This is a genomic window from Bradyrhizobium symbiodeficiens (genome assembly GCF_002266465.3).
Classification (GTDB): domain Bacteria; phylum Pseudomonadota; class Alphaproteobacteria; order Rhizobiales; family Xanthobacteraceae; genus Bradyrhizobium; species Bradyrhizobium symbiodeficiens.
The window spans coordinates 2135018-2247606 of the sequence record NZ_CP029427.2 but is presented as its reverse complement, the minus strand read 5'-3'; the positions used below and the strand labels follow the sequence as shown (position 1 = coordinate 2247606).

At 65.0% G+C, this 112589-nt stretch carries 105 protein-coding genes, 1 tRNA gene, 2 pseudogenes and 1 riboswitch (2 of these 109 running past the window's edge); of the genes and pseudogenes, 55 read left to right on the top strand and 53 right to left on the bottom strand.

The features are described 5' to 3' along the window. A protein-coding gene (locus CIT39_RS10295) for a B12-binding domain-containing radical SAM protein (protein ID WP_094975454.1) crosses the window boundary here: on the bottom strand, positions 1 to 194 show its 5' end (the start). Its footprint begins 1396 nt before the window's first position; the window shows 194 of its 1590 coding nt (coding positions 1–194); its start codon is at positions 192 to 194; its stop codon lies beyond the left edge, outside the window. Positions 195 to 550: 356 nt separating this feature from the next. On the opposite strand from CIT39_RS10295, the gene CIT39_RS10290 reads away from it, so the two are divergent. The 7 genes from CIT39_RS10290 (at position 551) to soxA (ending at position 6734) form a co-directional block, all read left to right on the top strand. Then, positions 551 to 1000: a (2Fe-2S)-binding protein gene (locus CIT39_RS10290; protein WP_094975455.1), complete on the top strand. Its 450-nt coding sequence runs from the start codon at positions 551 to 553 to the stop codon at positions 998 to 1000. A gap of 10 nt (positions 1001 to 1010) precedes the next feature. Next, positions 1011 to 3197, top strand: a complete 2187-nt coding sequence (locus CIT39_RS10285; RefSeq protein ID WP_094975456.1) for a xanthine dehydrogenase family protein molybdopterin-binding subunit — start codon at positions 1011 to 1013, stop codon at positions 3195 to 3197. Positions 3198 to 3245: 48 nt separating this feature from the next. After that, positions 3246 to 4529, top strand: a complete 1284-nt coding sequence (locus CIT39_RS10280) for an FCSD flavin-binding domain-containing protein (RefSeq protein WP_181955146.1) — start codon at positions 3246 to 3248, stop codon at positions 4527 to 4529. A 204-nt stretch (positions 4530 to 4733) separates the two neighbouring features. Next, positions 4734 to 5165, top strand: coding sequence for a sulfur oxidation c-type cytochrome SoxX (soxX, locus tag CIT39_RS10275; RefSeq protein ID WP_094975844.1), 432 nt, complete (start codon positions 4734 to 4736; stop codon positions 5163 to 5165). A gap of 8 nt (positions 5166 to 5173) precedes the next feature. Continuing rightward, entirely contained in the window at positions 5174 to 5641 is a 468-nt protein-coding gene (locus tag CIT39_RS10270) for a SoxY-related AACIE arm protein (RefSeq protein WP_094975457.1), read from the top strand. Continuing rightward, positions 5641 to 5958: a thiosulfate oxidation carrier complex protein SoxZ gene (soxZ, locus tag CIT39_RS10265; RefSeq protein ID WP_094975458.1), complete on the top strand. Its 318-nt coding sequence runs from the start codon at positions 5641 to 5643 to the stop codon at positions 5956 to 5958. The genes CIT39_RS10270 and soxZ overlap by 1 nt, the downstream gene beginning before the upstream one ends. Next, positions 5955 to 6734, top strand: a complete 780-nt coding sequence (gene soxA / locus CIT39_RS10260) for a sulfur oxidation c-type cytochrome SoxA (protein WP_162308435.1) — start codon at positions 5955 to 5957, stop codon at positions 6732 to 6734. Before soxZ ends, soxA begins: the two co-directional genes overlap by 4 nt. Positions 6735 to 6786: 52 nt before the next feature. On the opposite strand, the gene CIT39_RS10255 is transcribed toward soxA, so the two are convergent. The 3 genes from CIT39_RS10255 to CIT39_RS10245 form a co-directional block, all read right to left on the bottom strand. Further along, the gene (locus tag CIT39_RS10255) at positions 6787 to 8454 is read right to left on the bottom strand and encodes a regulator (protein WP_094975460.1); all 1668 of its coding nucleotides are present in this window, start codon (positions 8452 to 8454) and stop codon (positions 6787 to 6789) included. Between the two features lie 10 nt (positions 8455 to 8464). Beyond that, positions 8465 to 9163 carry a cysteine hydrolase family protein gene (locus tag CIT39_RS10250; RefSeq protein WP_094975461.1) on the bottom strand — a complete coding sequence of 233 codons (699 nt, stop codon included), beginning with the start codon at positions 9161 to 9163 and terminating at the stop codon, positions 8465 to 8467. A gap of 310 nt (positions 9164 to 9473) precedes the next feature. Then, a complete protein-coding gene (locus tag CIT39_RS10245) occupies positions 9474 to 10427 on the bottom strand; it encodes a hypothetical protein (protein WP_094975462.1) in 954 nt (317 codons plus the stop codon). Positions 10428 to 10593: 166 nt separating this feature from the next. On the opposite strand from CIT39_RS10245, the gene CIT39_RS10240 reads away from it, so the two are divergent. Beyond that, on the top strand, positions 10594 to 14070 hold the full coding sequence (locus tag CIT39_RS10240; RefSeq protein WP_094975463.1) for an indolepyruvate ferredoxin oxidoreductase family protein: 3477 nt from the start codon (positions 10594 to 10596) through the stop codon (positions 14068 to 14070). Between the two features lie 154 nt (positions 14071 to 14224). Here the strand turns inward: CIT39_RS10240 and CIT39_RS10235 are convergent, their stop codons facing one another. From CIT39_RS10235 to CIT39_RS10220, 4 genes are all read right to left on the bottom strand, one after another. Then, positions 14225 to 15949 carry an FAD-dependent oxidoreductase gene (locus CIT39_RS10235; RefSeq protein WP_094975464.1) on the bottom strand — a complete coding sequence of 575 codons (1725 nt, stop codon included), beginning with the start codon at positions 15947 to 15949 and terminating at the stop codon, positions 14225 to 14227. A gap of 59 nt (positions 15950 to 16008) precedes the next feature. Next, positions 16009 to 17028, bottom strand: a complete 1020-nt coding sequence (locus CIT39_RS10230; RefSeq protein WP_094975465.1) for a S1C family serine protease — start codon at positions 17026 to 17028, stop codon at positions 16009 to 16011. 93 nt (positions 17029 to 17121) lie between these two features. Further along, positions 17122 to 17568 carry a hypothetical protein gene (locus tag CIT39_RS10225; protein WP_094975466.1) on the bottom strand — a complete coding sequence of 149 codons (447 nt, stop codon included), beginning with the start codon at positions 17566 to 17568 and terminating at the stop codon, positions 17122 to 17124. 7 nt (positions 17569 to 17575) lie between these two features. Continuing rightward, the gene (locus tag CIT39_RS10220) at positions 17576 to 19174 is read right to left on the bottom strand and encodes a GMC family oxidoreductase (RefSeq protein WP_094975467.1); all 1599 of its coding nucleotides are present in this window, start codon (positions 19172 to 19174) and stop codon (positions 17576 to 17578) included. Positions 19175 to 19375: 201 nt separating this feature from the next. Here CIT39_RS10220 and CIT39_RS10215 point away from each other — a divergent pair, with 201 nt between their 5' ends. Next, a complete protein-coding gene (locus CIT39_RS10215; RefSeq protein ID WP_094975468.1) occupies positions 19376 to 20164 on the top strand; it encodes a thermonuclease family protein in 789 nt (262 codons plus the stop codon). 220 nt (positions 20165 to 20384) lie between these two features. Here the strand turns inward: CIT39_RS10215 and cyoD are convergent, their stop codons facing one another. Genes cyoD through CIT39_RS10195 form a run of 4 tightly spaced genes read right to left on the bottom strand, consistent with a single transcriptional unit; the run spans position 20385 to position 24232 of the window. Next, positions 20385 to 20771 (bottom strand): cytochrome o ubiquinol oxidase subunit IV, encoded by a 387-nt coding sequence (cyoD, locus tag CIT39_RS10210; protein ID WP_094975469.1) that lies wholly within the window; start codon positions 20769 to 20771, stop codon positions 20385 to 20387. Next, a complete protein-coding gene (locus CIT39_RS10205; RefSeq protein WP_094975470.1) occupies positions 20768 to 21409 on the bottom strand; it encodes a cytochrome (ubi)quinol oxidase subunit III in 642 nt (213 codons plus the stop codon). Before CIT39_RS10205 ends, cyoD begins: the two co-directional genes overlap by 4 nt. Next, positions 21409 to 23409 carry a cytochrome o ubiquinol oxidase subunit I gene (cyoB, locus tag CIT39_RS10200; RefSeq protein ID WP_094975845.1) on the bottom strand — a complete coding sequence of 667 codons (2001 nt, stop codon included), beginning with the start codon at positions 23407 to 23409 and terminating at the stop codon, positions 21409 to 21411. The genes CIT39_RS10205 and cyoB overlap by 1 nt, the downstream gene beginning before the upstream one ends. Then, positions 23399 to 24232: a cytochrome ubiquinol oxidase subunit II family protein gene (locus CIT39_RS10195; RefSeq protein ID WP_094975471.1), complete on the bottom strand. Its 834-nt coding sequence runs from the start codon at positions 24230 to 24232 to the stop codon at positions 23399 to 23401. The genes cyoB and CIT39_RS10195 overlap by 11 nt, the downstream gene beginning before the upstream one ends. A gap of 252 nt (positions 24233 to 24484) precedes the next feature. Between CIT39_RS10195 and CIT39_RS10190 the strand changes: the two genes are divergently transcribed. Continuing rightward, complete coding sequence (locus CIT39_RS10190; protein ID WP_094975472.1) at positions 24485 to 25285, top strand: SDR family NAD(P)-dependent oxidoreductase; 801 nt, start codon at positions 24485 to 24487, stop codon at positions 25283 to 25285. Positions 25286 to 25315: 30 nt separating this feature from the next. Here the strand turns inward: CIT39_RS10190 and CIT39_RS10185 are convergent, their stop codons facing one another. Then, positions 25316 to 26647, bottom strand: a complete 1332-nt coding sequence (locus tag CIT39_RS10185; protein ID WP_094975846.1) for a PQQ-dependent sugar dehydrogenase — start codon at positions 26645 to 26647, stop codon at positions 25316 to 25318. A gap of 209 nt (positions 26648 to 26856) precedes the next feature. On the opposite strand from CIT39_RS10185, the gene CIT39_RS10180 reads away from it, so the two are divergent. The 4 genes from CIT39_RS10180 (at position 26857) to CIT39_RS10165 (ending at position 30552) form a co-directional block, all read left to right on the top strand. Then, positions 26857 to 28047 (top strand): urate hydroxylase PuuD, encoded by a 1191-nt coding sequence (locus tag CIT39_RS10180; protein WP_162308434.1) that lies wholly within the window; start codon positions 26857 to 26859, stop codon positions 28045 to 28047. Between the two features lie 145 nt (positions 28048 to 28192). Then, positions 28193 to 29050: a VOC family protein gene (locus tag CIT39_RS10175; RefSeq protein ID WP_094975474.1), complete on the top strand. Its 858-nt coding sequence runs from the start codon at positions 28193 to 28195 to the stop codon at positions 29048 to 29050. Between the two features lie 212 nt (positions 29051 to 29262). Further along, complete coding sequence (locus CIT39_RS10170) at positions 29263 to 29394, top strand: hypothetical protein (protein ID WP_274542494.1); 132 nt, start codon at positions 29263 to 29265, stop codon at positions 29392 to 29394. A 198-nt stretch (positions 29395 to 29592) separates the two neighbouring features. Then, positions 29593 to 30552, top strand: a complete 960-nt coding sequence (locus CIT39_RS10165) for a lytic transglycosylase domain-containing protein (RefSeq protein ID WP_094975476.1) — start codon at positions 29593 to 29595, stop codon at positions 30550 to 30552. Between the two features lie 39 nt (positions 30553 to 30591). Here CIT39_RS10165 and CIT39_RS10160 read toward each other — a convergent pair whose 3' ends face one another. Next, the gene (locus CIT39_RS10160) at positions 30592 to 31575 is read right to left on the bottom strand and encodes a Bug family tripartite tricarboxylate transporter substrate binding protein (RefSeq protein WP_094975847.1); all 984 of its coding nucleotides are present in this window, start codon (positions 31573 to 31575) and stop codon (positions 30592 to 30594) included. Between the two features lie 454 nt (positions 31576 to 32029). On the opposite strand from CIT39_RS10160, the gene CIT39_RS10155 reads away from it, so the two are divergent. The 7 genes from CIT39_RS10155 (at position 32030) to CIT39_RS10125 (ending at position 39205) form a co-directional block, all read left to right on the top strand. After that, on the top strand, positions 32030 to 32659 hold the full coding sequence (locus CIT39_RS10155) for a hypothetical protein (protein WP_162848631.1): 630 nt from the start codon (positions 32030 to 32032) through the stop codon (positions 32657 to 32659). Further along, positions 32656 to 32952: an HGGxSTG domain-containing protein gene (locus CIT39_RS10150; protein WP_094975477.1), complete on the top strand. Its 297-nt coding sequence runs from the start codon at positions 32656 to 32658 to the stop codon at positions 32950 to 32952. Before CIT39_RS10155 ends, CIT39_RS10150 begins: the two co-directional genes overlap by 4 nt. A 273-nt stretch (positions 32953 to 33225) precedes the next feature. Then, positions 33226 to 34470: an MFS transporter gene (locus CIT39_RS10145; RefSeq protein ID WP_094975478.1), complete on the top strand. Its 1245-nt coding sequence runs from the start codon at positions 33226 to 33228 to the stop codon at positions 34468 to 34470. Between the two features lie 32 nt (positions 34471 to 34502). Next, on the top strand, positions 34503 to 35708 hold the full coding sequence (locus CIT39_RS10140) for a M20/M25/M40 family metallo-hydrolase (RefSeq protein ID WP_094975479.1): 1206 nt from the start codon (positions 34503 to 34505) through the stop codon (positions 35706 to 35708). Positions 35709 to 35879: 171 nt separating this feature from the next. Next, positions 35880 to 36968, top strand: a complete 1089-nt coding sequence (locus tag CIT39_RS10135) for a mandelate racemase/muconate lactonizing enzyme family protein (RefSeq protein ID WP_094975480.1) — start codon at positions 35880 to 35882, stop codon at positions 36966 to 36968. A gap of 270 nt (positions 36969 to 37238) precedes the next feature. Continuing rightward, entirely contained in the window at positions 37239 to 38387 is a 1149-nt protein-coding gene (locus CIT39_RS10130) for an amidohydrolase (protein WP_094975481.1), read from the top strand. 95 nt (positions 38388 to 38482) lie between these two features. Further along, complete coding sequence (locus tag CIT39_RS10125) at positions 38483 to 39205, top strand: DUF72 domain-containing protein (protein ID WP_094975482.1); 723 nt, start codon at positions 38483 to 38485, stop codon at positions 39203 to 39205. Here CIT39_RS10125 and CIT39_RS10120 read toward each other — a convergent pair. From CIT39_RS10120 to CIT39_RS10095, 6 genes are all read right to left on the bottom strand, one after another. Continuing rightward, positions 39202 to 40389, bottom strand: coding sequence for a CaiB/BaiF CoA transferase family protein (locus CIT39_RS10120; protein WP_094975483.1), 1188 nt, complete (start codon positions 40387 to 40389; stop codon positions 39202 to 39204). The two genes, CIT39_RS10125 and CIT39_RS10120, sit on opposite strands and share 4 nt — an antisense overlap. Positions 40390 to 40473: 84 nt before the next feature. Beyond that, positions 40474 to 41823 (bottom strand): ferredoxin reductase family protein, encoded by a 1350-nt coding sequence (locus CIT39_RS10115; protein WP_094975484.1) that lies wholly within the window; start codon positions 41821 to 41823, stop codon positions 40474 to 40476. A gap of 115 nt (positions 41824 to 41938) precedes the next feature. Beyond that, positions 41939 to 44224 carry a heavy metal translocating P-type ATPase gene (locus tag CIT39_RS10110; RefSeq protein WP_094975485.1) on the bottom strand — a complete coding sequence of 762 codons (2286 nt, stop codon included), beginning with the start codon at positions 44222 to 44224 and terminating at the stop codon, positions 41939 to 41941. A gap of 100 nt (positions 44225 to 44324) precedes the next feature. Next, positions 44325 to 44519 (bottom strand): DUF2783 domain-containing protein, encoded by a 195-nt coding sequence (locus CIT39_RS10105; protein ID WP_094975486.1) that lies wholly within the window; start codon positions 44517 to 44519, stop codon positions 44325 to 44327. Next, the gene (locus CIT39_RS10100; RefSeq protein WP_094975487.1) at positions 44516 to 46153 is read right to left on the bottom strand and encodes an FAD-dependent oxidoreductase; all 1638 of its coding nucleotides are present in this window, start codon (positions 46151 to 46153) and stop codon (positions 44516 to 44518) included. Before CIT39_RS10100 ends, CIT39_RS10105 begins: the two co-directional genes overlap by 4 nt. A 28-nt stretch (positions 46154 to 46181) precedes the next feature. Continuing rightward, positions 46182 to 46724, bottom strand: a complete 543-nt coding sequence (locus tag CIT39_RS10095) for a VOC family protein (protein ID WP_028143158.1) — start codon at positions 46722 to 46724, stop codon at positions 46182 to 46184. A 123-nt stretch (positions 46725 to 46847) separates the two neighbouring features. Here CIT39_RS10095 and CIT39_RS10090 point away from each other — a divergent pair, with 123 nt between their 5' ends. Beyond that, positions 46848 to 47336 carry a MarR family winged helix-turn-helix transcriptional regulator gene (locus CIT39_RS10090; protein WP_094975488.1) on the top strand — a complete coding sequence of 163 codons (489 nt, stop codon included), beginning with the start codon at positions 46848 to 46850 and terminating at the stop codon, positions 47334 to 47336. Positions 47337 to 47345: 9 nt separating this feature from the next. Here the strand turns inward: CIT39_RS10090 and CIT39_RS10085 are convergent, their stop codons facing one another. Together CIT39_RS10085 and CIT39_RS33205 are read right to left on the bottom strand one after the other, a co-directional pair. Next, entirely contained in the window at positions 47346 to 47525 is a 180-nt protein-coding gene (locus CIT39_RS10085) for a hypothetical protein (RefSeq protein ID WP_094975489.1), read from the bottom strand. After that, a complete protein-coding gene (locus CIT39_RS33205) occupies positions 47522 to 48052 on the bottom strand; it encodes a hypothetical protein (RefSeq protein WP_414645240.1) in 531 nt (176 codons plus the stop codon). Before CIT39_RS33205 ends, CIT39_RS10085 begins: the two co-directional genes overlap by 4 nt. A gap of 22 nt (positions 48053 to 48074) precedes the next feature. Here CIT39_RS33205 and CIT39_RS10075 point away from each other — a divergent pair, with 22 nt between their 5' ends. Continuing rightward, complete coding sequence (locus tag CIT39_RS10075) at positions 48075 to 48530, top strand: Hsp20 family protein (protein ID WP_018322651.1); 456 nt, start codon at positions 48075 to 48077, stop codon at positions 48528 to 48530. Between the two features lie 103 nt (positions 48531 to 48633). Continuing rightward, the gene (locus CIT39_RS10070; RefSeq protein WP_094975491.1) at positions 48634 to 48951 is read left to right on the top strand and encodes a hypothetical protein; all 318 of its coding nucleotides are present in this window, start codon (positions 48634 to 48636) and stop codon (positions 48949 to 48951) included. A 64-nt stretch (positions 48952 to 49015) separates the two neighbouring features. On the opposite strand, the gene CIT39_RS10065 is transcribed toward CIT39_RS10070, so the two are convergent. Continuing rightward, positions 49016 to 49090 (bottom strand) — tRNA-Gln (locus CIT39_RS10065). Between the two features lie 252 nt (positions 49091 to 49342). On the opposite strand from CIT39_RS10065, the gene CIT39_RS10060 reads away from it, so the two are divergent. Then, positions 49343 to 51121: an acyl-CoA dehydrogenase family protein gene (locus CIT39_RS10060; RefSeq protein WP_094975492.1), complete on the top strand. Its 1779-nt coding sequence runs from the start codon at positions 49343 to 49345 to the stop codon at positions 51119 to 51121. A 106-nt stretch (positions 51122 to 51227) separates the two neighbouring features. Here the strand turns inward: CIT39_RS10060 and CIT39_RS10055 are convergent, their stop codons facing one another. After that, positions 51228 to 52481, bottom strand: a complete 1254-nt coding sequence (locus CIT39_RS10055) for an MFS transporter (protein ID WP_094975493.1) — start codon at positions 52479 to 52481, stop codon at positions 51228 to 51230. Positions 52482 to 52708: 227 nt separating this feature from the next. On the opposite strand from CIT39_RS10055, the gene CIT39_RS10050 reads away from it, so the two are divergent. The 9 genes from CIT39_RS10050 to CIT39_RS10010 all read left to right on the top strand — a co-directional run bounded on the left by CIT39_RS10050 (position 52709) and on the right by CIT39_RS10010 (position 63172). Continuing rightward, complete coding sequence (locus CIT39_RS10050; protein ID WP_094975494.1) at positions 52709 to 53467, top strand: enoyl-CoA hydratase-related protein; 759 nt, start codon at positions 52709 to 52711, stop codon at positions 53465 to 53467. Positions 53468 to 53678: 211 nt separating this feature from the next. Further along, positions 53679 to 55340 (top strand): bifunctional metallophosphatase/5'-nucleotidase, encoded by a 1662-nt coding sequence (locus CIT39_RS10045; RefSeq protein ID WP_094975495.1) that lies wholly within the window; start codon positions 53679 to 53681, stop codon positions 55338 to 55340. A gap of 133 nt (positions 55341 to 55473) precedes the next feature. Further along, a complete protein-coding gene (locus tag CIT39_RS10040; protein WP_094975849.1) occupies positions 55474 to 56403 on the top strand; it encodes a histone deacetylase family protein in 930 nt (309 codons plus the stop codon). A gap of 73 nt (positions 56404 to 56476) precedes the next feature. Next, entirely contained in the window at positions 56477 to 56728 is a 252-nt protein-coding gene (locus CIT39_RS10035) for an exodeoxyribonuclease VII small subunit (RefSeq protein WP_008132970.1), read from the top strand. Between the two features lie 607 nt (positions 56729 to 57335). Further along, positions 57336 to 59264, top strand: coding sequence for a 1-deoxy-D-xylulose-5-phosphate synthase (dxs, locus tag CIT39_RS10030; RefSeq protein WP_094975850.1), 1929 nt, complete (start codon positions 57336 to 57338; stop codon positions 59262 to 59264). Positions 59265 to 59445: 181 nt separating this feature from the next. Beyond that, a complete protein-coding gene (locus CIT39_RS10025; protein WP_094975496.1) occupies positions 59446 to 60000 on the top strand; it encodes a nucleoside 2-deoxyribosyltransferase in 555 nt (184 codons plus the stop codon). A gap of 27 nt (positions 60001 to 60027) precedes the next feature. Further along, the gene (locus tag CIT39_RS10020) at positions 60028 to 60762 is read left to right on the top strand and encodes a TlyA family RNA methyltransferase (protein ID WP_094975497.1); all 735 of its coding nucleotides are present in this window, start codon (positions 60028 to 60030) and stop codon (positions 60760 to 60762) included. Next, positions 60755 to 62002 (top strand): class I SAM-dependent RNA methyltransferase, encoded by a 1248-nt coding sequence (locus CIT39_RS10015; RefSeq protein WP_094975498.1) that lies wholly within the window; start codon positions 60755 to 60757, stop codon positions 62000 to 62002. Before CIT39_RS10020 ends, CIT39_RS10015 begins: the two co-directional genes overlap by 8 nt. A 174-nt stretch (positions 62003 to 62176) precedes the next feature. Then, positions 62177 to 63172, top strand: a complete 996-nt coding sequence (locus CIT39_RS10010) for an Acg family FMN-binding oxidoreductase (RefSeq protein ID WP_244607558.1) — start codon at positions 62177 to 62179, stop codon at positions 63170 to 63172. On the opposite strand, the gene CIT39_RS10005 is transcribed toward CIT39_RS10010, so the two are convergent. The 3 genes from CIT39_RS10005 to CIT39_RS09995 form a co-directional block, all read right to left on the bottom strand. Then, positions 63169 to 63780, bottom strand: coding sequence for a hypothetical protein (locus tag CIT39_RS10005; protein ID WP_094975500.1), 612 nt, complete (start codon positions 63778 to 63780; stop codon positions 63169 to 63171). The genes CIT39_RS10010 and CIT39_RS10005 overlap by 4 nt on opposite strands. 200 nt (positions 63781 to 63980) lie before the next feature. Next, a complete protein-coding gene (locus CIT39_RS10000) occupies positions 63981 to 64619 on the bottom strand; it encodes a hypothetical protein (RefSeq protein ID WP_094975501.1) in 639 nt (212 codons plus the stop codon). Between the two features lie 165 nt (positions 64620 to 64784). Further along, complete coding sequence (locus tag CIT39_RS09995; RefSeq protein WP_094975502.1) at positions 64785 to 65648, bottom strand: DUF1194 domain-containing protein; 864 nt, start codon at positions 65646 to 65648, stop codon at positions 64785 to 64787. 299 nt (positions 65649 to 65947) lie between these two features. Further along, a riboswitch (Fluoride riboswitch) is annotated at positions 65948 to 66025 on the top strand. 36 nt (positions 66026 to 66061) lie between these two features. Between CIT39_RS09995 and CIT39_RS09990 the strand changes: the two genes are divergently transcribed. The 4 genes from CIT39_RS09990 (at position 66062) to CIT39_RS09975 (ending at position 69031) form a co-directional block, all read left to right on the top strand. Beyond that, positions 66062 to 67333, top strand: coding sequence for an MFS transporter (locus CIT39_RS09990; RefSeq protein ID WP_334273117.1), 1272 nt, complete (start codon positions 66062 to 66064; stop codon positions 67331 to 67333). 28 nt (positions 67334 to 67361) lie between these two features. Further along, entirely contained in the window at positions 67362 to 67745 is a 384-nt protein-coding gene (crcB, locus tag CIT39_RS09985) for a fluoride efflux transporter CrcB (RefSeq protein ID WP_094975504.1), read from the top strand. A 138-nt stretch (positions 67746 to 67883) separates the two neighbouring features. Further along, positions 67884 to 68189 carry an ATP-dependent Clp protease adapter ClpS gene (gene clpS / locus CIT39_RS09980; RefSeq protein ID WP_094975505.1) on the top strand — a complete coding sequence of 102 codons (306 nt, stop codon included), beginning with the start codon at positions 67884 to 67886 and terminating at the stop codon, positions 68187 to 68189. Positions 68190 to 68269: 80 nt separating this feature from the next. Beyond that, positions 68270 to 69031: a hypothetical protein gene (locus CIT39_RS09975; RefSeq protein ID WP_181955145.1), complete on the top strand. Its 762-nt coding sequence runs from the start codon at positions 68270 to 68272 to the stop codon at positions 69029 to 69031. Positions 69032 to 69052: 21 nt separating this feature from the next. Here the strand turns inward: CIT39_RS09975 and CIT39_RS09970 are convergent, their stop codons facing one another. The 4 genes from CIT39_RS09970 to fabI form a co-directional block, all read right to left on the bottom strand. After that, positions 69053 to 70243 carry an adenylate/guanylate cyclase domain-containing protein gene (locus CIT39_RS09970; protein ID WP_094975506.1) on the bottom strand — a complete coding sequence of 397 codons (1191 nt, stop codon included), beginning with the start codon at positions 70241 to 70243 and terminating at the stop codon, positions 69053 to 69055. Positions 70244 to 70305: 62 nt separating this feature from the next. Then, the gene (aroC, locus tag CIT39_RS09965) at positions 70306 to 71394 is read right to left on the bottom strand and encodes a chorismate synthase (protein ID WP_094975507.1); all 1089 of its coding nucleotides are present in this window, start codon (positions 71392 to 71394) and stop codon (positions 70306 to 70308) included. A gap of 204 nt (positions 71395 to 71598) precedes the next feature. Beyond that, a complete protein-coding gene (locus CIT39_RS09960; protein WP_094975508.1) occupies positions 71599 to 72198 on the bottom strand; it encodes a histidine phosphatase family protein in 600 nt (199 codons plus the stop codon). 12 nt (positions 72199 to 72210) lie between these two features. Further along, positions 72211 to 73026, bottom strand: coding sequence for an enoyl-ACP reductase FabI (gene fabI, locus CIT39_RS09955; protein WP_094975509.1), 816 nt, complete (start codon positions 73024 to 73026; stop codon positions 72211 to 72213). 172 nt (positions 73027 to 73198) lie between these two features. On the opposite strand from fabI, the gene CIT39_RS09950 reads away from it, so the two are divergent. Both CIT39_RS09950 and CIT39_RS09945 read left to right on the top strand, forming a co-directional pair. After that, positions 73199 to 73687, top strand: coding sequence for an RNA polymerase sigma factor (locus CIT39_RS09950; protein ID WP_028144186.1), 489 nt, complete (start codon positions 73199 to 73201; stop codon positions 73685 to 73687). A gap of 106 nt (positions 73688 to 73793) precedes the next feature. After that, positions 73794 to 74564 (top strand): anti-sigma factor family protein, encoded by a 771-nt coding sequence (locus tag CIT39_RS09945; protein ID WP_094975510.1) that lies wholly within the window; start codon positions 73794 to 73796, stop codon positions 74562 to 74564. 316 nt (positions 74565 to 74880) lie between these two features. Here the strand turns inward: CIT39_RS09945 and CIT39_RS09940 are convergent, their stop codons facing one another. Beyond that, the gene (locus tag CIT39_RS09940; protein WP_094975511.1) at positions 74881 to 75843 is read right to left on the bottom strand and encodes a DnaJ C-terminal domain-containing protein; all 963 of its coding nucleotides are present in this window, start codon (positions 75841 to 75843) and stop codon (positions 74881 to 74883) included. A gap of 108 nt (positions 75844 to 75951) precedes the next feature. Further along, positions 75952 to 76359, bottom strand: a complete 408-nt coding sequence (locus tag CIT39_RS09935; RefSeq protein ID WP_162308433.1) for an RT0821/Lpp0805 family surface protein — start codon at positions 76357 to 76359, stop codon at positions 75952 to 75954. 113 nt (positions 76360 to 76472) lie between these two features. Here CIT39_RS09935 and pdxH point away from each other — a divergent pair, with 113 nt between their 5' ends. Further along, entirely contained in the window at positions 76473 to 77114 is a 642-nt protein-coding gene (gene pdxH, locus CIT39_RS09930; RefSeq protein ID WP_094975512.1) for a pyridoxamine 5'-phosphate oxidase, read from the top strand. Positions 77115 to 77140: 26 nt separating this feature from the next. Then, a complete protein-coding gene (locus CIT39_RS09925) occupies positions 77141 to 77893 on the top strand; it encodes an SDR family NAD(P)-dependent oxidoreductase (RefSeq protein WP_094975853.1) in 753 nt (250 codons plus the stop codon). Between the two features lie 1077 nt (positions 77894 to 78970). Here CIT39_RS09925 and CIT39_RS09920 read toward each other — a convergent pair. Both CIT39_RS09920 and CIT39_RS09915 read right to left on the bottom strand, forming a co-directional pair. Continuing rightward, the gene (locus CIT39_RS09920) at positions 78971 to 79189 is read right to left on the bottom strand and encodes a hypothetical protein (protein ID WP_094975513.1); all 219 of its coding nucleotides are present in this window, start codon (positions 79187 to 79189) and stop codon (positions 78971 to 78973) included. A 204-nt stretch (positions 79190 to 79393) separates the two neighbouring features. Next, complete coding sequence (locus tag CIT39_RS09915) at positions 79394 to 80371, bottom strand: magnesium transporter CorA family protein (protein WP_094975514.1); 978 nt, start codon at positions 80369 to 80371, stop codon at positions 79394 to 79396. 339 nt (positions 80372 to 80710) lie between these two features. On the opposite strand from CIT39_RS09915, the gene CIT39_RS09910 reads away from it, so the two are divergent. Beyond that, on the top strand, positions 80711 to 81397 hold the full coding sequence (locus CIT39_RS09910) for a L,D-transpeptidase (protein WP_094975515.1): 687 nt from the start codon (positions 80711 to 80713) through the stop codon (positions 81395 to 81397). 36 nt (positions 81398 to 81433) lie between these two features. On the opposite strand, the gene CIT39_RS09905 is transcribed toward CIT39_RS09910, so the two are convergent. Continuing rightward, positions 81434 to 82504, bottom strand: coding sequence for an extensin family protein (locus CIT39_RS09905; protein WP_094975516.1), 1071 nt, complete (start codon positions 82502 to 82504; stop codon positions 81434 to 81436). Positions 82505 to 82568: 64 nt separating this feature from the next. Here CIT39_RS09905 and CIT39_RS09900 point away from each other — a divergent pair, with 64 nt between their 5' ends. Together CIT39_RS09900 and CIT39_RS09895 are read left to right on the top strand one after the other, a co-directional pair. Further along, positions 82569 to 84197: a fatty-acid--CoA ligase gene (locus CIT39_RS09900; protein ID WP_094975517.1), complete on the top strand. Its 1629-nt coding sequence runs from the start codon at positions 82569 to 82571 to the stop codon at positions 84195 to 84197. Between the two features lie 192 nt (positions 84198 to 84389). Next, entirely contained in the window at positions 84390 to 85241 is an 852-nt protein-coding gene (locus tag CIT39_RS09895; RefSeq protein ID WP_094975518.1) for a DUF1499 domain-containing protein, read from the top strand. 72 nt (positions 85242 to 85313) lie between these two features. Here the strand turns inward: CIT39_RS09895 and CIT39_RS09890 are convergent, their stop codons facing one another. The 4 genes from CIT39_RS09890 to CIT39_RS09875 form a co-directional block, all read right to left on the bottom strand. Further along, positions 85314 to 86231, bottom strand: a complete 918-nt coding sequence (locus tag CIT39_RS09890; protein WP_094975519.1) for an MBL fold metallo-hydrolase — start codon at positions 86229 to 86231, stop codon at positions 85314 to 85316. A 179-nt stretch (positions 86232 to 86410) separates the two neighbouring features. Then, entirely contained in the window at positions 86411 to 87625 is a 1215-nt protein-coding gene (locus CIT39_RS09885; RefSeq protein ID WP_094975520.1) for an acyl-CoA dehydrogenase, read from the bottom strand. Positions 87626 to 87753: 128 nt separating this feature from the next. After that, positions 87754 to 88830, bottom strand: a complete 1077-nt coding sequence (gene ribB / locus CIT39_RS09880) for a 3,4-dihydroxy-2-butanone-4-phosphate synthase (RefSeq protein WP_094975521.1) — start codon at positions 88828 to 88830, stop codon at positions 87754 to 87756. Between the two features lie 147 nt (positions 88831 to 88977). Then, a complete protein-coding gene (locus CIT39_RS09875; RefSeq protein ID WP_094975522.1) occupies positions 88978 to 90708 on the bottom strand; it encodes a cation:proton antiporter in 1731 nt (576 codons plus the stop codon). A gap of 67 nt (positions 90709 to 90775) precedes the next feature. Here CIT39_RS09875 and CIT39_RS09870 point away from each other — a divergent pair, with 67 nt between their 5' ends. After that, on the top strand, positions 90776 to 91303 hold the full coding sequence (locus tag CIT39_RS09870; protein WP_162308432.1) for a DUF3124 domain-containing protein: 528 nt from the start codon (positions 90776 to 90778) through the stop codon (positions 91301 to 91303). A 50-nt stretch (positions 91304 to 91353) separates the two neighbouring features. Next, a complete protein-coding gene (locus CIT39_RS09865; RefSeq protein ID WP_094975524.1) occupies positions 91354 to 92586 on the top strand; it encodes an aminotransferase-like domain-containing protein in 1233 nt (410 codons plus the stop codon). A gap of 8 nt (positions 92587 to 92594) precedes the next feature. On the opposite strand, the gene hpaD is transcribed toward CIT39_RS09865, so the two are convergent. Beyond that, positions 92595 to 93449, bottom strand: a complete 855-nt coding sequence (gene hpaD, locus CIT39_RS09860; RefSeq protein WP_094975525.1) for a 3,4-dihydroxyphenylacetate 2,3-dioxygenase — start codon at positions 93447 to 93449, stop codon at positions 92595 to 92597. An 18-nt stretch (positions 93450 to 93467) separates the two neighbouring features. Continuing rightward, positions 93468 to 93737, bottom strand: coding sequence for a helix-turn-helix domain-containing protein (locus tag CIT39_RS09855; RefSeq protein WP_094975854.1), 270 nt, complete (start codon positions 93735 to 93737; stop codon positions 93468 to 93470). A 156-nt stretch (positions 93738 to 93893) separates the two neighbouring features. On the opposite strand from CIT39_RS09855, the gene CIT39_RS09850 reads away from it, so the two are divergent. Continuing rightward, on the top strand, positions 93894 to 94346 hold the full coding sequence (locus CIT39_RS09850; protein WP_162308431.1) for a hypothetical protein: 453 nt from the start codon (positions 93894 to 93896) through the stop codon (positions 94344 to 94346). A gap of 95 nt (positions 94347 to 94441) precedes the next feature. Next, positions 94442 to 94672 (top strand): hypothetical protein, encoded by a 231-nt coding sequence (locus CIT39_RS09845; protein ID WP_094975855.1) that lies wholly within the window; start codon positions 94442 to 94444, stop codon positions 94670 to 94672. Between the two features lie 208 nt (positions 94673 to 94880). On the opposite strand, the gene CIT39_RS09840 is transcribed toward CIT39_RS09845, so the two are convergent. The 5 genes from CIT39_RS09840 to CIT39_RS09820 form a co-directional block, all read right to left on the bottom strand. Further along, positions 94881 to 95699 carry an aldo/keto reductase gene (locus CIT39_RS09840; protein WP_094975856.1) on the bottom strand — a complete coding sequence of 273 codons (819 nt, stop codon included), beginning with the start codon at positions 95697 to 95699 and terminating at the stop codon, positions 94881 to 94883. A gap of 259 nt (positions 95700 to 95958) precedes the next feature. Continuing rightward, positions 95959 to 97533 carry an alkaline phosphatase D family protein gene (locus tag CIT39_RS09835; RefSeq protein WP_094975527.1) on the bottom strand — a complete coding sequence of 525 codons (1575 nt, stop codon included), beginning with the start codon at positions 97531 to 97533 and terminating at the stop codon, positions 95959 to 95961. 181 nt (positions 97534 to 97714) lie between these two features. After that, positions 97715 to 98134, bottom strand: coding sequence for a hypothetical protein (locus CIT39_RS09830; protein WP_094975528.1), 420 nt, complete (start codon positions 98132 to 98134; stop codon positions 97715 to 97717). A 108-nt stretch (positions 98135 to 98242) separates the two neighbouring features. Next, positions 98243 to 99244, bottom strand: coding sequence for an NAD(P)H-dependent flavin oxidoreductase (locus tag CIT39_RS09825; protein WP_094975529.1), 1002 nt, complete (start codon positions 99242 to 99244; stop codon positions 98243 to 98245). A gap of 180 nt (positions 99245 to 99424) precedes the next feature. Continuing rightward, on the bottom strand, positions 99425 to 100162 hold the full coding sequence (locus tag CIT39_RS09820) for an SDR family oxidoreductase (RefSeq protein ID WP_094975530.1): 738 nt from the start codon (positions 100160 to 100162) through the stop codon (positions 99425 to 99427). 164 nt (positions 100163 to 100326) lie between these two features. Between CIT39_RS09820 and CIT39_RS09815 the strand changes: the two genes are divergently transcribed. Next, a complete protein-coding gene (locus CIT39_RS09815) occupies positions 100327 to 100791 on the top strand; it encodes a winged helix-turn-helix transcriptional regulator (protein ID WP_094975531.1) in 465 nt (154 codons plus the stop codon). 135 nt (positions 100792 to 100926) lie between these two features. Here CIT39_RS09815 and CIT39_RS09810 read toward each other — a convergent pair whose 3' ends face one another. Beyond that, positions 100927 to 101085 (bottom strand): hypothetical protein, encoded by a 159-nt coding sequence (locus CIT39_RS09810; RefSeq protein WP_162848630.1) that lies wholly within the window; start codon positions 101083 to 101085, stop codon positions 100927 to 100929. Positions 101086 to 101105: 20 nt separating this feature from the next. Then, complete coding sequence (locus tag CIT39_RS09805) at positions 101106 to 101480, bottom strand: PRC-barrel domain-containing protein (RefSeq protein WP_094975533.1); 375 nt, start codon at positions 101478 to 101480, stop codon at positions 101106 to 101108. A 199-nt stretch (positions 101481 to 101679) separates the two neighbouring features. Between CIT39_RS09805 and CIT39_RS09800 the strand changes: the two genes are divergently transcribed. From CIT39_RS09800 to CIT39_RS09790, 3 genes and pseudogenes are all read left to right on the top strand, one after another. After that, positions 101680 to 102231 (top strand): DUF4142 domain-containing protein, encoded by a 552-nt coding sequence (locus tag CIT39_RS09800; protein WP_094975534.1) that lies wholly within the window; start codon positions 101680 to 101682, stop codon positions 102229 to 102231. Between the two features lie 199 nt (positions 102232 to 102430). Next, a pseudogene (locus tag CIT39_RS09795) lies at positions 102431 to 103320 on the top strand (SDR family oxidoreductase). Positions 103321 to 103984: 664 nt separating this feature from the next. After that, positions 103985 to 104233 (top strand): hypothetical protein, encoded by a 249-nt coding sequence (locus CIT39_RS09790; RefSeq protein ID WP_094975537.1) that lies wholly within the window; start codon positions 103985 to 103987, stop codon positions 104231 to 104233. 160 nt (positions 104234 to 104393) lie between these two features. On the opposite strand, the pseudogene CIT39_RS09785 reads toward CIT39_RS09790, so the two are convergent. From CIT39_RS09785 to CIT39_RS09775, 3 genes and pseudogenes are all read right to left on the bottom strand, one after another. After that, positions 104394 to 104629, bottom strand: a pseudogene (locus CIT39_RS09785) (hypothetical protein). 70 nt (positions 104630 to 104699) lie between these two features. Next, positions 104700 to 104831, bottom strand: coding sequence for a hypothetical protein (locus CIT39_RS09780; protein ID WP_256471597.1), 132 nt, complete (start codon positions 104829 to 104831; stop codon positions 104700 to 104702). Positions 104832 to 104950: 119 nt separating this feature from the next. Then, positions 104951 to 105145: a hypothetical protein gene (locus CIT39_RS09775; protein WP_094975857.1), complete on the bottom strand. Its 195-nt coding sequence runs from the start codon at positions 105143 to 105145 to the stop codon at positions 104951 to 104953. A gap of 93 nt (positions 105146 to 105238) precedes the next feature. Here CIT39_RS09775 and CIT39_RS09770 point away from each other — a divergent pair, with 93 nt between their 5' ends. Continuing rightward, complete coding sequence (locus CIT39_RS09770) at positions 105239 to 105751, top strand: DUF4142 domain-containing protein (protein ID WP_094975858.1); 513 nt, start codon at positions 105239 to 105241, stop codon at positions 105749 to 105751. A gap of 6 nt (positions 105752 to 105757) precedes the next feature. On the opposite strand, the gene CIT39_RS09765 is transcribed toward CIT39_RS09770, so the two are convergent. Continuing rightward, on the bottom strand, positions 105758 to 106051 hold the full coding sequence (locus tag CIT39_RS09765; protein WP_094975539.1) for a hypothetical protein: 294 nt from the start codon (positions 106049 to 106051) through the stop codon (positions 105758 to 105760). A gap of 271 nt (positions 106052 to 106322) precedes the next feature. On the opposite strand from CIT39_RS09765, the gene CIT39_RS09760 reads away from it, so the two are divergent. After that, positions 106323 to 112589 carry the 5' portion of a HAMP domain-containing protein gene (locus CIT39_RS09760; RefSeq protein ID WP_094975540.1) on the top strand. It continues 30 nt past the right edge of the window, so the window shows 6267 of its 6297 coding nt (coding positions 1–6267); it begins with the start codon at positions 106323 to 106325; the stop codon falls past the right edge of the window.

The following is a 112589-nucleotide window of genomic DNA, read 5'->3' as shown; positions in this document are numbered from 1 at the left end:
ACGTCGGCCCAGGCCAGATCCTCGTCGCTGAAGGGCGCCGTGTTGCAATCGATCAGCCGGACCGTCCAGCTTTCGGGCAGCATCGCGGCAACGGTGATCAGGCCCAAGGGAGCGGCCGGGCGCTTTACGCCCAACACCTTGCAGGATTCGCCAAAGGTCCAGAAGGATTCCGCCGAGAACAGCGGATACAGCATCAGCACGTTGGGACTTGGCAATTCATGGAACTCCTTCTGGCGTCGGCGCAGTGTACCAGACCGCGAACGTCTTGCATCCCGGCAAAAGGGACAAACTGTCACCGTGGCCAGACCGGACCTGGAACCCGCGTTCACAGCTGCGTGTCGCCCCAGACCTGTGGATTGGCGCCCGCGGAAGGTCGATCGGATCGACCATTGGAGGGCGTGAGACAAAACACCGCCCTCCTCATAATCTTCCCCCGCAGCGCAATTCCTCGCGATTCACCCCTCGCACTATTGATTTGAACAGTTCCAATTTGCCGGACACATTGCGCCTCTGAGTTCAATCGGCGGATTGGGCCAATCAGGGGACCGCGATGGCAAACCTAACAATCAACGGAAAAACCTTCACCCTCGACGTCGAGCCGGATACGCCGCTGCTCTGGGCGATCCGCGAGAATGCCGGCCTGACCGGCACCAAATACGGTTGCGGCATTGCACAATGCGGCGCCTGCACGGTGCACATGGAAGGCGTTGCGATCCGCTCCTGCGGCGTCTCGGTCAGCGAAGCAGAGGGCAAGAAGATTACGACCATCGAGGGACTCGGCTCACGCGATGCCTTGCACAAGGTGCAGGAGGCCTGGATCGCCCAGGACGTGCCGCAATGCGGCTATTGCCAGAGCGGCATGATCATGGCGGTGGCGGCGCTGCTGAACGAGAAGCCGAAGCCGACCGACGCCGATATTGACGAGGCCATCACCAATATCTGCCGCTGCGGCACCTTCCAGCAGGTGCGCGAGGCGATCCACACGATCGCAAGCGCATAAGGAGCCGCCCATGAACAAGCATGTTTCTCCCAGGATGAATCGCCGTGCCTTCGTCATCGGCAGCGCCACGCTCGGCGCCGGCCTCGCGATCGGCCTCGATATCCCCTTCGGCGGGCCCGCCGTGGTCCGCGCTGCTGACGGCTCGCCGGAGATCGGCGCCTGGGTCGTGGTCAGGCCCGACGACACCGTCGTGATTCGCATCGCCCGCTCCGAGATGGGCCAGGGTTCGCTCACAGGTCTCGCCCAGCTCGTCGCCGAGGAACTCGAATGCGACTGGACCAAGGTCACGACCGAATATCCGACGCCGGGCCAGAGCGTCGCCCGCAAGCGCGTCTGGGGCGATTTCTCGACCGGCGGCAGCCGCGGCATCCGATCCTCACAGGACTATGTCCGCAAGGGCGGCGCCACCGCGCGCGTGATGCTGATCCAGGCCGCGGCCGAGGCATGGAAGGTGCCGGTCTCCGAATGCACGGCAGCGAACAGCGTCATCACCCATACGCCGTCGGGCCGGACCACGACCTACGGCAAGGTCGCCGAGGCCGCCGCGAAGCTGACGCCACCGGCCGACGTCAAGCTGAAGGATCCGAAGGACTGGAAACTGATCGGCAAGGGCGTGAAGCGGCTCGACACCGTCGACAAGACCAACGGCGCCATGATCTACGGCGTCGACGTCAAGCTGCCGGGCATGCTGAATGCCGCGATCAAGGACTGCCCGGTGTTCGGCGGCAAGCTGAAAAGCTTTGACGAAGCCAAGATCGCCGGCATGAAAGGCGTCAAGAAGGTCGTCAAGGTCGGCGATACCGCGGTCGCGGTCGTTGCCGACACCTGGTGGCACGCCAAGACCGCGCTGGATGCGCTGCCGGTCGTCTGGGACGAGGGCGACAACGCAAAGGTCTCCAGCGAGTCGATTGCGAAGTGGCTGGCGGAAGGTCTCAACAACGACCAGCCGGCCTATGTCGGCAACAAGAACGGCGACGCCAAGGCAGCGATTGCGAGTGCGGCCAAGAAGGTCGAGGCCGTCTACTCCTATCCCTACCAGAACCATGCCACGATGGAGCCCATGAACGCCACCGCGCTCTACACCGCGGACAAATGCGAGGTTTGGTGCGGCACGCAGAATGGCGAGGCGGCGTTCGCAGCGGTGCTGGAGGCCTCCGGCCTGCCGGCCGACAAATGCGACGTGCACAAGGTGATGCCGGGCGGCGGTTTCGGCCGGCGCGGCCAGACCGACTATGTCCGCCAGGCCGTGATCATCGCCAAAGAGATGCCTGGCACACCGGTCAAGCTGCTGTGGTCGCGCGAAGAGGACATGGCGCACGGCCGATATCACCCGATCACCCAGTGCAAGATGACCGGCGCGTTCGATGCCGACAACAATCTCGTCGCGCTCCACTACCGCCTGTCCGGGCAGTCGATCCTGTTCTCGCTGCGCCCCGAGGCGCTGCAGAACGGCATGGACCCCGCGGCGTTCCAGGGCGTCGCCCAATCCGGCGAAGCTGCGTTCGGCTATTCGGTGCCGAACCTGCTGGTCGAGCACGCGATGCGCAACCCGCACGTCCCGCCCGGCTTCTGGCGCGGCGTCAACGTCAATCACAACGCGATCTACATGGAGTGCTTCATGGACGAGCTGGCCCAGGCCGCAGGCCAGGACCCGCTCGAATTCCGCCGCAAGCTGATGGGCAGTCACCCCAAGCACCTCGCTGTGCTCAATGCGGTCGCCGAGAAGATCGGCTGGAGCACGCCGGCGCCGCAGGGCGTCTATCGCGGCATCGCCCAGGTGATGGGCTATAGCAGCTATGTCGCCGGCGCCGCTGAGATCTCGGTGACCGACGGCAACAAGATCAAGGTGCTTCGCATCGTCGCCTCCACCGATCCCGGCTACGTCGTCAATCCGGCCCAGGTGGAGCGTCAGATCGCGGGCTCCTTCGTCTACGGCCTCTCGGCGCTGTTCTATGGCGGCTGCACCGTCAAGGACGGCAAGATCGAGCAAACCAACTTCGACACCTACAATTCGATGCGCATCAACGAGATGCCGAAGGTGGAATCGGTGATGGTGCCGAGCGGCGGGTTCTGGGGCGGCGTCGGCGAGCCGACCATCGGCGTCGCAGCGCCAGCGGTGCTCAACGCCTACTTCGCCGCGACCGGCAAGCGCATCCGTTCTGTGCCGCTGCGCGACCAGAACATCACCTTCGCCTGACAGACGCCGCGGCGGCCACGACAGGCCGCCGCGGCGTCTTTGCCTGGAATGATCCCGATGACGAGGCGCCCGATGACACGGCGAAACGCCGTGCTCGGCATCACCGCGGCAGCCGCAACGCTGGCGCGACCGTCGATCCTGCGCGCGCAGTCCGCAGGACGCGTCGTCGTGGTCGGCGGCGGATTCGGCGGCGCGGCTTGCGCGCGGGCGCTGAAGGCCGCGCAGAAAAATATGCAAGTGATCCTGATCGAGCCCAACGCGGTCTTCACGTCCTGTCCTTTCAGCAACGCAGTGATTGCGGGCCTTCGCGACATCGAGGCGCAGCAGTTCGACTACGACAAGATTGCCGCCGATGGCGTCACGGTGATCGGTCAGGCCGTGACCACGATCGACCCGGAGCGACGCAGCGTCGTGACGAATGATGGCGTCGCGCTGCCCTATGACCGTCTCGTGCTCTCGCCCGGCATCGACTTCCATGTCGAAGCCCTGCCCGGCTATGACGATGCCGCGTCGGAGAAGATGCCGCACGCCTGGAAGGCCGGCGCGCAAACGCTGTTGCTGCGCAGGCAGTTGGAGGCAATGGCTGACGGCGGCACAGTCGCGATCGCCATTCCGGCCAATCCCTCGCGCTGCCCGCCGGCGCCGTACGAGCGCGCCAGCCTGATCGCGCATTATCTGAAAGCCAACAAGCCACGATCAAAGGTTCTGGTGCTCGACGCCAAGGACAATTTCTCCCAGCAGCGGCTGTTCGAGAAGGCGTGGAAGGAGCTCTACGGCGACATGATCGAGCGGATTGGCCTGTCGCAGGGCGGCCGCGTCACCTCGGTCGATCCTTCGACCAGAACCATCGTCACCGAGTTCGGCAACTACACACCCGATGTCGCCAACGTGATTCCGCCGCAACGCGCGGGACGCATCGCCGGGATCGCGGGCGCTGTGGATGCGACCGGCTGGTGTCCGATCTATCCTGTTACGTTCGAATCGAAACTCGTCAAGAACATCCATGTCGTCGGCGACGCCTGCCTTGGCGGCGGCATCCCCAAATCGGCATCAGCCGCAAGCGCGCAAGGCAAGGCCTGCGCTGCCGCGATCGTCGCTTTGCTCGCCGGCCGCACGCCGGAGCCGCCGCGGCTGACAGGCGTCTGCTACAACACCGTCGCCCCCGGCTACGGCTTCTCGCTCGCGGGAAATTACCAGCCCAAGGGCGACATCTTCGCCGAGGTCGAGGGCGGCGCGACGAGCCCGGTCGATGCGCCGCGCGAACTGCGGGCGCGCGAGGCGGCGGAGGCGGAGCGCTGGTTTCAAACCATCACCGCGGATACTTTTGGCTAGGACATGATGAGCCCAAGCTGCCGCCACGAACGTGATGCGCTCCCTCCCCCGCCTGCGGGGGAGGGCTGGGGAGAGGGTGCCTCCACTCGCGAGGACCCCCAAGAGGAAAGAGCCCTCACCCGGCGCTACGCGCCGACCTCTCCCGCAAGCGGGCGAGGTAAATGGAGTTCGCGGCAACGTCATGCGTCCCATCAAAGATCTGCGATTGCAGCATTCATCGTAGCGAGCCTCGCCTTCGCCTCGCCCATCAAGGCGGACGAACTCGCCGCCTACAAGATCACCGGCGACGGCATCGCAGAACCGCTCACCGGCTCGCCCGGCGATGCCGTGCGCGGCCGCGCGCTGGTGCTGGCGCGCACCACGACCTGCATCCTCTGCCATTCCGGCCCCTTCCTCGAAACGCGATTCCAGGGCGATCTCGCGCCCGACCTCGCCGGCGCCGGGAACCGATGGACGGCGAGCCAGTTGCGGCTTCGACTGGTCGATGCGTCGCGCTTCAACGCAGAGACCATCATGCCGTCCTATTATCGCAACGCCGACCTCGTGCGGGTGGGGCGCAATTTTGCCGGCAAGCCGATCTTGTCGGCCGCGGAGATCGAGGACATCGTGGCTTTTCTTGCAACGCTTCGCGACTAGGACTGTTCATGCCAACCACGCGACGACAATTTTTGAGCCTCGCCGGAGGCGTCACTGCCGCCGGGACTATCCCGATCGTCACCCTGCGTCCGCTTCAGGCAAATCCAGCGATGCTCAACACCGCGATCCGCAACGTCGTCGGCGAAGCGCCGGTTCGCACCGGCAAGGTGAAGCTCGACATTCCACCGCTGGTCGAGAACGGCAATACCGTGCCGATGACGGTAACCGTCGCAAGCCCGATGACGGCTGACGACCACGTCAAGAGCATCCACGTCTTCAATGAGAAGAACCCGCAGCCCAACATCGGCAATTTCTATCTCGGCCCCTCCTCCGGCCGGGCCCAGGTCGCGACACGAATCCGGCTCGCAGATACCCAGAGGGTGGTGGCGATCGCCCGCCTCTCCGACGACAGTTTTTGGCAGATCGCCGTCGATGTCGTCGTGACGATGGCCGCCTGCACCGAGGAGATGAACTGATGGCCGCGCTCATCAACGTTCCCGCCAAGGCCAGGCGCGGCGACGTCATCGAGATCCGCACGCTGACCTCGCACATCATGGAGACGGGCTTCCGCCACACCGCGGACGGCAAGCTGGTGCCGCGCGACATCATCACGAGCTTCACCTGCCGCTACAACGGCACCGAGATCTTCCGCGCCGATCTGTTTCCGGCGATCGCGGCCAATCCCTATCTGTCCTTCTTCACGGTCGCCAGGGAGAGTGGCCGGTTCGAGTTCGAATGGATCGGCGACAACGGCTATTCGTCAACCGCCTCGGCATCGATCACTGTCGAATGAGCGTTTGGCGCGCGATAGCAGCGGCGGCCTTGGTCGCCGCGGCCCCTGCCCTGCTAGCCGGTGAAATCCCGTCCGATGCGCGCCGCTCCGGATATTCCTTCATGGGTCCCGACACGCGCGCCATGCAGGATGACGACACCTCCAATCCCGGCATGCTGTTCGTGCTCGACGGCGAACAGCTATGGGGCAAGAAGACCGGCAGCGCGGAGAAGGCGTGCGCGGATTGCCATGGCGATGCGCGCAGCAACATGAAGGGCGTCGCGGCTCGCTATCCCGCCTTCGACAAGATGCTTGGCCGCCCTGTCACGCTCGACCAGCGCATCAATCTCTGCCGCGCCAATCATCAGCGGGCTGCGCCCCTGCCCTACGAGAGCCGCGACCTCCTGGCGCTGTCAGCCTTCGTCGCCCATCAATCGCGCGGTGTCGCGATCACCGCCGGCGACGATCCGCAGGCAAAACCCTTCGTGGAGCAGGGCCGGGAGCTCTTCGCGCAGCGCGAGGGCCAGCTCAACCTCGCCTGCACCAATTGCCACGATGACAATTTCGACAAGCACCTCGCGGGCGCGCCGATCACGCAAGGACAGCCGACCGGCTATCCGCTCTATCGCCTCGAATGGCAAACGCTGGGATCGCTGGAGCGGCGCTTACGCAGCTGCATGAGCGGCGTGCGCGCCCAGGCCTACGATTACGGCTCGCCCGAGCTGGTCGCGCTCGAGCTCTACCTGATGTCGCGGGCGCGCGGCCTGCCGATGGAGACGCCGGCGGTGCGGCCCTGAGACGAAAACGGCCGGCGACTGCCGGCCGCTTTACGGAAGTCCGCTCCGTGACCTACTCCGCCGGCGCGGCCGACATCTCCGGATGCGCGGCATAGTGTTCGCCGGCGCCGAGCTTGCTGGCCGCGAACAGGCCGGCGGCCATCGCAGCATAGGCCAGCGCCACCGCGGGCGTGACCCCGAAGCCGCCACCGATGCCTACGGCTTCACCATGCATGAAGCCGAAGTAGGTAAGCACGGCACCGACCAGCGCGAAGGCCGATGCCTTCTCGAAATCTCGCTCGATGATGAAGACGCCGATCGCACCCAGGATGAGGCCGCCGAGGATGGAGCCGCCGCCCATCACTTCGAGGCCGTGATAGAACACGCCCTGCTGCGGCAGCGCGGCGATCGCGGCAGCCTTCACGGCGTCGGCCTTGTCGGCGGCCATGCCGCCGACGGTGGCCGCCGCATTCATGGTCGAGCCAAGCATGGTGTCGATCTGCAGCTTGGCCCAGGCAGCCAGATGCGGCGTCAGCGCCAGCACGATCGCGGGCGCGTGCTTCACCGGCGTGGTCTGGAACGCCTGCGCGCCGATCAGCATGCCGATATAGAGCAGGATCGGCGAGATCGCGACCACGGGCACGAGTGCCAGCAGCACCGAGATGATGCCGAACCAGGCCAGCACGATCACCATGAGCCCAGTTGCGGCGGAGTAACCGATGCGGCCGCCCATCGCCTTCCAGCCGGGATGGCCGATATAGACGGCGTTGATGAAGGGATTGCCCATCAGGCAGCCGATCAGGCTGACGACGCCGTCGGCCGTGAGCACCCGCGTGGTCGGATATTCGTCGCCGGCCGCTTCCGCGCTCTCGACATTGTCCATGGCTTCGACGAGATCGTAGATGCCGAACGGAATGGCGGTGACCAGGATGATGCCGAGGAATTCGAAGCCTGAGAATACGTAGCCCACGGCGGGAATCGGCACCGAGAAGCCGAAATTGGCGAAGGCATCGCCGACGCCCTTCACGCTCAGGCCGCCGAGACCGAGCCCGAACAGGTTCGAACCCCAGGCAATGATCATGCCGACCGCGATCGCGACGAGGCCCGCGGGAATGCCACGCCAGTATTTCACGCCGCCGAACCAGCTCACCAGGATGATGGCGAAGCAGACCAGACCGATCTGCGGCGTCATGTACATCTCCAGCGCCGGTCGCATCGAGATGAAGGTGACGGAGACGCCGGCAAGCGTGCCGAGCAGTGCCGCACGCGGCGTGATCTTGCGGATGAACGGCGCAATGAAGCCGCCGATCATGAGAATGAAGCTCTGGAAGAACACCCAGACGAGGCCGGCCGACCAGCCCTTGAGCGGGTCACCGGTCTTGATCGTGATCGGCAGCATGATCACGAAGGTGACGATGAACATGTGCGGTACGCTGACGCCCGAGGGCAGAGCGCAGACGTCGTTGCGGCCGGTCTTCTGCGCCAGACGATAGGCAAGGTAGGCATAGTAGAAGGTCGAGAGGCACATCATCAGCCCGAGCGCGGGCAGGATGCGGCCGAACACGAGACTGTCAGGCATCTTCAAGACGAAGCGCAACAGGCCCGTGAGCACCAGCATGTTGACGAGGATGTTGGTGCCGAAGCCGAAGAACGCGTTCCAGTCGCCCGATGTCCATAGTACCGGCTTGAACTCGGACTTGTTCAGTTCAGACTTGCCGGCTGTCCCCGTCAACGTGCTCATGACAATACCCCTATGTGGTCAAAACCTTCATTGCCTCCAGGACCGCAGCTGAGCTCGCGACCCAGCCGAAGATGCCGCCCTGGGCCTTGATCATCTTCAGGCCCATCTCGTGAAACTCGGGAAAGTAGGACGCGCAGCCGTCCGACATGACGACGCAGCGGTAGCCGCGGTCATTGGCTTCGCGCACCGTGGTGTTGACGCACACCTCGGTCGTGACGCCGCACACCAGCAGGTTCTCGATGCCGTATTTCTCCAGCACGTCCGTAAGCTCGGTGGCGTAGAACGCGCCCTTGCCGGGCTTGTCGATCACGATCTCGCTGTCGAGCGGATAGAGCTCGGGAATGATATCGTGGCCGGCCTCGCCGCGGATGAGGATGCGGCCCATCGGGCCGGGATCGCCGATGCGAAGGCTCGGCGCGCCGCGCTCGACTTTGGCCGGCGGCGCATCGGAGAGGTCGGGCAGATGGCCCTCGCGCGTATGGATCACCAGCATGCCGGTGTCGCGCGCCGCCGTCAGCACCGCGCTGATCGGCTTCACCGCGCGCGCAAGCTGGCTGACGTCGTTGCCGAGCGTCTCGCCGAAGCCGCCGGGCTCCATGAAGTCGCGCTGCATGTCGATGATGAGAAGCGCGGTGCTCGGCCAGTCGAGCTTGATCGGCTCGGGCTCGGCGCTGATGACGCCCAGTGTCGGCTTGCTCGAGTTCAGCATGACGCTAGCCCCTCGCGAGAACTCTCTTTGCCGGAGTTCTGCAAGCGCCGTGCCATTGTGTACAATTGCGGTGCCGGGCAAGACGCGAAAGAAATCGCAGTATGCTCAGGAGGTTAGGAAGAAAACCGACGCCTGCTTATTCCCTGTGCGACGACTTTGCGAAGTGCATTTGCTTAAAGGATGAGCGCTCTCCATCGTCGTTTCGGGGCGACGCGCAAGCGTCGAACCCGGAATCCATCGGGCGACCAAACATGCAGTGAAATGGCTTCCGGGCTCCCGCTACGCGCGCCCCGGAATGACGAAGGTAGCGTTAGCGAGTCGCTCCATACAGCCGCCGATACTCCTGCTCGTAGGGTGCATAGGAGTCTTTGAGCGTGGCCATGTTCAGCAGCATGGTCGCCACCACAACACCCGCCTTGTCGAACACACGCGTCCTGGCCCAGGCGCTTTCGGTGCGGCGGCTGCCCGAGAGCGCGACCACTTCGCGCTCGACCTCGTAGTCCTCATCGACGAAGAGCGGGCCCTTGATCAGCCGGATCTCCTGATCGGCAAACAAGCCGACGGCCGGCCCCTTGGCCGGCAGTGGATCATCCTTCGAGCGGTACTGGAACAGCACGCTCAGCATCTCCATCGGGATGATGGCCCTGCCCCACGGATTGTCGGCGCTGGAATAGAATGGCGAGTTTTCGGTGATGACGGCGAGCTTCTGCCGCAGCGAGAAAGGATAAAGGTCGCCCATGGTCTGATCGAACGCCATGCGGACGGTCTGCCGCTTGCCGGTCTGCGCCACCTTGACGTCGCACAGGATCACAGGATCGGCCAGCGGCTTGAGCTCGGCGAGGCGGGCCTCCAGCGCAGTCGCTGCATGCGGTTCGCCTACGGAGGCCGTGCCGCGCAGCACCTCGGTGCCTTCACGCTTGACCATCTGGATCTGGCACTGGCTTGTCCCGGGCAGTGGCTTCGACAGGATCGCCTGCACCTCCTCGCCTTCGTAGCAGACGCTGCGATAATGCGCGGACAGGCAGCCGGTCTCGAACCAGGCATGACCCCACAGACGCGCGCCGAGCGGGGCGAACTGGCTGAAATGCGTCGGGCCTTCGATGGTGCCGCCCTTGAAGCCGAGCTTCTGCGCGGTGGCGTCGTCGTGAATGGACGCGTGCGCGTCGTAGGTTTGCGCCTGCAGCATCTGACGCGGTTGGCGCCACGGCCCGATCAGGGCCTCGGCCGTTTCCGTGATCTCGGTCTCGAATGCATTTGCAGCCATGATGTTCTCCGCTAGCAAGCCATGACTAGCAGGAGCGCCACGGATGCGGCCAGCGATATTGACTTCGCCGGCCCATGCTCTTGACTGTGCTCTTCCGCTTCGCAAAGCCGTAAGCCTCCTGCGGCGCAAAATCCCTCGCCGGACCAGGACAACAAGGATCCCCGAAATGACGCTGTTGCAGGTCGAGCTGGACGATAAATACCGGCTCGAATCGAAGCGGATCTTCCTGTCCGGCACACAGGCCCTGGTCCGCTTGCCGATGTTGCAGCGCGAACGCGACCGGCTCCAGGGGCTCAACACCGGCGGCTTCATCTCGGGCTATCGCGGTTCCCCGCTCGGCATGTACGACCACGCGTTGTGGCGCGCGAAGTCGCACCTCCAGCAGCACGACATCGCCTTCGTCCCCGGCTTGAACGAGGATCTGGCGGCCACCGCGGTCTGGGGCAGCCAGCAGGTCGGCCTATTCCCCGGCGCCAAGGTCGATGGCGTGTTCGGCATCTGGTACGGCAAAGGCCCCGGCGTCGACCGCTCCGTCGATGCGCTCAAGCATGCCAATGCGGCCGGTACCTCGCTCAACGGCGGCGTGCTCGCACTCGCCGGTGACGACCACGGCTGCCAGTCCTCGACGCTGGCGCATCAGAGCGAGCAGGTGTTCGCGGCGGCGCTGATCCCGGTGATCAATCCGGCGACGCTGCAGGACTATCTCGATCTCGGGCTTTACGGCTTTGCGCTGTCGCGCTTCTCCGGCTGCTGGGTCGGCTTCAAGGCGATCAGCGAGACCGTGGAAAGCTCGGCCTCGATCGACAGCGATCCTGAGCGCATCAAGATCGTGCTGCCCGACGATTTCGAGATGCCGCCCGGCGGCCTCAACATCCGCTGGCCTGATCCGCCGCTGGACGCCGAGAGGCGCCTGTTCGGGCCGAAGATGGCCGCCGTGCAGGCCTTCGCCCGCGCCAACCAGCTCGACCGCATCGTGCTCGATTCAAAGCCGGCGCGGCTCGGCATCGTCGCCACCGGCAAGGCCTATCTCGACCTCCGCCAGGCGCTCGCCGATCTCGGAATCACCGACAAGGACGCGCAGGAACTGGGCCTGCGCATCTACAAGGTCGCGCTGACCTGGCCGCTGGAGGAAAGCGGCGCCAAGCGCTTCGCCGAAGGCCTGCAGGACGTGCTCGTGGTCGAGGAGAAGCGCGGCTTCATCGAAGACCAGCTGATGCGCATCCTCTACAACATCGATGCGTCGAAACGCCCGACCGTCACCGGCAAGCGCGACGAGCGCGGCGCGCCGCTGCTGCCGAGCGAGGGCGAGCTGACGCCGACCATCGTCGCCGGCGCGCTGGTTGCGCGCTTGCGCAAGCTCGGCCATCACAGCCCCGTGCTGGAGCAACGCCTCGCGCGGCTGGAGGCCTTCGACAATCCGGTCACCACCGGCACTCAGATCAAGCTCGCGCGCACGCCGTTCTTCTGCTCGGGCTGTCCGCACAACACCTCGACGCGCGTCCCCGAGGGCAGCCGCGCCATGGCCGGCATCGGCTGCCACGGCATGGCGCTGAGCATGCCGACCCGCCGCACAGATTTGATCTCGCATATGGGCGCGGAGGGCGTGAACTGGATCGGCCAGTCACCCTTCACCACTGAGAAGCACATCTTCCAGAACCTCGGCGACGGCACCTACACCCATTCGGGTCTTCTTGCCCTCCGCGCCGCATCCGCTGCCGGCATCAACATCACCTACAAGATCCTCTACAACGACGCCGTCGCGATGACCGGCGGGCAGCCGGCGGAAGGCGCCTTCAACGTCGCGCAGATCGCGCATCAGGTCTGGGCCGAGGGCGTCAAGCGCCTCGCAATCGTCTCGGACGATCCGAGCAAGTACCCGCAAGGAAACTACTTCCCGCAAGGCGCGACCATCCATCACCGTCGCGAGCTCGATGCCGTGCAGCGCGAGCTGCGTGACGTCGAGGGCCTCTCGGTCATCGTCTATGACCAGACTTGCGCCGCGGAAAAGCGCCGCCGCCGCAAGCGCGGGCTCTATCCCGATCCCGCGAAACGCGCCTTCATCAACGAGCTGGTCTGCGAAGGCTGTGGCGATTGCTCGCAGGCCTCCAACTGCGTCTCGGTGCAGCCGCTGGAGACCGAGTTCGGCCGCAAGCGCCAGATCGACCAGTCGAACTGCAACAAGGACTTCTCCTGCGTCGAGGGTTTCTGCCCGAGTTTCGTGACCGTGCACGGCGGTTCGCTCAAGCGGATGAAGACCTCGGCAGTCGATTCCGGCCAGCTGTTCGCCGATTTGCCGCTGCCGCCCGCACGCGAGCTGGACGCGCCCTACAACATCCTCGTCACCGGTATCGGCGGCACCGGCGTCATCACCATCGGCGCCCTGCTCGGCATGGCCGCACATGTCGACGGCCGCGGCTGCTCGGCGCTCGACTTCACCGGCCTGTCGCAGAAGAACGGCGCGGTGATGAGCCATGTCCGCATCGCCCCGAAGCCGGAGGACATCTCCGCGGTCCGCATCACCACCGGCGGCGCCGACGTCATCCTCGGCTGCGACATGATCGTCTCGGCAGGTCCCTCTGCGCTCAGCCGCGCCGAGCGCGGCGTGACGAGGGCCTATGTCAACGCCGACCTGCAGCCGACCGCGAGCTTCGTGCAAAACCCCGATCTCGATTTCGAGATGGGCACGATGCAGACCGTGCTGCGCGACGCCATCGGCGACAACAACCTCGACATCATCGACGCGACAGGTATTGCCTCCGCGCTGATGGGCGACAGCATTGCGACCAATCCCTTCATGCTCGGCTTCGCCTTCCAGAAGGAGGCGATCCCGCTGTCGCTCGAAGCGCTGCTGCGCGCCATCGAGATCAATGGTGCCGCGATCGAGATGAACAAGCTCGCCTTCAGCTGGGGCCGCCTGGCCGCCCACGACATGTCGCGGGTGCGCAGCGTGCTCCAGTTCAAGAGCCGCGCGTCCGCTCCGACCAAATCCCTCGACGACATCATCGCGACCCGCGCCGAGTTTTTGACGGGCTATCAGGACAAGGCCTATGCCGACCGCTATCTCGCGGCAATTGCCAAGGTGCGGAAGGCGGAGAGCGCGGTCTCGCCGGCCTCTACCGAGCTGACCGAAGCGGTCGCGAAAAACCTGTTCAAGCTGATGTCCTACAAGGACGAGTACGAGGTTGCCCGGCTCTATACCGATGGCAGCTTTGCCAAGAAGGTGTCAGAGAAATTCGACGGCGACTTCACGCTGAAATACCACCTCGCTCCGCCGATCTTCGCGAAGCGCGACAAGACTACCGGACATCTCCAGAAGAAGGAATTCGGCGGCTGGATGCTCCACGCCTTCCGTGTTCTCGCCAGGCTTAAATTCCTGCGCGGCGGCACGTTCGATCCGTTCGGCCGCACCGAGGAGCGCCGGACAGAGCGCAAACTGGTTGCGGATTATCTGGCGATGATCGACCAGCGGATGGCCGGGCTGAAGGCAGAGCAGATCCCGCTGCTGGCAAGGCTCGCGAGGGTGCCCGAGACCATCCGAGGTTTCGGTCACGTCAAGGAAGCCAACGTCAAGCTCGCGGCGGCCGAGACGGCGCGGCTGGAAGCGGAGTTGGAGAACAGCCGCTTTGCCGCAGCGGCGGAGTAGCGGCGATAAGCTCAGACGACACGCTCCCCACACATTCGGCGTCATCGTCCAGCTTGACCGGAAGATCCAGTACTCCGAGACGGCGGTGAGATACTGACAAGCCGCGGCGTACTGGATGCCCCGCTTTGGCGGAGCATGACAGGGGAGAGGATGGTCAGCCGGAGGCTGACACGCAGGAAACCGGCGCGACCACACCGCCCTCCGCCAGATGCCGCCCCGCGATATACCCGAATGTCAGCGCGGGCCCGAGCGCGATCCCCGGCGCCGGATAATTCCCATTCATGATCGAGCCCATGTCGTTGCCGCAGGCGTAGAGGCCCGCGATCGGCGTGCCGTCCTCGCGCAGCACGCGGGCCTGCGCGTCGACCTTTAAGCCGATCGCCGTACTGAGATCGGCCGGATAGATGCGTAACGCGAAGAACGGCGCGCGCTCGATCGGCGCAACGCAAGGGTTGGGCTTGTGCCCGATATCGCCCAGATGCCGCTGATAGATCGTGCTGCCGCGGCCGAATTCACCATCGCGGCCCTCCTTCGCGCCTTCGTTGTAGCTCGCAAGAGTCGCCGTCAGCGCAGAGGGCTTGGCGCCGATCTTCGTCGCCAGCTGCGCGATATCGGGCGCCTCGATCAACTCGCCGCTCGCCACGTAGCGCCGATAATTTCGCGTGAACGGCTTGATGCGGCCGAGGCCGTAAGCCCACAGGAACCGGCGGTCGCAGAGCAAATAGAACGGCCGGTCCGGCTTACCTTTGCTCTCGCGCAGCATCGCCAGCACAAATTCGTGGTGGGACGCCGCCTCGTTGACGAAACGCCGGCCTTCTGGGTTGATCGCGATCACACCGGGCTTGGCGCAATCGGCCGTGTGCGGGAACACGCCGCGGCTGCCGTCGGCGCGGCGGAACAGCGAAGCCGGCACCCAACAGGCCGGGCTGGTCGCGTCCGTGTTGAGCGCGGCACCCGCCGTCGCCGCGAGCCGAAGCCCGTCGCCGGTGCTGAAAGGGTTGGCCACCGAGACAAGTCCGGCCGCCGCCGGGAAGAAGCGCTTGCGCAACACATTGTCGTGCGAGAAGCCGCCGGTCGCCAGCACCACGCCGCGGCGCGCTGCGATCGGCCGGTCGCGCGAGCCATGGCGGATGACCACGCCGCCGACGCGATCGCCCTGCATCGAGAGGTCTTCGACGTCGGCGTCGAAGAGAAATTCGACCTGCTGCGCCAGCAGCGAAGCATAGAGCCGCGCCGCAAGTGCGTTGCCGAGATACAGCGACGTTCCCCGCGGACTGCGCAGCCGCTGCAGCGCATATCGAGAGACCAGCCGTGCCGCGCGCAAGGTCGAACGCAGCGACTTTCCAACGCTGCGCAAATGCGCAACGTCGCGAGGATCGACCATCATCCCGCCGAACAGCGTGAACTCCGGCAGCGGTGGCCGCAATCGCGCAAAAGCTTCGCCCAGCCGCCTGCCATCGAAGCCGACCGGCGCCAGCACGCGGCCGCCAGCCTTTGCGCCCAGCCGCTCCGGATGACAATCCGGACAGGCCTTCACCGGCTGAAGGCGAACTTCCGTATTGGCTTCGAGCCAGGCGATCGCCTCGGGCCCGCGCGCGAGGAAGGCGGCGCGCAGGCCGGCATTGGCGGGCTCGGGCACCGTGCCCGACAGATATTGGACGGCATCCGCGACGCTGTCGGAGAGCCCAGCCTCCTTCATCCTGGCATTCGCGGGAATCCAGACCATCCCGCCGGACCAAGCCGCGGTGCCGCCGACGAACGCAGTCTTCTCGATCACCAGCACGCGCAGGCCCTGCGCCGCGGCCACGGCCGCGGCTGTCATGCCGCCGGCACCGGCGCCGATGACGACGACATCGTAGATCTCATTCGCCGGCATCATGCGGCAGGTGTCCGGAGGCGAGGCATGCCTAAGTCATACCTCGCCCCGCCCATCGAACGCTAGCGGGCGGGCTTCCGCTCGATCGGATCGATGTCGATCGCCCGCAGGCGGCCGAGCCGCAGCACGTCCATGGCGAGCCGCCGGCCGATGCGGTCGCGATCGAGCACGCGGATCAGATCGTCCACGCCGTTGATGTCGACCCCGTCGAGCTTGATCACGACGTCACCGGGCAACAGGCCGGCCTTCGCCGCCGGACCATCCGGCTCGATCTGCGCGAGCAGCGCGCCCATCTTGTTTTCGATGCCGGCCAGCACCGCGTGCCGCCGTGGAACCGGCGAGGTCTGCCCGGCGACGCCGATATAGGCGCGGCGGACATAGCCGTGACGGATGATCTCCGACAGCACGAATTGCGCGGTGTTGCTGGCGACCGCGAAGCAGATGCCCTGCGCGCCGTTGATGATGGCGGTGTTGATGCCGATCACCTCGGCATTCGACGACAGCAGCGGGCCGCCGGAATTGCCGGGGTTGAGCGCGGCATCGGTCTGGATCACATCCTCGATGGTACGTCCGCTGACCGAGCGGATCGAACGGCCGAGCGCCGAGACCACGCCGGCGGTCACGGTGGATTCGAAGCCGAGCGGATTGCCGATCGCGATCACGAGCTGGCCGCGGCGCAAGGTCTTGGAATTGCCGAGCGCGGCATAAGGCAAATGGCGCGCGCCGTTGGCCCGCAGCAGCGCCAGATCCGTATCAGGGTCGACGCCGAGCACCTGGGCATCGCCGACATGGCCCTCGACGTCGCGCAGCCGGATCTCCTTCGAGGTGCCGACCACGTGGCTGTTGGTGAGGACGAGGCCATCGGGCGAGATCACGATGCCCGAGCCGAGCCCGCCGCGCTCGCGTCTATCAGGCCCTTTCGGCCCGGTCTCGACCCGCACGACCGCGGGGCCGACCCGGTCGGTCACGTCGATCACGGCATTGGAATAGGCGTCCAGCAACGCCCGGTCATCGGCCGGGGCAGACGCTGTGGTTCGCGATGACGAGGCGTCATCGACGATATCTGAAGTGAAATCCAGCATGGCAAGAGTCCTTGGAGGCTCACACAAATGGTGGCCTTCTCACTGCCGCGCAAGGTGCCCGCCCCGGAGCGCAGGGCTGGACTACCCGGATGGCTAGGGGATTTGCCTCAGCGCGCCGCCCCTCGCCTTGACCGGATCGAGCAGCGACCAGTCGCCGTCCGGCAGCACATGCCCCTTGGGGAACGGCGCGCGCAGCTCGATCCCCAGCGAGCGCAGCACGCGGTCGTCGCGGTAGTAGCATTGCAGCACGACACGGACGAGCGTCGCGGCAGCGACGCCGCCGGCCTCGCGAAACTCCTGCGCCACCGCATCGCGTCTCGCGACATCGAGCTCGGCGAGCGGCTGACTTGCCAGCCGCGCCAGATGGTCCAGCGCCGCCGCGACCAATTTGGTGTCGCGCCCGAGCGTTGCCAGCATGTCGGCCTGGATCGCGGGGTCGTCGGCGCCGGGCACCTTGTACTCGTCGCTGGCAGGAACGATCATCGCGGCGATGGTGCGGAGGTCGTCGCGCTGGATGCGCGTGAGATTGTCTGCGGACATGGCGGCCTCAATCGAACAAATTGGCAAGGCGCTGCTTCATCTGGTCGGCGATGTAGAGCGCGAGGGCCTGGATGGTGGAGGTCGGGTTCACACCGCCCGAGGTGACGAAGATGCTGCCGTCGACGATGAAGAGGTTCTTCACGTCGTGCGTGCGACCCCATTCGTTGACCACGGAGCGTTCGGGGTCGGTGCCCATCCGCGCGGTGCCGAGCAGGTGCCAGCCGCCCCATGGGATCGGCGAGTTGACGCAGATGTCGGTCGCCCCGGCGGTCTCCAGAATTTCGCGGCCTCGCGCCAGCGCATAGTCCATCATCTTCTGGCTATTCTCGCTGATCGTGTAGCTGATCTTTGGCGCGGGTATGCCGTGGCTGTCCTTCAGCACGGGGTCCAGCGTAACGCGATTATGCTCCTCCGGCAGATCCTCGCAGATCGCGGAAAATCCAAGCCGATGCCCGTTAAGCTTGCGGAAGACGCGGTGGTGATCCTCGCCCCAGGGCAAAATGCCCCTTTGCTCGCTGACGACCGCCTCGAACACCGGCCCAGCGCCGCGCACGAACTGCACGCCGTAGCCGCGCACGAAGCCGCGCGACAGGTCGGTGTCGTACCACTGCTTGCTCCACAGGCAGGTCGGCGGCGCGCGGTTAGAGTCAGTCGGCTCTTTCACATAGCCGTAGATCTGCGCATAGGGATGGAACATCAAATTCTTGCCGACGAGGCCGGACGAATTGGCAAGACCGTTCGGAAAGCGCGGCGACGCCGAGTTCAGCAAGAGCCTTGGCGTGCCGACGCCATTGCAGGCAATGATGACGACATGCGCCGGCTGGAACTGCTCGACGCCGTCCTTGTCGTAATAGACCACGCCCGAGGCCATGCCGTTCTCGTCGGTGGTGATCTCGCGCACCCGGCAATGAGTGCGCAGCTCGACGCCGGCGCGGATCGCCTGCGGCCAATAGGTAATGTCGGTGGAGGACTTTGCGCCTTGCGCGCAGGCCGGCGTGCAATGGCCGAGATTGATGCAGCGGGCGCGGCCCTCGTAGTCCATCGTTGCGACCGTCGTGTCCGACGGCCACCAGTGCCAGCCGAGCTTGTTCATGGCCTTGCCGATGATGGCACCGGACAATCCCATCGGCTGCTGCGGCATCGGCGGGTGCGTCAACGGCGAGAGCGGATCGCCTGACAAGCCGGACGTGCCCATGATCCGGTCGTTCTCTTCGAAGAACGGGGTCAGTGCGTCGTAGTCGATCGGCCAGTCGTCGGCGACGCCGTCGAGCGTCCTCACCTTGAAATCGGAGGGATGCAGCCGTGGCCAGTGCGCGGTGTACATCACCGTGGAGCCGCCGACCGCATTGTAGTTCACGACCTTGATCGGCGAATTGTCGTCGTTGACAGGATAGTCCTCGGGACGGCCGCGCACGTTCGGGCTCGACGACCACTCGCCGTAGAACTTCGCCTCCCAGTCGCGGCCGGCGCTGGGATATTCCGCCGGGTTCATCCAGCCGCCCTGCTCCAGGCAGAGAATGTGCATCTTGGTCTCGGCCAGCGACCACGCCACCGCCGCGCCCGAAGCGCCGGCGCCGATGATCAGGACGTCCACGGGGTCTTTCATCGCAATCTTTTCCTCCCGCCCTCGCCGCTTCCCGGGCGATTCGGCCTGCACGGTCGGCAAGGCCTGCGAACGATAGGGTCAGAGCGGGCGGGGAGTAAAGCCGCGGAGCCGGAATGTCGCACTTCGCAGGGTGCAGACCATTGGTATCGCCACATCCGGATGCTAGGAACGAGGTGCACGAGCCATCGATAGCGAGATCGTATGTCCTTCCGAAATGTCTTTGCCGCCGCCCGCGCTTTTGCGCTCATTTTGTTTTTCGCCTTGTCCGGGTTTCTGGCGTCTTCCGAGCCGGCGTCCGCGCTGACCGCCGCCGCGACAGTCCGGGACGGCAACGCCATCCAGCTTGGCGACGTCACCTATCGGCTCGACGGCGTCGACGCGCCCGAGCTTGACCAGGTTTGCATCGACGATCACGCCGATCCCTGGACCTGCGGTATCGAGGCCCGCGACCAGCTCGCGAAGCTGATCAACAAGCGCTCCGTGCGTTGCGACGATGTCGGGCCGGAGAAGAGTTTTGGCAAGCGACACCGGGCGATCTGCACGGCCGAGGGCGACAAGGCGACCTTGAACGAGCAACTGGTCAAGCTCGGCTTTGCCATCGCCCGCGAGCCGATCAAGGCGAACGTCAAGCCGGCGGCGGGCGAAGCCAAGACGGCCTCGGCCGGAATCTGGAAGGGTTGCTTTGTTGCACCGCAAGACTTTCGCGCCGGCAAGAAGGACGGTACGCTGCTCGGCGCCGCCTGCCGCCCGGACCGCGACAAGGAAATTCGTGCCGTGCTGTTCCCGGAGGACCTGACGATGCCGCCGAGTTGCAGCATCAAGGGCAAGCTCGCGGTGCGCGCCCGCGTCACCGGCAATATCGGCATTTATCATTTGCGGGGCTGCCCGAGCTACCCGGCGACCACCAAGCCGGACCGCTGGTTCTGTTCGGAGGACGACGCCCAGGCGGCCGGCTTCCGCAAGGCCTACAATTGCCGCCGGCCGAAATGAGCAAAGTCGTTCACGCAGCCGGGAGTGGTAGTCCGGGTCCGTATTGATCCGGAATTGAACTTCATCGGGAGTTGCCGCATTTCTATGCGTACGCAAGCGCTTGCGCGGGCGTTTCCTTGGCAGCAATCCGGCTTCGGCCCGATTGCCTCGCTTGGGCGTTTCCTCCCTAGACTTGGGCCGCTTGTCATCACAAGCGGCTCTTCTTTTTTGGGCGGCTCCGTCACTGCATCCGCATGATCTGGTCCATCGGCGGCATGTTCGCGTTCAGATGCGCCATGATCCAGACCGTGCCGCCCACGACCAGGAAGACCACCAGCAGTCCGAAGGCCAGCGCCAGCACGTTGTTGGTGTTGTCGGGGCCGGTCGTGATGTGCAGGAAGAACACCAGATGCACCCCCATCTGCGCGATCGCCAGCACGATCAACGCCACCGGGATGGAGGGCTGCCAGACCAGATCGGTGCCGGCGATGAAGAACGACGTCGCCGTCAGCAGCAGCGCGAGCGCGAGCCCGACGACGTAGCCGAGGATCCGGGTGCCGACGCTGTGTTGCTCTTCCTCGCCCGGCGCGAGGTCATGGTCGGTCCGCGCGTGGCTCTGATCGCTCATGCGGCGCTCCCAAGCAAATAGACGACGGAGAACACCCCGACCCAGACGATGTCGAGCGCGTGCCAGAACAGCGCGAAGCACATCATCCGGCGCAGGACGTCGGCGCGAAAGCCCTTCGCGAACACCTGGGCCATCATGGTCAGCAGCCACAGCACGCCGGCCGAAACATGCAGGCCGTGGCAGCCGACCAGCGAGAAGAACGCGGTCAGGAAAGCGCTGCGCGAGGGACCATAGCCCCGCGCGACGAGGTCGGCGAACTCGCGGAACTCGATGACGAGGAAGATCAGCCCGAGCACGCAGGTCACGGTCATGCCGAGGTAGAACCAGAACCGGTTGCGCACATCGGCAGCAATGCTGGCCATGCCGCAGGTGAAGCTCGACAACAGCAGGCAGACCGTCTCGATCGCGACGTTCCCCTGCTCGAATATCTCCGAGCCCTTCGGGCCGCCGGCAGTCTGACCAGACAGCACCGCATAGGCCGCAAAAAAGCAGGAGAACATCACGATGTCCGAGAGCAGGAAGATCCAGAAGCCATAGGCGGTCACGATCCGCTTCGAAGCGGGTCCGGGATGCTCGATGACGACCCCGATGTGATGGGGATCGGCGTGCGCGTGGCCTGCGGCCGCGGTCATCGCCATCAGACTGCTCCCGCCATGCTGACGAGGTTCCGCCGCTCCTCGAGATTGACGCGGTCGATCGCCGCGACCTCCCCCGCGGGAATGACGTATTCGTCGTGGTCGCGCCAGGCGAACACGACGAAGGTCGCCCACGCGCCCAAGCCGCCCAGAATCACCATCCACCAGATGTGCCAGATCAGCGCAAAGCCCATGATGGTGGCGAAGAACGCGCAGACGAATCCGGTCGGGGAATTCCGGGGCATCTCGATGTCCTGATATTCCGGCCTGTCGCGTTCGAGCGATTGCTGCTGAGCGCGGGCCTTCATGTCCCAATAGGCGTCCTCGCCGCGGACGTCGGGACTGAAGGCGAAATTGAATACCGGCGGCGGTGACGAGGTCGCCCATTCCAGCGAACGGCCGTCCCAGGGATCGCCGGTACGGTCGCGCAGCGCCTCGCGGTTGCGGATGCTGACCACGATCTGGACGATCTGGCAGATCACCCCGATCGTCAGCACGGCCATGCCGATGGCTGCAACGATCATCCAGGGCCGCCAAGCCGCGACGTCGTAATGCTGCATGCGCCGGGTCATGCCGAGCATGCCAGCAATGTAGAGCGGGACGAAGGTGATGAAGAAGCCGAGGAAAGTGAACCAGAACGCCAGCTTGCCCCAGCGTTCGTCGAGGCGGAAGCCAAATGCCTTGGGAAACCAATATTCGAAGCCGGCGAAGGCGCCGAACAGCACGCCGCCGATGATGACGTTGTGGAAGTGCGCCACCAGGAACATGCTGTTGTGGAGCATGAAGTCGGCCGGCGGCACCGCGAGCAGGACACCGGTCAATCCACCGACGATGAAGGTGACCATGAAGCCGACCGCCCACAGCATCGGCGTCGCGAAGCGGATGCGGCCGCCATACATCGTAAACAGCCAATTGTAGATCTTCACGCCCGTCGGTACCGCGATGATCATGCTGGCGATGCCGAAGATGGCGTTGACGTCGGGCCCCGCCCCCATCGTGAAGAAATGGTGCAGCCAGACCATGAAGGAGATGACGCAGATTGCCATGGTCGCGAGCACCATGGAGCGATAGCCGAACAGCGCCTTGCCGGAGAAGGTCGACACCACCTCGGAGAAGATGCCGAAGGCCGGCAGCACTAGGATGTAGACCTCCGGATGCCCCCAGGCCCAGATCAAATTCATGAACATCATGACGTTGCCGCCGGCCTCGTTGGTGAAGAAATGGAAGCCGAGGTAACGGTCGAGCAGCAGCATCGCGAGCGTGGCGGTGAGGATCGGGAAGGCCGCGACGATGAGGAGGTTGGAAGCCAGCGTGGTCCAGCAGAACATCGGCATGCGCAGATAGTTCATGCCCTTGGTGCGCAGCTTCAGGACCGTGGTGACGAGATTGATGCCGGCCACCAGCGTGCCGACGCCGGAGATCTGGAGCGACCAGGCATAATAGTCGACGCCGACGCCCGGCGAGTAGGACAGCTCCGATAGTGGCGGAAAGGCGAGCCATCCGGTGCGCGCGAACTCGCCGACCACGAGCGAGAGATTGACCAGCAACGCGCCGGTCGCGGTCAGCCAGAACCCGACCGAATTGAGCGTCGGGAACGCGACGTCGCGCACGCCGAGCTGTAGCGGCACGATCAGGTTCATCAACCCGATCACGAACGGCATCGCCACGAAGAAGATCATGATGGTGCCGTGCGCCGAGAATATCTGGTTGTAGTGCTCGGGCGGCAGATAGCCCTGCGACTGGTAGGCGACCGCCTGCTGGATCCTCATCATGATGGCATCGCTGCCGCCGCGCAGCAGCATCACCGAGGCCAGCAGGATATACATGACGCCGATCCGCTTGTGATCGACGCTGGTGATCCATTCGCTCCAGAGATAGGGCAGATGCCCCTTCACCACGACCCAGGTCAGCACGCCCAGGATCGCGACCAGCACGATCCCGCCTGCGATGAGCGGTATAGGCTGATCGAACGGAATGGCCGACCAATCGAGCTTACCGAGCATCGTGCCCTCCACTGTGCGGACGTCCGGCATCGGAGATCAGCTCCGGCCCCGGCCCCGGCGGAATGTGCTGGTTTGCGATCAGGTCGAACAGCCTGGGGTCTTCGAGACGGTAGGTCGGCTTGCCCTTCTCGATGCCCTGCTGCATTAGCTTCCTGTAGCTGTCCTGGTTCAGCACGGTGTCGGACTTCGCCGTGGCCGCCACCCAATCCGGAAAGGCGAGCGGCGAGATGACGTTCACGTCGAACATCATGTCCGGAAAACCGTCGCCGGAAAAATGCGCCGACAATCCCTTGAGCTTGCCTTCATTGTCGGCGCGCAGGTTCAGCTTCGTCACCATGCCGTTCATGGTGTAGATCATGCTGCCGAGCTGCGGAATGAAGAACGTGTTCATCACGCTCGACGACGTCAGCTGAAAGTTCAGCTCGGCCCCGGCCGGCACCGTCAGCGTGTTGACGGTGGCGATGCGCTGGTCCGGATAAATGAAGAGCCATTTCCAGTCGAGCGAGACGGCCTGGATCCGCACCGGGCTGCCGGTGCCCGGCACGGGCGCCGCGGGATCGAGCCGATGCGAACCGATCCAGGCGACCCCTCCGAGCAGAATGACGGTGAGCGCGGGGATTGCCCACACCACCATCTCGACGCGGCCGGAATAGACGAAGTCAGGCTGGTAGCGCGCTTTTGAGTTCGAGGCGCGAAACCAGAATGCAAAGCCGAGGATCGCGAAAATGGTCGGCACCACGATCACGAGCATGATGAAGACGGAATCGACCAGAATGGTGCTGTTGCCCGCGGCCACGGGCCCTTGTGGGTCGAGCAGATTCATCGGCAAGCCACTGGCGGTTGGGAAGCCCCGGGACGCAGCCTAGCGCGGGAAAGGCTTCGCAACAAACGCTGCCACCTCGGAACGGTTCCTGAGCCGCAAGGGCCAGCCATGCGCGTTTGACCAGCCGCAACAATGCAATTCCATGCGATGTCAATGACATGAACGCAGAAGCAACGCCCTTCTCTCCGGTCGGGACGATTTGCTAATCTGCACGAAAATAATGAGAACTACCGGAAAAGGGAGTAAACCGAGATGCGCTTGAAGGACAAGGTCGCCATCGTCGTCGGAGCCGGGCAAAGCCCCGGCGAAGGCATGGGCAACGGCCGCGCCACCGCGCTGACCTTCGCGCGCGAAGGCGCAAAGGTCCTGTGCGTCGATCAACATCTGGAATCGGCGCAGGAAACGGTTGCGATGATCGCGGCGAAGCAGGGCACCGCGGCAGCCTTCAAGGCCGACGTCACGAAGTCGGCCGACATCAAGGCGATGGTCAAGGACGCCCAGTCGCGCTGGGGCCGGATCGACGTGCTGCACAACAATGTCGGCGTCAGTCTGTCCGGCGGCGATGCCGAGCTGCTTCAAATCACCGAGGAGGCGTTCGACCGCGTCGTCGCGATCAACCTGAAGAGCTGCATTCTCGCGGCGAAAGAAGTGATCCCGATCATGCGCGCGCAAGGCAGCGGCGCCATCATCAACATCTCCTCGATGGCGGCGATCACGACCTATCCTTACGTCGCTTACAAGGCGACGAAGTCGGCGATGATCGCCTTCACCGAACAGCTCGCCTACCAGAACGCCGAATACGGCATCCGTGCCAACGTCATCCTGCCCGGCCTGATGAACACGCCGATGGCCGTCGACACCCGCGCCCGCGAATGGCACAAGACCCGCGCCGAGGTCGAAGCCGAACGCGACAGCAAGGTGCCGCTGCGCAAGAAGATGGGCACCGGCTGGGACGTCGCGAACGCCGCGCTGTTCCTGGCATCCGACGAGGCGAACTTCATCACCGGCGTGACCCTGCCGGTGGATGGCGGGGCGAGCGTGAGACGGGGGTAGCGGACTTCCTCACCCTTCTGGAGGGGGAAGTCAACGCATGCTAGTCACCCGCCAGATCGTGCCGTTGCCATCCTCCGACACCAGCAGCGATCCATCCTTTGCGACGGCGACGCCAACCGGTCTGCCCCACACTTCCGTGTCGCTGACGACAAAGCCCGTGACGAAATCCTCGTATTCGCCGGTCGGCTTGCCGTCCTTCATGCGGATGCGGATCACCTTGTAGCCGGTGCGCTTCGAGCGATTCCATGAGCCGTGCTCGGCGGCGAAGGCATCGCCCTGGTACTCGGACGGAAACTGCGTGCCCTGGTAGAAGGCCATGCCGAGCGAGGCCGAGTGCGGCTGCACCAGCACATCGGGCACCGTCACCTTGTCCTTGATATCGGGCCGCGCGCCGGCATGGCGCGGATCTTCGTTGGCGCCGATATAGAACCAGGGCCAGCCGTAGAACGCGCCTTCCCTCACGCTGGTCACGTAGTCGGGCACGAGATCATCGCCCAGGCCGTCGCGCTCGTTGGTCGAGCACCAGGGCAGCCCCGTCTGCGGCTGGATCGCAAGGCCGACGCAATTGCGGATGCCGGTGGCGTAGATCTTCCGCTCCTTGCCGTCCGGGTTGAAAGCCAGCACGGCCGCGCGCTCGGTCTCGCTCGCCCAGGCCGCACCGAGCGGCTGCGATTTCGACCACGCCTCCATCCCGCCCGGCGGCGTGCCCAAACCTTCCGCGACGTTGCTGAGCGAGCCGACGGAGACGAGCATGCGCTTGTTGTCGGGCGTGAAGACGATGTCGCGGGTGGAATGGCCGCCGTCATGCGGCAGGCTCGGCACGATCGTCTCGGCCTTGCTGCGCGCCTTGAGATCGCCGGCCTGATAGGGAAAGCGAACGACGCTGTGGGTGTTGGCGACGTAGACCCATTGCGGATTGTCGCCGTTCGGGAAGAAGGCGATGCCGAATGGCTGCCTCAGTCCGCTGGCGAACACCTCATTGGTCGCGACCTTGCCGCCTTCGCCGGCACGCAACACGCGGATGGTGCCGCCCCGCGTCTCCGCGACGAAGACATCGCCGTTCGGCGCCACCCTGATGATGCGCGGTGCGCGCAGACCTTCGGCAAACAGCTCGACCTTGAATCCCGCCGGCACCTGGAGCGCGGCCTCCGGCGGACGCGGCACCACGCGCGACGAGCTCGCAACCGATCGCGTCGCACCGGGCCTGACCAGATCCTGCGGCCGGATCAGCCTGATCGTGCCCGGCTTGTCGGCCTGCCAATCGCCATAAGCGTCCTTGCCCTGCAACACCGGCTCGGCCTGCGCACCGGTCGCAACCAGCAGCCCCGCGGATATCGCGACAGACAAAATCCTTCTCTTCAAATGGTCCTCCCGGCCTGCAATCTCGAACATCGACACCACCGCGGCAGGTCGAAGCGCTGCCGCATCCCACGTCAACCGATGCCCGCACGATGTGCATCGGTTGCAACCCATCGTACTGGAAAACACCGCGGATAGGTGCGACACATTGTAAGGGCGGGGGTTGCGGTCATCATAGCTGCGGCATCGCTGTCGCATTTGACGGGATGATCATGTGGGGATCCATCATATCGGAATGGGTGAGCCTGCTGCTGCGCTGGCTCCACGTGGTGGCGGCGATCGCCTGGATCGGCAGTTCCTTCTACTTCATCGCCCTCGACCTCAGCCTCAAATCCAGGAGTGACCTGCCCGATGGCGTGCAGGGCGAGGCCTGGCAGGTCCATGGCGGCGGCTTCTACCGGATCATGAAATATCTGGTAGCCCCCTCCCAGATGCCTGACGAGCTCACCTGGTTCAAATGGGAAGCCTACACCACCTGGCTGTCCGGCTTCGCGCTGATGGTGGTGGTCTATTATCTCGAGGCCGATTTGTTCCTGGTCGACAAGTCGATCCTCGACCTCACGCCACTCCAGGCCGGGCTGTTCAGCTTTTGCAGCCTCGCGCTGGCGTGGCTGCTCTATGAAGCCGCCTGCCGTTCCGGACTTGCACAGCGCGAATTGCGCTTCGCCATCGGCGGCTATCTGTTCCTGGTCGCGCTGACCTATGCCTTCACCCATGTGCTGAGCGGCCGTGGCGCCTTCAACCAGATCGGCGCGATCATCGGCACCATCATGGTGGCGAATGTCTTTGCGCTGATCATCCCGAACCAGAAGAAGATCGTGGCCAGCCTGATCGCGGGACAGGCGCCGGATCCGAAGCTCGGCAAGGCCAGCAAGGAGCGCTCGGTTCACAACAACTATCTGACGCTTCCCGTGGTCGTGCTGATGATCAGCAACCACTATCCCCTGCTCTACGCCACGCGCTTCAACTGGATCATCGTCGCCATCATCCTGGCGCTGGGTCCCGTGATCCGCCACTTCTTCAACGAGCGCCACGCGGGGCGCAAATCGCCCTGGTGGGTGTGGGGCGTTGCGGCAATCGGCGTGATTGCGATCCTCTTCCTTTCCGCGGCCGGCCCGCGCGAGGTGAAGACGGGCGCGTTATCGGCGCCGCCGACCCTTGCTGCCGTCGAGGAGATCGTGACGTCCCGTTGCAGCATGTGCCACGCCACCGAGCCGGTCTGGGCCGGCATCGTGACCGCGCCGAAGGGCATCCTGCTCGATGCGCCCGAGCACATCCATCGCAACATCCGCCTGATCGGCCGCGTCGCGGCCTGGTCCGATGCGATGCCGCCGGGCAACATCACCGAGATGACCAGCGAGGAGCGCGCGATCCTTGCCGCCTATCTCGATCAGGCCCGCTGATGCTGCCGCGCGTCGGCGGATCATTTCGCGGAATGAAATTCCGTATCTCGCATCGAATTGAAAATGACTTGGCCGCCTATCCGGCGTAGACAGGACCGGCCGCCGCCCGCGGCCTCAAGTCAGTTTGCATTCGGGGATAAGAACAGTGGCCCTCAAGAACGTCATCGGTATCGACCACGCCGTGGTCATGGTGAAGAACCTCGACGAGGCCGCCGAGAATTATCGGCAGCTCGGCTTCACCGTGTCGCCGCGCGGCACCCACAGCGCGCATATGGGCACCGGCAACTACACCATCATGTTCGACCCCGATTATATGGAGCTGCTCGGCGTGCTCGCCGCGACCGAGCACAACGCGCCGGCGCGCGCCTTCCTCGACAAGCGCGGCGAAGGCATCGAGCGTATCGCCTTCACGGCGGTCGATTCCGCTGCCGGTGCCGAAGAGATCCGCGCACGAGGCTTCACGCCGGTCGGCCCGACCGATTTCGAACGGCCGGTCACGCTGCCGAACGGAACGGTCTCGGCAGCAAAATTCCGCACCTTCATGTGGCCGACCGCGGAAGCGCCCGGCGGCGTGCGCATCTTTGCCTGCCAGCACAAGACGCGCGAGACGGTCTGGATTCCCGAACTGATGAAACACGCCAATGCGGCGAAGCGGATCAGGCAGACGCTGATCGCAACACCCGAGCCCGCGAACGAGGCCGCGCATCTCGGCCGGCTGATCGACCGCGAGCCGATCGCCGAGGCCGATGGCGCGGTCACGGTGCGCTCCGGCGGCGATCGTGCCGACTTCGTCTATCTCACGCTGGAGCAACTCGGAAAGCGCTATCCCGGCGTGCCGCTCGCCGGAATTTCCGAGCGCGGCGGCGCGGCGCTGGTGCTCGTCAGCGGCGATCTGGCGGCGACTGAGAAGGCGCTGGGTTCGGCAGCTGTACGCAGCGGGACCGCGATCTGCGTGCCGCCGGCCAAGGCCAACGGCACCCTGCTCGCCTTCGTTGCCGGTTGATTTGAACCAATTCTTTAACGCGTGTTTACCCGGCGGCTCCAAGATCTCTCGCGATCCAAGCCACCGGGGCCAAGCAAGAGGGATCGCCGATCGCCTATGAGGCGCCGGCCGAACTGAAGAAGTGGCCGTCGCTGAAGGGCGAGCGGCAGAAGGACCGAGGTCCGCCCTATCTCGTCTACAACGGCACGCTCGCCGACTGCGTCCGCGAGCTCATGGGCAAGCCGATCAAGGGCATCTCCCTCTACGACATCATGACGAAGCCGCAAGCGGCCTTCGACCAGACCGTGCTGTCGCCCGGCGATGCCGCCGAGATCGCGATGCGCAGGGATTTTCCGAGGGAATAGCCGCGCCGTCCGCCGACAACATTCGGCATCTTCGCAGCTCCGGAAGTTCCGGGGAAGAGGACGCGGGTTTCCGTAGCGGAACACCGTACTAACACCGGTCGTTTTGCGGAATCGCAGCTTCGCCGCAATTACGGTTAAGAAGTCCTTGTCACCGGCGCCTCGCCGGTCGTTCCCCACGGTTCGAGGACTTCCACAGAGATGCGATTTGTCGTCGCGGCTTGTGCCGCGCTCTTCATTTTGATGTGCGACTTCGATCTAGCGGCGTCGCGGCAAGCATCGACTTTCGACAGCGCCCGTCTTGGAGACAATCAGGCATCCCCGCTCATTCCGGTCGTCGAGCTGTTCCTCGCGAGCGTGCAGGCGATCGAGCTCGCCAATGCGCGCGCTGCCTTTGAGCAGGTGATCGAGCCGCCGCCCAGGGTCGAGGCTGCCGCACAGGCGCCCGTTTCATCGACCGAACGATTCTGCCATGCGCTTCGACAGGCCGCCGAGGCCAGCGGCATTCCCGTGCCGTTCTTTGCCCGCCTGCTCTGGCAGGAGAGCCGCTTCAAATCCGACGAAGTCAGCCAGGCCGGCGCACAAGGCGTCGCTCAGTTCATGCCGGAGACGGCCGCCGAGGTCGGGCTCGACGACCCCTTCGATCCCATCAAGGCGCTGCCCGCATCGGCAAAGTTCCTGCGCAAGCTGCGCGATGATTTCGGCAATCTCGGCCTCGCGGCGGCGGCCTATAACGCCGGTCCCGGCCGGGTTCAGAAGTGGCTCGCCAAGGAGAGCGAGCTGCCGCGCGAGACCCGCGACTATGTCCGCATCGTCACCGGCACCAAGGCCGAAGACTGGACCGAACGGTCGGAGGCGCTCGCGATCAGGATCGACCTGCCGCGCGAGGCGCCGTGCGAGGGCATCGGCAGCCTCTCCAAGGCCAGGGATGTCGCCTGGGTCCCGGTGAACCTGACGCCGTCCACGACTGCTTTCATTCGCAAGGCTGAACAGCTTGCCGCGCATTTGAGGACGAACCGGGCGCGGAAGCGGTTCGTATCCCTGCTCCACAAAAACGCCACGGCCCGTGGCAAGGCGAGGAGCATGATTGCAGTCCGTGCGGCGAAGGGCACCAGGGCTCGCGCCATTCGCATTGCGGAGCGCGAGCGCTCGGCGAGTTGATGCGCCGACCTCACCCGCGCCTTCGACGCGACCGCGTCCCTACTCCGCCTTGATGTCAGCGGCCGCGACGACCTCGGCGAGTTCCTTGGTCTCCTTCGCGATCTTCGCGGCATACTCGACCGGTGTCAGCAAGCTGACGACGCCCTGCGAGCCGAGCTTGTCCGCGAGCACCGGATCTTTGGCCGCCGCGACGATCTCCCGGTGCAGCGTCTCCAGGATCGGCGCCGGCGTCGACTTCGGCATGAAGAAGCCGACCCAGAACGAGATGTCGAAGCCGGGATAGCCGGCTTCCGCGACGGTCGGCACATCGGGCAGCGCCGGCAGCCGCTCGGCCGACGACACCGCGAGCGCGCGCAGCTTGCCGGCCTTGACCAGCGGCACGGCGGAGAGCGGATCGAACACCGCGAGCACCTCCTGGGCGAGGATGCCGACCTCGGAAGCCGCGCCACCGCGATAGGGCACGTGGATCAGCTTGATGCCGGCCTTTTGGCTGAGCAGCTCCATGGCGAGATGGGCAAGGTTGCCGTTGCCGCCCGAGCCGTAAGCCAGCGCACCGGGTGCGGCCTTCGCCGCCGCGACGAGCTCGGCGACGGTCTTGATATCAGCCGTCTTGGGATTCTCGGGATTGACCACGAGCACCAGCGGCGCCGACACGACGGTGGTGAGCGGCGCGAAGTGCTTTTCCGGGTCGTAGCGGATATCCTTGAACAGCGTCTTGTTGAGCGTGATGGTGGACGAGTTGCAGGCGAGCATGGTGTAGCCGTCGCCGTCCGCACGTGCGACGCCCTCGGCGGCGATCATGCCGTTGGCGCCGGCGCGGTTCTCGACCACGAAGGGCTGCCCGAGCTTTTTGCCCAGGCGGTCGCCGATGATGCGCGCGACGACATCGACCGGCCCGCCGGCGCTGAAGCCGACCATGACCTTGACCGGCCGCACCGGATAGGTCTGCGCCGATGCCTCCGTCGCCAGCGCAGCGGCGCACAATCCAGCGATGACGGCCAGCAGGCGGGCGGTTCGTTGCATTGGTCTCTCTCCCCAGGCTTCAGCAGCGCCGCTTGTGCAGGCTTGTTGGGCGACGCATTCGAAGGTCATGAATAGCGGTCACGCCGGATTTCGCAATCGGGTTTGGCCGCCGGCGTTCCGCCGCACGGCAGGTGCGCGCCGCCTTCAAGCAAAAAATGCGAAAACAACCCCATGCACAGTAGACGGCCCTTGTCGAAACAAGGACTTACGCCAGGCCGCGAGCTTCGGATGTTACGAAATCGATTTTGACTCGTCGGGCAAAACAGGGGCATAGTGCCATCATCGCGATCGGCGTCAGCCACCCGGCCTCCACGGCCATGTGGGCCTCGCTTCGATCGCGCACAAGCCCAGCATCGACATTTCAAAACGCAATCGCCGCACGGCAACCGAGAGGGTCGGCCTCGCACCAGAGGGGCCGGCTCGCGCGTGCCGTGGGCTCGAAGGAGATATCGACATGACGACAGCCATGACACGCAACAGCACGACGCCAATCGTCAGGTACGGCAGCAGGACCACCCCGAAGGTCAAGCTCACCGGACAACGGATCGCAATTCAGCATCCGGACGCGGAGACCGGCGAGCACTTGATGGGTGAGGCGCTCGGTGCCGTGGATCTAGACGCCCTGCATGGCATCCTCAAGCAATTGATGAAAGCCAGCGTGATCCTGCAGAAGCCCGATGAGGACAATCTCGCCTTCATGATCTCGATGATGAAAGGCATCGCACCGCGGGATTCCCTCGAGACCATGCTGGCGGCGCAGATGGTGTCCGTCCACGTCGCGACCATGCGCTTTGCCTGCCGCCTCGCCTTCGCCGAAGGCACCCCGCAGCAGGAGGGCATTTCGCGCACATTGACCCGGTTGGCCCGCACCTTCGCGGCCCAGATGGAGGCCCTCAACCGCCACCGCGGCAACGGCGAGCGTCCGATCACGGTGCAGAACCTGTCGGTGCAGGACGGCGGCAGCGCGATCGTGGGGAACGTCACGCAACAGGCGCATCTGACGGTCGCCGACACCGACATGCCGATGCATGACGGCCAACGCGAACACGACCGCGCCAACGCCTCGAACGGCGGCGCCGCATGAGTGCCGGTCACACCCGCAACACACGCGCGATGGCGGCGAGCCCGCGCTGCGGCGCCGGCACGCGCGAAGGCCACGCCTGCCGGGCGCCCGCGATGCGCGGCAAGCTCCGCTGCCGCATGCACGGCGGCGCTCCGGGATCCGGGGCGCCATGGGCAAACCGCAACGCGCAAAAGCATGGCGCGTTCACGCTGGAGCGGATCGCGGAGCGACGGGCGATCAGGGAGCTGCTCGATGACGCGGAGAAGCTGCTGCGCGAGATGGCGGCAGACAGCCGGAGAGATCCGACCGGTTAGTCCAAAAGCGTGCCGCCAGTGAGGCACTAACGATCCATATGAGCCCATATGGGCTATTTATGGACCATCATATATGAGCACTCTGCCTGGGTCGCGGTTGCGCCTTAGGCTCGCCGCTATACTTGCTCGGGACCGAACTCGTTGCGGGACAGATCACCATCCTACGGGGCTGCGGCATCAACGCCGCCCTGCATTTTGGCAACAGCTCTTAAGGTTGGCACCTCGCCCCCAATGCTGTAATCCCACGCAAAACCCAGCCGGGACGGAATACTCATGGAGACTGCTGCCGACGACGCGGGCACCGCCACCCGCGCGCTGATCTTCGCGCTTCTCGCGCTCGCCTGCGGTCACATGCTCTCTACCTTGCTGCGCACCATTCCGGCGGTCAGTCTCGACCTGATGGCGGCGGATTTCCATATCGAGCCGCAGGCGCTGGCGAGCCTCACCTCGATCTATCCTTTCGCGTTCGCCGCGGCGCAGATCCCGGTCGGAGCCGCGATGGACCGGTTTGGCGTGCGGCCGGTGTCGCTGAGCCTGCTCGCCGGAACCGTGTTCGGCGCGGTGGCGTCGGGGTTTGCCACGGGGGCTGCGAGCTTTGCGGTCGGGCAGTTCATGCTGGGCGTTGCCACCTCGGGCATGCTGATGTGCCCGATGACGCTGGCGGCCAAGCAATTGTCGGCAGCGCGCTTCGGGCTGTGGTCGGGCGCGATCCTCTCGATCGGCAATATCGGCATGCTGCTGTCGTCGAGCCCGCTCGCCTTCGTCGTCGACGCCTACGGCTGGCGCGCCGGGTTCTGGATATCGGCGATTGGCGGAATTGCGGTCGCGCTCGCGGTGTTCGCGCTGGTGCCGCATCAGCCTGCCGAGCACAAGGACGAGTCCTCGCCGGTTGCACAGATGATCGAGGTGCTCAGGCTCGGCCTTTCGCGTCCCCTGCGCGGGCTGATCGCGCTCGCGCTGGTGTCGCTTGCGACATCATTGGTGCTGCGCGGCCTGTGGGGCGGACCGTGGCTGATGGACGTGAAGGGCCTGTCGCGGGTCGAGGCCGGCAATCAGCTCGGCGCGTTCACGCTGGCGATGATCGCGGGGCCATTGTGCATCGGCATGATCGACCGCAGGCTCGGCCGCCGCCGCGCGCTGGTGGCGGGCTCGCATATGGCCGGGGCGTTGCTGCTGGCGCTGATGGCGCTCGGGGCGCCGCATTACGCGGTGTCCGTGCTATCAGGCGTGCCCGTGATGCCGCCGCAATACGACCTCGTGCTTTTCGTGCTGATCGGCCTTGCGACCTCCGCCCAGCCGCTGTTGTTCGGCATGTCGCGGCAGCTGGTCGACGCGCAAGTGGCGGGCAAAGCGCTCGCCGCGGTCAACCTCGCCTTCTTCCTCGGTGCGGCGCTGATGCAATCGGTGACAGGCGCGGTAGCCGCGTTCGCGGGGCTACCGGCGGTGCTGCTGTTCATGGCTGCCATGCTGGCATTGGGCGTGCTGATGTTTTTGACTTACACCTCGCCGCCTTCGTAGGATGGCAAGCCGGTTCGCATAAGGAAACAATCATGCCTGTCGACACCAAAGCCGCCACCGACCGCCTCATGCGCTTCCTCGCTGTCGAGGGCGTCACCGGACAGGAGGCGGCGATCGGGCGTGAGCTCACGGCCGCGCTGAAGGAGAGCGGCGTGCCGGCCAAGGCGATCCGGCTCGACGACGCGAACACGCGCATTCCCGTTCCGACCGAGACCGGCAACCTCATCGTCGACCTGCCCGGCCGGGGCGCGCTGCACAACCAGCCACGCATCATGTTCATGACCCACATGGACACCGTGCCGCTCTGCGCCGGCGCCAAGCCCAAAAAGTCCGGCCGCAAGATCGTCAACGAGGCCAGGACCGCGCTCGGCGGCGACAACCGCTGCGGCTGCGGCGTGCTGGTGACGCTGGCGGCCGAGCTCGAGAAGCACAAGCTCGACCATCCGCCGATCACGCTGTTGTTCTGCGTGCGCGAGGAGAGCGGGCTCTATGGCGCGCGCCACGTCAAGCTGGACGAGCTCGGCTCGCCCGTGATGGCCTTCAACTATGACGGCGGCTCGGCTTCCAACGTCGTGATCGGCGCGGTCGGCGCCGACCGCTGGACCGTCGAAATTTTCGGTCGCGCCTCGCATGCCGGCGTCGCGCCCGAGCGCGGCATCTCCTCGACCATGATCATGGCGCTGGCGCTCGCCGACGTGCAGTCCGGCGGCTGGTTCGGCAAGGTGGTGAAGGGCAAAGGCGCGAGTGCGCGGATGGGCACCAGCAATGTGGGTCCGGTCACCGGCGGCGACGGCCGCCCGGCCGGGGATGCCACCAACGTCGTCACGGATTACGTGCATGTGCGCGGCGAGAGCCGCAGCCATGACGGAAAGTTCTTCAAGGAGATCACCAAGGCCTACAAGGCTGCGTTCGAGAAGGCGGCCAAGAAGGTGACCAACGCACAGGGCAAGTCCGGCAAGGTCAAGTTCAAGGCCGAGACCGATTATTATCCATTCCGCATGAAGGACAGCCAGCCTGTGATCAAGCGCGCGGTCGAAGCCGTGTCCGCGGTCGGCGGTACGCCCAACGTGCGCACTGCCAATGGCGGCCTCGACGCCAACTGGATGGTCCGCCACGGCATTCCGACCGTGACCTTCGGCGCCGGACAGAACGAGGCGCACACGATCGACGAGTGGATCAATCTCGACGAATACGACCGCGCCTGCGCGCTGGCCGTGCAGATTGCGACGATGCGGTGAGATAAGTTGGTAGGGTGGGTCAGACGGCGGATGCGCGAAGCGCAGTCGACGGCGTAACCCACCTCTTCGGCATCCGCAGCGACAGAAGTGGTGGGTTACGCCGAGCAGATACGCTACGCGCATCCGCTCGCCTAACCCACCCTACCAGAAAAGAAGAAGCAGGGAGGCCACATGCCACGCATCGCTCATATCGAGACCGGGCTCTACCGGATCCCCCTCCCCGTCACGCTCTCCGACTCCACGCATGGCGAGATCACCGCGTTCGAGCTGATCACCTGCCGCATCCGCGATGCCGATGGCGCCGAGGGCGTGGGCTACACCTACACCGTGGGCCGCAATGGCGGCGCGGTCGCGGACATTCTGAAGCGCGAGATCCCTCCACTGATCGAGGGCCGCGAGGCCGACGCTACCGAAGCGATCTGGCATCACGTCTGGTGGGCGCTGCATTATGGCGGCCGTGGCGGGCCGGTGGTGCTGGCGCTCTCCGCGCTCGACATCGCGCTGTGGGATTTGAAGGCGCGGCGCGCCAAGCTGCCGCTGTACCAATTGCTCGGCGGCTTCGATGCGCGCGTGCCATGCTATGCCGGCGGCATCGACCTCGACCTTTCTGTCGATGAACTGCTCGCGCAGACGAACGGCAATCTCGCCAGGGGATTTCGTGCCATCAAGATGAAGGTCGGCCGGCCCGACCTGAAATCCGACGTCGCCAAGGTCGCCGCGATGCGGCAGCACCTCGGCGACGGCTTTCCGCTGATGGTGGACGCCAACATGAAGTGGACCGTCGAGGAAGCCATCCGCGCCGCGCGCGCCTTCGTCCCCTACGACCTCACCTGGCTCGAGGAGCCGATCATCCCCGACGACGTCGCCGGCCACGCGCGCATCATGCAGGCCGGTGGCGTTCCGATCGCGGCCGGCGAGAATCTGCGTTCGCTTTGGGAGTTCAAGAATTACATCGCCAGTGGCGCGGTGTCCTATCCCGAGCCTGACGTCACCAATTGCGGCGGCGTCGGCGCCTTCATGAAGATCGCGCGGCTGGCGGAAGCGTTCAACCTGCCCGTCACCAGCCACGGCGCGCACGACATCACCGTGCACCTGCTCGCGGCCTGCCCGAACCGCTCCTATCTGGAGGCGCACGGCTTCGGGCTGGACAAGTACATCGAGCACCCGCTGGTGCTTCAGGACGGCAAGGCGCTCGCGCCTGACCGCCCGGGGCATGGCATCGGGTTTGACTGGAAGGGGCTCGCGAAGCTGAAGGCTTAGATTGGGCGACTACGAGCGAGATGCGCCCCCTCTCCCGCTTGCGGGAGAGGGTTGGGGAGAGGGTGTCTCACCGGAGGGATTCCCAATGCCGATCGAGCCCTCTCCCGGCCTCTCCCGCAAGCGGGAGAGGTGAAGGGGAAGACGCGGCTCCGTTCGTGGGAGCCCACGACCAACGGACTCTTGCCGCACACAAGCCATTCGCGAACGCCTGATACATGCGGTGAACAATCCGCTATGCTGGTCGTGACCGACACCTGACGAGAGAGCGCCTTGCCCCCCGAGCTGCACCAGAAACTGACCGAATGGCGCCGTCACCTTCATGCGCACCCCGAGCTGTCGCTCCAGGAGAAAGAAACCGCTGCGTTCGTACAGGAGAAGCTCACCGAGCTCGGCATTCCCTTCGAGGCCGGCATCGGCGGCCATGGAGTCGTCGCGACCCTGACGCGCGGACATGCGCAAAGGCGGGTCGGCCTGCGCGCCGACATGGATGCGCTGCCGATCACCGAGGACACCGGCCTGCCCTACGCCTCCCGAACGTCGGGCGTGATGCATGCCTGCGGCCATGATGGACACACCGCTTCGCTGCTCGGTGCGGCCGCGCTGCTCGCAGCCGACAGCAGCTGGAGCGGCACGGTCGATTTCATCTTCCAGCCGGCCGAGGAAGGCTTTGGCGGTTCGCGCGCGATGGTCGCCGCCGGGCTGTTCGACCGCTTTCCGATGGAGCGCGTGTTCGGCTTCCACAATTGGCCGGGCCTCGCCGCCGGCACCATCGCCGTGCATGACGGCGTCGTCATGGCCTCCGGCGGGCGCATCACTATCACCATCGAGGGCCATGCCGGCCACGCCGGCATGCCGCATCTGACGCGCGATCCGGTGGTGGCAGCCGGCCATCTGATCGTGGCGCTGCAGTCGATCACCTCGCGCAGCGTCGATCCGCTCGACACCGCCGTGCTCTCGCTCTGCACCATCGAAGGCGGCACCGCGCCGAACCAGATCGCCGGACGCGTCACCATCCGCGGCACGCTGCGGTACCATCGCGAGGCGGTCAAGGACGTCATCCTCGACGGCATCGAGCGGACCTGCACCGGGATCGCGACCAGCTTCGGCGTCAAGGTGACGCCCGAGATCGTCTGGGGTGTGGGTGTGGTAATCAACACACCGGCGGAAGCCGGCCTGGCCCGCATCGCCGCCGACAAAGTGCAGGCCGAGCTGCGGCGCGACCTCTCGCCCAGCATGGCCGGCGAGGATTTTGCCCATTATCTCCGGCAGCGGCCGGGCGCCTTCGTCTGGATCGGCAACGGTGAATTGCGCGACGGCGCCGAGCTGCACGGCCCGCGCTACGATTTCAACGACGCGATCCTGCCGGTGGCATCGAGCTGGATGGCTGAGGTCGCCAAGACGGCGCTGGCGTCGAACTAGCGACCGCGCGCCGACAGCAACATATCGCCCGCATCGACGTTTCCTCCTGCAAAGCGCGGCAGCTCCCGCCGCGCCCAACGGATGGCACGTGAAACATGGCGCGCGTTCTGATCGGAACTTCGGGCTGGCATTACGATTCCTGGCGCGGCCCGTTCTTTCCTGAAGGCGTGACGCTGAAGCAGCAGCTCAGCTACTATGCCGGACAGTTCGACACCACGGAGCTGAACGGCGTGTTCTACCGCACGCCGACGCCCGAAGCGGTGAAAGGGTGGCGCGAGCAGACCGGCCGCGATTTCGTCTTCGCCTGGAAAGCGTCAAAGTTCATCACGCACTGGAAGCGCCTGTCGGACCGCTCGGTCAACAGCCTCGAGCTGCTGGAGGACCGCATCTCACGGCTCGGCGGCAAGGCCGGCCCGATCCTGTTCCAGCTGCCGCCGCAATTCCAGGCGGACGCAGACCGCCTCGCGGCCTTCTTCAAGCTGTTGTCGCGGAAACGGCGTTACAGCTTCGAATTCCGTCATCCGAGCTGGTATCAGCCGCGCATCCTGCGCATGCTGGCCGATGAGAACATCTCGCTGTGCCTGTCCGACCATCACGACGCGCCGGCACCATGGAAGCGCACGGCGGATTTCGTCTATGTGCGCGGACACGGGCCGGGCGGGCGCTATCACGGGCACTACACGAAGGCCGCGCTGGTGCAATGGGCGAAGCGCATCAAGTCGTGGAAGCGGCAGGGCTGCGACGTCTATGTCTATTTCGACAACGACCAGAAGAGCGCGGCGCCCGCGGACGCCAAGGCGTTGAAGCAATTGCTCTAGATGACACCGCCTTGCCGAAGCGCCGCGATCTCGGCCGCGTCATAGCCGAGTTCAGCAAGGACCAGATCGGTATGTTCCCCGAGCGTCGGCGGTCGGGTCGAAATCTCGCCCGGCGTTTCCGACAGCCGGACCGCCGCGCGCGTCACCGGGGCGGGCTTCGGCAGACCGGGATAGTCGACGTCCTGCATGAAGCCGGCGGCGCGGATGTGCGGATGATCCAGCGCCTGTTGCGGTGAGAGGACGGGCCCGGTCGGAATCATCGCACCTCCCAGCGCATCGACGGCGTCCTGCGTGGTGCGCCCGGCGCACCAGCGCGCCATCCGCTCGCTGATGACGGCGCCGTTGTTGCCGCGGCTGATGTCGTCGGCGAAGCGCGGATCGTTCAGCCACAATTCCTCCTCGCCCATCAACCTCGCCCAGCGCTTGAACAGCGGATGCCCCGTGACCTGGCACAGCACCCAGCCGTCCCGGGTGCGGTAGATGTCGGCAGGCGCCGCGGTCTGGCCGAGATTGCCTGTCGGCACGCGATTGACGTTGATCACGGCCTGCTCGATCAGCGTCGCGTTGGTGAAGGACAGCGCGGTTGCGAGCAACGCGCCCTCGACGACCTGCCCACGCCCGGATTTGCCGCGCTCGATCAGGGCTGCGAGCGTGCCGAACGCGCAGTGCAGCGCGGTGCCGAAATCGACCCAGTTCACCGCGGCCCGGTACGGCGGATCGCCAGCGCCCGTCATATACACCGACCCCGACATGACCTGCCCGACGCCGTCGAAGCCGACCCGGTCGGACCAGGGCCCCGGCCCGCCGAACGCGGTCGCCGTCGTCAGGATGATGTCGGGCTTGATCGCCTTCAGTGAATCGTAGTCGAGCTTCATCGCGCGCAGCGTCTGCGGCGGCAGGTTGGCGACGACGACGTCCGCAGTCGCAACCAGGCGTCGCATCACCTCCTGCCCCTCGGCCTTCATCGGATCGAGCGTGATGCACTTCTTGTTGCGGTTGACCTGAAGGAACAGCGCACCCTCGCCGCCTTCGCCGACCGGCGCCACGAAGCGATCCTCGCTGCCCTCGCGCTTCTCGACGCGAATGACCTCGGCGCCGAATTCGGCCAGCAAGGTCGCGCAATAGGGCCCTGCGATATAGCGCCCGAAGTCGAGCACCCGCACACCCTCCAAGACTCCTCCCATCGAACCCTTCCCTGCTGTTTGGTGCAGATTACAGGGACTGGCCGCCGGGGCAAGTTGGGAAGTGGGACGCACATGCGACCTTCATCATCGCATCGCGAACAGCTCCTGATGAAACCGATGTCCGACCGGGAAGCCTTGCGCACTGAAGTCTCGTCTGAGCGCCTCCCCGAACGCCGCCGGGCCACAGAACCAGATGCTCGCCTCACGCCATTGCGGTACGGCTTCGCGAATGCGTTCGCCGGTCAGGCGTCCATCACGGGCGTCGATGAGGACGTGGAGACGGACATCCGCCGAGTGCGCATCTGTGGCAAGCTTTCCGAGAGCTTCCTCGTCCACGTCAGCGGTGGTGTGAAAGAGGTCGACCGCCTGCGCGACAGAGCAACCGGGACTATCCTTCATGGCCGCCTGTTTCATGCGGGCGACGAAGGGCGTGATGCCGATACCGCCGCCGATCCAGATCTGATGCGCACAATCGTCGTCGAAAGTGAAGCAGCCATAGGGTCCTTCCACCTTCACCTCCTGCCCGACGCGGAGCTTCTCCCGCAGCCTGCTGGTGTGGTCGCCGAGTTCCTTGGTGATGAAGATGATCCTGGGGTCCGCAGCGTTCCAGCAGGAGGCGATCGTGTAGGGATGCGCGCCCTCGGAGGCGTCGGACGTGGCGAATGCGAACTGGCCCGGTTTGTGTCCCGGCCAGCCATGCGGCACCTCGATTTCGGTCTCGATGGCTCTGACGCCGGGATAATATTTGAGCGAGGTGATCCTGCCCTGGACCTGCCGCCGGGCGGCAATGCGCCGCAGCAGCGCAACGGCCGCCGCCCATGTTCCGAAGGCAAGCAGCGCCCCGACGATCCAGCCGAGCGGCGACATCCAGTAGCTGAACTTGATCAGTGTGACCGCATGAAAGACCAGAACCAGATAGGCGACGGCGAGCAGCCGATGCGTCTTGTAGAAGAGGCGATAAGGGAACATTTGAATGAGCGCCAAAGCGATCAGCACCACGGCACCGTAGAAGGCCCACTCGCCCAGTCCCTCCGCGGCTCCACGAAGGCCGTCAAGGAAGGCCGCGATGGGGTTTTCGATGGCGGGCCGCGCACCACGGTGGGGGCGGGTCAGCAAACCCCAGCCGACCGCCCATTTCGGACCATTGGCCCAGAGCCAATGGACAACGGCGGTCACAAGGGCTGCGATGCCGAACCATTTGTGCAAGCGGTACATCTTGTCGAGACCACCCAGCCAGGCTTCCGGCCAACGCGGTCGCAGCGCGAGGATCATCGCCATGCTCATGCAGCCGATTGCCAGGACGCCGCTCAGCTGCACCATCCTCTCGCGAAGTGGGAAGAAGGAGCCCGGGCCGAATGGCTGGGGCTCCGCAACCAGCCACAGCACGAGGAGAATCGCCAGACCGCCCCAAAACACCGGCTTGAGCTTCTGCATGCCGTCCTCACATCACAACGTTACGACGCCATCTTGAACCGATCGCGCCGCGTTGCATTGAGCTGACTCAAGCCGCCTCCCCGTGAAGCCCCTCAGCGGACGGCACGGCGATCGCCTATGCGGCGACGGCTTCGTAGATATCCTCCTCCTGGGCCGTGTGCATGCGCACCAGCGTTTCGATCGCCTCGATCACGCGCTGGGCGTCTCGAATCAGGTAACGGTCGATCTTCTCCGACGGCAGGTCCTCCGCGATCCGGGCGAGCAGCCGCGCGAGATGCAGGATCTCGCGATGCGCACGGCTCATGGCAGAGAGTCCGTGGCGGTCGCGCAGCACCTCCGTGAGCTTCGGATAGACGCTGTCTTCATCCTCGCGTTCGTGCATCACGACGCTGCTCTGGACCAGTCGGTGGGCCTCGCCAATCAGGGCAGCGACGGATTCGGGCGCCGCGTCGTCGAGCGCATCGACGATCTGGCGCAAGCGATCGAGATCCCTGAGCAGGGCCTGATGATCGTGATGCAACGTCAGCCCCTGCTCTGCGGTGAGGCGCGGGCCACTCCTGACGAGCGGCGGATTGAGCGCCCGCAGCGCGTTCAGAATGACGGCAACATCGATCACCTCCTGGACGATCGCGGCGGGCACGGGATCGAGCCAGCCAACGGCGGCCGCGACCATGGCGACCAACGACAATCCCATCCCGACGAAGATGCTCTGCAGGGCAATGCGCCGCGTCCGCTGCGCGATGATGATCGCTTCGCCGACCCGATCCAGCCGGTCCGTGAGGATCACCACATCTGCCGCCTCGGAGGAGGCGCTCGCACCACGCGCGCCGAGCGCGATCCCGGTATCAGCCATGGCCAGTGCCGGGGCGTCATTGATGCCGTCGCCGACCATGATGGTCGGATGCAGCCGCTGTTCGCTCCGCACCGCTTCGACCTTGTCCGCAGGGACGCGGTCGGCCAGCACGGCATCGAGATCGAGCGCCGCTCCGATGGCCTGCGCCGCTGCGGCACGATCACCGGTGACCATCACCATCCGCACGATGCCGGCGTCGCGCAGCAGCCGGATCGCGCGTGGCGTGTCGGCCCGCAATTCGTCGGCCAGCAGCAATGCGCCGGTCAGGCGGCCGTCCACCGCGACAAAGACGATCAGCGCCGAGCGCCACGAGGCACGTCGAATCGCCCGCAACTCCCATGCCGACAGCTCGGCATGCGAGAGAAGCATCTCTCGCGAGCCCGCCACGACGTGGCGTCCGCCGATCCGGCCGCCGAGGCCGGAACCCATGATCTCCTTGACATGTTCCGGGGGCTCGAGCTTGAGCCCGCGATCGAGGGCCGCGGCAACGACGGCCTTCGCAAGCACGTGATGCGACGCTTGCTCGAGCGACGCTCCGAGCCTGAGGACCTCATCCGGATCCTCGCCCGGCGCGACTTCGACGGACAGCAGCCGTGCTCCGCCCACCGTCAGGGTACCGGTCTTGTCGAACAGCACGGTGTGCGCACGGGCCAGCGACTCCAGCGCGCTCCCGCCCTTGGCCAGGATGCCGCGGCGGGCCGCCTGCGCCACCCCGGCGATGAAGGCAACGGGTGCGGCCAGAATCAGGGGGCAAGGCGTCGCCGCGACCAGCACGGCAAGGCTGCGGGTCAAGTCGCCGGAGATGCGCCATGCCACGAAGGCGATGACGAGTGTCAGCGGCAGAAAGATCAGCGCATAGCGGTCGGCCATCCGCACGAAGGGGGCTTTCGCAGTCTGCGCCGCAGTCACCATGCGCACGATGCCCGCGTAAGTGCTCTCGCTGGCCACCGCCGTCACGGTCAATTGGAAGGTCTCGCCCGCATTCAGAGAACCGGAGAGAACGGCGGTTCCGCGCGTCTTCTCCACCGGAATCGGCTCGCCAGTCACCGTGGATTCGTCGATGGTGGCAGAGGCCGACGCAACGACACCGTCGACCGGTACGATTTCGCCGGCCTTGACCAGAAGCTCCTCGCCGACCGCGACGTCCTCGACCGGAGCATCCTCGATCCGGTCGCCGGATTTGCGATGGACCTGCCGCGGCGCCCGGTCCACCAGGGATCGCAGATCATGCTCCGCCCGTGCGACCGCGATCTCCTCCAACACGTTGCCCCCGGAATACATCAGCGCGACCACGGCGCCGGCGAGCGGCTGTCCGAGCGCGAGGGCCGCACTCATCGACAGCAGCGCGATCGCGTCCACTCCGACGCGGCCGCTCATGAGATCCCTGACGATCGAGATCGCCAATCCCGCAATCACCGGCGCCGTGCCGAGCGCCCACGCGAAGTCGGCTACATCAGGCCGGCCCGCGGCTCGCGCGAGACTACCTGCAGTCAATCCTGCGATGGCGATCGCGACCAGAGCCCATCGCAGGATTCGATCAAACGACATGGCTTGAAAACATGGCTTGGTTTCCACGGCTGGATACGAATGATCCTGCGCCGAAACCTGCTTTGCCACTTGAGCTGAATCAACGTGGCCGTCGCGCGACCTAGCCGCCGCCGGTGCGGGCGCAGCCGATCGCCTCCGTGAGCACCCTGCGGTCGCCGATGTGATTGGCGAGCAGCAGGATCAGCCGGGCGTTCATCCGCAGCGCCTGATCCTCGTCGAGGTCACGCTGGCTGTTGATCAGCTCGGCATAGAAATCGTCGGGATCCCTGATGTTGGGTGACAAATTGAGCGTCATGCCGCCAGTTCCTTCCGTCCGGCGATGTCGTGTCCGGAGGCCCGCAGCATCGCATCCGCGATCCCCGCCTCGTCGAATCCGGTCCAACGTGCCGCGACATATTGATCGGGCCGGAACAGGTAGGTGGTCCCGGGCGAAGCGCCGTAGCGCTCGGCAAGCAGGCCGGAGGGATCGGCGATGTCGCGGCCGACGACAATGAGCTTCGCTTTGAGGGGACCCACCGCGATCTCGGTCTTGTCGGTCTCCTTGCCGAAGGCCACGACCGTGAACGCATCGCCGAGACAAGGGAGGAACCAGGCGGGCTTGCCATCCGCCGTGATCGGCGCATCGGCCGCATTGGTGCCGGGCCGCACGCCGCCCATCATCGAATCGTCGTCGGGGGTATTGAGCGCCGACGTCACATAGGGCGTCGGCGTCGAGAGACGGCCGCTGTTGACCAGAGGTCGCGCAAAGCCATGATGCCGGGCGAGCTCCAGCACCGCGTCACGGAAATAGCGGCTCGTTTTCGTCTTCGGCGTGATGAAGTCGGTGGCGCGCGTGGAGTTCAGGATGTTGTCGTCGGCGGCATAGGCGCGCTCCTCGTGATAGCTGTCGAGCAGCGCTTCCGACGCTTCGCCGCGCAACACCATCGCGAGCTTCCAGGCGAGATTGTCGATGTCCTGAACGCCGGTATTGGCACCGCGCGCGCCGAACGGCGAGACCTGGTGCGCGGCATCGCCGGCGAACAGCACCCGGCCCTGGCGGAAATTGTCGATGCGCCGGCAGGCGAACTGATAGATCGAGACCCATTCGAGCACGAACTCGGTGTCCTCGCCGAGCATGGCGCGGATGCGCGGAATCACCCGCTCCGGCCTTTTTTCCTCATCTGGGTCAGCCTCCCAGCCGAGCTGGAAGTCGATGCGCCACAAATTGTCGGCCTGCCGGTGCAGCAGCACGGACTGGCCGCGGTGGAACGGCGGATCGAACCAGAACCAGCGCTCGGTCGGGAAATCCGCCTTCATGGCGACGTCGGCGATCAGGAAGCGATCCTGGAAGAACTGTCCCGTGAACTCGGCGCCGACCATCTTGCGCACGTCGGAATTGGCTCCGTCGCAGGCGATCACCCATTGCGCCTCCATGGTGAAGATGCCGTCGGGCGTCTCCACCGCCAGCGTCGCGTGGTCGGCCGCCTGCTTGAGGCTGATCAGGCGATGCTTCCAGCGCAGCTCGATCAGCGGGTTGGCCCTGCATTTGGCAACCAGCATTTCTTCCAAATGATACTGCTGCAGATTGATCATGGCCGGCCATTGGTGGCCGGCCTCGGGCAACAGATCGAACTGGTAGGACATCTCGTCCTGGAAGAAGACCTTGCCGACGTTCCAGCTGACGCCGCGCTCGACCATGGGCGCCGCGCAACCGAGGCGGTCCCAGATCTCGAGCGGACGCTTGGCGTAGCAGACCGCGCGCGAGCCGATCGAGACGGTATCGTTGTCGTCGAGCACCACGACAGGCTGGCCGCGCGCCGCGCAGTCGAGCGCCGCGGTCAGGCCGATGGGGCCCGCGCCGATCACCACGATCGGATGCCGCTTCACGATCCCCTCGGCCTGCTCCTGGGAACGCCGGTAGCCGAACTTCGGATAGATGTAGCTCGTCATGTTCGCTTCCTGATGCGCGTGCCGGGGATCAATGCGCGTCCGCGAATTCCTTTTCGTGCATCCAGGCGGTGTGGCGCGGCGGGCGCTTGGTGCGCGACCATTCCTCGACCATTTCGTGCGCGACCGATTTCATGCGGTCGATCTGCTCGGGCGTCGCGGTCCAGGCCGCAATCTCCAGGCGATGACCGCTGGGATCACGGAAATAGATCGACTTGAAGATGGTGTGGTCGGTGACGCCGACGACGTCGAGGCCGGCAGCCTCCGCGCGCGCCTTGGCCTCTTCGAGCTCGGCGAGGTCCTTGACCTGGAAGGCGATGTGCTGGGTCCACTCCGGCGTGTTGGGATCGCGGCCCATCGGCGGCGAGTTCGGCAGCTCGAAGAAGGCAAGGATGTTGCCGTTCCCGGCGTCGAGGAAGATGTGCATGTAGGGATCGGGCGCCTTGGTCGAAGGCACCCGATCCTCGGCAATGGCGCCGAGAAGGTCCATGTTCATGACGGTCTTGTAGAACTCGACGGTCGCCTTGGCGTCGACGCAGCGATAGGCGACGTGATGGATCTTCTCGATTTTCATGGCGTTTCGCTCCCTGGATCTACGGTTGCGAAATTGGTATCAGATGTTACTATTCCTTGAATTTGATCTGGATCAACCGGCTCCGAAGAAATTTTCCGGTGGATCGATGGACGGGATGGCTTGATGGGACATTCGAGCGTGGCGCGCGGGGACGCGGCCGAAGCCGCAACGGCGCAGGGTGGCGTCGAGCTGGATCTGCAGCGATATTTTCCGTACCGGCTGGCACGCCTCGCCGAGCAGGTGTCGCTGGCGGTGGCCGAGGTCTATTCCGAGCGCTTCGCCCTGACGCGGCAGGAATGGCGCGTGCTCGCCATTCTCGGCATGCGCCCGGAGATTGCGACCAAGGAGATCGGCCCGCTGACGACGCTCGACAAGATGCAGGTCAGCCGCGCCGTGCAGGGCCTGGAGTCGCGCGGCATCGCCGGCCGCAAGCACCATCCCGACGACCGGCGCGAGCTGATCGTCTCGCTGACCCCGGCCGGTCGCGCGCTTTATCGCAAGATCGTGCCTCTCGCGCTGGCGCGGGAGACGAAGCTGCTTGGGGCGCTGACCGCCGAGGAGGTGGCGGTGCTCGACCGGGTGATGCGCAAATTGTCGGCCGCGCTGGCGTAGCTCTTCCCCTCACGCCGCCGATCGCTCCGGCAGGCCGCCCCGCAGAGCGTCAAGCAGGCGCTGCTCGCGCTCGATCCGGGCGCGATAGAGCTCGCGTTCGCTCGCGCTTCTGGCGCCGGCCAGCAACACGCGATAGTGCCCGATCACTTTCTCGCTGCCGTTGATGAGGAGTTTACGGACGTCACTCATCGTTCCGCTCCAGTCGCGGCAATGGCCGATGGCGTGTTCGGAACGGTGAATGCGGCCGGGAAGGCATCGGCGGCAAGAGCCTCGAGCGCAGTCTGCTCCTCGGCGAGGCGTCGTTCGATAAACTGGCGCTCAATGTCCGACAGCTCAGTCTTCAGCAGGCGTCGATAACGAGAGAGGTTGTTGCGGTGCGCGCGGATGCGGGCGAAATCCTGATCGAGCATCGTCGTCACTCCTGACGGTCTTTCACGGTCCTTTTCAAATTTACGGTGTGGGAAGAAGCATCTTCCGGCGCAAAAATTATTCAGGCCCGTTTTCCTGTCAAGACCCTCTCTCGCCGCTTCCTTGACGACACCGGGGGCCCCCAAAAAAATCTTGCGCGCCCCTCTTGCAAGGTCCTTGCGGCGCTCTAAGTCGTTTTTCGCCGCGAGAGCGGTGTGCCGGATGCCCGATCGGGTCCGGCGCGGGCGCCGGGCCGGGGTCTTCGGATCCGTTTTCCGATTCCTTAAACGGCGCTCCTTCGTATCCATCTTGCTCTTTGGAGGACTTGGTATGAGGACCACCTTCGACTTCGCGCCGCTGTGGCGCTCCACCATCGGCTTCGACCATCTGGCCGATCTCGTCGACAGCACGCTGCGTCAGGCGGGCGAGGACAATTATCCCCCCTACAACATCGAACGCTCCGGCGAAGACCAATACCGGATCACGCTGGCTGTGGCGGGCTTTGGCGTCAACGACATCAGCGTGACCGCCGAGCAGAACGCGCTCACCATCGAGGGCCGGAAGCCCGACAGCGCCACGCGCGAATATCTCTATCAGGGTATCGCCGCGCGTCCGTTCCGCCGCGTGTTCAATCTCGCCGACTACGTCCAGGTCAAGCAGGCCGCTTTCCAGGACGGTCTCCTGGTCATCGATCTCCTGCGTGAAATTCCGGAAGCCATGAAGCCGCGCCGGATCCAGATCGCGGGTGCCGCGTCACCGCAGATCGAGCAAAAGAAGGCGGCCTAGGCCCGTCGAACGCATTCGACAATGACGACCATGGCGGATGGCGACCGGATCGCCATCCGCCGGTCGAACATCCCTTCGAAAGGAGTGTAGAGGGAGACAGGAAATGACCAATGCCAATGCGACCACCGGCGGTCTCGGCGCGCTGTTCCATCCGGCTGCGCATTATGCATCGCCAAGCGCCGTCCTCGACGACAGCAAGCTCTCCACGGCGGAAAAGCGGATCATCTTGTCGTCGTGGGCCTCGGACATGTACGCCGTCGAATCCCACCCGGCGCTGCGCGAGATTCCCGGCATGGACCAGCCGATCCGGCTCGCGGACATCCTCAGTGCGCTGCGCAAGCTCGATGACGACGACGACCCTCCGCCCGGCGGCGGCGTCCCGATGCGGCTGCGGCGGCCCTGGGCCGCCGCAACGCCATAATCGAGGACCCGCCAAGGGATCTGTACGAGGCCGGCTTCGCCAGATTTCGAGAAAGCGGAGCTTCTGGCTGGGGCGGGAGGGATCGAACCTCCGAATGGCGGAATCAAAATCCGCTGCCTTACCGCTTGGCTACGCCCCAACGACCCGGACGGGATGGCGACGGCCGGCCGCCGCAGATTCCCTCCGGTCGCAGCCGGTCTATAGGGAGCAGCGCGGCATTTCAACCGCCTGGAGGGGCAAAATACCGCAGGTGCCCGGGATCGGCCGCGCCACGCCCGATATCGAGCCGGGCTTGGGATCACAGGCCCTGCGGCGAGGCAGCCTTCCGCCCATTGAGACCTCCGCCATTTCATGGGAATACGGCGCCAATATCCGTCCACGGGAGTGAGCCATGACCTACCGCGCGCCGATCTCTGACATGCTGCTGTCGCTCAACCACGGCGCCGGCCTCAAGGCCGCCATGGAGGCCGGCCATTACGGCGATTTCGACGCCGACATCGTCGCGGCCGTGCTGGAGGAAGCCGGCAAGTTCGCAACCGACGTGCTGGCCCCGCTCAACAAGGTCGGCGACGAGCACGGCATCAAGCTCAGCGACGGCAAGGTGACGACCGCACCGGGCTGGCCGGACGCCTACAAGCGCTGGACCGAGGGCGGCTGGAACGCGGTCTCGGGCCCCGAGGATTTCGGTGGCCAGGGTCTGCCGATCGCGATCAACGCCGCCTGCACCGAGATCTGGAGCGCGGCCAACGTCGCCTTCGGCCTCTGCCCGCTGCTGACGGCTTCGGCGATCGAGGCGCTGGACGCGCATGGCAGCGACGCGCTGAAGAAGATCTATCTCGAAAAGCTCGTCTCCGGCGAATGGACCGGCACGATGCAGCTCACCGAGCCGCAGGCCGGCTCCGACGTCGGCGCGCTGCGCACCCGCGCCGAGAAGCAGGCCGACGGCACCTATCGCATCAAGGGGACGAAGATCTTCATCACCTATGGCGAGCACGACATGACCGACAACATCGTGCATTTCGTGCTGGCACGACTGCCCGACGCGCCCGCCGGCACCAAGGGCATCTCGCTGTTCCTCGTGCCGAAGTTCATGGTCAATGCAGACGGCTCGCTGGGGCAGCGCAACGACATCTTCGCCTCCGGCGTCGAGCACAAGCTCGGCATGCATGCCTCCCCCACCTGCACCATGACCATGGGCGATCATGGCGGCGCCATCGGCTTCCTGATCGGCGAAGAGAACCAGGGCATGCGCTGCATGTTCACCATGATGAACCAGGCCCGCCTCGGCGTCGGCCTGGAGGGCGTCGGCGTCGCCGATCGCGCCTATCAGCAGGCCTTGTCGTATGCGCAGGAGCGCAAGCAGGGCCGTGCGGTCGGCAAGAAAGGCGACGGCTCGGACGCGATCTTCGTGCATCCCGACGTCAAGCGCATGCTGATGCGGATGCGGGCGCAGACGGCGGCCGCGCGCACCATCTGCTATGCGACCGCCGTCGCGCTCGACGTCTCGACGCGCGCCAGGGACCCGAAGGTGCGCGCTGACGCAGCCGCGCGCGCGGCGCTGCTGACGCCGATGGCCAAGGGATATTCCACCGACATCGGCAACGAGGTCGCCTATCTCGGCGTGCAGGTGCATGGCGGCATGGGCTTCATCGAGGAGACCGGTGCGGCCCAGCATTATCGCGATGCCCGCATCACCGCGATCTACGAAGGCACCAACGGCATCCAGGCGATCGACCTCGTCACGCGCAAGCTCGCGGCCAATGGCGGCGCGTCGGTGTGGGCGCTGCTCGACGAGCTCACGGCGACGGTCAAGAAAGTCGAAGCCTCCAACGATCCGGCTTTCGGCACCACGGGCGTCAAGCTGCGCGAAGCGCTGGAGGCCTTGACGCGCACCAGCAAGTGGCTGCTGGAGCGCGTGACGTCCGCGCCGAACGAGGCGCTTGCGGGTGCGACGCCGTACCTACAGCAGTTCGGCTCCACGCTCGGCGGCTGCCTGCTCGCCTCCGAGGCGCTCGCCGCCAAGGCCGACGGCAACACGGACGCCGCGCGCTACGTCTCGCTGGCACGCTTCTTCGCCGAGAACATCAGTGTGCAGGCCGGCGCGCTCGAGCGCACCGTGACCGAGAGCGCGGAGTCGGTCGCGGCGGCCGATACGGTGTTGCTGGGGTGAGTTGAGCGCCCCGCCAGCCGCAGACTCGCTGTCCTCCCGGCCTAGTGTGCAATTGCGCACGGGGGCCGGGACGACATCAAGATTGTTGCGCGCGCTCCAGCCTCTCTCAGCTGATCGACACACCTTCGCGCGAGCGCTCCGCCCTTCTCCCAGGCCGCCACAGCACGATTCCCGCCGCCACTAGGTCCAGCAAGACGCACATCGCGAAAGCCGTGGTGTAATTGCCCGTCAAGCTCTGCACGAGCCCGACGATACCGGGACCGAAGGCGCTGACGAGTCCGCTGATCGAGGTGCCCAATCCCATTGCGGCGGCGAAGGCGCCTGCGCCGATCTCGCGCTGGATGATCAAGGGCGGAAACGTGATCATGTTGCCGATCGAGAAGCCGTAGACGGCGCAGCACACCAGCAGCACCGTCGGACTCTCGCTCTGCACGAGAACGAACAGCGCGGCCGCCTGGCTCGTCATCGACGCCGCACAGGCGAGCCTGGGATCGAGCCGGTCGACGAACAGGCCGAGCGACAGGCGGCCGACCACCGCCATCCCCGCCATGATGGTGACCGCGAACCCTGCGGCGGAGCGCCCGATCAGCGGCTCGAGAAAGCTCACCTGGTGAACGATGAACCCCATCTGCGCCAGAACCGCGATCGCGATCGGCAGCACCATGGTCCAGAACGCCGCGTTGGCGAGCAGCGTCTTGCGGGAATGGCTTGGCGCGGGCGCGCTGCCGCCGGAGGGGCGTCCGACCGATGCCGGCGACATCCCGGCGGGCCAGCCCATGAAGATCACGACGACAGGCAGCACCAGCACTATCATCGCGGTAGTGGTCGCAAGCATGGCGGCGCGAAAGCCGATGCTGTCGGTCAGCGACAGCAGCAGCGGAACGAGGATGATGCCGCCGCAGGTCGCGCCGTTGAAGGCGAGGCTGAGGGCGAGCCCGCGCCGGCGCTCGAACCAGGAGTTCAGCACCGTCGCGATCACCACCGTGCCCATGCCGGTCCAGCCGACCGACATCAGCGCATAGGCGAGATACAGCTGCCAGGGCGTCTGCATCAGCGCCAGCAGCACCGTCGAGACGCCGAGCGCCGCCAGGCCGCACAGGATCAGCGACCGCAAGCCGATTCGCGCGAGCAGATCGTCGGTGAAGATGACGAGGACGGAGGTCAGGAGGAACGAGAACGTGCTGGCCGCGGAGACCAGCGTGCCCGGCCAGCCATGGGCGCGCTGCAGCTCGGCGAGATAAACGCCCTGGCCGTACAGGCCGAAGCCGAACATGAAGAAGGCCATCAGGAAACAGGCCAGCACGACGCGCCAGCCGCGGTAGTGCAGCGAGGATTCGTCGACGCTGGCTGCAGCACTCATCAATCGGGCAACCGGCCAAATGGACCCACGCGGGATCGTGCACCACAACCATAGATTTTTCAAATAAAACATTGTAGCCATTTGTTGCGGCGCGTGGCCACGCGCCGGCCCTCCCGGAATTCGACGACGAAAAGGTTGAGCCCAGCGCATTGGCACGCCTGCGGGATGATGTAGGCTGATGCTTGCAAGTCTCGCGAGAAGCGTCGCGGCGGGCGCAGGGGGTTCTCATGCCGAACGGCAACGTCGTCCTCACCGAGGAACGCGGAACGCGCGTGATCAACTTGCGCCGGCCGGGCAAGAAGAACGCCATCACCCAGGACATGTATCGGGAAATGAGCCGCGCGATCGACACCGCGCAGAACAACCCCGACATCCGCTGCATGATCATCACCGGCGGCTCCGGCGTGTTCACCGCTGGCGACGACATCGACGATTTCTTGCACGCCGACACCGCGCGCCCCGAGACGCTGTCGGAGGGCGCCAAGTTTCTCTATTCGCTCGCCCTCAACGTCAAGCCGATCATCGCCGCCGTCGACGGCGCCTCGATCGGAATGGGCACCGTGATGCTGTTCCACTGCGACTACGTGCTGGCTTCGAACGCTGCGACCTTCTCCGCGCCCTACATCCATCTCGGGCTGGTGCCGGTCGGCGCCGCCAGCCTCCTGATGCCGAACACGATGGGATATCAGCGCGCCTTCGCGATGCTGGTGATGGGGCGGACTTTCTCCGCCGCGGAGGCGCACGCGGCAGGCTTCGTCAACACCGTGGTATCGCCGGGACATACCGAGGTCGAGGCGCGCAAGGTGGCGCGCGATATCTGCCGGCTGCCCGCCGAGGCGGTCGCAACCTCCCGCAAATTGCTGCGCGCGCCGGCCGAAGAACTCACCCGCCGCATCGACCAGGAAGGCCATCTGTTCGGCGAGCGGCTGAAGTCGGACGAAGCGGTGGCGGCATTCAACGCGTTCGCGAGCCGGAAGAAGCGGTAGGGGTGAGACAGTGAGAACCGTCTTCGCGAGACCGGTCTCGTAGGGTGGGCAAAGGCGCATTTGCGCCGTGCCCACGACTTTACTTCGATTACGGTCAGATGGTGGGCACGCTCCGCTTTGCCCACCCTACGATACTCGACGCTACGCGTCGCCCCGGATTGACGGCGAGAACCTTCGTGAAATCTTCGCGCGGACCGACTAATCTGGTTCCATGCGATACGCCTTTCGATCGATCCTTGCCGCACTCGCGCTGACCTCAGCCCTCCCCGCCTCGGCCCAAACCGCCGCGCCGGTCGAGCTGCGCATCCTTGCCATCAACGATTTTCACGGCAATCTGCGCCCGCCGCCGGGCGGCATCCGCATCGCCGATCCCGAGGACGGAGCCAGGAAGGTGATGGTTGCCGCCGGCGGCGCCGAATACATGGCGACGCTGGTCAAGCAATTGCGCGAGGGACACAGGAACACGATCTTCGTCGCGGCCGGCGATCTGATCGGCGCGAGCCCGTTCCTGTCGGCGATGTTTCACGACGAGCCTTCCGTCGAAGCGCTTTCGCTGATGGGGCTTGCGATCAGCTCGGTCGGCAATCACGAATTCGACGAGGGCAAGACCGAGCTGCTCAGGATGCAGAACGGCGGCTGTCATCCGGTCGACGGCTGCCAGGGGCCGCATCCGTTCACGGGCGCCAAATTCCGCTATCTGGCCGCGTCCACCGTCGAGACCGCGACGGGCAACAGCGTGCTGCCGCCCTACGAGATCAGGGAATTTGATGGCATCCCCGTCGCCTTCATCGGGCTGACCTTGAAGGAGACCGCGGGCATCGTCTCGCCGTCGGGCATCGCCGGGCTCGAATTCCGCGACGAAGCCGCGACGGTGAACGCGCTGGTACCGCAGCTGAAGGCGCGCGGCGTCGAGGCGATCGTGGTGCTGATCCACCAGGGCGGCGAGCCCGCTGGCGACTACAATGAATGCCCTGCCATTACCGGGCCGATCGTCGACATCGTCAAGAAATTCGACCGCGCCGTCGACGTCGTCGTCAGCGGCCACACCCACCGCGCCTACGTCTGCGACATCGACGGGCGGCTCGTCACCAGTGGCGACAAATACGGCACGCTGGTCACCGCGATCGATCTCAAGCTCGATCCTGTCACCCGCGACATCGTCAGCGCCAAAGCCGAGAACGTCATCGTCGCCAATGCCTCGCTGGCCAAGGACGCCGAGCAGACCGCGCTGATCGAGGCCTATGACAGGCTGTCGGCGCCGATCGCCAACCGGCCGGCCGGATCGGTGACGCAGACGCTGTCGCGCGTGCCGAACGAGGCCGGCGAAAGCGCGCTCGGCGACGTCATCGCGGACGCGCAGCTTGCCGCGACCAGGGCGGCCCAGGATGGCAGCGCTGTCATCGCGCTCACCAATCCCGGTGGCATCCGCACCGACATCGTCCCGAAGGAGAACGGCGCGATCACCTTCGGCGATGTTTTCGCCAGCCAGCCGTTCCGCAACCGCCTCGTGACGATGACGCTGACGGGCAGCCAGCTCAAGGACATGCTCGAGCAGCAATGGCTGGACCCGAAGCGACCGCGGATCCTGCAGGTGTCGAACGGGTTCAGCTATGCCTGGGATGCGTCGAAGCCATTCGGCGAGCGCGTGATGGCCGACAGGATGACGCTCAACGGCAGGCCGATCGAGCAGGCCAGCGGCTATCGTGTCACCCTCAACGATTACCTCGCGGTCGGCGGCGATGGTTTTACCGTCGCCAAACAAGGCACGGCGCCGCAATATGGCGGCTACGACGCGGACGCGCTGTTCGCGTTCTTCCGGGCGCACGGACCGATCGGACCGCTGCCGCTGAGCCGCATCCTGCGCGTGAATTGATCCGGATCAAACGGGCCGGAACGGGACGACCCTTTGCCATTCCCGTTCAAGCGCATAGATTGGGTTTTGCATTGCGTTTTGGCGCCGGATGCGCCAAGCGACGTCGAAAGCCCGCATCCATGAGGCCGACCTGATGAGCACGCTTCTCCTTTCCCACAAGGCCTGCCTCGACCATGTCACGCCGCCGGGACACCCTGAAAGGCCGGATCGCCTGCGCGCGGTCGAGGAAGCGCTGTCGCATGAGCGCTTCCAGTTTCTGGTGCGCGACCAGGCGCCTGAGGGCGATCTCGATCTCGTCACGCTGTGCCACAACGAGCACTACGTCACCGAGCTGCGCCACATCGCGCCGAGCAGCGGCCTCGTCTATATCGACGGCGACACCTCGATGTCGCCGGGCACATGGGAAGCGGTGATGCGCGGTGTCGGCGGCGCCGTGGCTGCCACCGAAGCAGTGATGAATGGCGAGCATCGCAATGCCTTCGTCGCGGTGCGCCCGCCCGGCCATCACGCCGAGATCGGCAAGCCGATGGGCTTCTGCTTCTTCGACAATGTCGCCATCGCCGCGCGCCATGCGCAGCGCAAATACGGCATCAAGCGCGCTGCCATCGTCGATTTCGACGTGCATCACGGCAACGGCACGCAGGACATCTTCTGGTCGGACCCGACCGTGATGTACTGCTCGACGCACCAGATGCCGCTGTTTCCGGGCACCGGTGCGACCGGCGAGCGCGGCGACCACGACACCATCGTCAACGCGCCGCTCGCTTCCGAGGATGGCGGGCCTGAATTCCGTTCCGCGTTCGAGAATCTGATCCTGCCGCAGCTCGAAAAATTCAGCCCGGAGCTACTCGTCATCTCCGCCGGCTTCGATGCGCATTACCGCGATCCGCTGGCCTCGCTGAATTTGCGCGCGGAGGATTATGCCTGGGTGACGCGCAAGCTGATGGATCTCGCCGACAAGACCGCGGGGGGCCGCGTTGTTTCGGTGCTCGAAGGCGGCTATGACCTGCAAGGACTGAAAGAATCTGTTACGGCGCATGTCGGCGCCCTGATGGGCGCGTGACGCACCCGCCACATTACGCCCGCAAAACTCTGCTGTTTTGCAAGAGCAGCGAATCGGGCAATCGGAAACGGATATGGCCGAAAATACCCAAGTCGACGTCTCCAGGCTCACCTTCGAGCGCGCGATCGAGGAACTCGAAACGATCGTGAAGCGACTCGAGGACGGCAAGGTGCCGCTCGAGGAATCCGTGACGATCTACGAACGTGGCGAAGCGCTGAAGCGCCGCTGCGAGGAATTGCTGCGCCAGGCCGAGGCGCGCGTCGACAAGATCACCACCGATGCCAGCGGCCAAGCCACCGGCACTGCGCCGCTGGACGTGCAGTAAGGAAGACCAAGGCTTTCCCAACCAGCCTCTGGCTGGTCTCGCGAAACCTCATCACGAGCGCGTGGCCGCCCACATTGATTTCACGATCGCACGGCGCTATCCGCTGAGGAGCGCGGTTCCGTGCAGCCGGATCGATGTCATCCATTGCGGAGATCGGTCCCTCAGGACCAAAAAGGGTCTCATTCAGGCGAAAATCCTGCCGAGGAACCGGGCAAGTCGGGAACCCCTGGCCCCGGCCCTGGGTTAACCACTCTGGCCCGCCGGTTGCATCTGCATACCCCTAATCGGTCCTGCGGGTTGGCTTTGGCCCAAGCTTTGGTGTAAAGCTGCGCGGAGTGTGGCTTTTTGCAAGCCTTGCGTGGGCAGAGAATTCCGACGACAAGCGCTTCAAACTGCTAATGAAATTGGCTGGGACGGACGAAGCCGATCTAAGTGACAGGGATCACAGAGACTGAACCGGAGCGCACTTAAGCTTACCTAAGCTTGAAGACGGGGCCTTGCCCCATGCAGGTGGCTCCGACGGTTTGAGGACTCGCGCTGCGCCGATATTGTGCAAACCCATCGCGCACCGGAATGACCTTCCGGCGCTGACAAATTGGAAATCGCCGTGAACGCATATAGTAAAACGCCGCTTCTCGACACCATCCGGACGCCGGACGACCTGCGCAAGCTCAAGATCGAGCAGGTTCGCCAGGTCGCCGACGAGCTGCGGCAGGAGACCATCGATGCAGTCTCGGTGACCGGCGGCCATTTCGGCGCGGGCCTCGGCGTGGTCGAGCTCACCACCGCGATCCATTACGTCTTCGACACGCCGCGCGACCGGCTGATCTGGGACGTCGGCCATCAGGCCTATCCGCACAAGATCCTCACCGGCCGGCGCGACCGCATCCGTACACTGCGTACCGGCGGCGGCCTGTCGGGCTTCACCAAACGCAGCGAGAGCGATTACGATCCGTTCGGCGCAGCGCACTCCTCGACCTCGATCTCCGCCGGCCTCGGCATGGCGGTGGCACGCGACCTCGCCGGCGGCAACAACAACGTTATCGCGGTCATCGGTGACGGCGCGATGTCGGCGGGCATGGCCTATGAAGCCATGAACAACGCCGGTGCGATGAACTCGCGCCTGATCGTCATCCTCAACGACAACGACATGTCGATCGCGCCGCCGGTCGGCGCCATGAGCGCCTATCTGTCGCGCCTTTACTCCGGCAAGACCTATCGCACGCTGCGAGAGGCCGCCAAGCAGATCAACCAGCGTCTGCCCAAGATCATCGCCAACCGCGCCAACCGCGTCGAGGAATATTCCCGCGGCTTCATGATGGACGGCGGCACGCTGTTCGAGGAACTCGGCTTCTATTACGTCGGCCCGATCGACGGCCACAATCTCGACCATCTGCTGCCCGTGCTGAAGAACGTGCGCGACATGGAGACCGGCCCGATCCTGGTCCACGTCGTGACACAGAAGGGCAAGGGCTACGGCCCGGCGGAAGCATCCGCCGACAAGTACCACGCCGTGGTCAAGTTCGACGTCGCGACCGGCACGCAAGCCAAGTCCAAGCCGAACGCGCCGGCCTACCAGAACGTGTTCGGCCAGAGCCTCGTCAAGGAAGCGGAGAAGGACGACAAGATCGTCGCCATCACCGCGGCGATGCCGTCCGGCACCGGTGTCGACATCTTCAACAAGGCCTTCCCCGACCGCACCTTCGACGTCGGCATCGCGGAACAGCACGCGGTGACCTTCGCCGCGGGTCTTGCGACCGAGGGCTACAAGCCGTTCTGCGCGATCTACTCGACCTTCCTGCAGCGCGGCTATGACCAGATCGTGCATGACGTCGCGATCCAGAGCCTGCCCGTCCGCTTCGCCATCGACCGTGCCGGCCTCGTCGGCGCCGACGGCGCAACCCATGCCGGCTCGTTCGACAACGCCTACCTCGGCTGCCTTCCGAACATGGTGATCATGGCGGCGGCGGACGAAGCCGAGCTCGTGCACATGGTGGCGACCCAAGTCGCCATCAACGACCGTCCGAGCTCGCTGCGCTATCCGCGCGGCGAAGGCCGCGGCATCGAGATGCCGGAAGTCGGCATTCCGCTCGAGATCGGAAAGGGGCGCGTGGTCCGCCAGGGCAGCAAGATCGCCCTGCTTTCCTTCGGCACGCGCCTCGCCGAATGCGAAAAGGCGGCCGACGAGCTCGCAGCCCACGGCCTGTCGACCACCATCGCCGATGCACGCTTCATGAAACCGCTGGATACCGAGCTGGTGCTCAAACTTGCCCGCGACCACGACGTGCTGATCACGGTCGAGGAAGGCTCGGTCGGCGGCTTCGGCTCGCATGTCGCGCAGTACCTGACCGATCAGGGCGCGCTCGACACCGGTATGGTCAGGTTCCGCACGATGGTGCTGCCCGACGTGTTCCAGGACCACGACACCCCGGCCGCGATGTACGGCCGCGCCGGTCTCGACGCCAAGGGCATCGTCGCCAAGGTGTTCGAGGCGCTCGGCAAGGACGTCAAGGCCGAGACGGTCAAGCTGGCTTGATGGTGAGTCACCTCTCCCGCGCGCGGGAGAGGTCGCGCCGAAGGCGCGGGTGAGGGCTTTCTCCTCTTGGGGGTTTCTCGCCCGCGGAGACACCCTCTCCCCACTCCTCTCCCGCAAGCGGGAGAGGGAGCAGAGCATGCGATGCGGCTCGCACCTCGACCCCATTTTTCGGCTTTGCTCCATGAAAATCTATCTGGCAGGCCCCGACGTGTTCCTGCCGGATGCGGTCGAGATCGGCCGGCAGAAGGTCGCGATCTGCGAGCGCTACGGGCTCACCGGCCTCTATCCCCTCGACAACGCGATCGACCTCACCGCGCCCGATGCCGCGCGGCAGATCTTCTGCGGCAACGAGGCGATGATGGATGCGGCCGACGCCATCATTGCCAACCTCACCCCGTTCCGCGGCGCCGGCGCCGATCCGGGCACGGTCTATGAACTCGGCTACATGGCCGGGCGCCGCAGATTCTGCCTGGCCTATTCCAACGACGGCGCCAATTATGCCGACCGGGTCGGTCGTTTCGTGGACGTCAGATCCGAGGACGGACGGCTGGTCGACGCACAAGGACTGACGATCGAGGATTTCGGCCTCGTCGACAACCTCATGATGATCCATGCGCTGGAGCTGCACGGCTGTCCATTGGTGACGCCGGCCGCGATGCCGATCGACCTCTGGCACGATCTGGCCGCGTTCGAGGCTTGCGTCCGGATGGCGGCTGCGCGATTGATCGCTACATAAGCGCTCGAACCCTTCTCCGGAGATCCGATGTCCCCTGCCCGCAAGCGCGCGGATGTTCTGCTGGTCGAGCGCGGCCTGTTCGAGAGCCGGGCGCGGGCGCGCGCGGCGATCGAGGCGGGTCTCGTCACGGCCGACGACAGGCAGGTGGCAAAGCCGTCGGAGACGATCGCCGAGGACGCGGTGATCCAGGCCGAGCCCGCGCACCCCTACGTCTCCCGCGGTGGCGTCAAGCTCGCCGGCGCGCTGGAACGCTACCCGATCGAGATCGAGGACCATGTCTGCCTCGACGTCGGCACCTCCACCGGCGGCTTCACCGAGGTGCTGCTGGCCAACGGCGCGAGCCTGGTGTTCGCCATCGATGTCGGCACCAGCCAGTTGCATCCCTCGCTGCGCGGCCATCCCAAGATCGTGTCGATGGAGGAGACCGACATCCGCAGCTATGAGGGCAAGCGGCTGCCGGCGCGGCCCGATGTCGTCGTCATCGACGTCAGCTTCATCTCGCTGAAGACCGTGTTGCCGGTGGCGCTATCGCTGGCGGCAGCGCCGATGAGCCTGCTGGCGCTGATCAAGCCGCAATTCGAGGCTGACAGGAAGCACAACAAGAAGGGCATCGTCCGCGACGCCGCCGTGCACCGGGAGATCTGCGACGACATCGCCGCGTTTGCCGCTTCGCTCGGCTGCACCGACATCGAGGTGTTCCCTTCCTCGATTGCGGGCGGCGACGGCAATATCGAATTCTTCCTGGGCGCGCGTCGTGGTTGAGCGCCTGACCATCGACCACGTCGGCCATCGCGGCGACGGCGTCTGCCTTGACGCCGGCGAAGCGATCTACGTGCCCTATACGCTTGGCGGCGAGACCGTCGAGGTCGATCACGTCGTGGGCAATCATCCCGACCGGCGCAAGCTGCTCGCGGTCGACCTCGCAAGCCTAGAGCGGATCGAACCGTTCTGTCCGCATTTCGGCGTCTGCGGCGGCTGCGCCATCCAGCATTGGGCGGCCGAGCCATATCGCGCCTGGAAGCGCAGCATCGTGGTCGAGACACTCGCACAGGCCGGCATCGATTGCGAAGTCGCACCGCTGGTCGATGCCCACGGCGCCGGGCGCAGGCGCATCACGCTGCACGGCCGCTTCGGCACGCATGACGTCCTCAAGGTCGGTTTCGCGGCGGCAAGCTCGCACGACGTCATTCCGATCGATCGTTGCCCGATCCTCGATCCGGCGCTGAATGGCGCGCTCGATGCCGCCTGGGCACTGGCGGAGCCGCTGACGTCCAGGATGCCGGTGACCAAGCCGCTGGACATCCAGGTCACCGCCACCGCCAACGGCCTCGATGTCGACGTCCGCGGCTCCGGCCCGCTGCCGACGCCGCTGGTCACCGCGCTCTCGCGCGTCGCCGAGCAGCACCACCTGGCGCGGCTGACGCGCCATGGCGAATTGGTGCTGCAACGCCTGGCGCCGACAATAAAGATGGGCCGCGCTGAGGTGACGCTGCCGCCGGGCTCGTTCCTGCAGGCAACCGTCGCGGGCGAGGAGACGCTGGCAGCGCTCGTCGCGGAACGCATCGGCAAGGCCAAGGAGGTTCTCGATCTCTTCTGCGGCGTCGGGCCGTTCGCTCTGCGCCTCGCGGAGAAGGCGCGCGTCACGGCCTTCGACAACGACGCCGGCGCCATCGCAGCGCTGGCGAAAGCCGCACGCACGCCGGGCCTGAAGCCGATCGAGGCCGAGCCGCGCGATCTGTTCCGCCGCCCGCTGGTGCCGCCGGAGCTGCGCGATTTCGAGGCCGTGGTGTTCGACCCGCCGCGCCAGGGCGCGCAGGCGCAGGCGTTGAAGCTCGCCGCGAGCAAGGTACCGGTGGTGGTCGCGGTGTCCTGCAACGTCGCCACCTTTGCCCGCGACGCGCGGCTGCTGATCGATGGCGGCTACAAGATCGACAGCGTCGTTCCGGTCGACCAGTTCCGGCACACGCCGCATGTGGAGCTCGTCGCCAAGTTCACGCGGTAGAGCGAGGGTTCTCCAACCTTGAGGCTCGTCAATTGCTCCGTCTTCCACCAGCGCTAAAAGCGTCCTGCGCAATTCAACGTGGAGCGAACCTTCGTGGTTGACCGACGTCAATTCATCGCGGCAGCGCTAGGACTTTCTACTGCAGCCGTCGGTGGCCCAGCTGTAGCTGCGGCCATGACCTATGACGAAGCGGCAACGTCATCACGCGTCGCACTGCAGGCCGTGCCTCGGGATCGCGAGCTCGTGCGCTTTGCCACCCTCGCCGCCAACAGCCACAACACCCAGCCATGGATCTTCTCTGCTCGCGGCAACGAGATCGCGATCGCACCGGACTTCGCGCGCCGCTGTCCCGCCGTCGATCCGGACGATCATCACCTCTTCGTCAGTCTCGGCTGCGCCGCCGAAAACCTCGTCCTCGCCGCATCCACGCTGGGCTGGCGCGCCGATCCGGTCATCGATGGCGACCGGATCGTGATCGCGCTCGAGCAGGCCCCGCCGGCCCCATCGGCGTTGGCGGCCGCAATTCCAGCCAGGCAATGCACCCGCGCCACGTTCGACGGAAGGCAGGCCGCGCCCGAGATATTGCGCCAGCTCGAGAACGCCTGTCGCGAACCTGACGTCACGGCCATACTGATGACCGAGCGCGCCGCGATCGCCGGTGTCACCGACTATGTGCTCGAGGGCAACTCGGCACAAATGCGCGACAAGGCCTTCATGCGCGAGCTCGTGAGCTGGCTTCGCTTCAACGAGACCGAGGCGCTCGCGACCATGGACGGGTTATTCTCGCCTGCGTCGGGAAATACGTCCCTGCCGTCATGGCTGGCGCGGCCGCTGCTGAAGTTCTTCTTCACGGAGAGCGGAGAAAACAAGAAATATCGCGAACAGCTTGCCAGCTCCGCGGGCGTCGTCGTGCTCGCGGCAGATCGCAGCGACAAATCACACTGGATCGCGGTCGGCCGTGCCTGCCAGCGCTTCGGCTTGCAGGCGACCGCGCTGGGACTGAAATATTCCTTCGTCAACCAGCCGGTGGAAGTGGCGACGCTGAGGCCGCAATTTGCGACCTCGCTCGGGCTCGGCGAGAGGCGTCCCGATATCGTGATGCGCTTCGGTTACGGCCCGGACCTGCCGAAGTCGCTGCGGCGTCCGCCGGAACTGGTGATGCGATCCTAACGCCGAAGGCCGCTCAGGGCCGGCGACTCGCCGGGCAGCATGTTCGATCTGATATCGCTATCCATGCGGCCGGTATCCTGCTGGATGAAACCGGCTCCGAACGACAGGCTGAGGTTGGAGGTCGGCTTGAATTCGACACCGGCAAATGCGCTGGTGCCGGGTGCCGCGCCGGTCAACGGCGCAACCGAGCTGCCGATGCCATTGCCATATTTCAACGTGTCGAAACCGGCGAAGAATGTCACGGGCATGCCACCCATCGTCTTGGTGTTGTAGCCGAACTGCGTGCTGTCAAATGAGAGCGCACTGAAATTGCCGGCAAGTCCGTTCTGACCGAGGCCGGTCTGACTGAGCCCGCTCCAATTGAGATTGCCGCGCTGGCTGCCGACGAAGAAGCCATTCGACCCGCTGCGCCAATCCGCACCGCCGGCATTGAAGCTGGCGAAATTACCGTCAGTATCGGAACTCTGGCCCGCGCCACCGCCGAGGCCGAAAGGCCCGCCGGGGATCCAATATTGCAGCGGCGCAACCTGCGCATAGGCGGGTGCCGCGGTCAGGCAAAGCACGGCAAGCAGAGTTGCAAGATGACGTGATGAGACGAGGCTGGGCATAGAAGGCTACCGTGAGGACTTTTGCGGATTATACGCCTCGAACATCCCCAATGCCAGCGGAGCCCCCTCCCCGCCAACGTCGCAGCCGCAGCTTGGCGATCGATCCGTGTTAGCGGCTTCGAACAGGCCTGCACGATTCTGAGAGAGGCGACCGACAATTAAAGCCACCGGCGCAATCCGGCGCACCGCGGCCGTGAAAGCTATGCCGTCTTGTCGACGGTGGACGACGTGTCGGCCGGCGGATATTTCGTCACCGGCACCATGAAGGATTTGGTGCCGACCTGATAGATGACCTTGCCGTTCTGCCCGTCATCGGTCGCGATCTGCGTCTGCCCGAACATGATGACGTTCTTGTAGACGTAGCCGGTGCCCTGGCGCGTGATGCCGTCGGTGGTGACGCTGACCTGCGCTTCCTTGCCATTGACCGCGAGCACCTTGAAGCTCGCGCTCTTGCCGTTGTCGCTGGAATAGCCGCCCCAGCTTCCCATGAGACGGCTGTCGGAAGCCGGTGGGGCTTGCTTCTCGAGGTTCGCGGTCTGCTTGCCGGCGCCTCCGAAGGAGAACAGCATCACCATGTTCTTGCCGTCCTTGGTGCCGACCGTGACCCCGCCGAAGGTGATGAGCGTGCCCTGGACCTCGGCAAAGCCGCGCTCGGTATGCCCGTTATGGGTGTACTCGACCTGCGCCCGGGCACCGCGGATGTTCACGACCTTGAAGCCGACGGGCTGATTGCCGTTGCCCACCCAATTGCCCTTCCAATCGCCGACCAGCGCGCTCTGGTGGTACAGGCGCTCGTTGGCGGGCGAAATCTGGTTGGTGCTCGATGAGATGACGGCCATTGGAGTGCTCGGTGACAGGTCTGACAAACCCGCTTTCGTTCGCCTTGGCAATATCAGGATGCTGGCTGGAAACGAACAGAAACCGACTGATTAGGGCCATGCACCGGTTAACGGGCCATTAACTCACGTGCCGGTTGGATGGACAAAAGGTCTCAGCCGGCGGCTTCAGCGCCCCCAGCGGTCCGACCAGATCTTCTCGCCGATCAGGCAGTTGACGCGCGGCTCCTTGTCGGCCACGCGCATCACTGGACGGTCCGGCGTGCGGCCGGCGACCTCCATCAGCAGCTTGGTGCGGATCGCCTCCTTGAACTTGTCGCGGTCCTTGATCGTGATGACGAAGGAGCCGGGACCGCCGGTGACGCAATCCTCGTAGTAGAGATCGAGATTGTCGATATCCATGGTCGAATAGGACGGCTCCTTGACCATGATCGGCAGGCCGTTGATGACGATGCCCTTCTCCAGCGCGGCATCCCGCGCCACCGTGACCGGGCCGCCATTGTTGTTGGGGCCGTCGCCGGAAATGTCGATGACGCGGCGCAAGCCCCGATAGGGATCCTCGTCGAACAGCGGCATCGCGAACGTGATCGCGCCGGAGATCGAGGTGCGCGAGGCGCGCCGGATCGGCGTCTTCATGATCTCGGCGGCGACCGCATCCGCCGTCTCCGGGCCGTCGACCAGCCGCCAGGGGATGATGATCTTCTGGTCGCTCGAGGCGGCCCACTCGAAATAGGTCACCGCGATCCGGCCGTTCGGGCCGAGCTTCAGCGCTTGAAGGAACTCCTTCGACTGGATCGCCTGCGCGTAGCCTTCGCGCTGGATCGCGAGCTCGTCCATGTCCATGGAGTATGACACGTCGACGGCGAGGATCAGCTCGACGTCGACCGTCTGCGTGTCCCTGTCGGCCGCAAACCGCCGCGGCTCGTTCTTTGGCGGTTCGAATTTCGGTCCTGGTGCCGCGATGCCCGCGACGTCCCCTCCGGCAAACATGCCGGCCACCAGCACAGCCCCGATCGAGAACAGCAAGCGCATCGCAGTCTCCCGTCGTATGACGCGATGGTGACATGCAATCGCCGAGCCGCAAAGGGCGAAGATCGCTCACGCTTCACATTCGAGTTAAGGATTGGCGAGTTAAGGATTTGCGAGCCAAGAAGCTGCGGCTTAGGGATGTGCGCGCCTTGCGCAAAGCTGCCACCGTGTTGCCGCGCTCGCGCCGCCGGAACACGCCGGATCGCTCGCATCATTGGGCTCACGATGCGCGAAGCCGGAACGACGAACCGGGGACAGAGCGCTCGCCCACTTGTCCGAAGCGATTTCCGTGCTAGGTTGGCCGCACAGATGGGGATGGAGTCCCCCGATAACCGCCCGGCGGTCTTTGACCGTGATGGGCTGATGACTCCTGCTTGAGGAGGGGCGTTCTTTGCGCCTCTGCCTTCGGCGGGAGCATGGACAAACCCGCCAATGGCGGGTTTTTTGTTGTCTGCCGGCAAGGGACAGGAGAAGGCGAAGACGTGACGACGACACCGAATGCTGCACGTCGCGCGCTGCCCAGGGGGATCTGGGTGCTCGGCTTCGTCTCGATGCTGATGGACATCTCCTCCGAGATGATCCACGCGCTGCTGCCGGTCTATCTCGTCACCGTGCTCGGCGCTTCGACGCTCACCGTCGGCTTCATCGAGGGCATCGCGGAGGCGACGGCCTCGATCACCAAGATCTTTTCCGGCGCATTGTCCGACTGGCTCGGCAAGCGCAAGCTGCTCGCGGCGCTCGGCTATGGCCTCGCGGCCTTCACCAAGCCGCTATTCCCGCTTGCGCCCAGCATCGGATGGCTGGTGGCGGCGCGCTTCATCGACCGCGTCGGCAAGGGCATTCGCGGCGCGCCGCGCGATGCGCTGATCGCCGATATCGCACCTCGCGGCCTGCGCGGGGCCAGCTTCGGCCTGCGGCAGTCGCTCGACACCATCGGCGCCTTCGTCGGACCGCTCGTGGCGATCGGCATGATGTGGTGGACCGCTGACAACTTTGCCGCGGTGTTCTGGGTGGCGGTGCTGCCGGCATTCCTGTCCTTTGGACTGATCGCGTTCGCGGTGAGCGAGCCGGATCCGGATCCGGGCCGGGAGCCTGCAGGGAATCCGCTCAATCTCGCCGCGATGCGGCAGCTCGGCGCGGTCTATTGGCGCGTCGTGGCCGTCGGAATCGTCTTCACCCTCGCGCGCTTCAGCGAGGCCTTTTTGATCCTGCGCGCACAGAACATCGGACTCAATGTGATGTGGGTGCCGGCGGTGCTGGTGCTGATGAACGTCGTCTATGCGCTGTCGGCCTATCCGGCCGGCGTGCTCTCGGACCGGATCAACCGGACCGGCCTGCTCGCGCTCGGGCTCGTGTTCCTCGCCGGGGCCGATCTCGCGCTGGCACTGCTGCCGAGCCTCGGCGGCCTCGCCCTCGGTGTCGTGCTGTGGGGGCTGCATATGGGACTGACGCAAGGATTGCTCTCGGCGCTCGTCGCCGACGCCGCGCCGCCCAGCCTGCGTGGCACCGCGTTCGGCTATTTCAACCTGTTCACCGGCCTTGCCTTGCTGGCCGCGAGTGTGATCGCCGGCGCGCTGTGGGACGCCTATGGTCCGGCCGGCACATTCCTCGCAGGGCTCGGATTCGCATTGATCGCGCTCGTGGGTCTGCTCGCCGTCGGCAACGGCCTCGCTGCGGAGGACAAATGATGCAATTCGCAAACAGGGGAACGAGAGCTTGAACATTCAGTCCATTCTCGCCGTGGCCGCCGGCGGCGCCCTCGGCGCGGTCGTCCGCTATCTCGTCGCGATCGGCTCGGGCCGGGCGTTCGGCACGGATTTTCCGTGGGGCACGCTGATCATCAACGTGACCGGATCGTTCCTGATCGGCACCTTCACCGCGCTATTCGCAACCAGATGGAACCTGCCGCAAGCCGCGCGGATTTTCCTGACCGTCGGAATTTGCGGTGGCTACACCACGTTCTCGACCTTCTCGCTGGATGCCTGGTACCTGATCGAGCGCGGCCAGACATGGGCATCCGCCGCCTACATGATCGCATCGGTCGTCTTGTCGGTCGGCGCCCTGATCGCCGCGCTCCATCTCGTTCGCGCCCTTCCCTAGCCGGGAGCAGGCGCGTTCGATGCATCGCTGCCAGTCACGACGGCATGATGGAAGCCATCCTGCCTTGGAGAGGCCCCTCATCCTGGAGTATGATGTGCCGGCTGCTCGCTCATCAGGGCGAGAGCGTTTTGGGATACGATGAGCGGCACCACCACAAAACCGAAGACACGGACCAGGACCAAGGTCGAACGGCCGAAGCTGCACAAGGTCATCCTGATCAACGACGACTACACGCCGCGCGAGTTCGTCACGATGATCCTGAAGGCCGAGTTCCGCATGACCGAGGATCAGGCCTACAAGGTGATGATCACGGCCCACAAGCTGGGCGCCTGCGTCGTCGCCGTGTTCACCAAGGACGTCGCCGAAACCAAGGCCACGCGCGCCACTGACGCGGCCCGCACCAAGGGCTATCCGCTGCTGTTCACGACCGAGCCGGAGGAATAACAGGCACGGTCTGTCCCCTTCGGGTCAATTTTAGCGATCGGCGCTACCGCAGGTTCAATCTCCTGTGTCACCACAACGCGATGACAGTCGCACTGCGCAAACAGCTCGCACTCGAGCGAGCCCGCCCCGAAACCTCGTTCGGTCCGTTCAAGCTGCTGCACGCTTTGCCCTGGCTGATCCTGGCGGCTGCAATGCGCGTGATCGCGTTCGGCGGCGGCGGCGTGGCGCTGCCGGCCATCATCGTTGCCGACATTTCGGTGCTGCTGGCCTTCTTTGCGACGGCACGACAATCGATCGAGGCCGCCGGCGGCCAATCCTCGCTCGGCACGCTGACATTGGGCGAGCAGTTCAAGCTCTCCTTCTCGATCCTGTGGCGGATCATGCTCGTGATGATCGCAGCCGCGCTCAGCGGCGCAGCGATCGGCTACGAGGCTTCCTATCATCTGATGGCGGGCCTCGACGGCATGGCATTCGACCAGTTCACCCATCCCGGTCGATTTTGGAGCGCATGGATCGCCGCACTCGTGCTGCTCATGATCCTCCGCGCCGAGCGTGACGACGGCAGGGTCGCCTTGTTCGCCGCGATCGGCGAATTCGCACGGCGCGGGCTGTGGCTCGGCGCTGCCGTCATCGTGCTCGGCGCCGTCAACGTCGCCCTCGCCTATGGACAGGAAGCCGTGCGGATCGCGATCTGGAATTTCTGGCAGACCTCGTCGGCGACGCAGTTCACGAAGAACCTGATTTATTTCGTCTTCATCTTCAGTTTTGCGATGCTGCGGCTGTGGATCACCCTGACGATCCTGACGCTCGGGCTGAGACAGTCCTATGTTCGCACTGACTAGTTCCGCCGACGATGCAGGCCGCTAGGCCATCACCGCCGGTGTCTCCTCACGGAGCCCATATACGCGCTGCGCCTTGGAAAATCCGGCGATCGGAAATTCGCCGAGTTCGTGCCAGTCGTGGCGGCAGACATTGGCGAAACCTTCCGAGGCGACGACGGTCCGCCCCAGCCGACCCGTGATCTTCTCTAGCCTCGCGGCAAGGTTCACGGCCGGTCCGATACAGGTGAAGTCGAGCCGGTTGCCGCCGCCGATATTGCCGTAGAGGATGTTGCCGACGTGCAGCGCGACGCCGAAGCGGAAGCGTTCGACGACGTCGCCAACCGGAAAGGCGAGCGCCTCGACGCTGGCGCGGGATTCGCGCGCAGCCTCCAGCACGCGCGAGCAGACATGGGCGGCGTCGCCGACATATTCGTCGATCGGAAACACCGCGAGCAGGCCGTCGCCCATGAATTTCAGTACCTCGCCGCCATGGCCGCGGATCGCAGCGACCTGGCAGTCGAAATACTGGTTGAGGATCTCGACCACGGTCTCGGCGGGCAGCCGGTCCGACAGCGCGGTGAAGCCGCGCAGATCCGACAGCCAGATCGCGGCCTGCATGGTGTCGTTGTGGCCACGGCGGATCTGGCCGCCTAGGATGCGCGCGCCGGCTTGATTGCCGACATAGGTATCGAGCAGCATCTCGGCGGTGCGGCGCAGGGTGATGATCTCGCTGATGCGCGCGAGCGGCGTCACGATGGCGTGGATCGCCGCGATGTGGTCATCGCTGAACCCGTCTGGATGGCGCGTGGTCCAACTCGTTGCGTGGACCGAGCCGTCCAGAAACTGCATTGGTGTCGCGACATAATCGGTCACGCCCTCGGCACGCATATCATCGAGGAACGGAAAATCCCTGCTGGCGGGATCGTCCATGCGTCCTCGCACCTCCAGTCCCTGCTCGAACACGATCCGGAGCGGACTCTTGGCGAATTGCGGCGTCTGCAGAATCTCGAAATCGACGGTGCCGATCTCGACCTCCTCGCCTTCCCGCCAGATGAAGTTGCGACCGAAAATTTCGGGATGCAGCGTGCGGATGAAGATGCCGAACCGCCATAGCGGCAGGCCGGCTACGACCATACGTTCGCAAGCTTCCGCCGTCATCTCGGCCGGGGACTTCGACGACCAGGCGCCGTCGATCAGCCAGTTGATGACACGTTGGAGTTCGGAGGTTTCCATGCCCGCATTTGCCGACGAAGTTGTGGGATCGTCAAGCTGCGCGGTGGGCTAGTACCGCGACATCAACGTCCCACCTGGCCGCGATCGCGCAGGAAGTGATCGGCCAGGACGCAGGCCATCATGGCTTCGCCGACCGGGACGGCGCGGATGCCGACGCAGGGGTCGTGACGGCCCTTGGTCATGATCTCGGTGTCGGCGCCGGCGCGATCGACTGTCAGCCGCGGCTGCAGGATCGACGAGGTCGGCTTCACCGCGAAGCGCACCACGATCGGCTGTCCCGTGGAGATGCCGCCCAGCACGCCGCCCGCATGGTTGGACAGGAAGCGCGTGCCGTCATTGCCGGTGCGCATCTCGTCGGCATTCTCCTCGCCGGTCAGTTCGGCGGCGCCGAAACCGGCGCCGATCTCGACGCCCTTCACCGCGTTAATGGTCATCATCGCGCCCGCCAGATCGGAATCCAGCTTGGCGTAGATCGGCGCACCAAGGCCGGCCGGCACGCCTTCGGCGACCACCTCGATCACCGCGCCGATCGAGGAGCCGCTCTTGCGGATGCCGTCGAGATAGGTCTCGAAGAACGCGGCCTTGTCCTTGTCCGGGCAGAAGAACGGATTCTTGGCGATCTCGTCCCAGTCCCACTTGCCGCGGTCGATCTTGTGCGGGCCGATCTGCACCAGTGCGCCGCGCACCCTGACGTCAGGCAGCACCTTTCGCGCGATCGCACCGGCGGCGACGCGCGTCGCCGTCTCGCGCGCCGAGGAGCGGCCGCCGCCGCGATAATCGCGCAGGCCATATTTGGCCTCATAGGTGAAGTCGGCGTGACCGGGCCGGAACTTGTCCTTGATCTCCGAATAGTCCTTCGAGCGCTGGTCGGTGTTCTCGATCAGGAGTCCGATCGGGGTGCCCGTCGTCACCTGCACGCCGGTCTCCGGATGCGCCATCACGCCGGAGAGAATCTTGACCTGGTCCAGCTCCTGGCGCTGGGTGGTGAAGCGCGACTGGCCCGGCCGGCGGCGATCGAGATCGCCCTGGATGTCGGCCTCGGTGAGCGGGATCATGGGCGGACAGCCGTCGACCACGCAGCCGATCGCCACCCCATGGCTCTCGCCGAAGGTGGTGACGCGGAACATGTGGCCGAAGGTGTTGAAGGACATGCCGGACCGTCGCCTAGCGTTGAATGGCAACGCCTATGTTGAATTGCAACGTGACGTAACGCGATCTGGATGAAGGGTCAAATATCCCACCCCAGCCGTCATGGCGGGGCTTGTCCCGGCCATCCACGTTCTTAGGCGTCGCAGCCAAGACAGTCCGTGGATGCCCGGGACAAGCCCGGGCATGACGGTGGTCGGCGAGAGGGCTTAACTGAACTTCTCCAGCCGCCCCTCGCGGAACACATAGACCGCGCCCTGCTCGATATAGAGTTCGGCAGCGCTGGCTGGCGTTTCCAGGCCGAGCGACACCATCAGGGCCCGGCAGGTCCCGCCATGGGCGACCGCGACGATGTCGGTCCGCAGCTGCTCGTACCAGGCGCGTACGCGAACCTGGACATCGGCGTAGGTCTCCCCGCCGGCGGGGCCCACCGTCCATTTGTCCACGAGCCGCCTGGCATAGATTTCGGGATCAGCGGCCTCGCTCTCGGCCAGCGTCAGCCCTTCCCAGCTGCCGTAGCCGATCTCGCGCAGCCGATCGTCCAGCGCATAGTCCGCCACCGGCAGATCGAGCCTGCCGCGGGCAAGCTCCATGGTCTGCCGCGCGCGGCCGAGCGGGCTCGACACGTAGGGCAACGCCGCCTTGTCACGGCCCTCGCGCTTGAACAGATCGCCCAATATGCCGCCGGCCTGCACGGCTTGGTCACGGCCGCGCGCGTTCAGCGGAATGTCCTTGGTGCCCTGGAGGCGTCCGAGCGCATTCCACTCGGTCTCGCCGTGACGAAGATAGTAGATCGTGGGCACGGGCATTCCGGATAAGGGCTAATCCTTGCCACCGAACGCAATGTCCGGCGCGTCAGGCCGCTTCATGCCGAGCACGTGATAGCCGGAATCGACATGATGCACCTCGCCGGTGACGCCGCGCGAGAGGTCGGAGAGGAGATACAGCGCGCTGCCGCCGACGTCCTCGGTCGAGACGTTGCGTCGGAGCGGCGCGTTGGCCTCGTTCCACTTCAGGATATAGCGGAAGTCGCCGATGCCGGACGCCGCCAGCGTCTTGATCGGACCTGCCGAGATCGCATTGACGCGGATGTTCTTCTCGCCGAGGTCGGCGGCGAGATAGCGCACGCTGGCTTCGAGTGCCGCCTTGGCAACGCCCATCACGTTGTAGTGCGGCATCCACTTCTCGGCGCCGTAATAGCTGAGCGTGACCAGCGAGCCGCCGCCGGTCATCAGCTTCTCGGCGCGCTGCGCCACGGCCGTGAACGAGTAACAGGAGATCAGCATCGACTTGGAGAAATTCTCCTGCGTGGTGTCGACATAACGGCCGTCGAGCTGCTCGCCATAGGCGATCGCATGCACCAGGAAGTCGATCTTGCCCCATTTCTCCTGCAGCACCGCGAACGCGGCATCGATGGTCGCGGCATCCGTGACGTCGCAATGGCCGAGCACGAGGCCGCCGATCTCGGCGGCAAGCGGCTCGACGCGCTTTTTCAGCGCATCGCCCTGATAGGTGAAGGCGAGCTCGGCGCCGGCGGCGTGGCATGCTTTGGCGATGCCCCAGGCGATCGAGCGGTTGTTGGCAACGCCGAGGACCACTCCGCGCTTGCCTTGGATCAGACCCGAATTCTGCGCCATTTTTGAACGTCCCGTCGAACTCTTGGTGAGGTCTGGAGGTACACCAGCCCTCCCCCGCGGTACAGCCCTAATACGCCGCGTTAACGCTGTTTCGAGCGCCGGAATAGTCGTTCCGTTCGGGTGTTATGATCGTTGAGGCGCTCGCGCCTGATACCAGGACGTCAAGACCGCAATGAGTGCGTTTCGCCAGAGTGTGGAAGCCATGATCCCGGCGTTGCGCCGCTACGCCCGCGCGCTCACGCGCGACGCGGATGCGGCCGACGATCTGGTGCAGGACACGCTGGTGCGGGCACTGCGTTCGGAGCGATTGTTTCTCGGAGGCGACGTCAGGAGCTGGCTCTACACGATCCTGACCAACCTCAACAAGAACAGGCGGCGCTCGCTGGCGAGGCGGCCGCAGTTCATGCAGCTGACGGAGAACAATCCGGATGCCAGCGGCACCGAAGCCGAAGGGCGCGACATCGAGAGGGCGCTGGCGACGCTCGTCGAGGAGCAACGCTCGGTGTTGCTCCTCGTCATGCTGGAGGGCATGAGCTACCGCGAGGTCGCCGACATCCAGGGCGTGCCGATCGGCACCGTGATGTCGCGCCTCGCCCGCGCCCGCGCCCACGTCAAGGCCTCGCTGGAGGGCGAGCGCCCGACGCTCAGGCGGGTGAAATGATGGCAGGGTTGATGCATCGCGTGTCGTCCGCCCCCAGCATCCTGATGAGCTACGCGAAGTTGAGCTTAGAACGACATTTAGGGCCACAGAGCCAGAGACGATCGATATGAACGACCGCAAGATCCCAGTGACCGAGGACGAACTGCACGCCTATGTCGACGGCGAATTGCCGGCCGAGCGCCGCGCCGACGTCGAGGCCTGGCTTGCCGCCCACCCTGATGAGGCCGAGAGGGTACAGTCCTGGCGTGCCATGGCTGCGATGCTGCACGCCCGCTACGACGCCATCGCCCAGGAGCCGGTGCCGGCCCGGCTGGAGCTCGAGCGGCTGGAACGCCGCCCGCGGCAATGGCTCTATGGCGCCGCCGCGGCGGTGCTGGTTGCGTTCGTCGCCGGCGGCTCGGCCGGCTGGGTCGCGCATGGCGCCGCCAATGCGCCCTCGACCTTCCAGAGCTTCACGGCGGATGCGCTCGACGCCCACCGGCTCTATGTCGTCGAGGTCCGCCACCCCGTCGAGGTCGGCGGCAACGAGCGCGATCACCTCCAGGCCTGGCTGACCCGGCGCTGCGGCTGGACCGTGTTTGCGCCGAACCTGGAGGCGAGCGGGCTGAAGCTCGTCGGCGGCCGGCTGTTGCCGGGTCCGAACGGGCCGGCCTCGTTCCTGATGTACGAGGGTGCCTCGGGCGAACGCTACACGATCTACACCGCCAAGACCGAGAATGGTGCGACGCAAATGCGTTACGCCAACACGGACAAGGACGGCGCATTGTTCTGGGCCGAGCACGGCGTCGGCTACGTCGTGAGCGGCGGCGGCGATCGCGACCGGCTGACCAAGGTGGCGCAGGCGGTTTATGATCAGGCCGAGAAAAAAGGCAGCTAGACAACCGCTCGAACGCGGTGCCCAGATTCCGACATTGAAAATTTGGAATGAAGACATCGGCGCGTCTCATTATCGCACCGGATGATCACGCGAAAATGAGCAGCGTTCGATCCGCCGATCGACGCGGGCGGCCTCGATTGGGGTTTTTGGTACCGCGCTGGTCCCCCTCTCGAGGCCGCACCTTTTTATCGGCTGCCCCGCCGGGCAACCGACACGTCGAGCATAGAAGCGCTACCACGCTCCAGGCATATGATGAGCATCATCTCCTCGACGATGCCCTAGGCCTTTAGAGAACCCCTTCGATTCGGATCTCGCCCTAACCAAGCCCGCTACGTGGATTGTAGGGGTGCTGGTCCCGCCACTTCTCCATCAATGCCTCAAGCTCAGCGTCGTTCCCGTCCGGTAGCATAATCCTGATGGTGACGAAGAGATCCCCGGTTCCGCCAGTCTTCGGCAAGCCCTTGCCCTTGAGACGGAAGGTCCGGCCGCTGGAGGTGTTTTTCGGAACCGAGAGCTCCACGGCATTGCCGAGGGTGGGCACCCGGACCTTGGCCCCGAGCACCGCCTCATAGAGCGTCACCGGCAAATCGATCCGCAGATCGGCGCCCTCGATCTTGAAGTAGGCGTGGGGCGCGATGCTGAGGGTGATCAGGAGATCGCCGGGCGGATGGCCCTGCGCGGACTCGCCCTGCCCCCGAAGCCGGATCTGCTGACCCTCGGTGACGCCGGCCGGAATCTTGACGTTGAGCTCCTTGCCGGTCGGCAGCCGAACGCGCTTCTCGCCGCCCTTGACCGCCTCTTCCAGCGAGACGGACATGGCAACGTTCACGTCGAGATCGAGCCCGACGCCGCCGGTGTCGAATTCAAACTGGGCGCCGCCGCCGGCCCCGGGCCGGGCGCCACGCGTCCCGCCGCCGAACATGCTGTTGAGGATATCCTCGAACCCGCCGCCGCCCTGGCCGGGACCGCCGCCGGAGCGGAACGAATAGCTTTCGAACCCGCCGGGACCGGCGCGGCCGCGCGGCCCGCCACCGCCCGGAAAACCCTGGAAGCGCGGCTTGCCGTCGGCGTCGATCTCGCCGCGGTCGAACTGCTTGCGCTTGTCCTCGTCGCCGAGGATCTCGTTCGCCGAGTTGATCTCGGAGAAGCGCTCGGCGGCTTTCGGGTCGTTCTTGTTGCTGTCGGGATGATGCTTCTTGGCAAGCTTGCGATAGGCGCTCTTGATCGCGGCAGCGCTTGCGCTCCGCGGCACCCCCAAGACCTCATAGGGGTCGCGCATCCGTCACGTCTCCTTCAGGACATCGAATTGTTCAAAGGGCTCCCCGCCCCACCTGCGATCCATGTGGGGGTGGAGTGGCATTTTTGCAACTAGGCTGCAGACCGAATCCTAGCTCCGCCACGGCTTTAGCGTATGAATCTCCCAACGGCCACGGGTGCTTTGGCAGCCGGCGCCCTGGAGCCAGCTTTCGGTCGCCCCGTTGACGTAGCTCGCCAGGAAATCGCGGCATCTGCGGCCGTCCTCGGCGGCATAGGACTGCGCGATCGGCGTCACCGAACCGCGCGCGCCGGTCTCCGGATTCTCCCAATGCTGGCTGGAATCCCTGTCGCCCTTGCTGAGGACGTCGGAGGCGGCGTTGCGGGCGAAGGCGAGATCGGTCTCGGTTGGCAGGGCGTCCTTCGCCGGCCGCACAATCGAACCGGTGAGGTCGCTGTCGTCGGCCTTGGCATAGGCGCTGGTGTCATTGCGGGAAAAGCTGCAGCCGCCGGTGCCGAGCCCGATCAAAATCATCGTCATCACGAAGCCTGATGGCCGGATCGCCGATAGGCCAACGCATCCCCATGCCCTATATAGGGCGGCGGCGGACAACAACGCGTTTTGGGCCGCGGGACGCAACTCGGACTCCAGACATGACCGACACGACCTCGATGAAACACCAGACACCCTTAACATCCGGTGATTTTACCGCCGCCGATGAACCATTTGCTCTGTTCGAGGCCTGGTTGAACGAGGCGATCAAGAGCGAGCCGAACGATCCGAACGCCATGGCGCTCGCAACCGTCGACCCCGACGGACTGCCGGATGTGCGCATGGTGCTGATGAAGGGCTTCGATACCGAGGGTTTTGTCTTCTACAGCCACATCGCCAGCCAGAAGGGCCGCGAACTCGCCGCAAATCCTAAGGCAGCGTTACTTTTTCACTGGAAGTCGTTGCGCCGTCAGGTCCGCATCCGCGGCAACGTGACGCCGGTGACCGAGGCCGAAGCCGACGCCTATTTCGCGACGCGACCGAAGCAGGCGCAGATCGGCGCCTGGGCGAGCAAGCAGTCGCAGGAGCTCGAGAGCCGCTTCGCTTTCGAACAAGCCATCGCGAAGGTCGCGGCCAAGCACATCATCGGCGAGGTGCCGCGGCCGCCGGGCTGGAGCGGCTGGCGCATCACGCCCTCGCGTATCGAGTTCTGGCACGACCGCCCGTTCCGCTTGCACGACCGCATCGAATTTCGCCGTGACGCGGCCGGCCAACCGTGGTCCAAGACGCGGATGTATCCGTGAGCTTTAGGCCGACCTGAAAGATGTCCATGCCGCATTCGTCCAATGCGCCGCGCCGCACGCTACTCCTGACCGGAGCAAGCCGCGGCATCGGCCACGCCACCGTGATCCGCTTCTCCTCGGCGGGGTGGCGCGTCATCACCTGCTCGCGGCATCCGTTCCCGGAGGATTGTCCGTGGGATGCCGGCCCTGAGGACCACATCCAGGTCGATCTCAGCAATCCCGCGGACACGACACGCGCAATCTCCGATATCCGCGATCGCCTCGAAGGCGGCATGCTGCATGCGCTGGTGAACAACGCCGCAATCTCGCCGAAGGGCCCGGGCGGCTCCCGGCTCGGCTCGATCGATACCGATCTCGACACCTGGACGCACGTCTTCCACGTCAACTTTTTCGCACCCATTATGATCGCGCGCGGACTGATCGAGGAATTGAAGGCGGCCAAGGGCTCGGTCGTGAACGTCACCTCGATTGCGGGCTCGCGCGTGCACCCGTTCGCGGGCGCCGCCTACGCCACGTCGAAGGCCGCGCTCGCATCGCTGACGCGCGAGATGGCCTCCGATTTCGGCCGCGTCGGCGTCCGCGTCAACGCGATCGCACCGGGCGAGATCGACACCTCGATCCTGTCGCCCGGCACCGAGAAGATCGTCGAACAGCAGATTCCGTTGCACCGCCTCGGCACGCCCGACGAAGTCGCCAAGATCATCTACGTGCTGTGCACGGACACCAGTTCTTACGTCAACGGCGCCGAGATCCACATCAACGGCGGCCAGCACGTCTGATCGGCTCGCGTCATTGCGCGGCCGGGATGGAGCAAGGGCGACAACGTCTCTCTCGTGGCGCGGACGCGCTGCCTCGCATCGCCGGGACGACACTACTTTCCGCATCGTCATTGCAATGCTCCAAATGCAGATCCCAGCAGCAATTGCCGTAGGGGGCAAAGGCGCATAGCGCCGTGCCCACAATCTCTCTCCGTAAGCAACAAGGCGTGGGCACGCTTCCGCTTTGCCCACCCTACGAGATCCGGCTTGTGACAAGCAGCTCGGCTTGCAGACACGCCTTCGCGTCCTCGCGGCGGATTTCGCCCGAGCTTTGCTTGATCTCTTCACCCTCCGATCCAAGAGGGCACAGGGAAGGCCGGGTGCCGGCTGGCACCCGCGGTCCGCTGCGCGAAAGGCACGCGCAAAAAAGACCGCACAGCAGCATACAGGTGTCGCCGATCACTCGGCCTTCCCTGCGCAGTGGCTGGACGGCTTATGCCGTGATCTCCCGGGAGCCGACCATTCCTTTTGGCCTCCCTCGCCCCGCGAATTTAAATGATGCAGTCTGCCCGGTTGGGCTCGCTCGCACCTTCGCAAGAGCTTGACCGTGGCAACGACGGCCAGGACCACACGGTTTTGCCGTACGCACGGCCCGCCATGTCGCCGCAGTATTCCCGAGCCCTGTCGACGGAGCCGGGAAACTTACGAGCGAGACGAAGCCTAGCAGCGCCGTCGTCCGCACGCGGTTACGGACTCACAGGGACTACCCGCCCTGCCCGCACCTCTCATGCCGACGCTGCCGCGTCCACCGCAAGCCCGGCTCGCGAACATGACGACTTCACGTCGCCCCTCTTGGTGAACCGGGATGAGCGACACATACGCCGAAATCGAATTTCGGTAAAGTGGAATATTTTCGCGCGTGCGGATTGACAGAGGCCGACACAGGCTCTGTTTTGGCTAGAGGGGCTGTTCAGTCAGTCTCCAGCGCACCCGCCGGTCAGACCTCAGCCGATTGTCCTGAAGAGACACCGAAGAAGGGAAGCAGGGCGATCCAGACAACGCCGCCGCAAGACCTGGATCGCCCTTTCCTTCCGTTCCTCAATCGATTCGAATCCGACGTGACCGGTCGCGCGGCATTGGAGCGGCCGTGCTGAATGCGGTCGAGCAGTCGTCGTCATTCTCACCGTCGAGCAGCGGAGCACCACAGTGCCGGCACATGCGTGCCGACATCGACGACGCCTTGCCGCTCGCCAGGACCTGGCGATAGTTCGCGAGGTCGATGACGTTGCGGGGCGACGTTATGTGTTTTTCAACCATGGTTGTTCCTCGCGGCTACGCACTGCTTATCGCAGACAAGTTTCGCGCAAACGTTCAGCCCACCGCTCAAATTTTACCGGAGGAATTGCGGCACGGCGAACACATCACCGCGCGGCCTCAATCCCGATCTATTCTGCGACACGATTCACCGTGTCTGTGCGACCGGTGTAAGGTCTCGGTCACTATTTTCCAAGCGCGACCAGATCAGAGCCACTTCTTCCACTTGAAGATCCAGTACGGGACGATGGCGGCGATCAGCATCATCACCAGTGCAAACGGATAGCCGTGCGTCCATTCCAGTTCCGGCATCGACTTGAAATTCATGCCGTAGATCGAGGCGATCAGCGTCGGCGGCATCAGCACGACGGCCATCACCGAGAACAGCTTGATGATGTTGTTCTGCTCGAGATTGACGACGCCGAGCATGGCGTCGAGCACGAAGGTGATCTTGCTGGAGAGATAGGAGGCATGGTCGGTCAGAGAGGAGACGTCGCGCTGCATGGTCTTGAGCTGCTCGCGCATGTCCTTCGACCATTTCACCCCCTCCACCACCGCCGAGAGGAAGGCGACGACGCGGCCGATCGAGACAAGGCTCTCGCGCACCTTGGAGGTCAGGTCGCCCTTGCGGCCGATCGAGATCAGGATCTGGGAATATTGCTTGGCGTGACCGTGGCGCTCGCTTTCGGGCTCGAAGATGTCGTGGCTGACCTGGTCGATCTCGGCACCGCAGCGCTCCAGGATGTCGGCGCAGCGGTCGATCACGGCGTCCAGCAGCTCCATCAGCACCATCTCGCCGGTGATGGAAGGCGTGCAGGAGCGGGCGAGCTTGGCCTCGACCAGGGCGAACGGTTTCGGCAGTTCGTAGCGTACCGTCACCAGGCGGTGGTCGCCGAGGATGAAGGTCACCGCCGTGGTCCGGGGCATGTCGGTATCGGAGTGGCACATCAGCGTCGCGGTCATGTAGCGCGCGCCGTTCTCGATATAGAGGCGGCTGGAGATCTCGATCTCCTGCATGTCTTCCCGGGTCGGGATGGCGATGCCGGCAAGCCGCTCCACCGCCTTGTCCTCGGCCGCGGTGGGATTGACGAGATCGATCCAGACCGCGCTTTCGGGCAACGCGGTGAGATCTTCGATCACAGCCTTCTTCAGGACGGACTCTGAGGGAACAAACACCGAAAACATGCACAACTCCAGAGAACCTGCGGCAGAACGACAGCCCTTAGCGCGATTCTGACAAGTTCACGATGACAACCACATTAACGGAGCGTTGGCATTTGTGGCGGTGCCATGCCTCATCTGTGGCCCGGAATCGACAGTCCGGCCCCCCTCAGCCCAAAAATCTTCACGGGACCGCAAGATTTGCGGCAGAAAAGCCACAGCTGGGGTCTCGCAGCGCGGGATAAGCCCTTCAGTGCTGGAATTGTGGCAGATTTCAACGATAATGGGGATTAACGGAGTCGAGGAACTTGGGCGTTAAAGCTCAGGCCTTCTGCACGGTATTGCTTTGATTGGAACCAAATCATGTCGTCGCTGAAAGTTAAGTTGGGAATTCTGGCCGCCGGCCTGATGCTGTCGGGCTGCATGCAGGCCACGCATTTCGAGGCGACCGACACCAAGGCCTTCAAGCCGAAGGACAAGGAACTGCTCGCCAAGGTCCGGTACGAGAACACCCCGGTTGCCGAGCCATTCCGCCGCGCCATCGTCGATTACCATCGCAAGGAATCGCCGGGCTCGATCGTGGTCGATTCCGACAACCATTATCTCTATTACGTGCTGGATGGGGGCAAGGCGATCCGTTACGGCATTACCGTCGGCGAAGAGGCCATGGCCTGGTCGGGCATCGCCAAGGTAGGCAGCAAGACCGAGTGGCCGGCCTGGCACCCCACCCCCGGCGAAATTTCGCGCCTGGGCGTGCCGACCTATGTCGCACCCGGTCCGGACAATCCGATGGGCTCTCGCGCGATCTACCTTTACTCCGGCGGCAAAGACACCTTGTTCCGCATCCACGGCACCAACCAGCCGGAATATATCGGCGCCTCGATCTCGTCAGGCTGCATCCGCCTGACCAACGAGGACGCGATCGATCTCTACGATCGCGTCAAGGTCGGCACCCTCGTCGTGGTGCTCGAGCCGAAGCACGGCGACTCGCCGTACAATTCGCGGCTGGCGCTCGGCGGCAGCCAGACCGGCCAGGCGGGCAGCTACTGATCGCCTGCTGATCTCTGAGATCCAAAAGCGCCGGTTTCACCGGCGCTTTTTTGTTGCCGGCTTGTGCGGCTGGGACTTGCCGACATTGGCCGCCGGCTTCTCCGTCGCCTCGTCCTCGGCTCCCTTCTCGGGCCTGATTTCGGATTTGGCGGCGACCTCGCGCGGCGGCGCCTCCTCGGGGCGCTCCGCCGGCAGCAGCGGGGCGATTTGCGGCAGGGGATCCCAGACGTTCCACTGGCAGATCCGGTAGTCGTTGCGCCGCTGCGCGAGATCGAGATGGACATGGTCCTCATGGTACCAATCCGAGCCCGGGCCGAGCACGGTGGAAAATCGTGAGCAGACCGAATGCAGCACCTGCTCGCGCACCTCGCGCGATATGGTGCGGTCGGTGAGGCTGATCGACTGCCCGTTGGCCATCTTGATGCCCCGGACGTCGAGGGCGTTGGCCTTGCCGTGCTCGGACAGCAGCGCGCCGGCGACGCGGTTGCGACCGCGGCACTCGAAGCTGTCGAAATTATCGAGTTCGCCAATGGTCGAGCCAAGGCTGGTGGCCAGCGGCGCCATGTCCTTGCGCAGCCAATCGGCGATCGCAGAGGCCATGGTGCAGCGAAGGATCGCCGCCGGCTTGACCGTCACCTTGCGCTTGTCCGGCAGCACGATGGCTTCCAGCCGCACCAGATCCTCGCCGCCGCAGGCGCCGGGGCCGCGGATATCCGGAATGGAGGGCGCGGTCGCGATCTCCTCGGTCAGCGCCAGACGGCAGGCGGAGACCGGCTTCTCGGGTGGTGCCGCAGCCTCGGCGGGCTTGTCGGCGCCGGGCTTGTCCGCGAGAGGCTTGCCGTCCGGCTCCGGCGGGGCCTCGCCCGAGGCCTTGGGCGCCTCCTCGGGGCGCGGTCTCGGCAGCGGAATCCTGGCGGAATGAACCGCGGGGCGCGGCCGAGGTGCGGCGATACCGAAGATATCCAGCGGGGATGTATATTTTCGCGCCTCTGCCCTCTCGGCGAGCACCAGCGACAGCCCGAGCGCAGCGGTAACCATTGCCGCGCCAGCGGACATATAGCCGCGACAAGACCATTTGCGGCGAAAGTCCGGCACGCTAAAACCCATGGCAATCTTTGGCCCAACGCTGAGAGCGACAACGCGCCCAGCGACTTCTCGGAGGAACGTCGGAATGCTTGGTTTGATGCAAGATTGGCCCCTGCTCTGCCACCGGATCATCGAACACGCTGCCAAAATCCATGGCAAGCAGGAGGTGGTCACACGCTCGGTCGAGGGACCGATCCATCGCACCACTTACGCCGAGATCCACAAGCGCGCGCTCAAGGTCTCGCAGGTGCTGGATCGCGAGGGCATCAAGCTCGGCGACCGTGTCGCGACGATCGCCTGGAACACCTGGCGCCATCTCGAAGTCTGGTACGGCATCATGGGGATCGGCGCCATCTGCCATACCGTCAATCCCCGCCTTTTCCCCGAGCAGATCGCCTGGATCATCAACCATGCGCAGGACCGCATCGTGATGACCGACATCACCTTCGTTCCGGTCCTGGAGAAGATCGCCGACAAGCTGACGAGCGTGGAACGCTACGTCGTGCTGACCGACAAGGCGCATATGCCGCAGACCACGCTGAAGAATGTCGTCGCCTACGAGGACTGGATTGCGGAGGCCGACGGCCAATTCAAATGGAAGGACTTTGACGAGAACACGGCGGCCGCGATGTGCTACACGTCCGGCACGACGGGCGACCCGAAAGGTGTGCTGTATTCGCATCGCTCCAACGTGCTGCATGCGCTGATGGCCAACAATGTCGATGCGCTCGGCACCAGTGCGTCCGAGACAATGCTGCCGGTGGTTCCCCTGTTCCATGCCAACAGTTGGGGTATCGCCTTCTCCGCCCCCTCGCAGGGCACCAAGCTGGTCATGCCCGGCGCCAAGCTCGACGGTGCCTCGGTCTATGAGCTGCTCTCGACCGAGAAGGTGACGCACACCGCCGGCGTGCCGACGGTGTGGCTGATGCTGCTGCAGCACATGTCCGCCAACAATCTCAAGCTGCCCGACCTGAAGATGGTGATCTGCGGCGGCTCGGCGATGCCGCGCTCGATGATCAAGGCCTTCCTCGACATGGGCTCCAACGTGCGCCACGCCTGGGGCATGACCGAGATGAGCCCGATCGGCAGCGTCGCGGCGCTGAAGCCGCCGTTCCAGAACGCAACCGGCGAAGCCCGGCTCGACGTGCTGCAGATGCAGGGCTACGCGCCCTTCGCCGTCGAGATGAAGATCACTGACGATGCCGGCAAGGAGCTGCCTTGGGACGGCAAGACGTTTGGTCGCCTCAAGGTCTCCGGCCCCGCTGTCGCAAAGGCCTATTATCGCGTCGACAGCAACATTCTCGACGAAGACGGCTTCTTCGACACCGGCGATGTCGCGACCATCGACGAGGCCGGCTACATGCGGATCACCGACCGCTCCAAGGATGTGATCAAGTCCGGCGGCGAGTGGATCTCCTCGATCGAGCTGGAAAATCTCGCGGTCGGCCACCCCGCCGTGGCCGAGGCCGCCGTGATTGGCGTCTACCATCCGAAATGGGACGAGCGGCCGCTCCTGATCGTGCAGCTCAAGCAGGGCCAGCAGGCCAGTCGCGAGGACATCCTGAAATACATGGACGGCAAGATCGCCAAATGGTGGATGCCCGACGACATCGCTTTCGTCGACGGCATTCCGCACACCGCCACCGGAAAGATCCTGAAGACTGCGCTGCGCGACCAATTCAAGGATTACCGCTTCCCGAACGCGGCGGCGTAACTGCCTCACGCGTCGTTCCGGGGGCGATGCCAACACATCGCCCCCGGGGGCGATGACTGCATCGCCCCCGGGATGACGGGCAGTAACAACCCGGACTCCCTTGAATTTGCCTCCGGGCCGTGGTCTCAACGGCACATCGTCGCGCCAAATCGGCCGGCACCGCCCCAAAAAGACCCCGGCAGAGCTCACCCGATGGCCCGCAGGTTTTCCGCTCCCTATCAGTCGGAGCCCGTGTCCAGCCTCGCGAGCTGGGCGCGCAATCTGGCCGTGTTCGCAGTGGTGGCGGTGGTGGTCTCGATCATCATCGTCCGCTTCGATTTCCTGGAGCCGAAGCCGGCGCTTGCGACCTTCTTCGGCGGGCTCGCGATATCAGGCCTGTCGATCCTGTTCGGGCTCGCGGGCTTTGCCGCGATCTGGCAGAACGGTTCGCGCGGCATGGCGCGCATCCTGCTCGCGTTCCTGATCGACGGGGCGATCCTGGCCTATCCCGCCTACCTGGCCTTGCAATATCGCAAGCTGCCGCCGATCTACGACATCACCACCGACCCGATCGATCCGCCGCGTTTCGACGCGCTGGCGCGTCTGCGCACCGGCGAGGGCAACAACCCCGCGGTCTATGCCGGTCTCTATTCGGCGGAGCAGCAGCGCCACTTCTACCCTGATATCGAGCCCGTCGAGCTCGAGATTTCCGTCGACCGCGCCTATGCGATCGCGCTGCAGCTCGTCAACAAGCGCAAATGGATCGTCATCGACGAGCGCGCGCCGCAGCCGCCGCGCCGCATCGGCCGCATCGAGGCGGTGGCGCGCACGCCGATCATGGGATTTCGCGAGGACATTTCGATGAGGTTCGTGGCGGACGGCGACGATTCCCGTGTCGACATCCGCTCGGCCTCGCGCAATTTCGACAGGGATCTCGGCAGCAATGCCGCCCGCGTCAAGAAATTCATCGATGATCTCAACACCGCCGCCGATGCCGACGCGCTCAAGCCGGTGAAGAAGACCCCGGTGGCGCCGAAGGCGCCGGCGAAGACGGTGAAGAAGTGAGATTGGCGAATGGGCAGTAGCGAATAGCGAGTGGAAAGCACTTATTCGCTACTCCCTATTCGCCATTCGCTCCTACGCCATCCGGTACGTCCCGCCAATCACGGGATCACCATCCGTCGTGACCACGCCGCGGGCGACCAAATCTTCGAGGTGCGCCAGCACGGAATAGCCTGCCGCCGTCGTCAGCCTCGGATCGATACCGATATAGATCGCGCGGACCATCGTGGGGATGTCGGTCTCGCCCTTGGCGAGGCGGTGCAGGATCGAGGCCTCGCGCGCCTTGCGGTGGCGGATCAGGAAGCGCACGAAGCGCTGGCCGTCGGGAATCTCGGGGCCGTGGCCGGAGAAATAGAGATCCTCCTCGCGTGCGGCGAGCCGGTCGAGCGAGTCCATGTAGTCGATCATCGAGCCGTCGGGCGGGGCCACGATCGAGGTGGACCAGCCCATCACGTGATCGCCGACGAAATTGAACTTTCGCTCCGGCCAGGCGAACGCCAGATGATTGGCGGTGTGCCCCGGCGTCGCCACGGCCTCGAGCCGCCAGCCGTCGCCTTCGACGACGTCGCCATGAGCGATCCTCACATCGGGCACGAAGTCGCGGTCGGAGCCGGATTCCGGATTGTGCTTCTCGCTCTCGAAACGCGGGCGCGAGGCGCGGTGCGGGCCCTCGGCATAAACGGGCGCGCCGGTCGCCTGCTTGATCCGCGCGGTGTTCGGCGAATGGTCCCGGTGGGTGTGGGTGACGAAGATGTGGCTCACGGTCTCGCCGCGCACGGCATCGAGCAGCGCAGCCGCATGGGCCTCGTCGTCCGGACCGGGATCGATGATCGCGACATTGCCCCGGCCTACGATGTAGCTGACCGTGCCGGTGAAGGTGAACGGGCTCGGATTGTTGCAGAGCACGCGGCGCACGCCGGGCCGGACTTCCTCGACGATTCCCGCCTTCAGTGGAAAGTTGCGGTTGAACGGGACGTCGTCATTGTCGGACATGGCTTGCTCATTCCTTGCGGACTTCGTCATGCCCGGCCTTGTGCCGGGCATCCACGTTCTTCGCGTGGTTTAAGACGTGGATGGCCGGGACATCTAGCGCGAAGCACGCGCTTCGCGCTTCTGCCCGGCCATGACGCAATTGGCGAGTTCAGTCGCATCCCATGCCGAGGTGCGCTGGATCAGAAAAACGCCTGAATGCCCGTGATGGCGCGGCCGAGGATCAGCGCGTGGACGTCGTGGGTGCCCTCGTAGGTGTTGACCGTCTCGAGGTTATGGACGTGGCGCATCACGTGGTACTCGATCGAGATGCCGTTGCCGCCGTGCATGTCGCGCGAGACGCGGGCGATATCGAGGGCCTTGCCGCAATTGTTGCGCTTCATGATCGAGATCATCTCGGGCGCGAACTTGCCCTCGTCCATCAGGCGACCGACGCGAAGCGAGCCCTGCAGGCCGAGCGCGATTTCGGTCTGCATGTCGGCGAGCTTCTTCTGCACCAGCTGGGTCGCGGCGAGCGGCCTGCCGAACTGCTTGCGGTCGAGCGTGTACTGGCGCGCGCGATGCATGCAGTCCTCGGCCGCGCCGAGCACGCCCCAGGAGATGCCGTAGCGGGCGCGGTTGAGGCAGCCGAACGGACCCTTGAGGCCGGAGACGTTGGGCAGCAGCGCGTCTTCCGGAACCACGACACCGTCCATCACGACCTCGCCGGTGATGGAGGCCCGAAGCGACAGCTTGCCGCCGATCTTCGGCGCGGACAGGCCCTTCATGCCCTTCTCCAGCACGAAGCCGCGGATCTGGTTGTCGTGCGCTGCCGACTTGGCCCAGACCACGAACACGTCGGCGATCGGCGCGTTCGAGATCCACATCTTGCTGCCGGTGAGGCGATAGCCGTCCGCGACCTTCTCGGCACGCGTCTTCATGCCGGCCGGATCCGAGCCGGCATCCGGCTCGGTCAGGCCGAAGCAGCCGACCCACTCGCCGCTGGCGAGCTTCGGCAGGTATTTCTTGCGCTGGTTCTCGTCGCCATAGGCGTAGATCGGGTACATCACCAACGAGGACTGCACCGAGTTCATCGAGCGATAGCCGGAATCGACCCGCTCGATCTCGCGCGCGACGAGGCCATAGGCGACGTAGCTCGCGTTGGCGCAGCCATATTCCTCCGGCAGCGTGATGCCGATCAGGCCGAGCTCGCCCATCTCGTTGAAGATCTCGCGGTCAGTCTTCTCCTCGAGATAGGCCTTGGTGACGCGCGGCAGCAGCTTGTCCTGGGCGTAGGCGCGGGCGGTGTCGCGCACCATGCGCTCGTCTTCGGTCAGCTGCTCGTCGAGCAGGAACGGATCATCCCACTGGAAAGAAGCCGCAGCCGGCTTGTCCTTGGCCTGGGGGCGCACGCTCATGAAACGTCCTTTCGTCTGGTTCCGTCAAATTTGCCCGACAAACTAAAGCGCCGCGGCAACAAGTGCAATTGCATCCTGATTTCGGTCATTCCGGGGCGCGCAACGGCGCGAACCCGGCAACGGCGTCGTCAGCTTTCGAGCTGCTCGTTGGCGACGATCTCGATGCCGAAGCCCGACAGGCCCTTGTAGTCGTGCACCGAGGAGGTGAGATGCCGGATCGAAGTGACGCCGAGGTCGCGCAGGATCTGCGCGCCGACGCCGACCTCGCGCCACTGGCGGTTGCGGTCGGCTTCCGACGCAGACTCGTCCGGCAGCGCCGCCACGGGCACACCGGCCGCGCCGTCGCGCAAATAGACCAGCACGCCACGGCCGGACTTCTTGAATTGCTCGAGCACGGCGGCCATGCGCTTGTGGCCGGTGAAGATGTCCTTGACGATGTTCGGCTTGTGAAAGCGCGTCAGCACGTTCTTGCCGTCGCCGACGCCGTTGTAGACGAACGCGACGTGGGCGATGGAATCGAACGGCGAACGATAGGCATAGCCCTGCAAGGGGCCGATCGGGCTTTCGGTGACGAAGGTCGAGACCCGCTCGATCAGCTTCTCGCGCGCCTGGCGGTAGGCGATCATGTCCGCGATGGTGACGTGCTTGAGCTTGTGCTGGGCGGCGAAGCGGGCGACCTGCTCACCCTTCATCACGCTGCCGTCGTCGTTCATCAATTCGCTGATGACGCCGACCGGCGGCAGGCCGGAGAGCTTGCAGAGATCGACCGCGGCCTCGGTATGGCCCGAGCGCAGCAGCACGCCGCCGTCCTTGGCGATCAGTGGGAAGATGTGGCCGGGGCGTGCGAAATCATTGGCGCCGGCATTGGGATTGGACAGCGCGCGGCAACAGGAGGCGCGCTCCTCGGCCGAGATGCCGGTGCCGCCGTCGGGCTTGTAGTCAATCGACACCGTGAACGCCGTGGTGTGCGCGGAATCGTTGTGGGCGACCATCGGATCGAGCCGCAGCCGACGTGCGTCCTCGGAGGTCACGGGCGCGCAGACGATGCCGGAGGTGTGGCGGATGATGAACGCCATCTTCTCGGCGGTGCAGAGCGAGGCGGCGACGATGAGGTCGCCCTCGCCCTCACGGTCGTCGTCGTCGGTGACGACGACGAGCTCACCCCGGGCAAAGGCCTGCAAGACTTCCTGGACGCTATCGGGCATGTCCCAATCTCTATCGGTTATGAGCGGGAGGCTTAGCCGGACTTGGGCCGGGACGCTAGTGTCCTGGACGCAACCGCATATGCCGCGGGCAGGCCTGCCAAGGCGGGACAGGCTTGCACCGAAGATACCAGGGATTTCCGGCGCCCGTCAGGGCAGCACTTCGCGGCGCTCGCCGAGCCGCTGGTCGAGCTCGGCGCGCTTGTCGGCGAGCAGGCCGGCCTGCGCGGCCTCGATCACGGTAAATAGTTCACGAGCGTCGCTAAGCCGGGGCACGGTGACGTAGCTGGCGCCGGCCGCATAGAGCTCCTCCACGTCCGACAGCAGATCGGCCGTGGCAACGATCATGGCGGTGGGGTTCAGGGTGCGGACGTGTCGGACCAGCTTCTCGTTGCTGGCGCCCTTCAGCAGCGAATCCGGCACGCTGAGGATGATCATCTCGGACTTGCCGACCCCGGCATGGAGCAGCGTATCCGCACTGCTGATGTCGCCATAGATCACGTGCAGGCCGCGCGACAACAACGTCTGGTACACATTGGGGTTGAAGTCGATCACCGTGATCTGCTCCAAGAGCACCGGCGTCTGCCGTTCGATCTCGGCCAGCAGCGCGCTCGCCGCACGGAAAAAGCCGAGGATGACGATACGGCGGGCCTCGCCATGGCCGCCCTCGTGCCCCTCCTCCCCATGGCCGTTGCCATGGTCGAGATCGCGCAGGCCGATCCGCTTCAGGGGGCCGATCGCCCAGCGGGTGATCTCGTCGCTGCGGCTCATCGCGAAGGTGGAGAGCACCGCCAGCACCACGAAGGCGAAGGAGGCGGCATTGGCCGTCTCCGGGGCGATGTGGTTGGCAGCGATGCCGGTCTGGATCACCACCAGTGAGAATTCGGAGATCTGGGCGAGGTTGAGCGCCGGCAACAGGCTGGCGCGCAGGCCCTGCTTCATCAGATAGAGCGGCGTGAACGTGGTGACGAGACGGCTGACCACCGTGAAAGCCGCGATCATCAGCGCCAGCCCGATCACGGAGAGGCCAGGCACGGGAATGGTCATGCCGAGCGCGACGAAGAACAGGGTGATGAAGAAGTCGCGCAGCGTGGTGACCTTGGCGGTGACGTCGAGCGCGTAGGGAAAGGTCGAGAGCGAGACGCCTGCGATCAGGGCGCCCATCTCGCGCGACAGCGACAGCCGCTCGGCGGTCTCGGCCACGAGAAAGCACCAGGCCAGCGCGCCGAGCAGGATCAACTCGGGCCGGCGGGCGATCTGGTGGAACAGCCGCGGCAGCACGTAGCGGCTGACCAGCAGCGCCGCCGCGACCAGCACCGCGACGCGGCCGATCGAGAGCAGGATGACGCTGGCTTCCAGATTGGCAAGGCTCGGCTGCACCGCCAGGAACAGGATGGCGAAGATGTCCTGGAGCACCAGCACGCCGAGCGTGATACGCCCCGGCAGCGTGTCGAGCTCGCGCTTCTCGTAGAGCACCTTGACGATGATCACCGTGCTCGACAGCGCGCAGGCGACGCAGAGATAGACCGCATCGAACCGCCCGCCACCGAGCGACAGGCCGATGCCGGCGAAGAACAGGACCCCGAGCAGGCAACCGCCGAGCAGCTGGCCGCCCGCCGCGAACAGGATCACCTTTCCCGCCCGCACGATCTTCTTCAGGTCGATCTCCAGCCCGATCATGAACAGCATGAAGATCAGGCCGAGTTCGGAGATGACGCTGATCGATTCTTGCGAGTGGACCCAGCCGGCGCCGAATGGACCTATGCAGAAGCCGGCGATAAGATAGGCCAGGATCAGCGGTTGCCGGGAGAAATGGGCGAGCAGGCCCAGCATCCAGGCAAACAGGATACAGAGAGTGATGTCGCGAATGAGCTCGTGCATACCAAATTGGTCCGTTTTGCCGCACCCTAGAGACAGGTTGCGGCGCGGCAAGCGAGCAATTCGTCACATGCGCAAAGGGCTGTTCGCAGCAATGCTGCTATGCCCCCTCGCCTCCGCCGCGCCCGCCGCCGCACAATCCAAGGTCAATATCGAACAGAACTTTGCCGATTCCCTCACCGCGCTGCCGAAGGAGGAACTCGCCGTCTCCGGTGGATTCTACGTGCCTGCCTATTCCAGCGTCGCCATGAGCCAGGGCAAGCTGCGCGTCGACTTCTCGGTGACCTTGAGTGTTCACAACGCCTCCGAGACGCAAGCACTGGTGATCAGACGCATCGCCTATTTCGACACCGCAGGCAAGCAGGTCGAGAGTTATCTGAAGGCGCCGGTGGCCTTGAGGCCGCTGGCGACCGTCTCGATCTTCATTCCGACCGATGACGTGCGCGGCGGGACCGGGGCCAATTTCCTGGTCGACTGGGCCGCGACAGGCGAGATCGCCGAGCCCGTGATCGAGGCCCTGATGGTTGGCGGCGTCGCCAACGCGCATTACGCTTTCATCAGCCAGGGCCGTCCGACCAGGACGGCCGGCAAAAAGTGAGGCCGGCGCAAGGCCGGCCGCTCAACAAGAACAAAACGAGGAACGCTCCCATGACGTCCAGCTTCGATTTCGCACCCCTGTTTCCGGCAGGGCTGCCGGCCCCTTCTGCGCGCTGGACGGGCCTTGCCAAGTACAGTTTCGTGGGCGGCAACAATGATTCCGAGCAACTGCCGCTCGAGGGGCTGATCGAGGCGACCAACCTCGCGCTGCAACGCGAGGGCCGCTCACTCGCCACCTACGGACTGGCGCATGGGCCGCAGGGCTATCTGCCGCTACGCGAATTCCTGGTGACAAAACTCAAGCGCGATGCCGGCATCACCTGCACCGTCGACGATCTCATGATCGTGTCCGGCTCGCTCCAGGCGCTCGACCTCGTCAACGCCACGCTGCTGACCCGCGGCGACACCGTGATCTTCGAGCAGGACAGCTATCAGGGTTCGCTGACCCGCCTGGCGCGGCTCGGCGTCAACGTCGTCGGCGTCCCTCTCGACGAGGACGGCATGCGCATGGACGTGCTGGCCGCGACGCTTGCTGACCTGAAGAGCCGCGGCATCCGTCCGAAATACATCTACACCATCCCGACGGTGCAAAATCCGACCGGCAGCATCATGCCCGAGAGCCGCCGCGCCGAGCTGGTACGGCTCGCGACCGAGTATGGCGTGCCGATCTTCGAGGACGACTGCTATGCCGACCTGGTCTGGTCGGGGCAGCGGCCGCGCGCGATCCATGCGATGAGCCCGAATGGCGGTGTGATCCATATCGGCTCGTTCTCCAAATCGATCGCGCCGGCGCTGCGCGTCGGCTTCATCGTGGCGCCATGGGAGGTGATGTCGCGGATGCTGGCGCTGAAGACGGATGCCGGCTCCGGCGCGCTGGAGCAGATGGTGCTCGCCGCCTATTGCAAGCCGCATTTCGCGAGCCATGTGCCGGCCCTGACCAAGGCGCTGCGCACCAAGCTCGACACGCTGATGGAGGCGCTGAATGAGCAGTTCGGCACCGCCGCCGAGTTCGAGGAGCCCAAGGGCGGCATCTTCCTGTGGGTGAAGCTGCCCGATCAGGTCGATACGCTGAAGCTGTATCAGGCCGCGCTCGCCGCCGGCGTCTCGATCAATCCCGGACCGGAATGGTCGACCGACAAGAGCCATTCCAGCTCGCGCCTCAGGCTCTGCTTTGCGAGCCCGTCGCATCAGCAGATCCGCGAGGGCGTCGCCGTGCTGGCCGAGGTCTGCCGCAAGGAGTTCGGCGTGCCGGCCCGCAGCGCCAATGTGGAGAAACGGGCCTGAGGCCGCCCTCACGCCTCGACGTGAAACTCCACGTTGACCTGGCCGCTGCCGGACGAAGGAAAATAGTCGCAAAGCTGCTCGGCGGCGCCGCTGTAATCATACCAGCCGAGCGCGGCGAACAGCATGATCGTGTCGGCCATGCCGCCTTCGCCGTTGCACTTGGTGGCGTAGTCCGGAAGCATGTCGAGGAATTCGCGGTAGCGGCGGCTCTGCCACAGCTCGAGCACGCGCAGGTCGACTTGGCGGTTGAACTCGCTGGCGACCGACGTCCAGGCCTCGGGGCCTAGCTTCTTGTTCGGCCAGAGCCGATGCGAGAGCGAACCGCTGGCGAGGATCGCGACCCGTTCATCGGAGTCATCGATGGCGCGTCGGACCGCTTCACCGAGAATCCGGCTCTCCTCGAATGAGGTGAAGAGCGGCGAGGCAACCGAGACGACCTTCGCGAAACCGTCTGGATTCATATAGTGCATCGGCACGATGGTGCCGTATTCGAGCCCGAGGCTGGCCACCTGATGGGCGATCACGTTCAGGCCGGCGTCCCCGGCCCTGGCAGCGATGGCTTCGGCCAGGGGCGTATCACCCGGCAAATCGTAGCGCAGATCCTGAATCATCTGCGGCGCCTCGTGGCTCGTGAACGAGCCGCGATGCCGCGCATTGGCATTGATGTGGTAGCCGAAATTGGAGAGCCAGTGGGTGTCGAACGCCACGAAGCAGGTGACGCCGCGCTGCTTCGCCCGCCGGCCGAGTTCGCGCAAAGACTTGACCGCCGGCTCGCGCGCATCGCGCAACGGGCTCCCGGGTTGCTCCGACAGCATCAACGATGGAACGTGGGTGACCTTGGCCGCGAGTACGAGCTGCCCCATCGCGGTCACCTCGAAGCGTCAGGCCTGCGGCTGGCTGCCGTGGATCGCTGAGGCCAGCCGCAGCAAGAGCACGATCGAGACGTTGCCCTTGCCGGCCTCGATCTGGGCGATATAGCGCTCGGAAATCCCGGAACGGCGGGCCAGTTCGCGGCGCGACAGGTCGCAGCGCATGCGCGAGGATTTCAAGCGATCGCCCAGCTCGGTCAGAAACGCGGTCTCGGAATAAGGCGGCACGGCACAGCTCCCCGGCAGCACTTCGCCCGCAAAATCCATGACTTGATTCAGCATTGGTCTATCCAGGTTCGCCTTCGGGACCGCCATCCTACCCCGGAAAAGACCGGCCTCATTGACGCGGATCAAATTCGCGAGCGATCGGCGACGGCCATGGACGGAGGCGGGCGGGATGCTACATTGGAAGTCTTCGAGGCGGGGTTCTTTCAGGACATGACGCGTTGTTTGGGCCGCTGGATCGCGGCTGCGATGCTGTGGGCGGCGATCACCTCCACGGCAGGTGCCGGGACACTGACCGCGACGGTCGAGCAATGGGGCCTGCTCGGCTCCTGGGCTGTCGACTGCGCGGCCCGGCCCGACCGCGACAAGGGCGCGCTTCTGACTTACGAAATCCGGAAAGACGGAAGGGTGATGTACCGGCGCGATTTCGGCGAGGCCAAGGACGAGAACGAAGTGGTGTCGGCCACGGTCGGCGCCGAGGGCCTGCTCAATGTGATGGTGTACTTCCCCTCGCTGCATCAGACGCGAGAGTTCGGGCTGCTGCTGGCCAAGGACGGCAGCCTCCGCGCGATCTACAATCGCAGCGAGCGCGGCGAGTACACGATCAGGGACGGCAAATACGTGGCCACCGGCGCGCCGACGCCCGCACAGCGACGCTGCGATTAACCACCTGAACAAGCGTTCAGAATTCTCCCGTGGTTCCTCCGGAACGTTCAACCAAATGCGCGGTTTAGATGTGCATTCAATTGGAGGAGGACATCATGAAGAAGCTTGGTTATGTCGTTGCGGCCCTGGGTGCTCTCGCGATCGCGGCGCCGACGCTGGCAAGCGCGGAGACCGTGGTCATCAAGCGTGGCGGCTATCACCATCATCACGCCCCGTACGGCGCTCGCGCCGAATTCCGCGGCCACCGCGACCATGGCTGGCACCGTGGGCACAATCGCAACAAGGTCGTGGTGATCAAGCGCAGCCACCGTCACCACTGGGATTAACGCAAGGCGCACGTGGAAATGGCCCCTCACGGGGCCATTTTCTATGCACGGTCTTGTAGGGTGAGCAAAACGACGTGTCCGCCATAACTCGAAGAGCGACGCGGAAGCGTGCTCATCGCTTCCATGGTAATTGAGGAGAGATGGTGGGCACGGCGCAACTGCGCCTTTGCCCACCCTACGATTCCTGCGATGCCCGTTTGATACGAAGCTAGTCCCAAGCCGGAGCAAAGCCCGGATTGACGCAGCGCCTGTCCTTCGGCAGCGCGGCGATTTTTGCGCGATCAGCCTCGTCGAGCGTGATCTTCAGCGCGTCGAGATTGGACTGCTGGCTCTCCCGGCGCGAGGCCTTCGGAATCGCGGCGACGCCGGGCTGCTCGAGCAGCCATTTCAGCGCCACCTGCGCGGCGGTCGCATTGTGCTTGACTCCGATTTCAGCCAGCACCGGCTCCGAGGCAATGCGCCCTTGCGCAAGCGGGCAATAGGCCACCAGCGGGATCGATTTCGCGGCGAGATAGGCCAGCACCTTCGATTGATCGAGCATGGCGTGATATTCGATCTGGTTGCACGCGATCGGCGCCCCGATGTCCTCGACCGCGATCTTGAGCAGCGCGGTGGTGAAATTGGCAACGCCAATCGCCCGCGTGCGCCCCTCCTGCTTCAGCTTCATCAGGGTCTCGAACACCGCCCCCCAGTTGGCAGCCTTCGACGGCCAGTGCACCAGGTAGAGGTCGACATGGTCGAGCCGCAGCTTGGTGAGGCTGGCATCGAAGGCGCGGCGGATCGCGTCGGGGCTGAGGTTCTCATGCCAGACCTTGGTCGTAACGTGCAGCTCGCCGCGCGGCAGGCGAGCCGTGGCAAGGGCAGCGCCGATCGATTCTTCATTGGCGTACATCTCGGCGGTGTCGATGTGGCGATAGCCGATCGACAGCGCGCTCTCGACCGCGGCGCGGCAGGCATCGCCCTGCATGCGAAAGGTGCCGAGGCCGAGCTTGGGCAGGCTGATGCCCTGTGTCTTCAGATTGTCCATGAACAGGCTCCTGACATATTGCATCCCGCCGGTCGCGCGGCGAGGCCGCGGGGAACAGACTCTTTGGGGGCGGAAAAGAGGTGGCGGGAGCGGCAAGTATAACGAGGGAGGCGGGTGGCGGCCAATCAAGATCGGGTTAGGTGTTCCCTCGCCGTCATGCCCGGGCTTGTCCTGGGCATCCACGTTCTTCGTGCCGGAAACCAAGTCGTGGATGGCCGGGTCAAGCCCGGCCATGACGACGGAGAGAACCGGCCGTCCCTCACGAATGCTGCGCCACCACGGCCGAGCGCGCTTGCGGCTGCGGCACGATGTCGACCGACCAGAGGTCGCGATCGTCCACATCCTTCAAAGTCACGGTCATCACGCCGCTGGCGCCGTCGATGTCGACACGGCCGAAGAACTGCAGTCCGAAACACGGCGCCAAATTCTCGCCCTGCGCCGCGCTGCAGCCGTTCTGGTACATCGCGACCGGACCGAAGGTATTGTCGAGCTCGCCCGGGCCCCAGGTGCCGGCGTGCAGCGGGCCGGAGACGAACTCCCAGAACGGCTCGAAGTCCTGAAACTTCGCCTTGCCGGGATCGTAAGAATGCGCGGCGGTGTAGTGCATGTCGGCGGTGAGCCAGACGATATTGCGCACGCCGGCACGCTTGATGGAGGCCAGAAGGTCGGCAATCTCGTGCTCGCGCCGGTCGGGCGGCCCATCGCCGAGCGCTACGGCGTCCAGGCTGATCAGGCCGATCGGCAGGTCGGCGGCGATCACCTTCCAGGTCGCGCGCGAAGCGGCCAGCTCCCGCTTCAACCAGGCGAGCTGCTCGGCGCCCAAAATCCAGCCGCGGTGATCGCCGCCCTTATTCCAGCTGTCGTCGCGATAGCTGCGCATATCGATCATGAAGACGTCGAGCAGCGGGCCGTAGGCGATCTTGCGATAGACCCGGCCTTGCCGCGCGCCGATGTCGCGGATCGGCATGAAGTCGAAGAAGGCACGGCGGGCGCGTGCGACCAGGCGCGGGGTGCCGTCGTCCTCATAACCGGCCTCGTCATGGCTGCCGGTGGGCGACCAGTCGTTGGTGACCTCGTGGTCGTCCCATTGCGCGAGCATCGGCACCTCGGCGTGGAAGGCGCGAAAATTCTCGTCGAGATGGTTGTATTTGTAATTGCCGCGAAACTGCGCCAGCGTGTGCGCAACCTCAGACTTTTCCTCGGTCACGAGGTTGCGCCAAATCTCGCCGTTCGGCAGCTTCTGCTCGGAAGGGACCGTGCAATCGGCGTAGATGTGATCGCCGGAATGGATGAAGAAATCCGGGTGGTTGTCGAGCATGGTGCGATAGCTGCGATAGCCGCCGCGCGCGACGTCGATGCCCCAGCCCTGCCCCGCGACATCGCCGGACCACAGGAACGAGATCGATTGGCGAGCGGCCGGCGCGGTGCGGAAATGGCCGACGCGGCTTTCGCCGGCAATGCCGGTCGCGATGTCGTCGAAGCGCACGCGGTAGAAGATATCCTGGCCGGACGGCAGATCGTCGAACTGGAGCTTTGCGGTGCAATCGGCGTCGGGCAGAGCATCGCGCGAAGCTGCCGAGATAATGGTCTTGAAACTCTCGACGGTCGAGCATTCTACCTGCATTCGCGCGGGACGGTCGGCGCGCGCCCAGATCACGGCGGAGTCGCCGGAGACATCGCCGGATTGAATACCGCCTGTGATCCGCGGCCGGTCGGCTGCACGGCAGAGATGTGGCGCGGCGAGCGTGCCGAACGAGGCGACGGCGAGGCTGGAGGTGGAGCGGACCAGGAATTGCCGCCGGGTCCATGCGCGCGAAGCGCGGAGCGTTGCCATTCAGGAAACCTTCGTCGAATCGCGACGGAAGGTGCCTGCGCTCCTTGACTCCCAGCTTACGGTTTCTTGACCCCGCGCCTACGGTTTTGCGACGCGGGGATGACGGGGGAGATGAGGCGCGGCGACGGTCTGCTCCTCGCCCCGCTTGCGGGGAGAAGCGAACGATCATCAGCGGAATGCCTCAGCGCTTCCAGTCGCAGATGCCACCGGAGCGGCACGGCCAGGTCTGGATGCGGGTGTCCATCGCCTGCGCGTCGAGCGGGTTGCCATGACGATGCGCGAGCTTTGCACGGGCCGCGCCGCGCGGCTGGGCGGGCCTCGCATGCGCGACCTTCGGTTCGGCTATTCGGACGCGCTCAGCAGCAACCTTCTTCGGCACATCGACGGGCTCAGCGCGCGCCTGCGCCTCGTTGCCGCCACGCGCTTCCAGCGCAACCGGCGCGAACTGCGTCTCGGGCCCGAGCCGTTTTGGCGACAGCACGGCCTTGGAGAGATCGAGACCGAGATATTCGTTGGGCTTGTAGTCGTCAGCGCGCGCGACGCCGCCCCATGCAAGCATGAGGGCCACGGCAACTGCAAAAGGAACGCTCTTCAGGACCACGGACGCCTCCTGAAATTGATTTTGAAAGAGGTAATTTACCTCTATTTAGGAGGCGTCGCGTGCAATTCCAGCGGCCAAGTGCCGCCGTGGTTAAGAAGTTCGGCGGTGTCAGGCGACCTTTCGCGCCGCACCCGGTCCGTCGAGGAACCCCATCAGACGGCTGCGGATGATCTGTTCCGCCTCGCTCATGATGCGATCAACGAGTTCCTTGCAGGAGGGGATGTCGTGGATCAGCCCGGCAACCATGCCGCAGCTCCAGGCGCCGGCGTCCATCTGTCCTTCCAGCATGATCCTGGGATAGACGCCCGCGACCTGGTCGTGGATGTCGTCGATCTTCAGCGCGTCGCCCTTCTCGCGCTCGATCTCGATGAGGCGATCGACATTGGCGTTCCTCAGCACGCGCTCGGTGTTGCGCAGGGAGCGCATGATCAGGCGGGTGTCGAGCTCGGTCGCAGCGACCAGTGCGTTCTTCACGTTCTGATGCACAGGCGCTTCCTTGGTGGCGATGAAGCGCGTGCCCATGTTCATGCCGGCCGCGCCCAGCGACAGCGCCGCGACCAGGCTTCGCCCGTCGGCCATGCCGCCGGACGCCACGAACGGGATCTTCAATTCCTCCGCCGCCCGCGGCAGCAGGATCATGTTCGGGATATCGTCCTCGCCGGGGTGACCGCCGCACTCGAAACCATCGACGCTGACGGCGTCGCAGCCGATCCGCTCGGCCTTCAGAGAGTGGCGGACCGAAGTGCATTTGTGGATGACCTTGATGCCCGCCGCCTTCAGCGCCGGCATGTATTGTTCGGGACTGCGGCCCGCCGTCTCCACTGCCTTGATGCCACCCTCGACGATGGCGGCGATGTATTCCGGATAAGGCGGCGCCGCGAAGGTCGGCAGGAAGGTGAGGTTCACGCCGAACGGCTTGTCGGTCATGTCGCGGCAGCGCGCGATTTCCTTGGCGAGCAATTCCGGCGTCTTCTGCGTGAGGCCGGTGATGATGCCGAGCCCGCCGGCATTGGAGACGGCAGCGGCAAGTTCGGCAAAGCCGACGAAATGCATGCCGCCCTGGATGATGGGGTGCTCGATGCCGAACAGCTCGGTGATCGCGGTCTTCACTAAAATACCTCCCGGAATTTTGCCTGGTTATTGGGTTCAGTCTAGAGCCGTTTCCGTTCCGATGAAATCGGAACGGGGCTCTAGATTCTTGTTTTGACGCGTTTTCTTCCCGCGAACCGGTATCCACTTCGCTCGAAAACGCCCTAACCGGACTGCCCTAACCGGACTCTTGCGTCGCGGTCACCATTTCTCTCCGAACGGGCGGATCTCCATCTCGAAGGTCCAGGCACTCTTCGGCTGCTGGTAGAGCTGCCAATAGGCATCCGCGACCGCCGTGGGCGGCATCAGCAGATCGGGATTGTCGAGCGCATTGGGCCCGAGCGCCTCGAGCCGGCGCTGCCGCACCCATTCGGTATCGACGCCGGAATCGATGATGAGATGGGCGACGTGGATGTTCTTCGGACCGAGCTCGCGTGCCATCGCCTGCGCCACCGCACGAAGTCCGAACTTGGCGCTGGCAAAGGCGGCAAAGCCGCTGCCGCCGCGCAAGGACGCGGTCGCGCCGGTGAAGAAGATGTTGCCGCCGCCTCGCGGCAGCATCAGCCGTGCCGCTTCGCGGCCCGCAAGGAAGCCGGAATAGCAGGCCATCTCCCAGACCTTGCGAAACACGCGCTCGGTGGTGTCGAGGATCGGGAAATTGACGTTGGCGCCGACGTTGAAGATGCAGACATCGAGGGGTGCATGCTTGTCGGCGTCGTTGAGGAAGGAAATGACCTCTTCCTCCTTCCGCGCATCGAGCGAGCGCGCGTGGATCTCGCCGCCGGCGGCCTCGATGTCTTTCACCAGCGGTGCCAGCTTGTCGCCGTTGCGGCGCCCGGCGAAAACCGTGAACCCTTCAGAGGCGAATTTCTTGGCGATTTCGGAGCCGATGAAATCGCCGGCCCCGATCACGGCGGCTGTCGCGTTTCGCTTGGGCAAGGTCGCCTCCTCCGGTGAGAGCGCTGTGTGATTGAGATGGAGGCTATAGTTCCAAAATAGAACTGTCAAACTTTCGGGCGAAATGCTAGCTTGATCTTGAAATTGTCTCGAATATTCAAGTCAGTTCCTTTTTCTGACTGACCAGGCCGAGCCGGAGACCGATCATGAAGTGGGACACGTTGGACGAAGAGCAATGCTCGCTCTCCCGCACCGTGGCCGTGGTCGGCGACCGCTGGACGCTGCTGATCCTGCGCGAATGTTTCCTGCGGGTGCGTCGGTTCGAGGGATTTCAGTCCTCATTGCAGATCACGCGGCACCTGCTCTCGGAGCGGCTGAAGAAGCTGGTCCGCTTCGGCATCCTGCGCCGCGTCCCCTATTCCGACGCGCCGAAACGCTACGAGTACATCCTCACGCAGAAGGGCCTCGACCTCTACCCGATCATCATGGCGATGGTGCATTGGGGCGACACCCACATGGGCGACGAGCGCGGGCGCCCGCTGCTGCACGAACACAAGACCTGCGGCAAGCTGTTCGATCCCGTGATGGTGTGCTCTGAATGCGGCGAGGCGTTGCACGCGAAGCAGGTGCATGTGCATGCGGGGCCGGGGCGGGCGGAGGCGGTCGCATAGGCCGCTCCAAATACAGCTGTCATCCCCCGGCTTGACCGAGACATCCAGTACGCTCAAAAACAGCACGCTCAAAACGAAAGCGCGGCACACTGGGTGCCGCGCTCGTCTCTGACAGCTTTCGGAAGCGTGCCTGTCTCAGTGCGTCTTCGTCTCGTGCCATTTCTCGAGATCGGGTTTGTGCTCGTCCGACCCCTGCTCCTTTTCCGGATTGCCCTCCCAGGGCTTGTCGGTCTGTCGGTGCGAACCCCAGTCGCTCTGGTGCCGGGGATCGTCGTTCGGCCGTTCCTTGCTCATTGCTTTTCCTTCCTTGAAGGTCACGCGACGGGAACGCCGTAGTAAGTGTTGATACCGCGCACCGCGGCGTCATCACCCCAGTTCCACTCGCTTCGTTCGCCATATTTGGGTGCGCCTTCGAGCTCCTTGGTGGTGATGCCGGTGACATAGCCGCCAAGCTCCGTGTCGTATTTCAGCGACTGCCACGGCAACGGGTAGTGGTCGTTGCCGAGGCCCAGGAATCCGCCGAAGCCGAGTACGGCGTAGGACACGCTGCCGCTGACCTTGTCGATCATCACGCGTTCGATCGAACCGATCTTGTTTCGATCGGCCCCGAAGACCGACGTTCCCTCGACCTTGTCGCTTCCGATCAACCGGCCCATTTCGTCGCGATCCATTTCACCCTGATTCAGCATCGTCGTTCCTCCACTCAGCCAATGGGAATCAACCGGACAGGCGAACGATCGTTCCGGAGAGCAGCCCAGGCCATCACGAGATCCGCGCACCGGGCGCAGTCCGGCGGACGGGTCGTTAGGAACCTCGCCCCCTGCACCGTGTTGATCGGCGCAACATTGCGCGGCGAGAGGCTGCGCGCCCACTCGGAGGGACCGAACCATGAAACGTACCATCATCGCCCTTGCCTGCGTGCTTCTCGCAGGCCCTGCGCTCGCCCAGTCGCTCGGCGAGAAGACCGGCGTCAACTCCGCGCTCGGCGTCGCGCCGGCGACCGCCGACTTCGTCAAGGAAGTCGCCATCAGCGACATGTTCGAGATCGAGTCGAGCAAGCTCGCCCAGCAGAAGGGCAACGCGCAGGAGAAGAGCTTCGCGCAGCAGATGATCACCGACCACACCAAGACCAGCACCGAGCTCAAGGGCCTGGTCGGAGACAAGAAGGTCCAGGCGACGCTTCCGACGGCGCTCGACAGCTCGCACCAGAGCAAGCTCGACAAGCTCAAGAACGCGAACGGCAAGGACTTCAGCTCGGACTACAATTCCTATCAGGTGAGCGCGCATGAGGATGCCGTGTCGCTGTTCGAGCGCTACGCCAAGGGCGGCGACAATTCGGCGCTGAAGGACTGGGCCGGCAAGACCCTGCCGGCGCTCAAGCATCATCTCGATATGGCCAAGGAGCTCGGCAAGGCGCCGAGCGTCGGCCAGACGAAGTAACGGATTGCTGAAGGACGCCGGCGCACCCGGCGCCCTTTGCATAGCAACGTCGACCGTCTCCGCGCATTGAGCCTCGACCATCGCGGAGAGCAAGATGTCGAACCACAGCAAACCCTCACTGTCCCGCCGGCACGTCGTCCACGCCGCGAGCGCAACGCTCGCGGCTTCGCTGGCATCCACAGCGAAAGGAGATACATCCATGGCCGAGCACAGTCTCGTCGATCCCGTCAGCCGCTATCCGAAGCCGCCGTTCAAGAAGCAATCGCAGCCCTGGCCAGGTCTTGCCGGCAAGATGGAGCCGCGACCGGACCATGGCGAGACCAGCTACAAGGGCTCCGGCCGGCTCGCCGGCCGCAAGGCGCTGATCACCGGCGGCGATTCCGGCATGGGCCGCGCCGCCGCGATTGCCTATGCGCGCGAAGGCGCCGACGTCGCGATCAATTATCTGCCGGCGGAAGAACCCGATGCACAGGAGGTGATCACCCTGATCGAGAAGGAAGGCCGCACCGGACTTGCGATCCCCGGCGACCTCCAGGCCGAGGCATTTTGCAAGCAGCTCGTCGAGCAGGCCGTGCAGGGCCTCGGCGGTCTCGACATCGTCGTCAACAACGCGGCACGGCAGCAGACCCGCGCCTCCGTCCTCGACGTCTCTTCGGAAGATTTCGATGCGACCATGAAGACCAACGTCTACGCGCCGTTCTGGATCATCAAAGCGGCGCTGCCGCATCTCAAACCCGGCTCCTGCATCATCGGCACGACTTCCGAGCAGGCCTACGATCCCTCGCCGGATCTCTATGACTATGCGCAGACCAAGGCGGCGACGATGAACTATGTGAAGGCGTTGGCCAAGCAGCTGGCGTCGAAGGGCATCCGCGTCAATGGCGTGGCGCCGGGCCGATCTGGACGCCGCTTCAGGTCTCCGGCGGTGCCACGATGGAGAAGCTCGAAAAGTTCGGCGGCATGACGCCGCTCGGACGCCCCGGCCAGCCGGTCGAGCTCGCCTCGATCTACGTGCAGCTTGCGGCCTCCGACGCCAGCTATGCGACGGGCCAGGTGTATGGCGCCGCCGGCGGATCCGGACAGCCGTAATTTCCCGATCGTGGGCCTGATGCGTTCGCTTCCTGCGCGGCGGGCCGGCGACGGTCGTCGCAGGAATCGTGAGTCCGTGTCGGTGTCGGCATGGTGGCTGCGGCGGAAGCTTCGCATCACCTCCCGCACCGTGCAGACCGATCGCCTCGGGCCGTCAGCGAGGGGCGCGGGATCTTCTCGTAGCGTCGTCAGAAAGCCATACATCTCGGCGGCCGTCTGAAGCTGATCGATGCGCGCGAGAACGATTTCACGCTGGCGGCCGTTCGGCAGGCCGGACAGTTCGTGTTCGAGCCGCTCCTTCTGCACCTTGAGACGTTGCTCGAATGTGTGTGGCTCAGACCGTCTTCGCATCTTCCGTCCTTGGTGGTTGTAGCCCTGGGCTGTTGGCCCAGCGCTCGACTTGCTCGATGACCTTCTGGTGGCTTGGACGCACCGGTTTGGATGCTTCCGGCTCTTCGGAAAGCTTACGGGCAACCTGACTTCATCCGTCATGGCCTCTCTCCCTCCTTAGGAAAATGCGCCATGGCGCGAGTCGTTCAATAATAAACCATTGATTTTACAACTATTTTCTACTCACTTGGCGACTTTCCCCTCTCTTGGGGAACTCTTGCCAAGTTGGTTTGTTGAGTAAGTGGCTCAACTCACTCAATTCGCGTGATCGACCATGAACGACCATCGCGCCGAGCGCCTTCAAGTCATGCTCTCGCCGGAAGAACTGGCAGCCGTTGACGATTTCCGGTTCAAACACCGTATGCCCACGCGGGCGGCCGCGGTCCGCGAACTGCTCAGGTTCGGGCTCGCCTCGGCGGACGTCGATGCTGCAGCCGGCGTAAAGTCGAGCAGCTTCGGCGTGTTCGGCCGCGGACCCGACGGACACACGCAGGAAGATCCCGAGAACGGCACCGGGGGCTGACCCTCAGAAGCCTTCCATAAAGCGAACGGCCCCGGCACGGTGGGGTGGGTGCCAGGGCCGTCCTTGGAGATTACTTCCGGCGCACCGGGGGCATGACAACCGGAAGCAACCTGTCGACTCGTCGCGCGAGGATTCGTTCCTCGCACCAGATTGAAAGCGTCTAGCCGGTCGGCGCGTCGCCGGAATCGTTCGGCGTCATCCCGAGCCCGGCGTCTTGCTGTTGTCGTTCAGCTTGGGATCGCGCGTCGCCTCTCGCGACGGCGAGCCGCTCGAACCCGTCTTCTGCGGATCCGTGTTCGGTGTGTCAGTCGTGTGCGCGGACTGCGCCCGCTGCTTGTCGCGGGGCTGCTCCTCCGCCCGCTTGTCCTTGACGATGCCGTGGTCGGAATTAGCCATGATATGCCTGCGCCTCTCCTGATGTCTCGAAGCGCTTACGCATTGCGGCGTCGAATGTTCCGGTGCGGTGCTAGCTGTGCACCGCATGAACCGCGGCCGATGCCTTCTCCAGATGAACCTGGCGCACCGTCGTCACCGTCGCAAACGCGACCGAGACACCAAAGGCGAGAACCAGTGAAAGAAGAGCCAGACGTGGAGCCATCACAAAACCTCCTTCTGGAAGCGAAAAACCAACGCGTTCGACTATTCTTGATCATCCCCGATTGGCCGCTTGCATTCCGTGAGCGATCTCACACGCGGATCCACGAAAACAGAGGGCGCTCACGCCTCCCGCTGTTGAGCAAAACGCCTCGTGACGGGCGGAATTTCGCCATCGAGCCAGTCTTGCTCGTGAGCGAGCGCCGTCCAGGCGCTCGCCATGCGCGAATAACGCTTGTTGGCGGGTTGTCCCTCGGCGCGCTCCGCGAGCTGAAGACAATTGTCGGCGTTGTCCCTGAAGATGTCAGACTGTTTCATGCAGAAGAATTGGGGACGGAACTCCGGCATCGCAACCCGGTTGCCAGATCGTATGTTTCAGGGAACTTCGCCTCTCGTCCGGGGTTGACCGCGATGCGAATTTTTGTCGCAATCATCCTGGCATTCATCAGCACCGCGGCGCTTGCCGACAGCACCGGTGAACAAAGGACTCGCGACCGCGCCCCGAGCGCGAGCGATGTCATCACCGGCCTCTACAATTTCAGCCGTTTCCAGCAAGGCCTGCTGGAGAGCGCCGACCTCAAGGGCAACGCCGAGGTCAGGAATCTCGCCGCCTTGCGCGCCGAGGAAGCGGCCAAGCGCGACAAGGCGTTGAAGCAGATCCAGGAGGCGATCGGCGCAGAGCCGCGTGCAGGCAAGACGACGTCGGTCGGCGCGAGCCTTGTGGAGCCCGAAACCGCGGACGGACCGACTTACGTTCGAACCTTCTATGCCTCGCAGATTCCCGAATATGAATCGGCCATCGAACTTCTCGACCGCTATCTGAAAGGGCCCGACAACACCGCGCTCGCAGCATTCGCCCGCGAGCAGCTCCCGATGCTGCGCGCGCAGGTCAAGGACGCCGAGCGCACCATGGCAGACAAGTAGCGACCGCTATTTGTCATTCGGATGATGCTGCTGGCTCTCCGGCCGGACCGCGCGGTTGCTATCCGGCATCTTGTCCCGGCCCGCATCGCCATTGTCATCCTTGCCGCCCGACGATGACGTGCCGCTGCCACTCGGGTTCGACCGGGACGACGCCCCGGTAGTCGGGGAATCCGCCTTCGGACTGGCGGAACTCGCGGCGGGATCGCCGGTCACCGCCCCGCGGCCGCTGGGCGCTCCGTTTTGCGCCAGGGCCACCCCGGTGAACAGCGTGACGATGATCGCGCCAAGTCCTGATTTCATCTGCGTTCTCCCTGTTCGCGGGCTAACCGGGAGACGTCGGCTCCGTTCCGAAGTTGCTGGAGACGGAAGCGCGAGGAATGCCCTGTCGTCTTTCTCGCGAAACGACATGGAACCAATTCGACGTTTCGCCGTTATTGGCATCGGGCTGAGCAAGACAGGTTCCATCTCCTCGCGCCGCTACGTTGGCGCTTGATTTCGAATTTGGCTGACGCTCTATTTCGACCAATCGCGTCTGGCCTTGGATTCGGCCGACACCTGCGGGGGAATCAGTATGAGCGACCTCGATCCCGGATCTGCATCACGGTCCGGTCGTCGCGTTCCAAAGCCGAAATCCAATGGTGTATCCGATCCGGATTCCCGGGCGGAACTGCTGCTCGCCCTGCAAGCCATGCGCAGCGGCGATTTTTCCGTCCGCATGAGCGGCGACTATCTCGGCATCGACGGCAAGATCGCCGACACTTTCAATGAAATCATCGCCGCCAACCAGCGCATGGCGCAGCAACTCGAGCTGGTCGGCCAGGTGGTCGGCCGCGAAGGCAAGACGCGCCAGCGCGTGAAGTTCGGCCTCGCCTCGGGCTCCTGGGCCGACATGGAAGGTTCCGTCAACACACTGATCGACGACCTGTTGTGGCCGACGCGCGAGGTGACGCGCGCAGTCGCCGCCGTCGCGCAAGGCGACCTGCTCCAGACCGTCAAGCTCGACGTCGACGGCCGGCCGCTCCGCGGAGAGTTCCTGCAGTCGGCGACCATCGTCAACACCATGATCAAGCAGCTCGGCGTGTTCACCTCCGAGGTGACGCGCGTGGCGCGCGAGGTCGGCACCGAAGGCAAGCTCGGCGGACAGGCCCAGGTGCCGGAGGTGACCGGCGTCTGGAAGGACTTGACCGAGAGCGTCAACTCGATGGCGAACAACCTGACCAACCAGGTTCGCAACATCGCCGAGGTGACGATCGCGGTCGCCAACGGCGACCTCTCCAAGAAGATCACCGTCGACGTCCGCGGCGAGATCCTTCAGCTCAAGGAAGCCATCAACACGATGGTGGACCAGTTGCGCTCGTTCGCCTCGGAGGTGACGCGTGTCGCGCGCGAGGTCGGCACTGACGGCAAGCTCGGCGGCCAGGCGATCGTGCCCGGCGTCGCCGGCACCTGGAAGGACCTGACGGACTCCGTGAACGCGATGTGTGGCAACCTGACCGCACAGGTGCGCAACATCGCCAACGTCACCACCGCCGTGGCGCGCGGCGACCTCTCGCGCAAGATCACGGTGGACGTGCGCGGCGAGATCCTGGAGCTGAAGGACACCATCAACACCATGGTGGACCAGCTCAACGCCTTCGCCTCGGAGGTGACGCGCGTGGCGCGCGAGGTCGGCACCGAGGGCAAGCTCGGCGGCCAGGCCCAGGTCTCCGGCGTCGCCGGTACCTGGAAGGACCTCACCGACAACGTCAACTTCATGGCCTCGAACCTGACCGCGCAGGTCCGCAACATCGCCGACGTCGCGACCGCCATCGCGAGCGGCGACCTCTCGAAGAAGATCACGGTGAACGTGTCGGGCGAAATCCTTCAGCTGAAGGAGACGCTCAACACCATGGTCGACCAGCTCAACGCCTTTGCCGGCGAAGTCACGCGCGTTGCGCGCGAGGTCGGCACGGAAGGGCGGCTCGGCGGCCAGGCCAACGTGCTCGGCGTCGCCGGCACTTGGAAGGACCTCACCGAGAGCGTCAACTCGATGGCGTCGAACCTGACGGCACAGGTCCGCAACATCGCCGAGGTGACGACCGCGGTCGCCGGCGGCGATTTGTCGAAGAAGATCACCGTGGACGTGCGCGGCGAGATCCTGGAGCTGAAAGACACCATCAACACGATGGTGGACCAGCTCAACGCCTTCGCCGGCGAAGTCACCCGCGTGGCGCGCGAAGTCGGCACCGAAGGCAAGCTCGGCGGCCAAGCCGTCGTGCGCGGCGTCGGCGGCACCTGGAAGGACCTCACCGACAGCGTCAACTCGATGGCCTCGAACCTCACCGGCCAGGTCCGCAACATCGCCGAGGTCGCGACCGCGGTCGCCAAGGGCGATTTGTCGAAGAAGATCACGGTGAACGTGTCGGGCGAAATCCTTCAGCTGAAGGAAACGCTCAACACCATGGTCGACCAGCTCAACGCCTTCGCCGGCGAAGTCACGCGCGTCGCGCGCGAGGTCGGCACCGACGGCAAGCTCGGCGGCCAGGCCGGCGTGCCCGGCGTCGCCGGCACCTGGAAAGACCTCACCGACTCCGTGAACTCGATGGCGGGCAACCTCACCGCCCAGGTCCGCAACATCGCCGAGGTCGCAACCGCAATCGCCGGCGGAGACCTCTCGCGCAAGATTACCGTGGACGTGCGCGGCGAGATCCTGCAGCTCAAGGACACGCTCAACACGATGGTCGACCAGCTCAACCGCTTCGCGGGCGAGGTGACGCGCGTGGCGCGCGAGGTCGGAACCGAAGGTCGCCTCGGCGGACAGGCCAACGTGCCCGGCGTCGCCGGCACCTGGAAAGACCTCACCGACTCCGTGAACTCGATGGCGGGCAACCTCACCGCCCAGGTCCGCAACATCGCCGAAGTGACCACCGCGGTTGCGCGCGGCGACCTCTCGCGCAAGATCACCGTCGACGTGAAGGGCGAAATCCTCGAGCTCAAGAACACCATCAACACCATGGTCGACCAGCTCAACGCCTTCGCCGGCGAAGTGACGCGCGTGGCGCGCGAGGTCGGCACCGAAGGCAAGCTCGGCGGCCAGGCCGAGGTGCCAGGCGTTGCCGGCACCTGGAAGGATCTCACCGACAACGTCAACTTCATGGCCTCGAACCTGACCGCCCAGGTCCGCAACATCGCCGAGGTCGCGACCGCGATCGCCGGCGGCGATTTGTCGAAGAAGATCACGGTGGACGTGCGCGGCGAGATCCTGCTGCTCAAGGACACCTTGAACACCATGGTCGAGCAGCTCCGCTCCTTCGCCGCCGAAGTGACGCGCGTCGCGCGCGAGGTCGGCACCGAAGGCCGCCTCGGCGGTCAGGCCGTCGTGCCCGGCGTCGGCGGCACCTGGAAGGATCTCACCGACAACGTCAACCTGCTGGCCGGCAACCTCACCGCCCAGGTCCGCAACATCGCCGAGGTCACCACGGCCGTGGCGCGCGGCGACCTGTCGCGCAAGATCACCGTCGACGTGCGCGGCGAGATCCTCGAGCTCAAGAACACCATCAACACCATGGTGGACCAGCTCAACGGCTTCGCCGGCGAGGTGACGCGCGTGGCGCGCGAGGTCGGCACCGAAGGCAAGCTCGGCGGTCAGGCCGAGGTGCCGGGCGTTGCCGGCACCTGGAAGGACCTCACCGATACCGTGAATTTCATGGCGGCGAACCTGACCGAGCAGGTCCGCGGCATCGTCAAGGTCGTGACCGCCGTCGCCAATGGCGATCTGAAGCAGAACCTCACGGTGAAATCGAAGGGTGAGGTCGCGGCGCTCGCTGACACCATCAACAACATGACCGAGACGCTAGCGACCTTCGCCGACCAGGTGACGTCGGTGGCGCGCGAGGTCGGCGTCGAAGGCCGCCTCGGCGGTCAAGCCAACGTGCCGGGTGCTGCCGGCACCTGGAAGGACCTCACCGGCAACGTCAACCTGCTCGCGGCCAACCTCACCTCGCAGGTGCGCGCGATCGCGGAAGTCGCGACCGCCGTCACCAAGGGCGATTTGACGCGATCGATCCAGGTCGATGCCCGCGGCGAAGTCGCCGAGCTGAAGGACAACATCAACACGATGATCACGAATCTCCGTCTCACGACGGACGTGAACACCGAACAGGACTGGCTGAAGACCAACCTCGCCAAATTCACCAACATGCTCCAGGGCCAGCGCGACCTGACCACCGTCGGCCGCTTGTTGCTCACCGAATTGTCGCCGCTGGTAAACGCCCATACCGGCGTGATCTACCAGGTCGAGAGCGAGGACACTTCGCAGCTGCTGCTGCTCGCCTCCTACGCCAGCGACGGCGTCTATCCCTATCAGCGCGTGCTGCAGTTCGGCGACGGCCTGATCGGCCAGTGCGCGCTCGACAAGCGGCCGCGCATGGTCGCCGACATCCCGTCCGACGTGGTGCCGATCAACTCGGCGCTGTTCCGCGTCGCGCCGAAGAATCTCGTCGTGCTGCCGGTGCTGTTCGAGGGCCAGGTCAAGGCCGTGATCGAGCTCGCCTCGCTCGTCTCCTTCACGACCTCGCAGATGACGTTCCTGGAGCAGCTCACCGACTCCATCGGCATCGTGCTCAATTCGATCGAAGCGACGATGCAGACCGAAGGCCTGCTCAAGCAGTCGCAACAGCTTGCCGGCGAGCTTCAGACCCAGCAGCGCGAATTGCAGCAGACCAACGACCAGCTCGAGCAGAAGGCCCAGCAGCTCGCCGAGCGCAACGTCGAGGTCGAGCGCAAGAACCAGGAGATCGAGCAGGCCCGCCGCGCGCTGGAGGAAAAGGCGACCGAGCTTGCCCTGACCTCGAAATACAAGTCCGAATTCCTCGCCAATATGAGCCACGAGCTGCGCACGCCGCTGAACTCGATCCTGATCCTTGGCCAGCAACTCACCGACAATCCGGACGGCAACCTCTCCGCCAAGCAGGTCGAATTCGCCCGCACCATCCACGGCGCCGGCACCGACCTGCTCAATCTCATCAGCGACATCCTGGATCTGTCCAAGATCGAATCCGGCACGGTGACGGTCGACGCCGAGGAGATCCTGACGGCGAACCTGCTCGAGACCGTCGGCCGGCCGTTCCGGCACGAGGCGGACAACCGCAATCTATCGTTCAAGATCGACATCGATCCGAACCTGCCGCGCAGCCTCGTCACCGATTCCAAGCGGCTGCAGCAGGTTCTGAAGAACCTGCTCTCCAACGCCTTCAAGTTCACCGCCGAAGGCGAGGTACGCCTGAAGGTCACCGGCGCGGTCGGCGGCTGGGGAACGGATCACCCGGTGCTGAACTCAGCCCCGGCCGTGATCGCGTTCGAAGTGTCCGACACCGGCATCGGCATTCCCCTGGAGAAGCAGAAGCTGATCTTCGAAGCGTTCCAGCAGGCCGACGCCGGCACCAGCCGGAAATACGGCGGCACCGGCCTTGGACTTGCGATCAGCCGCGAACTCGCGAGCCTGCTGGGCGGCGAGATCCATCTGCGCAGCTTGCCGGGCAAGGGCTCGTCGTTCACGCTGTATCTGCCGCTCAAATATTCCGGCCCGACGCTCGCACCGCGTGCGGCGCCGACGCCGCAGCCACACAACCAGCCGCCGGCGCTGCAGCCGGCCGCGCCGGAGCAGCAGCGCGTCATCGAGCAGCTTCCCGACGACCGGCTCAACCTCGAGCCCGGCGACAGCATTCTGCTGATCGTCGAGGACGACCCGCATTACGCGCGCGTGCTGGTCGACCTCGCGCGCGACAAGGGATTCAAGGTTCTGGTCGCTGCCCGCGGTGCCGAGGCGCTGGAGCTTGCCAAGCAGTACCAGCCGCGTGCGGTCTCGCTCGACGTGTTCCTGCCCGACATGCTCGGCTGGACGGTGCTGAGCCAGCTCAAGCACAATCCGCTGACCCGCCATATCCCTGTGCAGGTCATCACGCTCGACGAAGACCGCCAGCATGCGCTGGCGCGTGGCGCGTTCTCCTTCGTCAACAAGCCGACGACGACCGAGGGCGTCTCGGCCGCGCTGACGCAGATCAAGGAATATGCGCGCCCCAGGCGCAAGCGGCTCCTGATCGTCGAGGACAACGAGGCCGAGCAGCTCTCGATCCGCGAATTGCTGCATCACGACGACATCGAGATCGTGACCACCGACACCGGCGCCAGCGCGCTCTCGACATTGCGCGAGGAGCCCTGCGATTGCGTGGTGCTCGACCTCAGGCTGCCCGACATGAGCGGCTTCGAGGTGCTGGACCAGATCCGCAACGACGAGGCGCTGTCGAACATCCCGGTCGTCGTCTTCACCGGCCGCGAGCTGTCGGCGGAGGAGGACGCGGAACTTCACACCATGGCGCGCAGCATCGTGGTCAAAGGCGTGGAATCGCCGGAACGCCTGCTCGACGAGACCGCGCTGTTCCTGCACCGCGTGATCACGGAACTTCCAGTCGAGAAGCAGCGCATGCTGGAGAAGCTGAACAGTTCCGACGAGGACCTGATCGGCAAGACCGCCCTGCTCGTCGACGACGATGCCCGCAATATCTTCGCGCTGTCGAGCGTGCTGGAGCGGCGTGGCATGAAGGTGCTGACGGCCACGACCGGCCGTGAAGCCGTCACCCTGGTCGAATCCAATCCGGAGATCGCCATCGTGCTGATGGACATCATGATGCCGCAGATGGATGGCTACCAGACTATCGGTGTCATTCGCGAAAACCCGGCCTTCGCCCGCCTTCCGATCATCGCGCTGACCGCCAAGGCGATGAAGGGCGACCGCGAAAAGTGCCTGGAGGCCGGCGCGTCCGACTACCTCGCCAAACCCGTCAACACCGATCAATTGCTG

What these genes read in the sequence shown, in the direction of transcription:
- CIT39_RS10290 (WP_094975455.1), top strand. Translation starts at nt 551, where the DNA reads ATGGCAAACCTAACAATCAACGGAAAAACCTTCACCCTCGACGTCGAG.
- CIT39_RS10285 (WP_094975456.1), top strand. Translation starts at nt 1,011, where the DNA reads ATGAACAAGCATGTTTCTCCCAGGATGAATCGCCGTGCCTTCGTCATC.
- CIT39_RS10280 (WP_181955146.1), top strand. Translation starts at nt 3,246, where the DNA reads ATGATCCCGATGACGAGGCGCCCGATGACACGGCGAAACGCCGTGCTC.
- CIT39_RS10270 (WP_094975457.1), top strand. Translation starts at nt 5,174, where the DNA reads ATGCCAACCACGCGACGACAATTTTTGAGCCTCGCCGGAGGCGTCACT.
- soxZ (WP_094975458.1), top strand. Translation starts at nt 5,641, where the DNA reads ATGGCCGCGCTCATCAACGTTCCCGCCAAGGCCAGGCGCGGCGACGTC.
- soxA (WP_162308435.1), top strand. Translation starts at nt 5,955, where the DNA reads ATGAGCGTTTGGCGCGCGATAGCAGCGGCGGCCTTGGTCGCCGCGGCC.
- CIT39_RS10255 (WP_094975460.1), bottom strand. Translation starts at nt 8,454, where the DNA reads ATGAGCACGTTGACGGGGACAGCCGGCAAGTCTGAACTGAACAAGTCC.
- CIT39_RS10250 (WP_094975461.1), bottom strand. Translation starts at nt 9,163, where the DNA reads ATGCTGAACTCGAGCAAGCCGACACTGGGCGTCATCAGCGCCGAGCCC.
- CIT39_RS10245 (WP_094975462.1), bottom strand. Translation starts at nt 10,427, where the DNA reads ATGGCTGCAAATGCATTCGAGACCGAGATCACGGAAACGGCCGAGGCC.
- CIT39_RS10240 (WP_094975463.1), top strand. Translation starts at nt 10,594, where the DNA reads ATGACGCTGTTGCAGGTCGAGCTGGACGATAAATACCGGCTCGAATCG.
- CIT39_RS10235 (WP_094975464.1), bottom strand. Translation starts at nt 15,949, where the DNA reads ATGATGCCGGCGAATGAGATCTACGATGTCGTCGTCATCGGCGCCGGT.
- CIT39_RS10230 (WP_094975465.1), bottom strand. Translation starts at nt 17,028, where the DNA reads ATGCTGGATTTCACTTCAGATATCGTCGATGACGCCTCGTCATCGCGA.
- CIT39_RS10225 (WP_094975466.1), bottom strand. Translation starts at nt 17,568, where the DNA reads ATGTCCGCAGACAATCTCACGCGCATCCAGCGCGACGACCTCCGCACC.
- CIT39_RS10220 (WP_094975467.1), bottom strand. Translation starts at nt 19,174, where the DNA reads ATGAAAGACCCCGTGGACGTCCTGATCATCGGCGCCGGCGCTTCGGGC.
- CIT39_RS10215 (WP_094975468.1), top strand. Translation starts at nt 19,376, where the DNA reads ATGTCCTTCCGAAATGTCTTTGCCGCCGCCCGCGCTTTTGCGCTCATT.
- cyoD (WP_094975469.1), bottom strand. Translation starts at nt 20,771, where the DNA reads ATGAGCGATCAGAGCCACGCGCGGACCGACCATGACCTCGCGCCGGGC.
- CIT39_RS10205 (WP_094975470.1), bottom strand. Translation starts at nt 21,409, where the DNA reads ATGGCGATGACCGCGGCCGCAGGCCACGCGCACGCCGATCCCCATCAC.
- cyoB (WP_094975845.1), bottom strand. Translation starts at nt 23,409, where the DNA reads ATGCTCGGTAAGCTCGATTGGTCGGCCATTCCGTTCGATCAGCCTATA.
- CIT39_RS10195 (WP_094975471.1), bottom strand. Translation starts at nt 24,232, where the DNA reads ATGAATCTGCTCGACCCACAAGGGCCCGTGGCCGCGGGCAACAGCACC.
- CIT39_RS10190 (WP_094975472.1), top strand. Translation starts at nt 24,485, where the DNA reads ATGCGCTTGAAGGACAAGGTCGCCATCGTCGTCGGAGCCGGGCAAAGC.
- CIT39_RS10180 (WP_162308434.1), top strand. Translation starts at nt 26,857, where the DNA reads ATGTGGGGATCCATCATATCGGAATGGGTGAGCCTGCTGCTGCGCTGG.
- CIT39_RS10170 (WP_274542494.1), top strand. Translation starts at nt 29,263, where the DNA reads ATGGGCAAGCCGATCAAGGGCATCTCCCTCTACGACATCATGACGAAG.
- CIT39_RS10165 (WP_094975476.1), top strand. Translation starts at nt 29,593, where the DNA reads ATGCGATTTGTCGTCGCGGCTTGTGCCGCGCTCTTCATTTTGATGTGC.
- CIT39_RS10160 (WP_094975847.1), bottom strand. Translation starts at nt 31,575, where the DNA reads ATGCAACGAACCGCCCGCCTGCTGGCCGTCATCGCTGGATTGTGCGCC.
- CIT39_RS10155 (WP_162848631.1), top strand. Translation starts at nt 32,030, where the DNA reads ATGACGACAGCCATGACACGCAACAGCACGACGCCAATCGTCAGGTAC.
- CIT39_RS10150 (WP_094975477.1), top strand. Translation starts at nt 32,656, where the DNA reads ATGAGTGCCGGTCACACCCGCAACACACGCGCGATGGCGGCGAGCCCG.
- CIT39_RS10145 (WP_094975478.1), top strand. Translation starts at nt 33,226, where the DNA reads ATGGAGACTGCTGCCGACGACGCGGGCACCGCCACCCGCGCGCTGATC.
- CIT39_RS10140 (WP_094975479.1), top strand. Translation starts at nt 34,503, where the DNA reads ATGCCTGTCGACACCAAAGCCGCCACCGACCGCCTCATGCGCTTCCTC.
- CIT39_RS10135 (WP_094975480.1), top strand. Translation starts at nt 35,880, where the DNA reads ATGCCACGCATCGCTCATATCGAGACCGGGCTCTACCGGATCCCCCTC.
- CIT39_RS10125 (WP_094975482.1), top strand. Translation starts at nt 38,483, where the DNA reads ATGGCGCGCGTTCTGATCGGAACTTCGGGCTGGCATTACGATTCCTGG.
- CIT39_RS10120 (WP_094975483.1), bottom strand. Translation starts at nt 40,389, where the DNA reads ATGGGAGGAGTCTTGGAGGGTGTGCGGGTGCTCGACTTCGGGCGCTAT.
- CIT39_RS10115 (WP_094975484.1), bottom strand. Translation starts at nt 41,823, where the DNA reads ATGCAGAAGCTCAAGCCGGTGTTTTGGGGCGGTCTGGCGATTCTCCTC.
- CIT39_RS10110 (WP_094975485.1), bottom strand. Translation starts at nt 44,224, where the DNA reads ATGTCGTTTGATCGAATCCTGCGATGGGCTCTGGTCGCGATCGCCATC.
- CIT39_RS10105 (WP_094975486.1), bottom strand. Translation starts at nt 44,519, where the DNA reads ATGACGCTCAATTTGTCACCCAACATCAGGGATCCCGACGATTTCTAT.
- CIT39_RS10100 (WP_094975487.1), bottom strand. Translation starts at nt 46,153, where the DNA reads ATGACGAGCTACATCTATCCGAAGTTCGGCTACCGGCGTTCCCAGGAG.
- CIT39_RS10095 (WP_028143158.1), bottom strand. Translation starts at nt 46,724, where the DNA reads ATGAAAATCGAGAAGATCCATCACGTCGCCTATCGCTGCGTCGACGCC.
- CIT39_RS10090 (WP_094975488.1), top strand. Translation starts at nt 46,848, where the DNA reads ATGGGACATTCGAGCGTGGCGCGCGGGGACGCGGCCGAAGCCGCAACG.
- CIT39_RS10085 (WP_094975489.1), bottom strand. Translation starts at nt 47,525, where the DNA reads ATGAGTGACGTCCGTAAACTCCTCATCAACGGCAGCGAGAAAGTGATC.
- CIT39_RS33205 (WP_414645240.1), bottom strand. Translation starts at nt 48,052, where the DNA reads ATGGATACGAAGGAGCGCCGTTTAAGGAATCGGAAAACGGATCCGAAG.
- CIT39_RS10075 (WP_018322651.1), top strand. Translation starts at nt 48,075, where the DNA reads ATGAGGACCACCTTCGACTTCGCGCCGCTGTGGCGCTCCACCATCGGC.
- CIT39_RS10070 (WP_094975491.1), top strand. Translation starts at nt 48,634, where the DNA reads ATGACCAATGCCAATGCGACCACCGGCGGTCTCGGCGCGCTGTTCCAT.
- CIT39_RS10060 (WP_094975492.1), top strand. Translation starts at nt 49,343, where the DNA reads ATGACCTACCGCGCGCCGATCTCTGACATGCTGCTGTCGCTCAACCAC.
- CIT39_RS10055 (WP_094975493.1), bottom strand. Translation starts at nt 52,481, where the DNA reads ATGAGTGCTGCAGCCAGCGTCGACGAATCCTCGCTGCACTACCGCGGC.
- CIT39_RS10050 (WP_094975494.1), top strand. Translation starts at nt 52,709, where the DNA reads ATGCCGAACGGCAACGTCGTCCTCACCGAGGAACGCGGAACGCGCGTG.
- CIT39_RS10045 (WP_094975495.1), top strand. Translation starts at nt 53,679, where the DNA reads ATGCGATACGCCTTTCGATCGATCCTTGCCGCACTCGCGCTGACCTCA.
- CIT39_RS10040 (WP_094975849.1), top strand. Translation starts at nt 55,474, where the DNA reads ATGAGCACGCTTCTCCTTTCCCACAAGGCCTGCCTCGACCATGTCACG.
- CIT39_RS10035 (WP_008132970.1), top strand. Translation starts at nt 56,477, where the DNA reads ATGGCCGAAAATACCCAAGTCGACGTCTCCAGGCTCACCTTCGAGCGC.
- CIT39_RS10025 (WP_094975496.1), top strand. Translation starts at nt 59,446, where the DNA reads ATGAAAATCTATCTGGCAGGCCCCGACGTGTTCCTGCCGGATGCGGTC.
- CIT39_RS10020 (WP_094975497.1), top strand. Translation starts at nt 60,028, where the DNA reads ATGTCCCCTGCCCGCAAGCGCGCGGATGTTCTGCTGGTCGAGCGCGGC.
- CIT39_RS10010 (WP_244607558.1), top strand. Translation starts at nt 62,177, where the DNA reads ATGACCTATGACGAAGCGGCAACGTCATCACGCGTCGCACTGCAGGCC.
- CIT39_RS10005 (WP_094975500.1), bottom strand. Translation starts at nt 63,780, where the DNA reads ATGCCCAGCCTCGTCTCATCACGTCATCTTGCAACTCTGCTTGCCGTG.
- CIT39_RS10000 (WP_094975501.1), bottom strand. Translation starts at nt 64,619, where the DNA reads ATGGCCGTCATCTCATCGAGCACCAACCAGATTTCGCCCGCCAACGAG.
- CIT39_RS09995 (WP_094975502.1), bottom strand. Translation starts at nt 65,648, where the DNA reads ATGCGCTTGCTGTTCTCGATCGGGGCTGTGCTGGTGGCCGGCATGTTT.
- CIT39_RS09990 (WP_334273117.1), top strand. Translation starts at nt 66,062, where the DNA reads ATGGACAAACCCGCCAATGGCGGGTTTTTTGTTGTCTGCCGGCAAGGG.
- clpS (WP_094975505.1), top strand. Translation starts at nt 67,884, where the DNA reads ATGAGCGGCACCACCACAAAACCGAAGACACGGACCAGGACCAAGGTC.
- CIT39_RS09975 (WP_181955145.1), top strand. Translation starts at nt 68,270, where the DNA reads ATGACAGTCGCACTGCGCAAACAGCTCGCACTCGAGCGAGCCCGCCCC.
- CIT39_RS09970 (WP_094975506.1), bottom strand. Translation starts at nt 70,243, where the DNA reads ATGGAAACCTCCGAACTCCAACGTGTCATCAACTGGCTGATCGACGGC.
- aroC (WP_094975507.1), bottom strand. Translation starts at nt 71,394, where the DNA reads ATGTCCTTCAACACCTTCGGCCACATGTTCCGCGTCACCACCTTCGGC.
- CIT39_RS09960 (WP_094975508.1), bottom strand. Translation starts at nt 72,198, where the DNA reads ATGCCCGTGCCCACGATCTACTATCTTCGTCACGGCGAGACCGAGTGG.
- fabI (WP_094975509.1), bottom strand. Translation starts at nt 73,026, where the DNA reads ATGGCGCAGAATTCGGGTCTGATCCAAGGCAAGCGCGGAGTGGTCCTC.
- CIT39_RS09950 (WP_028144186.1), top strand. Translation starts at nt 73,199, where the DNA reads ATGAGTGCGTTTCGCCAGAGTGTGGAAGCCATGATCCCGGCGTTGCGC.
- CIT39_RS09945 (WP_094975510.1), top strand. Translation starts at nt 73,794, where the DNA reads ATGAACGACCGCAAGATCCCAGTGACCGAGGACGAACTGCACGCCTAT.
- CIT39_RS09940 (WP_094975511.1), bottom strand. Translation starts at nt 75,843, where the DNA reads ATGCGCGACCCCTATGAGGTCTTGGGGGTGCCGCGGAGCGCAAGCGCT.
- CIT39_RS09935 (WP_162308433.1), bottom strand. Translation starts at nt 76,359, where the DNA reads ATGACGATGATTTTGATCGGGCTCGGCACCGGCGGCTGCAGCTTTTCC.
- pdxH (WP_094975512.1), top strand. Translation starts at nt 76,473, where the DNA reads ATGACCGACACGACCTCGATGAAACACCAGACACCCTTAACATCCGGT.
- CIT39_RS09925 (WP_094975853.1), top strand. Translation starts at nt 77,141, where the DNA reads ATGCCGCATTCGTCCAATGCGCCGCGCCGCACGCTACTCCTGACCGGA.
- CIT39_RS09920 (WP_094975513.1), bottom strand. Translation starts at nt 79,189, where the DNA reads ATGGTTGAAAAACACATAACGTCGCCCCGCAACGTCATCGACCTCGCG.
- CIT39_RS09915 (WP_094975514.1), bottom strand. Translation starts at nt 80,371, where the DNA reads ATGTTTTCGGTGTTTGTTCCCTCAGAGTCCGTCCTGAAGAAGGCTGTG.
- CIT39_RS09910 (WP_094975515.1), top strand. Translation starts at nt 80,711, where the DNA reads ATGTCGTCGCTGAAAGTTAAGTTGGGAATTCTGGCCGCCGGCCTGATG.
- CIT39_RS09905 (WP_094975516.1), bottom strand. Translation starts at nt 82,504, where the DNA reads ATGGGTTTTAGCGTGCCGGACTTTCGCCGCAAATGGTCTTGTCGCGGC.
- CIT39_RS09900 (WP_094975517.1), top strand. Translation starts at nt 82,569, where the DNA reads ATGCTTGGTTTGATGCAAGATTGGCCCCTGCTCTGCCACCGGATCATC.
- CIT39_RS09895 (WP_094975518.1), top strand. Translation starts at nt 84,390, where the DNA reads ATGGCCCGCAGGTTTTCCGCTCCCTATCAGTCGGAGCCCGTGTCCAGC.
- CIT39_RS09890 (WP_094975519.1), bottom strand. Translation starts at nt 86,231, where the DNA reads ATGTCCGACAATGACGACGTCCCGTTCAACCGCAACTTTCCACTGAAG.
- CIT39_RS09885 (WP_094975520.1), bottom strand. Translation starts at nt 87,625, where the DNA reads ATGAGCGTGCGCCCCCAGGCCAAGGACAAGCCGGCTGCGGCTTCTTTC.
- ribB (WP_094975521.1), bottom strand. Translation starts at nt 88,830, where the DNA reads ATGCCCGATAGCGTCCAGGAAGTCTTGCAGGCCTTTGCCCGGGGTGAG.
- CIT39_RS09875 (WP_094975522.1), bottom strand. Translation starts at nt 90,708, where the DNA reads ATGCACGAGCTCATTCGCGACATCACTCTCTGTATCCTGTTTGCCTGG.
- CIT39_RS09870 (WP_162308432.1), top strand. Translation starts at nt 90,776, where the DNA reads ATGCGCAAAGGGCTGTTCGCAGCAATGCTGCTATGCCCCCTCGCCTCC.
- CIT39_RS09865 (WP_094975524.1), top strand. Translation starts at nt 91,354, where the DNA reads ATGACGTCCAGCTTCGATTTCGCACCCCTGTTTCCGGCAGGGCTGCCG.
- hpaD (WP_094975525.1), bottom strand. Translation starts at nt 93,449, where the DNA reads ATGGGGCAGCTCGTACTCGCGGCCAAGGTCACCCACGTTCCATCGTTG.
- CIT39_RS09855 (WP_094975854.1), bottom strand. Translation starts at nt 93,737, where the DNA reads ATGCTGAATCAAGTCATGGATTTTGCGGGCGAAGTGCTGCCGGGGAGC.
- CIT39_RS09850 (WP_162308431.1), top strand. Translation starts at nt 93,894, where the DNA reads ATGACGCGTTGTTTGGGCCGCTGGATCGCGGCTGCGATGCTGTGGGCG.
- CIT39_RS09845 (WP_094975855.1), top strand. Translation starts at nt 94,442, where the DNA reads ATGAAGAAGCTTGGTTATGTCGTTGCGGCCCTGGGTGCTCTCGCGATC.
- CIT39_RS09840 (WP_094975856.1), bottom strand. Translation starts at nt 95,699, where the DNA reads ATGGACAATCTGAAGACACAGGGCATCAGCCTGCCCAAGCTCGGCCTC.
- CIT39_RS09835 (WP_094975527.1), bottom strand. Translation starts at nt 97,533, where the DNA reads ATGGCAACGCTCCGCGCTTCGCGCGCATGGACCCGGCGGCAATTCCTG.
- CIT39_RS09815 (WP_094975531.1), top strand. Translation starts at nt 100,327, where the DNA reads ATGAAGTGGGACACGTTGGACGAAGAGCAATGCTCGCTCTCCCGCACC.
- CIT39_RS09810 (WP_162848630.1), bottom strand. Translation starts at nt 101,085, where the DNA reads ATGAGCAAGGAACGGCCGAACGACGATCCCCGGCACCAGAGCGACTGG.
- CIT39_RS09805 (WP_094975533.1), bottom strand. Translation starts at nt 101,480, where the DNA reads ATGCTGAATCAGGGTGAAATGGATCGCGACGAAATGGGCCGGTTGATC.
- CIT39_RS09800 (WP_094975534.1), top strand. Translation starts at nt 101,680, where the DNA reads ATGAAACGTACCATCATCGCCCTTGCCTGCGTGCTTCTCGCAGGCCCT.
- CIT39_RS09790 (WP_094975537.1), top strand. Translation starts at nt 103,985, where the DNA reads ATGAACGACCATCGCGCCGAGCGCCTTCAAGTCATGCTCTCGCCGGAA.
- CIT39_RS09780 (WP_256471597.1), bottom strand. Translation starts at nt 104,831, where the DNA reads ATGGCTCCACGTCTGGCTCTTCTTTCACTGGTTCTCGCCTTTGGTGTC.
- CIT39_RS09775 (WP_094975857.1), bottom strand. Translation starts at nt 105,145, where the DNA reads ATGAAACAGTCTGACATCTTCAGGGACAACGCCGACAATTGTCTTCAG.
- CIT39_RS09770 (WP_094975858.1), top strand. Translation starts at nt 105,239, where the DNA reads ATGCGAATTTTTGTCGCAATCATCCTGGCATTCATCAGCACCGCGGCG.
- CIT39_RS09765 (WP_094975539.1), bottom strand. Translation starts at nt 106,051, where the DNA reads ATGAAATCAGGACTTGGCGCGATCATCGTCACGCTGTTCACCGGGGTG.